Origin of the sequence: Pedobacter sp. AK013, assembly GCF_014205835.1 — a bacterium.
Classification (GTDB): domain Bacteria; phylum Bacteroidota; class Bacteroidia; order Sphingobacteriales; family Sphingobacteriaceae; genus Pedobacter.
Window position 1 is genome coordinate 115,343 of the sequence record NZ_JACHCQ010000003.1, and the last position, 115,343, is coordinate 230,685.

The 115,343-nt window shown below is 37.1% G+C and carries 117 protein-coding genes (2 of these 117 running past the window's edge); 52 read left to right on the forward strand and 65 right to left on the reverse strand.

Annotation, left to right across the window (positions count from 1 at the left end):
* The 3 genes from HDC90_RS03060 to HDC90_RS03070 all read left to right on the forward strand — a co-directional run.
* On the forward strand, positions 1-1,262 hold the 3' portion of the coding sequence (locus HDC90_RS03060) for a hypothetical protein (RefSeq protein ID WP_184463788.1). Its footprint begins 310 nt before the window's first position; 1,262 of the gene's 1,572 nt are visible here — the last part of the coding sequence; its start codon lies beyond the left edge, outside the window; it ends in the stop codon at positions 1,260-1,262.
* 121 nt (positions 1,263-1,383) lie between these two features.
* Positions 1,384-2,115 (forward strand): outer membrane beta-barrel protein, encoded by a 732-nt coding sequence (locus HDC90_RS03065; RefSeq protein WP_255497456.1) that lies wholly within the window; start codon positions 1,384-1,386, stop codon positions 2,113-2,115.
* Entirely contained in the window at positions 2,102-3,256 is a 1,155-nt protein-coding gene (locus HDC90_RS03070; protein ID WP_184463792.1) for a S41 family peptidase, read from the forward strand. The genes HDC90_RS03065 and HDC90_RS03070 overlap by 14 nt, the downstream gene beginning before the upstream one ends.
* Before the next feature lie 77 nt (positions 3,257-3,333).
* On the opposite strand, the gene acs is transcribed toward HDC90_RS03070, so the two are convergent.
* Positions 3,334-5,229 (reverse strand): acetate--CoA ligase, encoded by a 1,896-nt coding sequence (gene acs / locus HDC90_RS03075; protein WP_184463794.1) that lies wholly within the window; start codon positions 5,227-5,229, stop codon positions 3,334-3,336.
* A 289-nt stretch (positions 5,230-5,518) separates the two neighbouring features.
* Here acs and rpmB point away from each other — a divergent pair, with 289 nt between their 5' ends.
* From rpmB to HDC90_RS03105, 6 genes are all read left to right on the forward strand, one after another.
* Positions 5,519-5,752 carry a 50S ribosomal protein L28 gene (gene rpmB / locus HDC90_RS03080; RefSeq protein ID WP_025145121.1) on the forward strand — a complete coding sequence of 78 codons (234 nt, stop codon included), beginning with the start codon at positions 5,519-5,521 and terminating at the stop codon, positions 5,750-5,752.
* Between the two features lie 44 nt (positions 5,753-5,796).
* Positions 5,797-5,979 (forward strand): 50S ribosomal protein L33, encoded by a 183-nt coding sequence (rpmG, locus tag HDC90_RS03085; protein WP_010599807.1) that lies wholly within the window; start codon positions 5,797-5,799, stop codon positions 5,977-5,979.
* Between the two features lie 97 nt (positions 5,980-6,076).
* Complete coding sequence (locus tag HDC90_RS03090) at positions 6,077-6,232, forward strand: DUF4295 domain-containing protein (protein WP_010599808.1); 156 nt, start codon at positions 6,077-6,079, stop codon at positions 6,230-6,232.
* 83 nt (positions 6,233-6,315) lie between these two features.
* Complete coding sequence (ftsY, locus tag HDC90_RS03095; RefSeq protein WP_184463796.1) at positions 6,316-7,278, forward strand: signal recognition particle-docking protein FtsY; 963 nt, start codon at positions 6,316-6,318, stop codon at positions 7,276-7,278.
* Positions 7,279-7,398: 120 nt separating this feature from the next.
* Positions 7,399-8,730, forward strand: a complete 1,332-nt coding sequence (gene rimO / locus HDC90_RS03100; protein WP_184463798.1) for a 30S ribosomal protein S12 methylthiotransferase RimO — start codon at positions 7,399-7,401, stop codon at positions 8,728-8,730.
* 225 nt (positions 8,731-8,955) lie between these two features.
* Positions 8,956-9,456 carry a hypothetical protein gene (locus HDC90_RS03105; protein WP_184463800.1) on the forward strand — a complete coding sequence of 167 codons (501 nt, stop codon included), beginning with the start codon at positions 8,956-8,958 and terminating at the stop codon, positions 9,454-9,456.
* A gap of 73 nt (positions 9,457-9,529) precedes the next feature.
* Here the strand turns inward: HDC90_RS03105 and HDC90_RS03110 are convergent, their stop codons facing one another.
* The 4 genes from HDC90_RS03110 to HDC90_RS03125 all read right to left on the reverse strand — a co-directional run bounded on the left by HDC90_RS03110 (position 9,530) and on the right by HDC90_RS03125 (position 14,799).
* Positions 9,530-9,874: a hypothetical protein gene (locus tag HDC90_RS03110; protein ID WP_184463802.1), complete on the reverse strand. Its 345-nt coding sequence runs from the start codon at positions 9,872-9,874 to the stop codon at positions 9,530-9,532.
* 909 nt (positions 9,875-10,783) lie between these two features.
* A complete protein-coding gene (locus HDC90_RS03115; RefSeq protein ID WP_255497457.1) occupies positions 10,784-11,785 on the reverse strand; it encodes an NAD(P)H-dependent glycerol-3-phosphate dehydrogenase in 1,002 nt (333 codons plus the stop codon).
* Positions 11,786-11,957: 172 nt separating this feature from the next.
* A complete protein-coding gene (locus HDC90_RS03120; RefSeq protein ID WP_184463804.1) occupies positions 11,958-13,298 on the reverse strand; it encodes an efflux RND transporter periplasmic adaptor subunit in 1,341 nt (446 codons plus the stop codon).
* A gap of 100 nt (positions 13,299-13,398) precedes the next feature.
* Entirely contained in the window at positions 13,399-14,799 is a 1,401-nt protein-coding gene (locus HDC90_RS03125; RefSeq protein WP_255497458.1) for a TolC family protein, read from the reverse strand.
* Between the two features lie 19 nt (positions 14,800-14,818).
* Here HDC90_RS03125 and HDC90_RS03130 point away from each other — a divergent pair, with 19 nt between their 5' ends.
* From HDC90_RS03130 to HDC90_RS03145, 4 genes are all read left to right on the forward strand, one after another.
* Positions 14,819-15,487, forward strand: a complete 669-nt coding sequence (locus tag HDC90_RS03130) for a polysaccharide deacetylase family protein (RefSeq protein WP_184463806.1) — start codon at positions 14,819-14,821, stop codon at positions 15,485-15,487.
* A 487-nt stretch (positions 15,488-15,974) separates the two neighbouring features.
* Positions 15,975-18,740, forward strand: a complete 2,766-nt coding sequence (locus HDC90_RS03135) for a bifunctional aconitate hydratase 2/2-methylisocitrate dehydratase (protein ID WP_184463808.1) — start codon at positions 15,975-15,977, stop codon at positions 18,738-18,740.
* A 192-nt stretch (positions 18,741-18,932) separates the two neighbouring features.
* Positions 18,933-21,212 carry an aconitate hydratase gene (locus HDC90_RS03140; protein ID WP_184463810.1) on the forward strand — a complete coding sequence of 760 codons (2,280 nt, stop codon included), beginning with the start codon at positions 18,933-18,935 and terminating at the stop codon, positions 21,210-21,212.
* 801 nt (positions 21,213-22,013) lie between these two features.
* A complete protein-coding gene (locus HDC90_RS03145) occupies positions 22,014-22,163 on the forward strand; it encodes a hypothetical protein (RefSeq protein ID WP_184463812.1) in 150 nt (49 codons plus the stop codon).
* 192 nt (positions 22,164-22,355) lie between these two features.
* On the opposite strand, the gene HDC90_RS03150 is transcribed toward HDC90_RS03145, so the two are convergent.
* From HDC90_RS03150 to HDC90_RS03175, 6 genes are all read right to left on the reverse strand, one after another.
* On the reverse strand, positions 22,356-22,793 hold the full coding sequence (locus HDC90_RS03150) for a putative signal transducing protein (RefSeq protein WP_184463814.1): 438 nt from the start codon (positions 22,791-22,793) through the stop codon (positions 22,356-22,358).
* A 52-nt stretch (positions 22,794-22,845) separates the two neighbouring features.
* The gene (locus HDC90_RS03155) at positions 22,846-24,183 is read right to left on the reverse strand and encodes a GH1 family beta-glucosidase (protein WP_184463815.1); all 1,338 of its coding nucleotides are present in this window, start codon (positions 24,181-24,183) and stop codon (positions 22,846-22,848) included.
* 108 nt (positions 24,184-24,291) lie between these two features.
* Positions 24,292-25,686 carry a c-type cytochrome domain-containing protein gene (locus HDC90_RS03160; RefSeq protein ID WP_184463817.1) on the reverse strand — a complete coding sequence of 465 codons (1,395 nt, stop codon included), beginning with the start codon at positions 25,684-25,686 and terminating at the stop codon, positions 24,292-24,294.
* A 1-nt stretch (position 25,687) separates the two neighbouring features.
* A complete protein-coding gene (locus tag HDC90_RS03165) occupies positions 25,688-26,620 on the reverse strand; it encodes a sugar phosphate isomerase/epimerase (protein ID WP_184463819.1) in 933 nt (310 codons plus the stop codon).
* A gap of 91 nt (positions 26,621-26,711) precedes the next feature.
* A complete protein-coding gene (locus tag HDC90_RS03170; protein WP_184463821.1) occupies positions 26,712-28,223 on the reverse strand; it encodes a DUF1501 domain-containing protein in 1,512 nt (503 codons plus the stop codon).
* A gap of 11 nt (positions 28,224-28,234) precedes the next feature.
* Complete coding sequence (locus HDC90_RS03175; RefSeq protein WP_184463823.1) at positions 28,235-30,973, reverse strand: DUF1553 domain-containing protein; 2,739 nt, start codon at positions 30,971-30,973, stop codon at positions 28,235-28,237.
* A 219-nt stretch (positions 30,974-31,192) separates the two neighbouring features.
* Here HDC90_RS03175 and HDC90_RS03180 point away from each other — a divergent pair, with 219 nt between their 5' ends.
* The gene (locus HDC90_RS03180; RefSeq protein WP_184463825.1) at positions 31,193-32,077 is read left to right on the forward strand and encodes an AraC family transcriptional regulator; all 885 of its coding nucleotides are present in this window, start codon (positions 31,193-31,195) and stop codon (positions 32,075-32,077) included.
* A gap of 107 nt (positions 32,078-32,184) precedes the next feature.
* On the opposite strand, the gene HDC90_RS03185 is transcribed toward HDC90_RS03180, so the two are convergent.
* Positions 32,185-33,999: a DNA mismatch repair protein MutS gene (locus HDC90_RS03185; RefSeq protein WP_184463827.1), complete on the reverse strand. Its 1,815-nt coding sequence runs from the start codon at positions 33,997-33,999 to the stop codon at positions 32,185-32,187.
* 289 nt (positions 34,000-34,288) lie between these two features.
* Here HDC90_RS03185 and HDC90_RS03190 point away from each other — a divergent pair, with 289 nt between their 5' ends.
* The 3 genes from HDC90_RS03190 to HDC90_RS25445 all read left to right on the forward strand — a co-directional run bounded on the left by HDC90_RS03190 (position 34,289) and on the right by HDC90_RS25445 (position 35,672).
* The gene (locus tag HDC90_RS03190; RefSeq protein WP_184463829.1) at positions 34,289-34,921 is read left to right on the forward strand and encodes a DUF6266 family protein; all 633 of its coding nucleotides are present in this window, start codon (positions 34,289-34,291) and stop codon (positions 34,919-34,921) included.
* Between the two features lie 85 nt (positions 34,922-35,006).
* A complete protein-coding gene (gene rlmH / locus HDC90_RS03195; protein WP_132398645.1) occupies positions 35,007-35,480 on the forward strand; it encodes a 23S rRNA (pseudouridine(1915)-N(3))-methyltransferase RlmH in 474 nt (157 codons plus the stop codon).
* A gap of 63 nt (positions 35,481-35,543) precedes the next feature.
* On the forward strand, positions 35,544-35,672 hold the full coding sequence (locus HDC90_RS25445) for a hypothetical protein (protein WP_255497459.1): 129 nt from the start codon (positions 35,544-35,546) through the stop codon (positions 35,670-35,672).
* Between the two features lie 61 nt (positions 35,673-35,733).
* On the opposite strand, the gene HDC90_RS03200 is transcribed toward HDC90_RS25445, so the two are convergent.
* Together HDC90_RS03200 and HDC90_RS03205 are read right to left on the reverse strand one after the other, a co-directional pair.
* Positions 35,734-36,276, reverse strand: coding sequence for a DUF5606 domain-containing protein (locus tag HDC90_RS03200; protein ID WP_184463831.1), 543 nt, complete (start codon positions 36,274-36,276; stop codon positions 35,734-35,736).
* 111 nt (positions 36,277-36,387) lie between these two features.
* Entirely contained in the window at positions 36,388-36,849 is a 462-nt protein-coding gene (locus HDC90_RS03205; RefSeq protein ID WP_086547682.1) for a peptidylprolyl isomerase, read from the reverse strand.
* Between the two features lie 233 nt (positions 36,850-37,082).
* Here HDC90_RS03205 and HDC90_RS03210 point away from each other — a divergent pair, with 233 nt between their 5' ends.
* Positions 37,083-38,264, forward strand: coding sequence for an asparagine synthetase B (locus HDC90_RS03210; RefSeq protein ID WP_184464060.1), 1,182 nt, complete (start codon positions 37,083-37,085; stop codon positions 38,262-38,264).
* A gap of 283 nt (positions 38,265-38,547) precedes the next feature.
* On the forward strand, positions 38,548-39,288 hold the full coding sequence (locus HDC90_RS03215; protein WP_184463833.1) for an outer membrane beta-barrel protein: 741 nt from the start codon (positions 38,548-38,550) through the stop codon (positions 39,286-39,288).
* Positions 39,289-39,360: 72 nt separating this feature from the next.
* On the opposite strand, the gene HDC90_RS03220 is transcribed toward HDC90_RS03215, so the two are convergent.
* The 3 genes from HDC90_RS03220 to lpxK are packed head-to-tail and all read right to left on the reverse strand — an operon-like array spanning position 39,361 to position 43,217.
* A complete protein-coding gene (locus HDC90_RS03220; RefSeq protein WP_184463834.1) occupies positions 39,361-41,367 on the reverse strand; it encodes a putative porin in 2,007 nt (668 codons plus the stop codon).
* A gap of 1 nt (position 41,368) precedes the next feature.
* On the reverse strand, positions 41,369-42,184 hold the full coding sequence (locus HDC90_RS03225; RefSeq protein ID WP_184463835.1) for a purine-nucleoside phosphorylase: 816 nt from the start codon (positions 42,182-42,184) through the stop codon (positions 41,369-41,371).
* Positions 42,156-43,217, reverse strand: coding sequence for a tetraacyldisaccharide 4'-kinase (lpxK, locus tag HDC90_RS03230; RefSeq protein WP_184463836.1), 1,062 nt, complete (start codon positions 43,215-43,217; stop codon positions 42,156-42,158). Before lpxK ends, HDC90_RS03225 begins: the two co-directional genes overlap by 29 nt.
* Before the next feature lie 458 nt (positions 43,218-43,675).
* Here lpxK and HDC90_RS03235 point away from each other — a divergent pair, with 458 nt between their 5' ends.
* From HDC90_RS03235 to HDC90_RS03270, 8 genes are all read left to right on the forward strand, one after another.
* Complete coding sequence (locus HDC90_RS03235) at positions 43,676-44,815, forward strand: sterol desaturase family protein (protein ID WP_184463837.1); 1,140 nt, start codon at positions 43,676-43,678, stop codon at positions 44,813-44,815.
* A gap of 336 nt (positions 44,816-45,151) precedes the next feature.
* Positions 45,152-46,333, forward strand: coding sequence for an NAD(P)/FAD-dependent oxidoreductase (locus HDC90_RS03240; RefSeq protein WP_255497462.1), 1,182 nt, complete (start codon positions 45,152-45,154; stop codon positions 46,331-46,333).
* Positions 46,334-47,047 carry a methyltransferase domain-containing protein gene (locus HDC90_RS03245; protein ID WP_184463838.1) on the forward strand — a complete coding sequence of 238 codons (714 nt, stop codon included), beginning with the start codon at positions 46,334-46,336 and terminating at the stop codon, positions 47,045-47,047. It abuts the gene before it with no gap.
* A complete protein-coding gene (locus HDC90_RS03250; protein WP_184463839.1) occupies positions 47,044-48,096 on the forward strand; it encodes a type III polyketide synthase in 1,053 nt (350 codons plus the stop codon). Before HDC90_RS03245 ends, HDC90_RS03250 begins: the two co-directional genes overlap by 4 nt.
* Before the next feature lie 24 nt (positions 48,097-48,120).
* Complete coding sequence (locus tag HDC90_RS03255) at positions 48,121-48,564, forward strand: 3-hydroxyacyl-ACP dehydratase FabZ family protein (RefSeq protein WP_184463841.1); 444 nt, start codon at positions 48,121-48,123, stop codon at positions 48,562-48,564.
* Positions 48,557-49,834 carry a beta-ketoacyl synthase gene (locus HDC90_RS03260; protein ID WP_184463843.1) on the forward strand — a complete coding sequence of 426 codons (1,278 nt, stop codon included), beginning with the start codon at positions 48,557-48,559 and terminating at the stop codon, positions 49,832-49,834. Before HDC90_RS03255 ends, HDC90_RS03260 begins: the two co-directional genes overlap by 8 nt.
* Positions 49,827-50,087: an acyl carrier protein gene (locus HDC90_RS03265; RefSeq protein ID WP_184463845.1), complete on the forward strand. Its 261-nt coding sequence runs from the start codon at positions 49,827-49,829 to the stop codon at positions 50,085-50,087. The genes HDC90_RS03260 and HDC90_RS03265 overlap by 8 nt, the downstream gene beginning before the upstream one ends.
* Positions 50,077-50,541 carry a 4'-phosphopantetheinyl transferase superfamily protein gene (locus HDC90_RS03270; protein ID WP_184463847.1) on the forward strand — a complete coding sequence of 155 codons (465 nt, stop codon included), beginning with the start codon at positions 50,077-50,079 and terminating at the stop codon, positions 50,539-50,541. The genes HDC90_RS03265 and HDC90_RS03270 overlap by 11 nt, the downstream gene beginning before the upstream one ends.
* Positions 50,542-50,582: 41 nt before the next feature.
* Here HDC90_RS03270 and HDC90_RS03275 read toward each other — a convergent pair whose 3' ends face one another.
* From HDC90_RS03275 to HDC90_RS03345, 15 genes are all read right to left on the reverse strand, one after another.
* Positions 50,583-51,764, reverse strand: coding sequence for a hypothetical protein (locus HDC90_RS03275; protein ID WP_184463849.1), 1,182 nt, complete (start codon positions 51,762-51,764; stop codon positions 50,583-50,585).
* 98 nt (positions 51,765-51,862) lie between these two features.
* Positions 51,863-52,045: a hypothetical protein gene (locus HDC90_RS03280; RefSeq protein ID WP_184463851.1), complete on the reverse strand. Its 183-nt coding sequence runs from the start codon at positions 52,043-52,045 to the stop codon at positions 51,863-51,865.
* A gap of 61 nt (positions 52,046-52,106) precedes the next feature.
* Positions 52,107-52,286 carry a hypothetical protein gene (locus tag HDC90_RS03285; protein ID WP_184463854.1) on the reverse strand — a complete coding sequence of 60 codons (180 nt, stop codon included), beginning with the start codon at positions 52,284-52,286 and terminating at the stop codon, positions 52,107-52,109.
* A 181-nt stretch (positions 52,287-52,467) separates the two neighbouring features.
* Positions 52,468-53,649, reverse strand: coding sequence for a hypothetical protein (locus tag HDC90_RS03290; RefSeq protein WP_184463856.1), 1,182 nt, complete (start codon positions 53,647-53,649; stop codon positions 52,468-52,470).
* Positions 53,650-53,707: 58 nt separating this feature from the next.
* The gene (locus tag HDC90_RS03295) at positions 53,708-53,905 is read right to left on the reverse strand and encodes a hypothetical protein (protein ID WP_184463858.1); all 198 of its coding nucleotides are present in this window, start codon (positions 53,903-53,905) and stop codon (positions 53,708-53,710) included.
* A 61-nt stretch (positions 53,906-53,966) separates the two neighbouring features.
* The gene (locus HDC90_RS03300; RefSeq protein WP_184463860.1) at positions 53,967-54,119 is read right to left on the reverse strand and encodes a class IIb bacteriocin, lactobin A/cerein 7B family; all 153 of its coding nucleotides are present in this window, start codon (positions 54,117-54,119) and stop codon (positions 53,967-53,969) included.
* An 87-nt stretch (positions 54,120-54,206) separates the two neighbouring features.
* Complete coding sequence (locus tag HDC90_RS03305; RefSeq protein WP_184463863.1) at positions 54,207-54,515, reverse strand: HTH domain-containing protein; 309 nt, start codon at positions 54,513-54,515, stop codon at positions 54,207-54,209.
* A gap of 45 nt (positions 54,516-54,560) precedes the next feature.
* Positions 54,561-56,768: a peptidase domain-containing ABC transporter gene (locus HDC90_RS03310; RefSeq protein ID WP_184463864.1), complete on the reverse strand. Its 2,208-nt coding sequence runs from the start codon at positions 56,766-56,768 to the stop codon at positions 54,561-54,563.
* A gap of 78 nt (positions 56,769-56,846) precedes the next feature.
* Positions 56,847-58,007, reverse strand: coding sequence for an HlyD family secretion protein (locus HDC90_RS03315; protein ID WP_184463866.1), 1,161 nt, complete (start codon positions 58,005-58,007; stop codon positions 56,847-56,849).
* A 156-nt stretch (positions 58,008-58,163) separates the two neighbouring features.
* Complete coding sequence (locus tag HDC90_RS25655) at positions 58,164-58,625, reverse strand: CPBP family intramembrane glutamic endopeptidase (protein WP_184463868.1); 462 nt, start codon at positions 58,623-58,625, stop codon at positions 58,164-58,166.
* 195 nt (positions 58,626-58,820) lie between these two features.
* Complete coding sequence (locus HDC90_RS03325) at positions 58,821-59,690, reverse strand: CPBP family intramembrane glutamic endopeptidase (RefSeq protein WP_184463870.1); 870 nt, start codon at positions 59,688-59,690, stop codon at positions 58,821-58,823.
* A 613-nt stretch (positions 59,691-60,303) separates the two neighbouring features.
* On the reverse strand, positions 60,304-60,504 hold the full coding sequence (locus tag HDC90_RS03330) for a hypothetical protein (RefSeq protein WP_184463872.1): 201 nt from the start codon (positions 60,502-60,504) through the stop codon (positions 60,304-60,306).
* Positions 60,505-60,514: 10 nt separating this feature from the next.
* Positions 60,515-60,697 (reverse strand): hypothetical protein, encoded by a 183-nt coding sequence (locus tag HDC90_RS03335; protein ID WP_184463874.1) that lies wholly within the window; start codon positions 60,695-60,697, stop codon positions 60,515-60,517.
* Between the two features lie 665 nt (positions 60,698-61,362).
* Positions 61,363-61,734 carry a hypothetical protein gene (locus tag HDC90_RS03340; protein ID WP_184463876.1) on the reverse strand — a complete coding sequence of 124 codons (372 nt, stop codon included), beginning with the start codon at positions 61,732-61,734 and terminating at the stop codon, positions 61,363-61,365.
* 88 nt (positions 61,735-61,822) lie between these two features.
* Positions 61,823-62,038 carry a hypothetical protein gene (locus tag HDC90_RS03345; protein ID WP_184463878.1) on the reverse strand — a complete coding sequence of 72 codons (216 nt, stop codon included), beginning with the start codon at positions 62,036-62,038 and terminating at the stop codon, positions 61,823-61,825.
* A gap of 454 nt (positions 62,039-62,492) precedes the next feature.
* Here HDC90_RS03345 and HDC90_RS03350 point away from each other — a divergent pair, with 454 nt between their 5' ends.
* The 7 genes from HDC90_RS03350 (at position 62,493) to HDC90_RS03380 (ending at position 69,844) form a co-directional block, all read left to right on the forward strand.
* Positions 62,493-62,669: a hypothetical protein gene (locus tag HDC90_RS03350; protein ID WP_184463880.1), complete on the forward strand. Its 177-nt coding sequence runs from the start codon at positions 62,493-62,495 to the stop codon at positions 62,667-62,669.
* A gap of 75 nt (positions 62,670-62,744) precedes the next feature.
* Positions 62,745-64,166 carry a S41 family peptidase gene (locus HDC90_RS03355; protein WP_184463882.1) on the forward strand — a complete coding sequence of 474 codons (1,422 nt, stop codon included), beginning with the start codon at positions 62,745-62,747 and terminating at the stop codon, positions 64,164-64,166.
* Positions 64,167-64,168: 2 nt separating this feature from the next.
* Positions 64,169-65,296, forward strand: coding sequence for a histidine kinase (locus HDC90_RS03360; protein ID WP_184463884.1), 1,128 nt, complete (start codon positions 64,169-64,171; stop codon positions 65,294-65,296).
* The gene (locus HDC90_RS03365) at positions 65,293-66,018 is read left to right on the forward strand and encodes a LytTR family DNA-binding domain-containing protein (protein WP_184463886.1); all 726 of its coding nucleotides are present in this window, start codon (positions 65,293-65,295) and stop codon (positions 66,016-66,018) included. Before HDC90_RS03360 ends, HDC90_RS03365 begins: the two co-directional genes overlap by 4 nt.
* Before the next feature lie 185 nt (positions 66,019-66,203).
* Positions 66,204-67,838, forward strand: a complete 1,635-nt coding sequence (pruA, locus tag HDC90_RS03370) for an L-glutamate gamma-semialdehyde dehydrogenase (RefSeq protein ID WP_184463888.1) — start codon at positions 66,204-66,206, stop codon at positions 67,836-67,838.
* Positions 67,839-67,961: 123 nt separating this feature from the next.
* The gene (locus tag HDC90_RS03375; protein WP_184463890.1) at positions 67,962-69,470 is read left to right on the forward strand and encodes an arylsulfatase; all 1,509 of its coding nucleotides are present in this window, start codon (positions 67,962-67,964) and stop codon (positions 69,468-69,470) included.
* Between the two features lie 113 nt (positions 69,471-69,583).
* On the forward strand, positions 69,584-69,844 hold the full coding sequence (locus HDC90_RS03380) for a hypothetical protein (protein WP_184463892.1): 261 nt from the start codon (positions 69,584-69,586) through the stop codon (positions 69,842-69,844).
* A 59-nt stretch (positions 69,845-69,903) separates the two neighbouring features.
* On the opposite strand, the gene can is transcribed toward HDC90_RS03380, so the two are convergent.
* The 3 genes from can to HDC90_RS03395 form a co-directional block, all read right to left on the reverse strand.
* Positions 69,904-70,560, reverse strand: a complete 657-nt coding sequence (can, locus tag HDC90_RS03385; protein ID WP_184463894.1) for a carbonate dehydratase — start codon at positions 70,558-70,560, stop codon at positions 69,904-69,906.
* 2 nt (positions 70,561-70,562) lie between these two features.
* Complete coding sequence (locus HDC90_RS03390; RefSeq protein ID WP_184463896.1) at positions 70,563-72,170, reverse strand: SulP family inorganic anion transporter; 1,608 nt, start codon at positions 72,168-72,170, stop codon at positions 70,563-70,565.
* A gap of 151 nt (positions 72,171-72,321) precedes the next feature.
* Entirely contained in the window at positions 72,322-72,552 is a 231-nt protein-coding gene (locus HDC90_RS03395; protein WP_230146655.1) for a hypothetical protein, read from the reverse strand.
* Between the two features lie 472 nt (positions 72,553-73,024).
* Between HDC90_RS03395 and HDC90_RS03400 the strand changes: the two genes are divergently transcribed.
* The 8 genes from HDC90_RS03400 (at position 73,025) to HDC90_RS03435 (ending at position 79,669) form a co-directional block, all read left to right on the forward strand.
* Positions 73,025-74,566: an acyl-CoA carboxylase subunit beta gene (locus tag HDC90_RS03400; RefSeq protein ID WP_184463900.1), complete on the forward strand. Its 1,542-nt coding sequence runs from the start codon at positions 73,025-73,027 to the stop codon at positions 74,564-74,566.
* Positions 74,567-74,656: 90 nt separating this feature from the next.
* Positions 74,657-75,829 (forward strand): MFS transporter, encoded by a 1,173-nt coding sequence (locus tag HDC90_RS03405; RefSeq protein WP_255497464.1) that lies wholly within the window; start codon positions 74,657-74,659, stop codon positions 75,827-75,829.
* Between the two features lie 17 nt (positions 75,830-75,846).
* The gene (locus HDC90_RS03410) at positions 75,847-76,440 is read left to right on the forward strand and encodes a hypothetical protein (RefSeq protein WP_184463902.1); all 594 of its coding nucleotides are present in this window, start codon (positions 75,847-75,849) and stop codon (positions 76,438-76,440) included.
* A gap of 2 nt (positions 76,441-76,442) precedes the next feature.
* Positions 76,443-76,850 carry a GNAT family N-acetyltransferase gene (locus HDC90_RS03415; RefSeq protein WP_221451782.1) on the forward strand — a complete coding sequence of 136 codons (408 nt, stop codon included), beginning with the start codon at positions 76,443-76,445 and terminating at the stop codon, positions 76,848-76,850.
* A gap of 91 nt (positions 76,851-76,941) precedes the next feature.
* On the forward strand, positions 76,942-78,057 hold the full coding sequence (locus tag HDC90_RS03420; protein ID WP_184463904.1) for a M42 family metallopeptidase: 1,116 nt from the start codon (positions 76,942-76,944) through the stop codon (positions 78,055-78,057).
* Entirely contained in the window at positions 78,057-78,341 is a 285-nt protein-coding gene (locus HDC90_RS03425; protein WP_184463906.1) for a hypothetical protein, read from the forward strand. Before HDC90_RS03420 ends, HDC90_RS03425 begins: the two co-directional genes overlap by 1 nt.
* Before the next feature lie 57 nt (positions 78,342-78,398).
* The gene (gene gpmA, locus HDC90_RS03430) at positions 78,399-79,088 is read left to right on the forward strand and encodes a 2,3-diphosphoglycerate-dependent phosphoglycerate mutase (RefSeq protein ID WP_184463908.1); all 690 of its coding nucleotides are present in this window, start codon (positions 78,399-78,401) and stop codon (positions 79,086-79,088) included.
* A gap of 179 nt (positions 79,089-79,267) precedes the next feature.
* Positions 79,268-79,669 (forward strand): PAS domain-containing protein, encoded by a 402-nt coding sequence (locus HDC90_RS03435; RefSeq protein WP_184463910.1) that lies wholly within the window; start codon positions 79,268-79,270, stop codon positions 79,667-79,669.
* 11 nt (positions 79,670-79,680) lie between these two features.
* Here the strand turns inward: HDC90_RS03435 and xth are convergent, their stop codons facing one another.
* The 6 genes from xth to HDC90_RS03465 all read right to left on the reverse strand — a co-directional run bounded on the left by xth (position 79,681) and on the right by HDC90_RS03465 (position 84,628).
* The gene (gene xth / locus HDC90_RS03440) at positions 79,681-80,457 is read right to left on the reverse strand and encodes an exodeoxyribonuclease III (protein ID WP_184463912.1); all 777 of its coding nucleotides are present in this window, start codon (positions 80,455-80,457) and stop codon (positions 79,681-79,683) included.
* Positions 80,458-80,907: 450 nt separating this feature from the next.
* Positions 80,908-81,276, reverse strand: coding sequence for a response regulator transcription factor (locus HDC90_RS03445; RefSeq protein WP_184463915.1), 369 nt, complete (start codon positions 81,274-81,276; stop codon positions 80,908-80,910).
* Positions 81,277-81,354: 78 nt separating this feature from the next.
* Entirely contained in the window at positions 81,355-81,873 is a 519-nt protein-coding gene (locus HDC90_RS03450) for an RNA polymerase sigma factor (RefSeq protein WP_184463917.1), read from the reverse strand.
* A gap of 125 nt (positions 81,874-81,998) precedes the next feature.
* Positions 81,999-82,649: a response regulator transcription factor gene (locus HDC90_RS03455; RefSeq protein ID WP_184463919.1), complete on the reverse strand. Its 651-nt coding sequence runs from the start codon at positions 82,647-82,649 to the stop codon at positions 81,999-82,001.
* 40 nt (positions 82,650-82,689) lie between these two features.
* Positions 82,690-83,769: a PAS domain-containing sensor histidine kinase gene (locus HDC90_RS03460; RefSeq protein WP_184463921.1), complete on the reverse strand. Its 1,080-nt coding sequence runs from the start codon at positions 83,767-83,769 to the stop codon at positions 82,690-82,692.
* A 433-nt stretch (positions 83,770-84,202) separates the two neighbouring features.
* Positions 84,203-84,628, reverse strand: coding sequence for a helix-turn-helix domain-containing protein (locus tag HDC90_RS03465; RefSeq protein WP_184463924.1), 426 nt, complete (start codon positions 84,626-84,628; stop codon positions 84,203-84,205).
* 273 nt (positions 84,629-84,901) lie between these two features.
* Between HDC90_RS03465 and HDC90_RS03470 the strand changes: the two genes are divergently transcribed.
* The 7 genes from HDC90_RS03470 to HDC90_RS03500 all read left to right on the forward strand — a co-directional run bounded on the left by HDC90_RS03470 (position 84,902) and on the right by HDC90_RS03500 (position 93,530).
* Positions 84,902-85,318: a DUF1801 domain-containing protein gene (locus HDC90_RS03470; RefSeq protein ID WP_184463926.1), complete on the forward strand. Its 417-nt coding sequence runs from the start codon at positions 84,902-84,904 to the stop codon at positions 85,316-85,318.
* A 505-nt stretch (positions 85,319-85,823) separates the two neighbouring features.
* Positions 85,824-88,241: a S9 family peptidase gene (locus tag HDC90_RS03475; protein WP_184463928.1), complete on the forward strand. Its 2,418-nt coding sequence runs from the start codon at positions 85,824-85,826 to the stop codon at positions 88,239-88,241.
* A gap of 323 nt (positions 88,242-88,564) precedes the next feature.
* On the forward strand, positions 88,565-89,461 hold the full coding sequence (locus tag HDC90_RS03480) for a DnaJ C-terminal domain-containing protein (RefSeq protein WP_184463930.1): 897 nt from the start codon (positions 88,565-88,567) through the stop codon (positions 89,459-89,461).
* A 5-nt stretch (positions 89,462-89,466) separates the two neighbouring features.
* Complete coding sequence (locus HDC90_RS03485) at positions 89,467-89,772, forward strand: chaperone modulator CbpM (protein ID WP_184463932.1); 306 nt, start codon at positions 89,467-89,469, stop codon at positions 89,770-89,772.
* A gap of 94 nt (positions 89,773-89,866) precedes the next feature.
* Positions 89,867-91,441 (forward strand): helicase HerA-like domain-containing protein, encoded by a 1,575-nt coding sequence (locus HDC90_RS03490; RefSeq protein WP_184463934.1) that lies wholly within the window; start codon positions 89,867-89,869, stop codon positions 91,439-91,441.
* 122 nt (positions 91,442-91,563) lie between these two features.
* The gene (locus HDC90_RS03495; RefSeq protein WP_184463936.1) at positions 91,564-92,463 is read left to right on the forward strand and encodes a sugar phosphate nucleotidyltransferase; all 900 of its coding nucleotides are present in this window, start codon (positions 91,564-91,566) and stop codon (positions 92,461-92,463) included.
* Positions 92,454-93,530 carry a phosphotransferase enzyme family protein gene (locus HDC90_RS03500; protein WP_184463938.1) on the forward strand — a complete coding sequence of 359 codons (1,077 nt, stop codon included), beginning with the start codon at positions 92,454-92,456 and terminating at the stop codon, positions 93,528-93,530. The genes HDC90_RS03495 and HDC90_RS03500 overlap by 10 nt, the downstream gene beginning before the upstream one ends.
* Positions 93,531-94,163: 633 nt before the next feature.
* On the opposite strand, the gene dnaK is transcribed toward HDC90_RS03500, so the two are convergent.
* Complete coding sequence (gene dnaK / locus HDC90_RS03505) at positions 94,164-96,065, reverse strand: molecular chaperone DnaK (RefSeq protein ID WP_184463947.1); 1,902 nt, start codon at positions 96,063-96,065, stop codon at positions 94,164-94,166.
* A gap of 442 nt (positions 96,066-96,507) precedes the next feature.
* Between dnaK and HDC90_RS03510 the strand changes: the two genes are divergently transcribed.
* Positions 96,508-96,867, forward strand: coding sequence for a DUF1304 domain-containing protein (locus HDC90_RS03510; RefSeq protein ID WP_184463949.1), 360 nt, complete (start codon positions 96,508-96,510; stop codon positions 96,865-96,867).
* A gap of 142 nt (positions 96,868-97,009) precedes the next feature.
* On the opposite strand, the gene HDC90_RS03515 is transcribed toward HDC90_RS03510, so the two are convergent.
* Positions 97,010-97,732: a hypothetical protein gene (locus tag HDC90_RS03515; protein ID WP_184463951.1), complete on the reverse strand. Its 723-nt coding sequence runs from the start codon at positions 97,730-97,732 to the stop codon at positions 97,010-97,012.
* Between the two features lie 28 nt (positions 97,733-97,760).
* A complete protein-coding gene (locus tag HDC90_RS03520) occupies positions 97,761-98,948 on the reverse strand; it encodes an SAM-dependent methyltransferase (RefSeq protein ID WP_184463953.1) in 1,188 nt (395 codons plus the stop codon).
* A gap of 245 nt (positions 98,949-99,193) precedes the next feature.
* On the opposite strand from HDC90_RS03520, the gene HDC90_RS03525 reads away from it, so the two are divergent.
* Together HDC90_RS03525 and HDC90_RS03530 are read left to right on the forward strand one after the other, a co-directional pair.
* On the forward strand, positions 99,194-100,930 hold the full coding sequence (locus tag HDC90_RS03525; RefSeq protein ID WP_184463955.1) for a GMC family oxidoreductase: 1,737 nt from the start codon (positions 99,194-99,196) through the stop codon (positions 100,928-100,930).
* An 11-nt stretch (positions 100,931-100,941) separates the two neighbouring features.
* Positions 100,942-101,574 (forward strand): gluconate 2-dehydrogenase subunit 3 family protein, encoded by a 633-nt coding sequence (locus tag HDC90_RS03530; RefSeq protein WP_184463957.1) that lies wholly within the window; start codon positions 100,942-100,944, stop codon positions 101,572-101,574.
* A 156-nt stretch (positions 101,575-101,730) separates the two neighbouring features.
* On the opposite strand, the gene HDC90_RS03535 is transcribed toward HDC90_RS03530, so the two are convergent.
* The 21 genes from HDC90_RS03535 to rpsQ all read right to left on the reverse strand — a co-directional run.
* Positions 101,731-104,700, reverse strand: a complete 2,970-nt coding sequence (locus HDC90_RS03535) for a glycoside hydrolase domain-containing protein (RefSeq protein WP_184463959.1) — start codon at positions 104,698-104,700, stop codon at positions 101,731-101,733.
* A gap of 304 nt (positions 104,701-105,004) precedes the next feature.
* The gene (rplQ, locus tag HDC90_RS03540; RefSeq protein WP_184463961.1) at positions 105,005-105,526 is read right to left on the reverse strand and encodes a 50S ribosomal protein L17; all 522 of its coding nucleotides are present in this window, start codon (positions 105,524-105,526) and stop codon (positions 105,005-105,007) included.
* Between the two features lie 122 nt (positions 105,527-105,648).
* Positions 105,649-106,641 carry a DNA-directed RNA polymerase subunit alpha gene (locus tag HDC90_RS03545; RefSeq protein WP_090984031.1) on the reverse strand — a complete coding sequence of 331 codons (993 nt, stop codon included), beginning with the start codon at positions 106,639-106,641 and terminating at the stop codon, positions 105,649-105,651.
* Between the two features lie 85 nt (positions 106,642-106,726).
* Positions 106,727-107,335, reverse strand: coding sequence for a 30S ribosomal protein S4 (rpsD, locus tag HDC90_RS03550; RefSeq protein ID WP_029282720.1), 609 nt, complete (start codon positions 107,333-107,335; stop codon positions 106,727-106,729).
* Between the two features lie 60 nt (positions 107,336-107,395).
* The gene (gene rpsK, locus HDC90_RS03555; RefSeq protein ID WP_010599885.1) at positions 107,396-107,785 is read right to left on the reverse strand and encodes a 30S ribosomal protein S11; all 390 of its coding nucleotides are present in this window, start codon (positions 107,783-107,785) and stop codon (positions 107,396-107,398) included.
* A gap of 154 nt (positions 107,786-107,939) precedes the next feature.
* Entirely contained in the window at positions 107,940-108,317 is a 378-nt protein-coding gene (rpsM, locus tag HDC90_RS03560; RefSeq protein WP_010599886.1) for a 30S ribosomal protein S13, read from the reverse strand.
* 69 nt (positions 108,318-108,386) lie between these two features.
* Complete coding sequence (gene rpmJ / locus HDC90_RS03565; RefSeq protein ID WP_010599887.1) at positions 108,387-108,503, reverse strand: 50S ribosomal protein L36; 117 nt, start codon at positions 108,501-108,503, stop codon at positions 108,387-108,389.
* Position 108,504: 1 nt separating this feature from the next.
* Positions 108,505-108,723 carry a translation initiation factor IF-1 gene (gene infA / locus HDC90_RS03570; RefSeq protein WP_010599888.1) on the reverse strand — a complete coding sequence of 73 codons (219 nt, stop codon included), beginning with the start codon at positions 108,721-108,723 and terminating at the stop codon, positions 108,505-108,507.
* Positions 108,724-108,794: 71 nt separating this feature from the next.
* Entirely contained in the window at positions 108,795-109,580 is a 786-nt protein-coding gene (gene map / locus HDC90_RS03575) for a type I methionyl aminopeptidase (RefSeq protein WP_184463963.1), read from the reverse strand.
* An 8-nt stretch (positions 109,581-109,588) separates the two neighbouring features.
* Positions 109,589-110,929, reverse strand: coding sequence for a preprotein translocase subunit SecY (gene secY / locus HDC90_RS03580; protein WP_184463965.1), 1,341 nt, complete (start codon positions 110,927-110,929; stop codon positions 109,589-109,591).
* Positions 110,930-110,936: 7 nt separating this feature from the next.
* Positions 110,937-111,383, reverse strand: a complete 447-nt coding sequence (gene rplO, locus HDC90_RS03585; RefSeq protein WP_025145210.1) for a 50S ribosomal protein L15 — start codon at positions 111,381-111,383, stop codon at positions 110,937-110,939.
* 104 nt (positions 111,384-111,487) lie between these two features.
* Positions 111,488-111,667, reverse strand: coding sequence for a 50S ribosomal protein L30 (gene rpmD / locus HDC90_RS03590; protein WP_010599892.1), 180 nt, complete (start codon positions 111,665-111,667; stop codon positions 111,488-111,490).
* A gap of 4 nt (positions 111,668-111,671) precedes the next feature.
* Positions 111,672-112,190, reverse strand: coding sequence for a 30S ribosomal protein S5 (gene rpsE / locus HDC90_RS03595; RefSeq protein WP_184463967.1), 519 nt, complete (start codon positions 112,188-112,190; stop codon positions 111,672-111,674).
* 17 nt (positions 112,191-112,207) lie between these two features.
* A complete protein-coding gene (rplR, locus tag HDC90_RS03600; RefSeq protein ID WP_029278655.1) occupies positions 112,208-112,561 on the reverse strand; it encodes a 50S ribosomal protein L18 in 354 nt (117 codons plus the stop codon).
* Positions 112,562-112,566: 5 nt separating this feature from the next.
* Positions 112,567-113,124: a 50S ribosomal protein L6 gene (rplF, locus tag HDC90_RS03605; protein ID WP_184463970.1), complete on the reverse strand. Its 558-nt coding sequence runs from the start codon at positions 113,122-113,124 to the stop codon at positions 112,567-112,569.
* An 18-nt stretch (positions 113,125-113,142) separates the two neighbouring features.
* The gene (rpsH, locus tag HDC90_RS03610; RefSeq protein WP_010599896.1) at positions 113,143-113,541 is read right to left on the reverse strand and encodes a 30S ribosomal protein S8; all 399 of its coding nucleotides are present in this window, start codon (positions 113,539-113,541) and stop codon (positions 113,143-113,145) included.
* A 161-nt stretch (positions 113,542-113,702) separates the two neighbouring features.
* Positions 113,703-113,972, reverse strand: a complete 270-nt coding sequence (gene rpsN, locus HDC90_RS03615; RefSeq protein WP_025145214.1) for a 30S ribosomal protein S14 — start codon at positions 113,970-113,972, stop codon at positions 113,703-113,705.
* A complete protein-coding gene (rplE, locus tag HDC90_RS03620) occupies positions 113,972-114,538 on the reverse strand; it encodes a 50S ribosomal protein L5 (protein WP_370576569.1) in 567 nt (188 codons plus the stop codon). Before rplE ends, rpsN begins: the two co-directional genes overlap by 1 nt.
* Positions 114,535-114,876, reverse strand: coding sequence for a 50S ribosomal protein L24 (gene rplX, locus HDC90_RS03625; protein ID WP_167297002.1), 342 nt, complete (start codon positions 114,874-114,876; stop codon positions 114,535-114,537). The genes rplE and rplX overlap by 4 nt, the downstream gene beginning before the upstream one ends.
* A gap of 1 nt (position 114,877) precedes the next feature.
* Positions 114,878-115,246, reverse strand: coding sequence for a 50S ribosomal protein L14 (gene rplN / locus HDC90_RS03630; RefSeq protein WP_010599900.1), 369 nt, complete (start codon positions 115,244-115,246; stop codon positions 114,878-114,880).
* Between the two features lies 1 nt (position 115,247).
* On the reverse strand, positions 115,248-115,343 hold the end of the coding sequence (gene rpsQ, locus HDC90_RS03635; protein WP_010599901.1) for a 30S ribosomal protein S17. 159 nt of this gene lie beyond the right edge of the window; 96 of the gene's 255 nt are visible here — the last part of the coding sequence; the start codon falls outside the window, past its right edge; the stop codon is at positions 115,248-115,250.

Consider the following 115,343-nt stretch of genomic DNA (forward strand, 5'->3'; position numbering starts at 1 on the left):
ATCCTACTAAACCTTTGCCAAGCAATCCTTTTTTTGTCCTTTACAACAAATACAGAGCATTATTGAGAATTTATATTTACGTTACAACAAATGGTTTTCAAAATTCTGATTATCTAACAACAGGATTAAACCTTGGTCCAAATAATATTAACTCCAACATGTTAAATTATGCTGGTCAAGACATTGTTAATGTTAATATTGACAGTAATGTTAAAATATCTTCAAAAATAGAACCAACTCAAATTGCATCAGGATCTTGGTATGCTACGCAATATGAGATAGCCTATGACAACAATATCCAAACCAGTACCTTTCAACAAATCGGTGTAAATGCAACTATCAATTGGACTAATGTAAGCACAATTTCTCTTGGAGGGACGGCTGAAGGTGAAATTAAAGGTTCAATCACTTCTCAAGGGAGTTCTCCTTTTTCATTATCAAAAATCCTAACGGGGACACTGGATGCAGTTGGAGCATCTTTTTTTACTGCTAATAAAGGACAGAGTACTACCAATCCAGGGGAAGGGAATAAACTTGGATTACCTGCGGCTATTTTTAATGCATCAAGTAGTGCTTTAACAAGTGGCTTATCTGATATTGTTAAAGGTTTCTTTAGTGGCATTTTCGGGGGTAAAACTGGAGGTACAAATCAATCAGTTTCCTTAACAACCAATACAAAAATTACCCTAACAGGAAATAGTACGCAAAATGGTGCCTTATGGCCTAATCCAGGCTTGGGATTAGGTATACCAGGAACGATTAATAGCCAATCAGCAATAGGGTACGTACCATATTATAATGAACCTATGGGACTATTTTATTTAGCTAATACACCCAATGTTAATGCAACCTATATATCTTATCCTGTTAATATTAGCGATCGCCTCAATGGATATTATGATAATCAGGTTGAATATATACTCAATAGCTCTTCTATTAATCCAATTTGGAATAATGCTGTAGTCAATACTAGCGCAGATGGTGTTTCCATTTCGGATTTTAAAAATGAAATTGTATTGATTCCTAACAATCCAGAGGTCGGTGGGCAATACGAAGCTGGTTTTAATGGAACTTTCGAAACGATTGGTGAGAAGAAAGTTTATACTTCTTTTTACTCGGTAAGTGCCAATATACATGGACGTACTAAAACCCAGTTTCCAAAAGGTAAACTGGCCGTAAGAATCTCCTTTCATGTCACCCCCAATGGTAATCCAGCAGCTAAATTCTTATACGTTAAAACCTTCTATGCAGTCGAAAATTAAATAAATATAGCAATATATATTTGCCAGTTGCAGTTATTGCAACTGGCAATAAGCCAAGAGAATAATAATCAAATATTTAATATATTATAACAAGCTAATTAATATCCAAAAAGGGATAACAATGTATAATATTTGTTTACTATTCAATAAATTCAGTTTAATCATATTTGTTTGCCTTGTAACATGTGGTCATTCCTTTGCTCAACAAGAATTGGGAATTGGGGGAGGTTTTAATATGAATACCTTAATCATTCAGAATGAAAGTAATAAAAACGTGCGAACGATCCCTAAACTAGGATACTCCATATTTTTTCATTCAAGATTCTGCTTAAATAAATCATTTGATTTAATACTCGAACCAGGAATAAGCGAAAAAAACTACCAAAGAAGATCGGTTGATAACCAATATATTGAAGAAACAACTACTAATAAATATTTGCAGTTACCTATAAATTTGGATACTAAAATACTTAAAGGCAAAAAAACAACAACGTATTTAACTGTAGGTGCCACTATTGGCTATTGGATTAAATCCAACACAAGAGGGTATCTTCCTGATATTTTTAGCAGTTTTACTTCTTTTGAAAATACTGAATATTATAATCTAATCTATTTTAATGAAAAATATGCTTTTGACAAAAAAAAGGACAGGAGATATGATATTGCAATTAATCTGGGCTTCCGAGAGCGTTTTTATATCCGAAATACGACCTTAAGCGTAAACGCTTTCATTACTAAATCGATTATTAGCCAACAGAACACTTATATGTTAAATCAAGAAATGCGAAGTAATCAGTCAATCACCCTTCAAATTGCATATTCTAAAAAGTTAAAGCATCATGAAGATAAGTAGATGGCTTATTGTTTACTGCTTGATTACAACAACAGCAATTAGTTGTAAAAAAGAACAATCGCTTAATAAAGACCCTAAAAGTTTTAATGAAATTTATGAAACTTTCTGGAGAGAAATGAATATTAACTATGTTTATTGGGATATCGATAAAACCAATTGGGATAGTTTATACAGTACCTATAAGCCTTTATTCAATAAACTTGACATTAATAATGAAAACGACATTAAAAGTTCAGTTTTATATTTTAAAAATCTAACCGCCAAACTCACTGATTCACATTATAGTATTTCTTTTCAAAAGCAAATATTAAAAGACTCAAGTATCTATCCTGCATATACTAGAAACATTTCATTTAAAAAAATACACAATAAATATGACTTCACCAATCTAGTAACAAAATATTTAGACACGGCTTATCTATCTTCCAGTTACTTTTATAGCGAAAACAATACATCTAAACTACTCTTTACAAGGCTAGGAACTATAAATAAGCGCATCTTATATTTTGCTTGTAATCAATTTGCACTATTAAGAACGATTCAATCAAAAGATCCAAACACAACATCACTATTAAACAAACTAGATTTTTATTTGAATGAATCTACAGATATTAAGGGATTAATATTTGACTTTAGGGGTAACAATGGCGGCGATATTGTTGACCTTAATTATCTAATTGGAAAAATCATTGACAAACCAGTTCATTTTGGCTTCGTAAGATATAAAAATGGCAATAATCGCTTAGATTATACTCCTTGGATAAATACAACCGTAAGTCCGCAGAGTACATCTAAAAAATTTCAATATCCAATAGTTGTCTTGGTAGATAATTACTCAGCCTCCTTATCTGAAACTTTTGCAATGGTTATTCACACATTACCAAATGGAATTATTGTTGGAGAAAGAACTTGGGGAGCCACTGGCCCGATTGCTCATAATAACATTTATAACTATGGTAGTTTTATAATCCATGACTTTATGAATGTTACCATGGCTTCTGGAGAATTTAAATATTTAGATAATAAAAGTTATGAAGAAATTGGTTTTCCACCGGACATCAGCGCAGCATTTAGCCTACCCTCTTATCAGGCAGGCATCGATTCCCAATTACAAAAAGCCATAGATATATTTATGAAATAAACATATAAAATACCTCTGTTTTGCACAGGTGTTTTATATGTTTATCTGCTAATATAAACTGAATACTAATTGTTCAGCTAAAGTTTTTTAGCTGCTTCAATAATCTCTTCTACTACTCCCGGATCAAGCAGTGTAGACGTATCCCCTAGGTTACCGGTTTCTCCTTCGGCAATTTTACGCAGAATTCTGCGCATAATTTTGCCTGAACGTGTTTTTGGTAGACCAGAAACAAATAATATCTTATCAGGCTTTGCAATAGCCCCAATTACGCGGGTAACGGTCTGCAATATATCTTTTTTAGATAAATCTGCCTCGCCATGCATGTCCGGATAAATAACAAAAGCATAAATCCCCTGCCCTTTTACATCATGAGGGTAGCCCACCACAGCGCTTTCTACCACACCAGCATGCATGTTAATGGCATTTTCTACTTCTGCAGTACCAATCCTGTGTCCCGAAACATTTAATACGTCATCCACACGGCCGGTAATTCTATAATATCCATCTTCATCCCGTAAACAGCCATCACCGGTAAAATATAAATTATCGTAAGTAGAGAAATAAGTTTGTTTGCAACGCTCATGGTCGCCATAAGTAGTGCGCAACATGCCTGGCCAAGGAAATTTAATGCAGAGATTACCCATTACCCCATTTCCTTCAATTTCATTCCCGTTTTCATCAACTAAAATTGGCTGAATTCCTGGTAAAGGTAATGTAGCAAAACTAGGTTTGGTTGGGGTTACCGTAGCAATAGGCGAAATCATAATCCCTCCGGTCTCTGTTTGCCACCAGGTATCCACAATAGGCGCTTTACCGTGCCCGATTTTTTCATCAAACCAATGCCAGGCCTCTTCGTTAATCGGCTCCCCTACTGAGCCTAAAACGCGGATCGTGCTTAAATCTTTTCCGTTGAGTGGGTCGTCGCCATAACTCATTAAAGAACGGATGGCTGTAGGCGCGGTGTATAAGGTATTTACTTGATGTTTTTCTACAATATCCCAAAAACGAGATGGGCTTGGGTAAGTTGGAATTCCTTCGAACAATACAGATGTTGCCCCTTGCGAAAGCGGTCCATAAACAATATAAGAGTGACCTGTAATCCAGCCAATATCTGCCGTACAGAAATAAACTTCACCCGGCTGGTAATTAAACACATTTGAAAAAGTATAACCTGCATAAACCATATACCCCCCGCAGGTATGCACAACACCTTTAGGTTTTCCTGTGGAGCCAGAAGTATACAGAATAAAGAGCATATCCTCCGCATCCATTTCTTCCGCTTCACAGATATCATTTACGTGTTTAACCTCATCTTCCCACCATACATCCCTGCCTTTCAGCATCGAAACAGGTGTACGGATATGGGTTAACACGATACATTTTTCTACCGTTGGGCAACCAATTAAGGCATCGTCAATTACATCTTTTAAAGGAATCTGTTTATTGCCACGATAAGAACCATCGGCAGTAATCACTACTTTACATTGCGAATCGTTAATCCTGTCGGCAATAGATTTAGCAGAAAACCCACCAAAAATAACCGAATGAACGGCACCAATTCTGGCACAGGCCAAAACAGCAATAGCCAGTTCGGGCACCATGGGCATATAAATACAGATACGGTCGCCTTTTTTAGCACCATTACGTTTTAAAACGTTGGCAAAACGGCAAACGCGTTCGTGCAACATTTTATAAGTATAAGTAACACTTTCTTCTTCAGGATTATTAGGTTCCCAAACAATAGCAGGTTTATCTCCATTGGTAGCTAAGTGCCGATCTAAACAATTTTCGGTAATATTAAGTTTAGCGCCTTCGAACCACTTGATATTTGGTTCGTTAAAGTTCCAGGATAATACCTTGAACCAAGGTTTGCGCCATTGAAAGTTTTGCGCCACTTCGCCCCAAAACTGCTCTGGGTTTTCTACGCTTTTCTTATAATCTTCTTCGTATTGCTTAAAAGATGTAATTTGCATTGCTTGTTTTTATATTTTGGATTAGTGGGGCTAATTTAAATAAATAATAATAAGGAAAAATAGTCTAATCGTATCAAAATGAATATCAAACGTTTGATCCGGAATATTTATTTTTAATAGATGTAATATATGAAGATTTTAATATTTGGCGTTTACAAACCTTTTCAGCCTATAAATATTAATTACAAAAATATTTAGCTGTACTATTGCTGTTTACAATTATTATTCAGATATTTGCACACTCTTAAAAAAATTAAGCGGACGATATTAACAACTATATTTACAAGTCATGTCAAGAGTTTGTGATTTAACAGGAAAAAAAGCAATGGTAGGTAACAACGTTTCTCACTCGAACGTTAAAACCAAACGCAAATTTTACCCAAACCTACAACTTCAGAAATTTTATATTCCTGAGGAAAACCGTTGGATTACGTTGAAAGTTTCTACTTCAGCGATTAAAACCATCAATAAAGTGGGCATTAGCGAAGCAATTAACCGTTTCGTAAAAAAAGGATTTTTGTAAAAAACATTAACTGTTGAGATTAACAGTTTTCAATTTATATTAAAATGGCAAAAAAAGGTAACAGAGTTCAGGTTATTTTAGAATGTACTGAACATAAAGAAAGTGGCATGCCAGGTATGTCTAGATATATTTCTACCAAAAACCGTAAAAACACTACTGAAAGATTAGAATTGAAAAAATTCAATCCAGTATTGAGAAAAGTAACCGTACATAAAGAAATTAAATAGGTTTAGCATAAAAGACCAAAGCTTAAAGACTAAAGCATTTGCAAGTCTTAAATCTAATGTCTGATATCTCAAATCTAATAATTAAAATTATAAGAACATGGCAAAGAAAGTAGTTGCAACCCTTAAAACAGGTACAGGTAAAGAATATTCGAAAGTAATTACAATGGTAAAATCACCAAAAACCGGTGCTTACTCATTCAAAGAACTTATCGTACACAACGACCACGTAAAAGATGCTATCGCATCTAAATAAGGTTAATATTTTTTAATATAAAAATATTAAAGGCCGTTCCGTTTTAACCGGAAGGGCTTTTTTTGTTATTGCAAATTTTAGATATGGGTTTATTCGATTTTTTCAAAAAGAAAGAAACTGCACCTGAAGCTCAGGAAGCGCTGGATAAAGGTTTAGAGAAAACTAAAGACGGTTTCTTTAATAAAATTACCAAAGCCGTAGCAGGAAAATCTTCTGTTGATGATGAAGTTCTCGATAATCTGGAAGAAGTTTTAGTTACTTCTGATGTAGGCGTAAGCACTACATTAAAAATTATCAAACGTATTGAAGAACGTGTTGCTAAAGACAAATACCTCAATACCTCAGAGTTAAATTTTATCCTGCGGGATGAAATCCAGTTGCTGTTATCTGAAAACAACAGTAACGATTTCCGTCAGTTCGAATATGGCGATCATAAACCTTACGTAATTATGGTGGTTGGCGTAAATGGTGTTGGTAAAACAACTACCATCGGAAAACTGGCACATAAACTTAAAGAATCGGGACTTAAAGTAGTATTAGGCGCTGCCGATACCTTTAGAGCCGCAGCTGTTGATCAGATTAAACTTTGGGGCGAACGCGTTGGCGTACGCGTTGTGGCACAGGCCATGGGTTCTGATCCTGCTTCTGTTGCCTTTGATACCTTACAGTCTGCTGTGGCCAATAATGAAGATGTAGTAATTATCGATACTGCCGGGCGCTTACACAACAAAATCGGCTTGATGAACGAGTTGGGTAAAATTAAGCAGGTGATGCAAAAGGTAGTACCAGGCGCACCACACGAAATTTTACTGGTATTAGATGCCTCAACCGGACAAAACGCTTTTGAGCAGTGCAAACAGTTTACCGAAGCTACTGATGTTAATGCATTGGCCATTACTAAATTAGATGGAACAGCGAAAGGCGGTGTGGTAATTGGCATTTCCGATCAATTTAAAATTCCAGTTAAATACATTGGCGTAGGTGAAAAAATTGGCGACTTACAGCTTTTTGACAAGAAAGAGTTTGTAAATAGCCTGTTTAAATAGGCTCGATTATTTTAATGCCATCGTCATGCTGAATTTATTTCAGCATCTGTTTAGAAAAAAGACCCTGAAATAAATTCAGGGTGACGGCTATATTAACACAGTAAAGATCAAGTGTAAAAGATGAATACCAAAATAGTAAGAAGTAAAAGCGCGATTAAACAGCCTAAAATTAATGTAATTACATTAGGTTGTTCAAAAAATATATACGATTCGGAAGTATTGATGGGGCAGTTGCGTGGCAACAACTTAAATGTTGTGCACGAATCAGACAAAATGGGTAAAGATGATATCGTTGTAATCAATACCTGCGGTTTTATCGATAATGCTAAACAAGAATCAATTGATACCATCTTACAGTTCAGTGAGCTAAAAGAAGCTGGTAAAATTGGTAAAGTAGTGGTTACGGGTTGCTTATCTGAACGCTACAAACCTGAACTGGAATCAGAAATCACCAACGTTGATGCTTTTTTTGGCACTAACGACCTGCAGAATATATTACATGAGTTAGGCGCCAATTACAAGCACGAGCTTATCGGTGAGCGCTTGCTAACCACTCCTTCTCATTTTGCTTATTTCAAAATTGCTGAAGGTTGTAACCGTCCTTGCTCTTTCTGTGCCATCCCTTTAATGCGTGGCAAGCACTTGAGCAAGCCGATGGAAGAGTTGGTTAACGAAGCCAAAATATTGGCCAAAAATGGCACAAAAGAACTAATTTTAATTGCTCAGGATCTTACCTATTACGGTTTAGACCTTTATGGCGTGCGTAAGTTAGATGAGTTGATGCGTCGCCTTTCAGATGTTCCTGGAATCGAATGGATCCGCTTGCAATATGCCTACCCTTCCGGTTTCCCGATGGAAATTTTAGACGCCATGAACGAACGCGACAACATCTGCAAATATCTGGATATGCCTTTACAGCACATTACCGATAACATGCTAAAATCGATGCGCCGTGGCACAACCAAACAAAAAACCATCGATTTAGTTAACCAGATTAGGGATAAGGTACCAAACATTGCCATGCGTACCACGCTAATATGTGGATATCCAGGCGAAACAGAACGCGATTTTGAAGAAATGAAGGAATGGGTTGCCGAAACCAAATTCGATCGTTTAGGCTGCTTTACCTATTCGCACGAAGAAAAAACACACGCACATACTTTGGTTGATGATATCCCTGAAGACGTGAAGCAACAACGTGTAGATGATATTATGGAAATACAACAAGGCATTTCATTTGATATTAACCAGGAAAAAGTAGGCAAAATCTTTAAAGTACTGGTTGATAAAAAAGAAGGTGATTTCTTTGTAGGCAGAACGGAGTTCGATTCGCCTGAAGTTGATAATGAAGTGTTAATTGATGCTGCTACAGGTTATGCTGCTAATGGGAGCTTTGTTAATGTGAAGATAGACAGGGCCGAAGATTTCGATTTATACGGAACTATAATTTAAAAAACATACAAATACGAAACCCCAAAAGCTGTGCTTTTGGGGTTTTTGTTTTTATAAACATTAAGATATTCGCTTTTAGCTGTAGCGAATAACATCACGTCATCGTTTAAAGAATAGAACCATATATAGGAGCACTAAATCAAATTGATTAAACAATTATGGTTAATTGCAATTAAACGGAACATACCCTCCTTAAAAGTATAACTATTCAATAATTTAAACTACATGAAAAAAATTCTATTTGTTCTCGTACTAATTTTCATCACCAATTTAGGTTGCAAAAAAATACCTAACGGTGGCGGACTATGTGCCTGCTCACCTATAAGTTATGACACAAGCTTGGGGCTGGTAATTAAAAATAGTACAGATGTGGATCTTCTTAATCCTAAAACTACAGGTTTTTTAGACAAGACCCAGATACAGCTTTATTCTAAAGATGCCAACCATGTAATTAAACAAATCAATTTTGACATTCGTCAGCCCTTTACTTATACAAATAATTTGAAAATGGATTATTATCAGCTGGTTTCTTCTGAAATAGGTCAACAAGCGAAAAGCATTGATAATACCTTTTATCTTAAGCTTGGTGATAAAATTTATGAGCTTAATCTAAAGGTAAATAACCAGGCGGTAGAAAAATTGCTGATCGATAAAAACGATGCCTCTAAAGAACTTCCCAATGCAAACAGTCAGTACCTTAATAGCATCTATACCTTAAAAATTTAAAGTGTGGTGCTGCAGGTATAACTGATTTATACAAAAAATCCGGGTGAGTAAAGCTCATCGGGATTTTTTAATGTTATTTTTTAGATGCAGGCCTGTTTTTAATCTGGCTTGGTTTTAACCAAATTTTAGCACCTTTCGAGTTTACATAATATTTTTCATTTTTTGCATTGATATAAACATCAGAACCATCTGGTGCCATTTTACCTTTCCAGGTTTTATCTGCAATTTTCGAACTGCCCTTTACCGCTACTTCAGCAGTTTTATTACCAACCGATTTGGCACCTTTACTAATTGCTTTTCCGGTATGGTCTAATGCCTTACCAACTTCGCTTTTTTTCTTTTCTTGTGCATTTACACTAAGAGCAGCGCCCCCAACTAAGGCCAGCGCTAATAAACCCATTACAAATTTCTTTTTCATGACAGCTATATTTTGTTTAGAGAATAACAGTTAATTATAAGATTTGTTTTATTTCTGTTACACTAATAAAGATAAAATTTCAAAATATTATTTCCTATTTAAATTGTTTTTTTTGGAGCGCAAGGTTCGAAGCAATGATTAAATTTTGTTCCCGTTCTTCGCTGTACCCTTTCGCTGCACTTCAGGGATGCCGCTTCGCCCGGGGCTAGGCACACTGGTACTGCAAGAAGGTTAAGGTTTAGAGAAACCGTTGTTTTGGGTTTTGGAAACACAGGCCCTTCTTCAATAAACCTTATTGCAGCGGTTATACTTTTTGCTGCACAAACAAACAGCCAGCAATAACATCCATAAAAAGATAGTAGCGGAAAGAAGGACTACCTGAACCGAAAAGCACCAAACCTGCTTTTCAAAAGATTTAAATTGTTTTTTTGGAACGCGAGGTTCGAAGCAACGATTAAAGTTTGTTCCCCGTTCTCCGCTGTATCCTTTCGCTGTGCTTCAGGGATGCCGCTTCGCCCGGGGCTAGGCACACTGGTACTGCGAGAAAATACAGAACGCCCACCTACTTCTTTCGTAAGCATTCATTTTTTATTTCTTGCACAGCCCCTCGTTCAATAAACCTTATTGAAGCGGCTATCCTTTTTGTTGCCCACACAAACATCCCTCACTAACCATCACAAAAAGATAATAGCGGAAAGAAGGGCTACCCGAACCGAAAAGCGCTAACCCAGCTTTTCAAAAAAAACAATTAGTTATTGAAGGGCAATAGTATACGCTCTCTCAATCCGCCTGCGAGATCTCGTTTTTAATAAAAAAGGGGGGCGAATGACAAATAGATTCGCAATACAATAAGCATTAAGATGCCCGCCTGCGCTGGAATCACGACCAACGTTACGTTCAGATAATGTCTTAATTTAATTTCTCGGCCAGTAATTTCATTTCGATATGCGGCGAACGGTTTTCGTAGATAATGCTATGCACCGCCTTACAAATTGGCATATCTACATTGTACGCCTGGTTTTTAATATGCATGCATTTCACAGCATAATAACCCTCGGCAATCATATTCATTTCCAACTGGGCAGATTTTACAGTGTAACCTTTCCCTACCATGTTACCAAACGTACGGTTGCGGCTAAACTGCGAATACGCAGTAACCAACAAATCGCCAAGATATGCCGACTCCATAATATCTCTAGTGATGGGATGAACGATATCAACAAAGCGTTTAATCTCACGGATGGCATTACTGATCAATACTGCCTGAAAATTATCGCCATAACCTATGCCATGGCAAATGCCACTGGCAACAGCATATATATTTTTTAAAACTGCTGCATACTCTGTTCCGAAAATATCATCCGAAACATTAGTTTTAATGTAACGGGTATTTAAAAATGAAGCAAATGTTGTTGCCTGTTCCACATTGGTACAGGCAATGGTGAGGTAAGATAATTTTTCTAACGCTACCTCTTCGGCATGGCAGGGCCCGCTAACCACCAAAATATCGTGGTAGGGAATGCCGTATTTTTCGTGCATAAACTCGCCGATAATCAGGTTATCTTCGGGTACAATACCTTTTATCGCTGAAACAATCTTTTTCCCTTTTAAATCTTCTGGAGTAATAGAAGATAACGTAGTTTTTAAAAATGCCGCCGGAACGTTTAAAATTACAAAATCGGCAGATTTTATAATAGAATTGATATCAGATGAAATATGGTCGTCTTCATCCAGTTTAATTTCAACCGAGCTGATATAATTAGGATTATGCCTAAATTTCTTAATATGCTCGATAGCAGTTTCATTGCGCATCCACCAAAAAATTTCCTTTTCAGCTAAATTGTCTGCGAGCATTTTTACAATGGCGGTTGCCCAACTCCCGCCCCCTATCATTGCTATTTTAGGTACCATGTTTATAAAAAAGGTTTAAGGTAAAGGTGTAAGACCTTATTTTAAAGGTATAAGGCAAAAGGTGTAAGACTTAAGGTAAAGACCAATGCCCAATACCTTAAACCTTACACCCTAAACCTTAGGAATACACCTTAAACAGCGCAAGTTACTATTTCTTGCGATTAATTATAAACTACTTTTTAGCGTCTTTGTTAAACAACTGGTCTTTAGCTGTTTTCTCTACAACCATTCCATCCTTTAATTTGTTTTGGATAGCAGAGTAAGGACCTGTTACAATTTCTTCGCCAGCTTTAACACCAGATTTCACAATAATGAACTGATCGTTTTGGATGCCGGTAGTTACCTCTGTTTTTTTAACCTTTTTCGTTTTAGCATCATAAGCATAAATGTATTGTTTCACCTTTTTATCGGTCAATTTGGTTTTTTGCTTATCGGCATTTGCCTGGTTACCCTGGTTCTGGCTAGCATCGGCAGATTTTGCATTATCAGTAAATACCGCTTGGATAGGAATAGCCAAACCGGTTAACGACTCACTTTCTATATCAACAGTAGCCGACATTCCTGGCCGAAAAATAGACTGTTGTTTGCCTGCTAATTCTTCTGTAATTCTAATTTTTACCGAAAAATTGGTTACCTGATCTACAGAGGTAGATACTGCAGTACCCACCGCCGTTGATGAACTTGCGATTTCGGTTACCTCTCCCCGAAATTTTTTATCAGAAAAGGCATCAACCTCGATAGAAGCTTTATCTCCAACTTTAACGCGGGTAATATCATTTTCGTTAACATCAACATTAACCTCCATTGATGATAGGTTAGAAATACGCATAATTTCTGTACCTGCCATTTGCGAAGTTCCTAAAATACGATCTCCCAATTCGATTGACAGTTTCGAAACCACACCATCAACGGGTGCATAAATAGTAGTTTTAGCCAGGTTTGCACCAGCTTCTTTAACGTTTGCCCCAGTTTGTTCTAAAGTAAATTTAGCACCTACTACACTCTCTTTCGCACTGGCCAAATTTGCTTTGGCCGTTAAATAGGCTGCTTTAGCTGCATCGAACTCTGATACAGAGATTACTTTTTTATTAAACAGTTCAACATTACGTTTATAAGTTGCCTCTGCGTTTACAAAGTTAGCCTGGTTTTGTACCAATTGTTGTTGGGCAGAAGCCACACTCGCTTTTTGTGCATTAAAGCTAGCCACCGTTCTTTCGTAACCCGATTGTAAAACATCCGGACGTACTTTACAAAGTAATTCACCGGCTTTAACAATATCCCCCTCTTTTACTTTTAACTCTACTACCTCTCCCGATACCTCAGAGCTTAATTTAACTTCTGTTTCTGGCTGTATTTTACCACTTGCGGTTACTGTTTCTACAACAGTTCTATCTGACGCTTTTTCTGTAGTTACTTTTTCGGTCTTATCACCCCCAATAACTCCGGCCAGTTTTAATATCACTAGAAGGGCTACAATAGCAACTACGGTAATAATAATATGCTTCAGTTTCATAATTTATTGTATTTCGTTTGTTTAAAGTTGTAATATTTTAAGGTTAAAATGTATAAAGTTGAAAGGGTTAGTGTTATCCGTAACCAGTTTCAGCTTTAACCTAAAAAACAATCTGTTTGCCCAAATAATAGTCGATTACTTTGGCACGGAACAGTAAATCGTATTTCGCTAAGATAAAATCTATCTCGGCTTTATTTCTGTTGGTTTGTGCAGTACTGTAATCTAAAGAGTTTACCAAACCAACAGCATAACGCTGCTCGATTACATAAAAAGCGTCTTTTTGTGCCTGAAAAGCATTTTGAGTAGAAGTATACCTGCTTTGTGCGGCGTTTAAGTCGGCAACAGCCTGGTTGATTACTTTTACCAAATTATTTTTTGAAATCTGCTCATCGGTTTTGCGCTGCATCCAGTTAATTTTCGCTTTTCTAACGGCCGATCTGGTCGTGAATCCATTAAAAATCGGAATGGAAATCCCCATATTAATTGATTTACCGAAGTTATCAGATAATTGACTAAAAAATGGACTGTTCCCCGGGAAAGCAAATTGGTATTGATAGAACGATCCCAAACCTCCCCCAAATGTAATTCTTGGATAATAACTACCCTTGGCAACATCAATTGCTTTTTCTGCTGCTTTAGTATTTAAATCTGCCAACTTAATATCGGGAAAGGTATTCAAAGCCTGGTTGTAAATATCACTTGGAACGTAAGTGTTTTGAATGTTATTCAATTCGTTAACCAATGGCGGCTGTACCTTGAATGTCATAGGTGGCTGAATTTCCATTAACTGTCCTAAAGTTAAATAAGATATAGTTAACTGATTCTGTGCATTGGTCAGGTTAAGCTCAGCAGTTGCGGCTTGCGATTTGGCCTGCGAAATATCGGCTAAAGTTTTGTTACCAACATCTAACAATGCCTGTTCCCTTTTTAAAGTAGAATTAGCAACGTCTAATTGCTGTTGGGTAGCCTTAACCTGGTCCTGGTTATTTAAAACCTGCAGATAAGCAGTTACTACCTGCAGAATAAGATCATTTTTTACCTTCTCTACATTGGTTTGATTTGCGGCTAACAATAACTTATTCTGTCTGATCTGGTTAAGTTGCGCCCCACCTCCAAATAATAGCAGGCTAGCGGATACACTTGGACTTAAACTATAATTTTGAGTGTTTAAAAACAAACCTGATGTTACCTGGCTTCTACCCCATTGCATGGATTGGTTAACGGTACCATTTAAAGTGGGTAATAAAGCATTTTTAGACTGGAGCAAATTTTCTTCGCTAAGCGCGGTATTAAATGCAGCCTGTTTGATATTTAGATTATTTTTTAATGTGTTTTCGACAGCCTGTTGAATGCTGATCACTTCTTGAGCCCTAATTTGCTGACTAAAACTTAATGTCACTAATAACGCAGATCCGGTAATTAACTTCTTCTTGGTAAACATCTTCATAATTTGTTTCAAATCTATATAAACAACTTTAATAATTTCAATCTGTACAGGCATTTAGTAACTTTGTAGCTAAATGTACCTGATCAAATCACCGCTTCTGCTAAAATGGTATTATCCATCACTATTATGGAATAAATCCCGCACCGAAAAAGTTATTTATTTGACCTTTGACGATGGACCTATACCCAATGTTACAGATTTTGTATTAAAAACTTTAAAAGTCTTTAATGCTAAAGCTACATTTTTTTGCATTGGCGATAATATTGTAAAACACCCCGAAGTTTTTGAACGTGTAAAAAACGACGGACATGCCATTGGCAACCATACTTTTAATCATTTAAAAGGCTGGGAAACCGATGATGAAACCTACCTTCAAAATACACTAAAATGCCAGGAGCTTACGCAGTCTAATCTCTTTCGCCCACCTTACGGAAGGATTAAGAAAAGCCAGGTTCGTAGCTTGGAGCTTGGAGTTTGGAGCTCGAAGTTTAAAACGCCTAATAACTCCAAACTCATAACTGAAAACTCCCAACTGCAAATCGTCATGTGGGATGTACTCAGCGGCGATTTCGACATTAAGCTCTCTCCCGAAAAATGTTATCAAAACGTAATTAAACATACCGAAAATGGTTCTATAATTGTATTTCACGATAGTTTAAAAGCATTTGATCGTTTAGCATACGCACTTCCTAAGGTTTTAGCCCATTTTACCGAAAAGGGGTTCACTTTTGCTACGCTTTAGCCATTGTTATGCCAGAACAGCCTGTGCTCACTTTAATAAGCTCAAACAAGCTTTAAGTTAGATAACAGATTTCCAGCTGTTCAAAAACGGACAAAACTGTACGGAATCGAACGGTTAACCTCGCTATTAAGTTTCTATCACGATAACTACTTTTTAACTAACAGCGATACCGATTAACATTATTTTGCAGAGACCAGTTTTTAGTGTCTTTTCTTAACTCAATCGTCATAAATCCAGCCTTGATTTATTGAATTTTATGACCTTTAATTTACATCCTTTTTTCGTAGTTTAGAACGATTCCAAATTGTTTAATCGCCTGCCTAAATTGCGTTTAAGGGTTGTTTTTTGCTATTTTTGTTTTATCCAAAAAATTGAGCTTATTGGCTCGGTAAACGCAAATTAACATACAAAAAACAGTATTCTTTTTTTGTAAAAAGCGGGTGTACATTTGTTGCACAATCTTAACAAAAAGAATAAAATAGCCAAGATGAGTATTTATAACGATTATATCCAGGAGATTGAAGACAGAAAAGCTCAGGGTCTTCACCCTAAACCTATTGATGGAGCAGAATTATTGAGTGAAATTATTACTCAGATCAAAAATGTAAATAATTTCAACAGAACAGAGTCTGTTAATTTTTTTATATACAATACCTTGCCAGGCACTACTGCTGCAGCTGGTGTAAAAGCACAGTTCTTAAAAGAAATTATTTTAGGTGAAACTATTGTTGCAGAAATCACGCCTGATTTTGCTTTCGAACTATTATCGCACATGAAGGGTGGTCCTTCTATCAAAGTTTTGTTAGATATCGCTTTGGCAGATAATGGCGATAAAGCTAAAAAAGCAGCAGACGTTCTTAAAACGCAGGTTTACTTGTACGATGCCGATACCGATCGTTTGAAGGATGCTTACAACAATGGCAATGCTATTGCTAAAGAAATATTAGAAAGCTACGCTAAGGCCGAATTCTTCACCAAACTTCCTGAAGTAGCAGAAGAAATTAAAGTGGTCACTTTTATCGCCGGTATTGGCGATATTTCTACTGATTTATTATCTCCAGGTAACCAGGCACACTCTCGTTCAGATCGCGAATTGCATGGCAAATGTATGATTACACCGGAGGCCCAGGAGGAAATCAAAGCCTTGCAAGCACAACATCCTGATAAAAGTGTAATGTTAGTGGCTGAAAAAGGTACCATGGGTGTAGGTTCTTCACGCATGTCGGGTGTTAACAACGTGGCCCTTTGGACCGGTAAACAATCGAGTCCGTATGTTCCGTTTGTAAATATTGCACCAATTGTTGGTGGTACCAATGGAATCTCTCCAATTTTTTTAACCACAGTTGATGTAACAGGCGGTATTGGTATCGATCTTAAAAATTGGGTAAAGAAAACTGACGAGAACGGTAATGTTATCCGCAATGAAAACGACGAGCCAATTTTAGAGCAAGTGTTTTCTGTTGAAACCGGAACCGTACTTACGATCAATACCAGAACTAAAAAATTATATAACGGAGATCAGGAGCTGATTGATATTGCGAAAGCATTAACTCCTCAAAAAATGGAATTTATCAAAGCAGGTGGTTCATATGCCATTGTTTTTGGTAAAAAAATCCAAACATTTGCAGCCAAAACTTTAGGTATCGAAGCGCCTGTAGTATTTGCTCCGGCTAAAGAAGTATCTGTCGAAGGCCAGGGTTTAACTGCTGTAGAAAAAATATTCAACAGAAATGCGGTAGGTTTAACACCAGGTAAGGTGCTTCATGCAGGTTCTGATGTACGCGTAGAGGTAAACATTGTAGGTTCGCAAGATACTACCGGTTTGATGACCGCTCAGGAATTAGAGGCAATGGCTGCTACAGTTATTTCTCCGATTGTTGATGGCGCTTACCAGTCAGGTTGCCATACGGCATCTGTTTGGGATAAAAAAGCACAGGCAAACATTCCTAAACTAATGAAGTTTATGAATGATTTCGGTGTAATTACCGCCCGCGACCCTAAAGGCGAATATCATTCAATGACCGATGTTATCCACAAGGTATTGAACGACATCACGATTGATGAATGGGCAATCATCATTGGAGGTGACTCACACACACGTATGTCAAAAGGTGTGGCTTTCGGTGCCGATTCTGGTACGGTAGCATTAGCATTGGCAACCGGTGAGGCTTCTATGCCAATTCCCGAGTCGGTAAAAGTTACTTTCAAAGGTGAAATGAAACAACACATGGATTTCCGTGATGTAGTTCATGCTACACAATTACAAATGCTACAGCAATTTGATGGCGAAAACGTATTCCAGGGCCGTATTATCGAGGTGCACATCGGTACTTTATTAGCCGACCAGGCCTTTACTTTTACCGACTGGACTGCTGAGATGAAAGCAAAAGCATCGATCTGTATTTCGCAGGACGATACTTTAATCCAATCGTTAGAAATTGCTAAAAACCGTATTCAAATTATGATAGACAAGGGTATGGACAACCATAACCAGGTTTTACAAGGTTTGATCAACAAAGCAAATAAACGTATTGAAGAAATTAAAACCGGTATTAAGCCAGCTTTAATGCCAGATGATAATGCCAAATATTATGCAGAAGTAATTATTGACCTCGATATCATCAATGAGCCAATGATTGCCGATCCGGATGTGAACAATGCTGATGTTTCTAAACGTTATACGCATGATACGATCAGAGACCTAACCTTCTATGGTGGCGATAAAAAAGTAGACCTTGGTTTCGTAGGTTCTTGCATGGTACACAAAGACGATCTAAAAATCGTTTCTCAATTATTGAAAAACGTAGAGAACCAAACCGGCAAAGTAGAATTTAAAGCTCCATTGGTAGTTGCAGCCCCTACTTATAATATTATTGATGAGCTGAAAGCAGAAGGTGACTGGGAGTACTTACAAAAATACTCTGGATTTGAGTTTAGCGACGCACTACCTAAAAGTACAGCACGTACTGAATACGAAAATATCATGTACCTAGAACGCCCGGGTTGTAACCTGTGCATGGGTAACCAGGAGAAAGCGGCTAAAGGTGATACGGTAATGGCTACGTCAACACGGTTATTCCAGGGCCGCGTAGTGGAAGATAGAGATGGTAAAAAAGGAGAGTCTCTATTGGCATCTACTCCAGTAGTGGTTCTTTCTGCTATCTTAGGCCGTATACCAAGCATTGAGGAATACAAAGTAGCAGTAGAAGGTATCAACTTAACCAAGTTTACGCCTATTTCTACAAAACAATAAGAAACAAATAAGCATATTTTTTGTTAATAAAGCAGAAAGGCTATCCGATAATCGGGTAGCCTTTTTATTTACATTAACAATTGGATAGAATGGTTTTAAATAACATAATTTGACAAATCTTAAAAATAAGTCTATTAAAAATTGTTTAATTTAGTTAGCATTGTTATTGACAATAATTTAAAAAAATAAAGTATGGCTTTTGATATAGACATGATTAAAAAGGTTTATGCAAACTTTAGCAGCCGCGTTGAAGCTGCACGCAAAATAGTTGGCAGGCCTTTAACATTATCTGAGAAAATATTGTATGCACACCTTTGGGATGGAGAACCTAAAACGGCGTTTAAACGTGGCTCTGACTATGTAGACTTTGCACCAGATCGCGTTGCGATGCAAGATGCAACGGCTCAGATGGCCTTATTGCAATTTATGCAAGCTGGCCGCCCAAAAGTAGCGGTGCCTTCTACTGTGCATTGCGATCACTTAATTACGGCTAAAGAAGGTGCTGCAATAGATTTACCTCATGCTAAAACAGAAAGTGCCGAAGTTTTCGATTTCTTATCATCCGTTTCGAACAAATATGGTATCGGTTTCTGGAAACCAGGTGCCGGTATTATTCATCAAGTGGTTTTAGAGAATTATGCTTTCCCAGGCGGAATGATGATCGGAACCGACTCGCATACCGTAAATGCTGGAGGGTTGGGAATGGTAGCTATTGGGGTTGGTGGTGCTGATGCCTGCGATGTAATGGCAGGTTTGCCCTGGGAACTTAAATTCCCTAAGTTAATCGGTGTTAAGTTAACAGGTAAATTAAACGGCTGGACTGCTGCTAAAGATGTAATTCTTAAAGTTGCGGGTATCCTTACTGTAAAAGGTGGTACCGGTGCAATTGTAGAATATTTTGGCGATGGTGCTGTTAACTTAAGCTGTACGGGTAAAGGTACCATTTGCAATATGGGTGCCGAAATTGGCGCAACTACCTCTACTTTCGGTTATGACGAAAGTATGGAACGTTATTTACGTGCTACAGGTAGAAATGAAGTTGCTGATGAAGCAAACAAAATTGCAGCATATTTAACCGGTGACCCTGAAGTTTATGCCGATCCAGAAAACTATTTTGATCAGGTGATTGAGATCGATTTAGACACTTTAGAACCCTATTTAAACGGCCCGTTTACGCCAGATTTAGCTACTCCTGTATCGCAGATGAAAGTTGAGGCAGAGAAAAATGGATGGCCTTTAAAAGTAGAATGGGGTTTAATTGGTTCTTGTACCAACTCTTCTTACGAGGATTTATCAAGAGCAGCTTCTATTGCCAACCAGGCTATTGCAAAAGGTTTAGTAACCAAATCGGCTTTCGGTATCAACCCGGGGTCTGAGCAGGTACGTTATACTGCAGACCGCGATGGTTTCTTAAAAACTTTCGAAGATTTAGATGCAACCATTTTCACAAATGCCTGCGGGCCTTGTATTGGGATGTGGGATCGTACTGGTGCAGAAAAGGCAGAAAAAAACACTATCGTACACTCCTTTAACAGAAACTTTGCTAAACGTGCAGATGGTAACCCCAATACTTTTGCATTTGTAGCGTCGCCAGAAATGGTTGCTGCAATTGCCATTTCGGGTAATTTAGGTTTTAACCCATTAACCGATACATTAACAAACGATAAAGGAGAACAGGTTAAATTAGATCCCCCTACTGGTTTTGAATTACCAACTAAAGGTTTCGCCGTAGATGATCCAGGCTATCAGGCACCAGCGGCTGATGGTTCGTCAGTTCAGGTTTTGGTTTCTCCAACTTCGCACCGTTTACAATTATTGGATCCGTTTGCCCCTTGGGAAGGTACCGACTTAAAAGGTTTAAAACTTTTAATCAAAGCCAAAGGTAAATGTACAACAGATCATATTTCTATGGCTGGTCCATGGTTAAAATTCCGTGGCCACTTAGATAACATTTCTAACAACATGCTTATCGGTGCGGTTAACTACTTTAACGATAAAACAGATAATGTTAAAAATGAACTAACCGGCGAATACGGACCTGTTCCTGCAACTCAACGCGATTATAAAGCGGCTGGTTTAGGATCTATTGTTGTTGGCGACGAAAACTATGGCGAGGGTTCGTCACGCGAGCACGCAGCTATGGAGCCCCGCCATTTAGGTGTACGTGCTGTATTGGTAAAATCTTTTGCCCGTATACACGAAACCAACCTTAAAAAACAAGGTATGTTAGCTTTAACTTTCGCAGATAAAGATGATTACGATAAAATTTTGGAAGATGATACCATCGATATCTTAGGCTTAACAGAATTCGCTCCAGATAAACCCTTAACTTTAGTATTACACCATGCTAATGGCACACAAGAATCGTTTCCTGTTAACCATAGTTATAATGCACAACAAATAGACTGGTTTAAAGCTGGTGGTGCACTAAATATCATCAGGGCTGAGGCAGCGGCTAAAGCAGCGCTTTAAATAGTCCGAAGTCCAGAATCGGAAGTCCGAAGTCTGGATGTATAATATCAATCCCGTTTTGTTAATTCAGAACGGGTTTTTTTGTTCTTTTATTAGATACCACTTAAAAATGATGCCTATTTATCCAATTTGTCACATTGAGCTTAGCCTGTACTAAACTTGACGAAGCATCGAAATGCCTTAAAATCATTTTAAAAAGTCCTTCGACAGGCTACCATTGACGTTATTTGGTAACTCATTAATATTTAACACATTACATTAACCCCTGCATTTCCGCCCAGCTAGGCCATAGCACAGTATCTCCGTTTCACTTAAACCCGGCCTAACAAATTTTTCGGACTGCACTGCCCAAGCTAACCTAGTAGCTTCGAAAGAAAACGGCAAAGCCCTCATGAATGCAGCTGAAAGCTACAAAAACAAATGAATAAATTTTCAGCCGGTGTTTTATTAATGGTTTTCTATTGCTTTCATTTGTATTAATGAGCTCGGCAATGCCTCGGTTTTGTTTCTTTTTTAACACCAAAAAGAAAGAAGCCTGTCCGGCTAGGACTAATAAAACACCCCGTCCTGCGGACACCCCTCTAAAAGAGGGGAATTACATATCGCAAAAGACCAATAATTAAATGTCATTTATATCGATTTTTATACAATAAATTACCCCTCAGGATGACAAATCTATTATTTAAGATCAACCTCTTTATTTTTTTTGAAAGCAGTTGCAGCAGTACTTAGCTTTGGGTTAGCCCCGCTAATGCTACTGCTGGTTAGAAAAAAACCAGCATTCGCGTATATCGGGTTTAGATGGCAGAAACAGGAATGCTTTTCGCTCAAAATACTCTACTTACTAAAGACCTGCTTAAAAGTTATGAAGGGCCTACTGCCTTTCTTGCAGCAAGCAGCCTTTTAGCCCCGGGCGCAGCGGCATCCCTAGAGCGCAGCGAAAGGGTATAGCGGAGCACGGGAACAAACCTTAATAGTTGCCACTGCCACTGCGCTTCAAAATAAAATAATAATTGTCTTATTTTCTTGGAAAGCAGTTACAGTAGTGCTCAGCTTTGGGTTAGCCCAGCTAATGCTACTGCTGGTTAGAAAAAAATCAGCATTCGCGTATATCGAGTTTAGTGCAATAAGTCTGTTCAAAAATTACTCAAACTCATAACCACAATCATAGCAATGATGACACTTATTGGCCTTAATAGGAGTACTTAGCGTTAAAAAGGCAATTATAATTGCCCAAATACTATATTTTTTATTGGTAGCCATTCCATAACCTACATTTGTAGACCCACATCGCGCACAAACTGTTTTATCATCTCCTGATTTTTCTTCATCGATAATTTCTTCTGATGGATCAAAGTTCAAACTATTGTCTTCAATCAATAAAGCATTAATGGCTTCTACATCTCTTTCAAAAACAATGAGTTTTACTCCTCCAATAGCCTGATTGTAAAGTGGATTTAGCGTTGCAACATTTTCATCTGCCAGGAAACAGGCAAATCCACTATCTTCCAATTTAGCTTTAATAATATTGGCCTCCATCGGATTGTAATAAGTGCTATAAACAACGGTTCTATCATTCATATTCCAAACATAAGAATTTGTTTATGAAGAAAGAGAAAGGATAAACAACCAACTAGCTTCTTAGGAATTCTTTCCACCAATACCCTGAATCTTTAATGGTACGTTCCTGGGTTTTGAAATCGTTGTAGATCAGTCCAAACCTTGCCATAAAACCCTCTGCCCATTCAAAATTATCCATTAATGTCCAAGCCATGTAGCCTGTTATATTTAAGCCTTCCTTTTTAAGTTTTAGCAATGCATTTAAATAAAGTTTAAAATATTCAATGCGTTCAGGGTCTTCTACTCTGCCATTGATCAATTTATCATGATAAGCAGCGCCATTCTCGGTAATCATGATATTTTTAATATGAGGATAGCTGGCAAACTGTTTAACAATATTATAAAAGCTATCGGCATTAATTTCCCAGCCCATAGCAGTGTGTGGTTTTTTCCGGCTTTTAGCCTTCACTTCCCAGGCTTGTATTACCGGGATAAAAGCATTGTATTTAACCGTTAATGGAAAGTAATTTTGCAGCCCAATAAAATCGAAGTCAAATTTCATCCTATCCTGCAATCGCCAGGTACCATATTCAATCTGAAATTTTTCTAACACGTCCCAATCTGCTGTTGGGAAACCTAAGCCCAATGTAGGCTCTACAAACAAACGGTTCATTAAACAATCTACACGCTTTGCAGCCAGTAAATCACTGTCACTTTGCGTATAGGGAAGTATTTCGGAGCAGGAATAAGTAGTCCCGATATTGGCCTTGGCTACTTCAGCACGTAAAATCTTACCCCCCTCGGCCTGCGCTAAGGCTGTATGCAAAACCGCTGGGAAGAAATTGCTTAAGCCAGTTTTTCCAGGGGCATGAACACCTAACATATACCCCAAAGAAGTATAACCGAAAGGCTCATTCAACACAATCCAGTTTTTCACCTTATCGCCATATTCTAATGCGCAGATGCTTACAAAAGCATTAAAGGCAGCATTAATGCTAAAGCTTGTCCAGCCGCCCTCGTCTTCTAACGCCTGTGGCAAATCCCAGTGATAAAGCGTAACATAGGGGGTAATTCCATAGGTTAAACATTCATCGATGAGGTTATGATAAAAACGGATACCCTCCTGGTTGATCTCTCCCCTACCTGCTGGCAAAATCCGCGACCAGGCGATCGAGAATCTAAACACTTTAAAGCCCAAAAGCTTAACCAAAGCTATGTCTTCGGTATAACGATGGTAAAAATCGCAAGCAGGATCTAATTTGTGATTCTTTTTTATTTTTCCATTTTTTGCAGTAAAGGTATCCCAAATAGAAGGGCCCTTACCATATTGGGTGGCTGTACCTTCTATTTGAGCCGCCGCGGTAGCCACACCCCACAAAAAATCCTGACCAAAATCACTTGCATTAATCATTCGTTATCAATTAATTGCCATAAGTTGCAAGTTTAATATTAACAAATCATTAATAAAGAACAGAAAAGACTTTTCGGATACAATTAAATCAGCAGTACGCCTGATGGGCTACGGTACCTTGACCACAACCGTATCTTGCGCTACCAGAGGTACCTTATAATTTCCGGTATCTAAACTTACTTTAGGCAAGATTTTTTTTATACCTGCTAAATCTCCTTTGGTTATACCGGTTTGATATACGTATAGAAATTTTAATTTTTTCAGTTTCTTTAATTGATTAATCCCCTTCATGGTAATTTTTGTCCCCACCAAACTTAACGTTTGTAACTGCTCTAAATCTTTCAGCGATGCTAAACCTGCATCTGTAATCCCGCTATTATTTAGATTTAACCTGGTTAGGTTTTTACAATCCTTTATTGCAGTTAAGGTTTGATCGTTTACTTTATGGTTTTCTAACTTAAGCCAAAGGAGCTGTTTTTCGATTGATTTTATCAGATCCAAAACATCTTTGCCCATCGATTGTGCATTGACAAAATTGACTGAAAGATAGTTGGTATTCTGGGCAACGGGAAATACGGTAATTCCTGCATCGGTAAACTTTTTCAATATTTTGTTGTCAACCGCCGAAACCTCTTCAGCCGGAATATCACTAGTTTTGGCTTGCTCGGCCCCACTTTCGCCTTTTTGCAGGCTAATTAAAATTGTTTTTATATTATCTGGCTGATGAAGATCTTTAAACTTCTTTTTAAAATCGGCGCCGTTATCAATCCACCATTTTAACAAGACAATCTCATTGGCAGTGAGTTGAGGCTTTTCTTTAGGTGCCATATGATCTTCATCACTTAATGGCAATAAAATTCGCTTCATTAACTCACTATCGTCGGCTTTACCCCTTACAATCGTATGTCCATTTTTCCCACCTTTTAAAATATAATCTTGCTGATCTAACCTTAGCTTGCCTTTCTGTTTTTCGCTGCCATGACAACTATAACACCTATTTTGAAAGAGTGGTTGAATAGCATTTTGGTAAACAAAGGCTTCCTGCACATTGGGAATTGGCGGAATAGCTGCGCCACCTTTTTTACTGTCCGATTTTAAGGGTGCAGTTAAATAATCAGAACCATGGGTTAAAGAACCACCCAGATGCCCGGTAATAGAAACGAGAGCGATAAGAACCGTTGCAATTGTGCCCAATATGGCTTTTGATTTAATCTTTTGGTAAACAATCCACAATACAAAAGATAAAACAGCAACACTGATCCCCATCCATTGATGATTACTCACCAGTTTACCGTCATAATCGCCACCATTTGCCAATAAATAACCGGTAATGCAGGATATTACAGCGCTAAATGCACCTAAAAGTAACATAATAGGAATGGCTGGTTTTAGGTTGGTAAACTTTGCTGCAAATGATAGCAGAATGCAAATATAGCCAAGTAACAAAATCCCTATAGGAAGGTGGACAAAAACCGGGTGAAAGCGGCCGAAAAATTCTAACATCTTATTGATATCTCTTTCTTAGTAAATTCATCATGTAAACATTTATTGCCCATTGATCGGCAAGGGGTTGGCGCGTATAGGGCAAGGTAGGCATATAATCAGCCGGACCAAATTCGGTAAGAATGGTCATGCGTTCGCCGTTTTTCTTTTTACGTGTTATAACTTTGTCCCACCAGGCGAGGTGCGCTTCTACCACTTTTGCCCATTCCGGTGCCCGGGGGTCGTTTACCTGTGGCCCTTCTGGGTGCCCAACCCTCGAGTGGATATGTTCTGTTTTTTCTAAAATAAAATCGATGGTTGGTTTCTGATCAGACAATAAACTTTCGTGCACATTGCACCAATGCGAAATATCTAAAGTAAATCTTAATTCTGGATTTTTCTCCGCAAAATTTTTGGCAACATGCGCTGCAAACATCATACGGCTACGGTGTGTCTCGTGATAAACCGGTATGCCAGACGATTTGCTTTTGGCTGTTGCGTAATCAATAATCTGTTTGTTTTCTTCGTAACTGAAATAATCTTTTCCAGAATGGCAATTAATGTAAACAGGTTTTTGATAAGTATTGGCACAAATAGCATCTAAACTTTTTTTGAAAGAAGCTAAGTGCTCAGTTATGTTCGACTGTGAGCCGGCGCATAAAAATCCAATTTCTAGTTTATATTTCTTAACCGCATCAAAAAGTTCTTTTATCGCTTTATCTTCACCTGGCCACCATACTTCAATACCTTCATAGCCTTCTTTTTTTGCTGCTGCACAAAATTCATCTCTTGTACCTCCAAAACCCCAATCGGTTTGCATAAATAATAATTCGTATCCTGCTTTAGCTTTTATACTCTTAACTGGGATAGCGCTAATATTTTGTGTTGGCGCCAACATTGAAGCCGCCGTTACGACCGCTGTATTTTGTAAAAATTTTCTTCTTGTTTGGTTCATTGGTTTACTTGTCATTAGTTGATTGGTTCATCCTTCACATCCAATTGCTTATTGAATTTTGACTATTGGTAGTTCTTCTACTGTTATCGCTTTAAGCCACAATCTCTGATATCACTTTACCTGCCACATCAGTTAACCTAAACGGCCGTCCCTGGAAAGGATACGTAAATTGCTCATGATCAAAGCCCAGCTGATTTAAAATAGTAGCCTGAATATCGAAAGCATCAACCTTTCCACTCACAGCACTGTAACCAATTTCGTCTGTTTCGCCGTGTGTAAATCCTTTTTTTATACCTCCGCCAGCCATCCATATGGTAAATGCTTCGGTATGATGATCTCTGCCTTTAAATGGATTTTGAATACCATTTCTGTTTTCCATCATTGGCGTACGTCCAAATTCGCCGCCCCAAACCACCAGGGTTTCTTCTAATAAACCACGTTGTTTTAAATCGAGTAATAAAGCTGTAATTGGCCTGTCTATGGTTCTGCATTTATTCTTCAGTCCGATGTTAAGTGAGTTGTTCGGATTATCGCCGTGCGCATCCCATCCCCAATCGAATAACTGCACATAACGTACCCCTTTTTCTACCAGTTTACGGGCAAGTAATACATTATTGGCAAAACAAGCCTTACCTGGTTGTGTACCGTACATTTCATGAATGTAAGCAGGTTCATCATTGATATTCATCACCTCTGGTGCTGATATCTGCATGCGGTAAGCCATTTCATATTGAGCAATGCGTGATAAAATCTCAGGATCGTTATACTCTTGATATTGTTGCTCATTGGCTTTATTAATGGCTTCGATAGATGCTTTTCTTAAATCCCTGTTCATCCCATCCGGATCTTTTATAAACAGTACCGGATCTCCCTCACTTCTACATTGTACACCTTGATAAACAGAGGGTAAGAAACCACTCCCCCAAACACTCTTCCCGGCATCAGGGAAACTACCGCCACTGGTAAGCACTACATATCCAGGTAAATTTTGGTTTTCTGAGCCCAAACCATAGGTTACCCAACTTCCCATACTTGGTCTGCCCAATCGCGGTGAACCTGTATGTACCAACAGCTGCGCCGGAGCATGGTTAAATTGATCTGTTTTTACAGCTTTCAAAAAGCTTACCTCATCTACCATGGTAGAAAAATGAGGTAAATTATCACTCACCAAGGCACCAGATTGGCCATATTTGGCAAAATTGGCCTGTGGACCCAGCATTTTAGGCACCCCTGTTATAAAAGCAAATTTTTTCCCAGCGAGTAACGATGGAGGGCAATCCTGACCGTCCATTTTCATTAGCTCTGGTTTAAAATCAAACAATTCTAATTGAGATGGAGCGCCTGCCATGTGCAAATAAATTACGCTTCGGGCCTTACCCACAAGTGGGGGCGATTTTGGCAGTAATGGATGTGCAGGATCGTAAGCGATTTTGGTTTGTGGACTCGAAAAAAGATGACCACAGCTACCCAATAATGAACCCATTGCTAAAGCACCCAAACCCATCGCACTTTCTTTTAAAAAGTGCCGCCTGGAGTGCAGGCGCGCATTTGCTTCTTGTGCCTCTTTAACTAACCGATGTGCATTTAATTCGTCCCTTGTCATAACCGATTAAATCAATTTTTGGTAATCACTTCGTCCAGATTAAGCATGGCATTGGCTACCAGTACCATTGCTGCCTCTTCTGGCTTATATTTCTTCTGTTTATCGCCCATAAATGCCGATACACTTGCTGAATTTTTTCTAAACTCATCAAAAGCTTTAGCATATAGATCTTCAAATACCTTTAATCTATTTGGAGGAATGGTTTTATATAAGATCAATTCATAGCCCTTAGCAATTTTAGATTTGCTGGTATTTCCCCCTATTTTTTCTATGCGTACCGCCAGTTTTCTGGCTAAATCGATATAAACACTATCATTTAAGGTTACCAAAGCCTGTAAAGGGGTATTAGTGCGGATACGCCTTGGGCTGCAAACTACCCGCGATGCGCCATCAAAAGCAATAGCTGATGGATATGGGGCTGTTCTTTTCCAGTAGGTATAAATTCCCCTGCGGTATTGTTCTTCTCCTCCACTTAACACCCACTTGGCTCCATTATAAGGCGAGAACCAAATCCCTTCGGGTTGCCAAGGCATTACCGGCGGTCCGTACATTTTACTACTTAATACACCGCAAACTGCCAGGCTCTGATCTCTTATTTGTTCTGCACTTAATCTAACCCGCGAGCCCCTGGCGTAAAACTTATTAAACAGATCTTTTTCTTTCAGTTCTTCTGTTACCTTACTATCTTGCCTGTAAGTAGCCATCATTACCAGTTCCTTTAACATTTTTTTAACGCTCCAGTTGTATTTGTACATAAACTGATAGGCCATAAAATCTAAAAGTTCTTGGTGGGTAGGCGCCATTCCCTGCGTTCCCATATCTTCTAAAGTTTCTACCAATCCTGCTCCGTACAACTGTTCCCACAGCCTGTTTACCATTGTTCTGGATACGAGCGGGTTTCTTTTATCGGTAAGCCACATGGCTAAACCCATCCTGTTATCAGGTGCATTTTTAGGCATGGCAAAAGCTAAAGAATTAGGTACACCAACTTTAACCTCTTTACCTTTCGAGGTCCATGCACCACGCTCAAACACATAATTTTTGCGTTGCATACTCAATGGATTTTCGACCATAACCGGTGTGGTTGGCACCTTTGCATTCATTAAATCAGTAAATCTTTTTTTATTTGCCAAATATTCTGGTTTGCCTTTTCCAGGAAACTGTTTAGTAAAATAAAACCAATCGAAGTACACCATAAATTCGTCGGGATTTTTTACCGATGGGTTGGTGTACTTTAAATACACATCTTTTACACCGCTTTGTTTCGCAAAATCTATTTCTACATTTTCATAACCTTTAGTTTGGGCCAGTTTCCACGATTTTACAACAGGGCCATTGGGTGAACCTAAATGTAAACTCATTATGCCATCAGGTTTACTGCAGTTGTAGCGCAAAATCAACTGATCAATATGATTAAGGTCTACTGATTTTAATCTTGCTGTAGAAGTATTCTTAAAAAATAAAGCAATGTTATTGTTCCCGATTACTGAATTCACCAATTGATCGGCTGTTGTAGAGTTTATTGCCGGCTGACCGGTTTTTAAGAATAAATTAACTTCGGCAGCCCTTTCTTTACCCGCAACAGTGTTAACCCAGCTGGTTAAATGATTAAGTTCGTTTTTAAGGCTATCATTAAAATCTTTAAGCAGTGGGTATTCTGCAGTAACATCTTCATCCCTCGTATTGTTAAAATACGACATGAATTTATAATACTCATCATGTTTAAAGGGGTCGTATGGGTGGCTATGGCATTGTACGCAAGAAAAAGTTGTACTCATTAACCCTTCCCAGGTGGCATTTACACGATCTAAAACTGCCGCCGTTCTAAACTCTTCATTATTAGTTCCCCCCTCATCGTTGGTTGGCGTATTTCTGCTAAAAGCGGTGGCAATATATTGGGCATCAGTTGGGTTTGGAAATAAATCTCCAGCAATCTGATCGGCAACAAATTGATCATAGGGCATATCACGGTTAAAGGCCTTAATCACCCAGTCGCGATAGCTCCAGATATTTCGGTTAGGATCACTTTCGTAACCTTTGGTATCAGCATAACGTGCTATATCAAGCCACATCGATGCCCAGCGCTCACCAAATTTTGGCGAAGCCAGCAAACTATCAACCAGCACATTGTAAGCTGCCTGCTCATCTTTGCTGTTCAAATAAGATTTGGCCAGCCTGTCTGAAGGATAAGTACCAATTAAATCTAAACTTACTCTCCTCAATAAGGTAGCCTTATCAGCAGTTTTAGAAGGTTCGAGTTTATTCTCTTCAAGCTTTGCGAAAATAAATTTATCCAGATCGTTGCGTACCCAATTATTATCTACATCTGGCAATTCAGTCGGTTTTACACTTACATAAGCCCAATGGTTACCCCATTTTGCACCTTGTTTTATCCAACCGCTAAGAATATCAATCTCATCATTACTTAATGCAGGATGTTTATACGGCATCCTTTCTTCAGGATCGTTAGATTTTAAACGCTTGATAAATTCACTATCATCGGGATTACCTGGAATAATTGCCGGTTTGCCACTTTTGGTTTTAGCCAAAGCCTCTTCCCTAAACAATACACTAAAACCACCTTGTTGTTTAACCCCGCCGTGACAGGAGATACATTTTTTATTCAAAATAGGTTTGACCTGCGCGTTGAAATCAATCTGCTTCTCGGATGATAAAAGTGAAAAAGCAATTAAACTTATAACAATTAGCGTGAAGCCAGATGCAAATAATATCTTCTTTTTCAATAACATTTTGGTTAGAATAAATTTAAGCTAATTTTTAGCGCTCGTAATTTGTATACAAAAGTTAAACGCAGCTAAACATTTATCAAATTACAACAGAAGCAATGATTAGATTAAATTGATAAGATTTTGCCTCCATTAAACCAAAGATGAAGAAAAAAATAAAACACAAAAATGCATTAACTTGCTCAAAAAATGGATTATCTTACTTTTTATTAAGAATTAACAATGGAGAAACGCCAAGTAGGACAGAAAAATAGTTTCGATTTTCAAAAAGCCTTAATCATCCCCAGGAATGTGCTTATAAAACAGTGTACTAAAAATGAAATCATAAACAATTTATTTATTACCGATATTGGCTATTACCGTAAGGCATTGAATCACTATATAAAAAGGAATAATGGTGCGGAACAGCATATTCTGATTTATTGCGTAGAAGGAAAGGGAAACGTAGAATTTCACGATACCAACTATCATGCTGAAGCGGGTAATTTCATTATTATTCCAAAAGAAACGGCACATACCTACCAAGCCAACCCCATGCTACCATGGACTATTTATTGGTTCCATTTTTCAGGAACAGGTGCCGATCAACTGGTTGCTTCGTTACAGAATTATAAGGCCTATGCGGGTTTTAGCGAAGAACGGAACATATTATTCGAAACTATTTACAACCGATTAGAAAGAGGTTTTAGTAGAGAAAATATAATTTATGCCAATTTATGTTTCCACCAATACATTGCTGAAGTTGTTTATACCGATAAATATCTCATTAACGATAAAATTATGGAACCTGATAAAGTTGAGGAGCTTATAGATTTTATGCGGAAAAATATTGAAAAGATGCTTAGTTTAAAGGAAATGGCCTTGGCTGTTTACCTTTCACCTTCCTATTTATCGGCTATTTTCAAAAAGAAAACCGGAACCTCACCTATCGATTACTTCAACCAGCTCAAAATTCAGAAAACAACACAGTATTTACTTTTTACCAACCTGCGAATTAACGAAATTGCACAAAAGATCGGCATTAAGGATCCTTATTACTTTAGTCGGTTATTTTCGAGCATCATGGGCATTTCGCCAAAACAATACCGAGACAATAGGTTTAATTAGTTAGATGGCTTGGAGTGCTGGCAGGAGATAACATCTGCCAGAATTTTTGTGTTATATTTATTGTTAAAACATCCTTACCGTGTCAGATAGAAATATCTAACACCAAATTAATCTAAAGTTAAACCAATTTCCTTCAATAAGATTGCGGCATTAAAAGTCTTACATGGTCCTAACTTTAGTAAATAATCAAATTTCATCTCGCCTGCGGTAATCTGGATATCGAAATGAAAATTACGAAGGGCTTCAGGATAATCAACAATCAGGTCTGCTAATTGTAAATCGTGGGTAGCAAAAAGTGCGGGTGTTTTTTCGGTAATGAGCTTCTGTACAAAAACCTTCGACCCTAAATATTTATCCCGGCTGTTTGTACCGCGCAGCATTTCATCAATCAATACAAAAGTATCTTTGTCTTTAACCACATTATCCAAGATCATTTTTAGCCGGTTGAGCTCGGCCTTAAAAGTAGAGGTACTTTCATTCAGCGAATCTTTAATCCGCATATAGGTGTTAATCGAAAAAACAGATAATTGCATCGTTTCTGCACAAACAGTTGCACCTGCATAGGCCAGTACCATATTAATCCCCAAAGTACGCAGAAAGGTACTTTTACCTGCCATGTTAGAGCCCGTTACAATATCTACGGTTGGTTTTGCTGCTAAATGAAAATCATTGCTTACCCTTAAGTTCTCGTTTATGAGTGGATGGCCAATTTGAGTCCCAGACAATGAAAACCCATCTGATAGTACCGGGAAAACCCAATCTGGTTGATTGTAAGCTGTTGTAGCCAATGAGATCAGTTCTTCAAAATCGCCCAGATGATCGAGAGCAGAAATTACATCCTCAGATGAGGATTTATACCAGATATCGAGGTTGATACAACATTTTAAATCCCAAAGCAAAAGGGCATTTAGTACTCCCCCCACAATGATATTCAATCGGGCATCAAAATTTTCGATAATCTTGGTAAGGCCTTTAATTTCTTTGCTTACCGGGATTTTCGAATCGAGCAAATCTAATGTATAGCTGCTTTTCCAACTTTGATTTTCTGTCCATAAAATAGCACTGGCGTAGCCGTTAAGCAAGCTGGAACTTCCACCAAAGCTATAAAATACCTTGTTGATCTTTGAGCCCAATAATACATTCCATCCGATATGGATCACAACTAAAAGTGCCAATACTTTCCAAAAAGCACCACTAATCAGCAGCGCTGCTAAAATTAAAACAATAGAAATATAAGGCACTAATTTCACGTAAAACCTTAAAAATTTACGCTTTACAAATTCCAGTTGCGCACCTAATTGGTGTTTAAGCTGTATTTTAATCTGTTCTATTTTATCAGGATCATAACCATGTAGATTAGCCCTAAAACTATAAGTCTCTGCTATCTTATCTCTTATTTCTTTTATGGCTTCCTGACGGCGTAATATCTTATCACTTGTCGGTTTTTCTGCAAAATTTTTGGCCAGGAGCTTATTTCCACTTTTGGTACTACAACGGTTAATTAAGGCAAACAGCGATGAGGCACCAAAAATATCAAGGTCGGAAGTATAAGGATGCAGTTCAGATTCGAAAGCTTTACCATGGTCGTACCCGTTAGCTGCACCATTTAAAATGTTCCATTCGTTCTGATAAACCCATAAAAGCTGTTTTTTATAATCGATTTCACGATCGAGCTGGCTTTGTCTGCGAACCACAAAGGCGAAGGCAATAACCGGCAGTAATAAACAAATTTGAATTAATGTACGCAGGCTGTCATCTGCTGAGCGCAGCAACAACACAAAAAATAAAATTTCGGCCAAGAACAAACCGATGCGGAGCAACGAAAGTTGATCGATCAGCTTTTTTGTTTGATCTATATCTGCAGTAACCTGTTTAATTTTTTGGTCGTAATCGGCTATTATTTCTGTTTGTTTTTTTAACATGATCCATCTTAATGTGATAATATTTCCAAAGGTATCAGAACCAACAAATAAATTGTTTTTAACTTTCTTTTTTTTTCAAAAAATCAGCACAGGGTGTGATATGGTTCAGTAAAGTAAGTTAAACATGATATATCAATAAGGTAATAAATACGAATTAAAACCGAAGCTTCATCGGACTTTCATCGGACCTCCATCGGATAAATCAGGTTTTAATCCGTTAAAAGTACGCATCTAGTTTGCTTATAATTAACAGATTATGTAAATTAGATCAATACAAGTATTTCATGTTATGGCAAGATTAAAAGATGGTGCCTTAGGCGGTTTTTCCGGAAAAGTGGGGTCTGTAATTGGTTACAGCTATCGGAATAAAGACTATATCAGGAGCGTACCTACCCAATCTAAAAAAGCGCCCACGTTAAAGCAACTGGCCAGCAGGGCCCGGTTTAAATTCTTTAACGAATGGAGAAATCCCTTATCTGGTTTTTTCAACGTTACCTTTAAAAATCAAAGTGGTGCACATTCGGCGCAAAATGCAGCACACCGATTAAACAAGGAGATTATAACAGGGGTATACCCGGATTTTGCGATCGATTATAGTAAAGTAATTATTAGCAAAGGTGCGCTGCCGCCAGTACTCGACTTGCAGATGCGGCATGAAAACGAAATGTTACATTTTACTTGGCAGCCAAACCTTATTGCTCCTGCTCTGGGTACCGATTTAATGGCCATACTGGTTTGCCATAGCAACAATTTAAATTTCTTTCAGGCCAGCTTAAATGCGGCAGAGCGCCACAGTAGTAAGTGTGCTTTTAAATTGGATGATACATCCCGGGGCGAGAAAATAGAGATTTATGCTACCTTTTTATCGAATGACCGCGAAAGGGCCTGCAATAGCCAGTATATGGGCAGCATTGAATTTTAGTTACACTGTTTTTTTATTTAGCCAATGAATACCTAACAATTTATCTAAGTTTGAAACTCCAAAGCTTAAAAATAAAGGAATATAAATGAAGATTACACTGATCGCCATTGGCAAAACAGAAGATAAATATCTAATTGAAGGGATTGATAAATACATTAACCGCCTGAAACATTATATTAATTTTAGTTTTTTAGCCATACCTGATGTAAAAAACGTTAAAAATCTAAGCGAAGCTCAACAAAAGGCAAAGGAGGCAGAATTACTACATAAACAAATTAACAATGGCGATGTTGTTATTTTGTTGGATGAAAAAGGAAAAAAATATTCATCTGTAGAATTTTCAAACTACCTAAATAAACAGATGGTGGGTAGTGTACAGCATTTGATTTTTATTATTGGTGGTCCTTATGGATTTGATGAAACCATTTATAAAAGGGCAAACGGATTAATTTCGCTGTCTGACATGACCTTCTCTCATCAAATGATCAGGTTGTTTTTTGTAGAGCAGCTTTACCGGGGATTTAGCATTTTAAAAGGAGAACCTTATCATCATGCTTAGAGATAGACAATGTGAATTAGATATTGAAAAGGTAAATAAAAATCATCATTAAATAAAAAAATTATGTTATTAGATAAATATAAGCGGGAATACAGGTATAAAAGCGATCAGAACCGCAATAACAAATACTTATGGATCAGTATTATTGCTTCATTGGTGATTGTAGCGCTGCTTTGGTATTTTTTTGATTAATTCCATAAAAAAACACCAGACAAATTTTGCCTGGTGTTCTCTATTACAAAGTAAATCAAGCTTAAACGCCTTTTTTACTGGTCATACTTGCTTTTTTAGCAGGAGCTGAAGTTTTTGTAGTTGCTTTTGCACTTGCTGATGCTTTTGCACTACTGGCTTTAGGTTTCTTATCTGAAGCTGATTTTTCTTCTGATAGCTTAACTTCTGCTGGTGTACCCGGAGTTTCCGGAGCTTCTTCAGTAAACAAAGGCAAATCTTTTAACAAATTATACCAGGTAATGATTTTCTTCATATCAGAAGCATAAACTTTCTCCTGGTCGTGGCCTGGAGCTACTTCAAGGAAATAAGCACGTAAATCGCCTTTCAAGTCTGGAGTAGATCCTTTTGCAGAAATTTTGGCAAAAATATCTGCCAATTTAATTTCCTCATCTTCACCATACACCGTAATATCTTCTAACGAAGCTAATTTGGTATTCGTGATGTTGGCAACAATTTTAGTTTTTTGAGCATCTAAGCCCTCTAAAATGTAACCCACTTTATTTTGTCCAACCAGTTTAAACAAACCCGGTCTGCCAGATACGGCAACAATTCCTCTTAAATTCATATGATGTGTGTTTAGCGGTTAGCGGTTGGGGTTTAGCGCAACAAATTGCCGCCCACCAAACGCATAACGTATTTCTAATGTTTTAAAATCTAAATATGAGCAATTAGTGCTTTAATCTTCTAAAACTTCAATGTTTAAAATTTTATCACCTTGGCGAATATCATCTACAAGATCTACATTCTCAACTACTTTACCAAAGCAGGTATGGTTACGGTCTAAATGCGCCGTATTTGTTCTGCTATGGCAGATAAAAAATTGTGAACCACCAGTATTGCGGCCAGCATGCGCCATAGATAAAACACCACGATCGTGATATTGATTTTCTCCGTCTAATTCGCAATCAATTTTATAACCTGGGCCACCAGTACCTGCCAAATGTGCTTTAGCCGGATCTTTTGAATTTGGGCATCCGCCCTGAACCATAAAGTTAGGAATTACGCGGTGAAATGTTACACCATCATAAAAGCCTTCTTTAGCTAATTTTTTAAAGTTTGCAACGGCTTTTGGCGCATCATTTTCGTAGAATTCTACGGTCATATCGCCTTTTTCTGTTTTTATTATTGCTTTACTCATATCAATATCAGTACTAATTTTAAATTTTGTTCACCTAAAAAACTTTCATATTTTTTTTGTAGAGGGCAAAAATAACAAAATTGTATAACTTATAACATCATTAAATTTTTCTATACAGTTTAAATGCGGTATTTTAGTGTTTTAAGCATACCGATTTGATAAAGAAATATTATATCCTATTTATTTGCCTGCTTTGCTCCCTTGGGCTAAGGGCTTCTTCTTTGTTGATTTACATGGATGAAGACCAAAAGAACCACCTTAAAGCATATGGTATTGCCTATTGGACGATCAGCAAACAGCTGGAGGTTGATTGGCTTTTAAATTATCGTGGCGGAAGCTTTTTAATTAAATACAATAAAACCGTTGAAGATGAGCTTAAAATCCGTGGGGTATCTTACGAAGTAATGGCCGATGGAAAAGTGGTGAGTTTACTAAACGAAATCAGTGATCCTGCTGTGAATATGGAGATGGTTAAACTGGAGAAAACGCCAAAAATTGCAGTTTACTCTCCAAAAAGCAAATTACCATGGGATGATGCAGTTACACTCGTTTTAACCTATGCCGAAATTCCGTACGATGTAATTTATGATGACGATATCCTTCAGGACAAATTGAGCAAATACGATTGGCTGCATTTGCACCACGAAGATTTTACCGGGCAATATGGTCGTTTCTGGGCCAATTTCAGGTATGCAACCTGGTACCAGGAAGATGTTAAAAACCAGGAAACCTTAGCCAAACGTATGGGCTATAAAAAGGTTTCGGAAATGAAATTAGCCGTTGCCAAACACATTAAAGAATACTGTGCCGGTGGAGGTTTTTTGTTTGCCATGTGCTCTGGCACCGATAGTTTCGACATTGCCCTTGCTGCCGAAGGTGTAGATATCTGCGCGCAAATGTTTGACGGTGATCCCGCTGATCCAAATGCACAAAGTAAACTGGATTTTAATAAAACCCTGGCCTTCCAGAATTTCAAGTTAGACAATAACCCAATGAACTATGAATTTTCGGATATAGATGCAACCCAAACCCGTACACTTAACCAAACCAACGATTATTTTACTTTATTCGATTTTTCGGCCAAATGGGACCTCGTTCCAACCATGCTTACCCAAGACCACGATAAGGTGATTAAAGGTTTTATGGGGCAAACCACAGCATTCAGAAAGAGTTTAGTTAAAACAAGCGTAACTGTTCTGGGTGAAAATAAAGGCGCGGCAGAGGTAAGGTATTTACATGGCGAAATTGGCAAAGGTCAGTTTACTTTTTATGGCGGTCACGATCCAGAAGATTATCAGCATGCTGTAGGTGATCCGCCAACAGATTTAAGCCTACATCCAAATTCGCCAGGGTATCGCTTGATCCTCAACAATGTGCTTTTTCCTGCGGCAAAAAAGAAACCTCAAAAAACGTAATTTATCAAAATTTAACTTTTGGCATCATTCCTTTTGAGTTTAAAAAATTGTTGATTCCCTGCTATATTCCTGTTATGTATACAGTAAATGGCGCCTCATACCATTTGTGATCTGGGTTACAGCCACACTTAAATTCCCCAAAAATTATACTGATAACCAGTGTATTAGCCACTCAATTGTAACACACTTGATACTTTGGCACAGCTTTTGGATTAGCACAGGTAATTAACAAACAGGGTAAAACCTGAAAATTTAAACAAGATTTTTATAAAAGAAAAATATCATGAAAAAGTTACTATTAAGCGCTTCGGTTATTTTATTGGCAACAGGTGCCTTCGCTCAAACACAAATGACAGGTGAAACTGCACGTTTTGGAATTAAAGCTGGTGTTAACCTTTCAAAGTTTCATGCAGGTGGAGGTGATAATGCTGCCAATGCTTTTAACGATAATGCAAAAAACAATGTTGGGTTTAATGTTACCGCTTTTGGTGATTTTGGTGTAGGAAACAATTTCTTTATCCAACCAGGAGTATCATTACAGAACAAGGGTAATAAGTTTGAATCAACAGGTACATCAACAGTTGGTAATAGTACAATTACAACTACCTCATCTGTTAAAACAAATCTAATGGCCATTGAGGTTCCAATTAACGCTGTATTCAGAATCCCAACAGGAGATGCTGGTGCAGTACAGATCAGTGCTGGTCCTTACATCGGTTTTAATATCTCTGGTAAAGACAAAGGACAAACTACCATTACAACGGTTAACAATAGCAACAACACAAGTGCAACTGTAACCAACTCTAATGATAGCGACCTTTCTTTTGGTAGTGCAAACGACAAAAATTATGGCAGCACAGACTTTGGTGCAAACTTTGGTTTAGCTTACCGTACAAATTCTGGATTTTTAGTAGGTGCTAACTATGGTTTGGGTTTAACCGATTTAACACCAAAAGACAGACAAGCCAATTCGAATAAATTAACTAACCGTGTGTTAGGTTTCTCAGTTGGTTATTCATTCTAAGACTAAGAAAAGCCTTAAAAGGAAAAAACCTTCCCGGTGTAAAATCGGGAAGGTTTTTTTATGCTTTATTATTTAGTCGTAAAAATTCCAGCTTACCCCAAATTTTAGTAAGGCATCTTGCATAGGGTACCTGTTTACAGTGTAATAACCTGGTTGAAACAACCCCTGATTTACAAAATCATATTTAACAAAAATATTTGCCCGCTTTAAATTTGCTTTAAAAAAAACATCAATTACCGGTCTTGAAACCATATTTGTTGGATTGCGCTCATCAATATAAAACTGAGCTGTTGCCGGCGAATATAAATAGTTTGCATATTCAGAATTATACCTTACATCAAATCCCACGTTAGCTTTTAATACTTTGAAAAAAGTATTATCAAAATAAATACTGTTATAAGTATACAGTTCTGGTGTTCTTAATACTGTATTTTTATCTGTTTTTTGATAAGCGACATAATTTTCCATCACAAACTTACCAAACCTGGTTTTCTTTGATACGTCTAGCCTAATTAAGCTAATATCGGCAGTAGCTTGCTGTGGCAAAATGGCGTTTGTACCATTGGCATGGTCTGCAGCAAAATAAACGTAGTTACTGGTTAAGGAATACTTAGCACCTGCAGTAAAACCATACTTATCGTTGATATAATTAAATGATAAATTGGCAATTTTAGTATTTTTGAAATCGCTGTTTGTCCACTGGTAATGATTGCCATGATAGTAATTAAAAATAGCCGCTGGGGTTTGGTTTTGTACATATGCACCCAATTCAATCCTTCCTATGGTTTTACCTAAAAGAATTTTACTTTTTGCCTCGTACAAATAATCTCCTGCGTTTTCACCCTGTAAAATTTGTTGTAGGTCTAAATTGAAATCGATATTGTTGGAAAAACGATAACCCGCTGCACCTAAAATGGTAATGTTTTGATAAGCAAACCTACTTTGTTCATAATTGGTTGCATCTTGTTTTATGCCAAAATATTCATGTTTGTAGTAATCGTGCCTTATACCCGCATCAACCTTTAATTCATTTTTAATAACCGAACTATTTTTTGGCCGTAAAAAGAAACTATAAGTAAATTCATTTTTAAAATGTTTTACATGGGTCGAATCATTCGTAAATACTGTACTTGCAATTCCCGGGGGCAGTACATTATTAACATCCGCTCCATTTTTGTAAAAATCGAAACTGTCGTTATTATACTCAAATGTATACGAAACCTTATTGGTTGGTAAAACAGCATTGTTCGCATTTGCGGAGGTATCTATCCTGCCTACATAATAGGTTTGCTTTAAGAAAATGGTGTTTTTACGGTACAAATTTCTTGAGTCTGCTAAATTTACCGGCTCTGCCTCTCTTGCAATTTTTGTATAACCAGGATCGAATAAACCGGTAGCCACTGTAGAACCATTCTCGTAGGCACGCATGGTATTAAAAATTGCCGATGCCCACATATTATAACGTTTGCTCGGCGATTGATACCATGAAAACACGGCAACATTCAAATTATCACCACGTTGCCTGGTATAAAAACCTCTAGAATCACCACGGTTAAAATTAACTCCAACATTCCAGTTTTTTTTAATATTCTGCGTATGGATAGCCCTAAAAAGCTGTTCTTTTTGACCTGCACTAACAAAATATAAGCTGGTAAAGGGGGTTCTGGCCTGATAGTAAATAATATCTTCAGGTGTTAAAGCATAATAATCAAGCGAATGGAAGCCTACATCAAAGCCAATCCTTTTACTAGGTTCATACAATAAAGGCCTGGCCGCCAAACCCATATTACCGTTACTAATGGTTGGGTGCAGGGGCTGTAAAAGCGGGCTATAATTCTGAATATTGGTGGTGGAAGTATCTAAAGGCAGCAGTACAATACTATCTTTAGTTAGCGACAACTTGGTAAACCGTATATATTTGGCTGTAAAAACTACGGAATCTTTACCCCCATCTAGCTTTTTCCTAACCGAATCAAGTTCTTTATTGGTACCAACACTTGTTTTTAAATCTTGTGCAAAGACATTGTTAATGCCTAACAGTAGCAAGAAAAAAAAACAGATTTTAACGGCTTTATGCATCTTATAGTTCAGAAATTAAACGGGTTAAAATCTCTGTCATTTTAGGTTCGGCTTTAGCTGCTGCAGCTAAAATTTCATCTAAATTAAAAGGCTGCAGATCTTCTGGGAAACCTTCGTCTGTTAATACCGAGATGGCAAAAACAGGTAAACCAGCGTGGTTGGCTACAATAACCTCAGGCACAGTACTCATGCCAACTGCATCAGCGCCAATTAAACGCAGGTATTTGTATTCTGCTTTAGTTTCTAAATTTGGGCCAGAAACCGCAACATATACGCCTTTATGGCACTTAATATCAACATCTTTAGCTATTTCTAACGCTTTGGCTATAATATCGCGTTTATAGGGCTGGCTCATATCTGGAAAACGTGGCCCTAATTCGCTCTCAATTAAACCCCGTAAAGGGTTATCCGGCTGCAGATTAATATGATCGCTGATAATCATTAAATCACCCTTTTTAAACTCAGGATTTAACGAACCCGCAGCATTAGATACAATTAAGTTTTCTATACCCAGACCTTTCATTACCCTAACCGGAAAGGTGATCTGCTGCATGCTGTAACCTTCGTAATAGTGTAAGCGCCCTTGCATGGCAATAATTTTCTTCCCATTTAATGTTCCAAAAATCAGTTTCCCACTATGGAACTCTAAGGTAGAGATTGGAAAATTTGGAATATTAGAATACATCAATTGATGCTCAACTTCGATTTCTTTTACTAAGCCACCTAAGCCAGTACCTAAAATAATGCCTATTTCTGGCTTAAAGTTCTCTGTTTTACGTTTTATATATTCAACGGTTTCTTCTATTGCTCTTAACATAATTTAAAATGAGTTCGTCAAAGGTAATCTTATCTTTTTCAAATAATTCAACCTCAATGGGTAAATAATATACAGGTAAATCTACCAGTAAATCTTTAAATCCGGTAGCTCTTAAACGCTTGCTATCCTTTTCTGTTGTGATAATGATTTTATCTTTTTTAATATTGGCCATAAAAACCGATTTAAACTTCTTAATATCATCATTTTTAAAAGCATAATGATCCGGAAATTCTTGGTGTTTAATGGTTTTGGCATATTTTTCAAGCGCTTCTATTAACGGATCTGGATTTGCAATTCCGGTGAGCAGGAAAATTTCGAAACCTTTAATCGAATCGAGCGTACGGCTTTCGTTTTGGTATAAGTGTATAAGATCGCCATACTTTAAATACGAATGTAATACAGGTTGATTTGCATTTGGCTGTAGCTCATTTACCGAAGCCTGCTGGGCAACATGTAACAAGGGAACTGGCGATTTTGTGACCAATAATACATCTGCTCTTTTACGCGAGGAGAAAACATCTCTTAAATTTCCAGCTGGCAATAAAAACTGCAGAGTACCCAATTTTCTAAACTCAAAAAGCAAAACGTTAAACCCTGCATTTACCGCACGGTGCTGAAAGGCATCATCAAGGATAATTAAATCATGATTGTCTTTCAATTGCTTAATGCCATTCACTCGATCTTCACAAACGGCAACGGTAACAGCGGCAAATTTTTGATGGTACTGTAAAGGTTCATCCCCTATCGTTTCGGCAGTTGCTGTGCTATCGGCAAGCCTAAAACCTTTCGTTTTACGGCCATATCCCCTACTTAGTATGGCTATTTTATAATTAGCCAACAACCTTACCAAATATTCCGTTGTTGGTGTTTTGCCCGATCCACCAACGGCTAAGTTGCCTACACAGATTATGGGCAAATCGAATTTTACAGCGCGTATTAATCCCCAATCATAAAGTTTTTTACGGAGGAGAATAGCCATCCCATAAATGATAGAAAAAGGGAGTAGTAAAAGACGTAGATAGTTCAGTAGCATATCGTGGTTTCAAAAATACTGATTATTTAAAAAAGAAAGGCATGGCTTAGGCCAAATGCCCAATAGCGCAACCGTTAGGCAAGTGAAATGGTTTGTAAGGATTTTATGTTAATAAGTATAATGGCAAACGAGATAGCTAAATTTTTAAAGTTTTTTAGAAAAGCAGTAACAGCAGTATAATTAACGTTAGTCGGGCTTTTCGCTAAATCTCTTGTTTTGAAGGAAACAAGAGGATACCGCTGCAATCCCATTTAAGAAAAATGGTTAAAGATAATATTGATCAAATAGGAAACAATATTCAGAAAGATCGTCATTTCTGTCTCCATTGGAAATCTTACTACCCCACAAGGCAACAAATAAGTTTAAGTTTTTTGTATTGCGAGAGAAAGATGGAGGCGACAGGTTATTTATTTTATCTTTTTTTATTATCATTGTTGTTTACCAAAAAACCTATTTTAATGTCTCCGAACAAAAGATTAGTAGTGGGCCAAGGCCAGATTAGTGGGTATATTTCTATTTTTTTAGCCATTTTGGCGCTTTTAGGCATCCTGTGTTTTCATTATCCTGAAAAACTCACCACACCCGAGTTTCGCGAAATATATACCAAAAACAGCATGGAAGCGCTGATGCTTGGAGGTGTTATAGCAGCATTCTTTTTTTCATTGTTGAGTTTAATTCTCAGTAAAAAACTAAAATGGGCCTGGCCGGGTTTTGCACTTGGTGCTTTAGCGGTAATATTAGGCGCTTTAAGTGTAGAAGGCAGAGATGTGGCCAAATCGAGCTGGCATTTTGGTCTGGATTGGATGATTTTAGACCTGCTGTTAATGGTTGCCATTTTTGTTCCATTAGAATTATTCTTCCCCAAAAATAATGAGCAGACCAAATTCCATGAAGAATGGCGTACCGATTTAACCTATTTTGTAATCAGTCACCTTTTTATCCAGTTTTTCGGTATTGTAACCCAAAAACCTGCCGTATTATTTTTTGGCTGGATAGGTTTAGATAAATTGCATACCTGGGTACAGGGGCTTCCATTTATAGTGGCTTTGTTTTTGGCTTTTTTTAGCACCGATTTGTTTCAGTATTGGGCGCATCGTTTTTTCCATACCCGCGTAGCCTTATGGCGCTTCCATTCCATACACCATTCTACACAAAATATGGATTGGCTGGCCGGAAGCCGGACCCATTTTATTGATATATTTTTCACCAGGGCAATGACTTTTATCCCACTTTACATTTTGGGCTTTTCATCTACCGTTTTCAATGTGTACATTATATTTATTGCCATCCATGCCGTCCTTATCCATGCCAACACCAGGATTAATTTTGGTCCATTAAAATACATTTTTACCACCCCTCAATATCACCATTGGCACCATTGTGAAGATCCTAAATATTATGGGCACAATTTTGCTTCAATATTTCCATTTATTGATATGATGTTTGGCACCTATTACTTACCAGGCAAAGAATGGCCCGCCGGAACAGGTGTACACGAAGCAGCCTACCCGAAAGGCTTTGTTAAACAATCTATTTATCCCTTTACAAAAAGCCCTTTTGATACCGATTTGAATATGGAAGAACGTAGTGATAGATAAGAAAACGTATGTTTAAAAACTAACCCCGGTGGGGATAATATTTCATAAGAATTATTAGAAAAGCAATGGATGTAAGCATTATTAATGCTAGTCGGGCTTTTCGCTAAATCTCTTGTTTTGAAGGAAACAAGAGGATACCTCTGCAATACCGTTTAAGAAAAACTAGCCCTGCTGCTATTAAAGGTTTTTGAACCCATTAGAAAAACAGCCACAAAATCATAATATTCCTGTCAGATGGTAACAGGACATTAATGCTAACATCTGACAGGATGCTGGCACACTCAATTCCGTGCCCTCAGTGTTTTTCTCTCTAATTTCTGGGTTAAAGAAGCTTAAATGGAACAAACCCGAATTTTAAATGTTATATTGGGGTTCCCATCTTATAATATGCAGGCCGAAACAGAAATTTTAATTATTGGTGGTGGATTGGCAGGTTTAACCGCTGCACTTCACCTGAATAAGCTGGGTTTAAATGTTACATTGATCGAGAAAGATAGTTATCCCCGCCATAAAGTTTGTGGCGAATATATTTCTAATGAAGTGCTCCCCTATTTTGAATGGCTTGGTCTTGATATCAAAAATCTTGCACCTACATTCATCACCGACCTGCTTTTCACCTCAAATCTTGGCAAAAGTATACAGACAAAATTGCCATTGGGTGGTTTGGGTTTAAGCAGATATACCATCGATCATTATTTGTATAGCGAACTGATCAGGAGAAAAGTAAACATTGTTCAAGATTGCGTTATAGAAATAAATTTTGCCAATAACCAATTTACTGTAGCGGCTGCAAACCACTCTTTTGTTGCAGCTTACGTTATTGGTGCTTATGGAAAAAGATCGGCTATTGATATTAAGCTAAACCGGAGTTTCATTAATAACCAATCGCCCTACCTGGCAGTTAAAGCACATTACAAAGCCAACTTTCCGAATAATCTGGTTAGCCTGCATAATTTTGAAGGTGGCTATTGCGGTGTTTCAAAGGTCGAAAATGATCGCTTGAATATCTGCTATCTAGCCAACTATGAGCGTTTCAAAAAGCACAAAAACCCGCTTGCCTTTCAAGAAAATGTACTCTATAAAAACAGGTATCTGAGGGCTATTTTCGAAAGTGCAACAAGTTTATTCGATGCTCCGTTAACCATCGCTCAGATTTCTTTTGAAAGTAAAGAACCTGTATATAACCACATTTTAATGATCGGTGATACTGCCGGATTAATTCATCCGCTTTGCGGAAATGGTATGGCCATGGCCATTCACGCTGCCAAAATTGCTTCAGCGCTTTTGTATCAAAGAATAGAAGGTCAGATAAGCGCTCGTGCAGCACTGGAAGAAAGTTACACTGCACACTGGAACAGGGAATTTAAAAGCCGCTTAAAAATGGGAAGAATGTTATCTTCCCTGCTAAGGAATACTAACGTTGAAAGTTTAGCCATAAATGCATTGATTAAAATGCCTTTTCTACTCCATAAAATAATAAAACAAACACATGGCAAACCCATCACAATTTCATTATAAATGCCAGTAGATACCACATATAGAAGTACCGCACCAGAGATTATGGATGATTTTGCTATGGAAGGTGAAATATTACGCGATGCACTTGACAAAATAGCCAACATTAACCAACTTCTTGGAGGAAATAAAGTTACACGTGCAGGGGTTAAAATCTTAATCGCCAGCAAACCTTCGGATCAAGTTATACGTATTACTGATATGGGTTGCGGAAATGGAGATATGTTACGCACTTTGGCCGATTATGCAAAAAAACAAGGTTTACATTTTATTTTAAAAGGGATAGATGCTAATCAATTTACAATAAATCATGCGCAAAGTTTGTCTACCAACTACCCGGATATAACCTATGCCTGCAGCAATATTTTTGATGATTTAAGTAAAACAGAACCTTGCGATATTATACTCTGTACTTTAACATTACATCATTTTAAAGATGAAGAAATTATTGACCTGTTAAACAATTTTAAAAAATCGGCAACAATGGGTATTGTAATAAACGACCTGCAAAGGAGTGCAATAGCATATTACCTTTTTAAAGCGCTGTGTTATGTTTTCCGTTTAAACGATATGTCGAGAGCAGACGGTTTAATATCAATTCTACGTGGATTTAAAAGAGCAGATTTGCTTAAATATACCGAAAAATTAAAGGTAAAGTCGAGTTCAATAAAATGGAAATGGGCTTTCCGCTACCAATGGATAATTAAAACAACATGAGCGTAACCGTAAAAGCTGTAAGTAAAGCCTTACCAGAATTTTGGCGATCGACTGCTGATATTTTACCATTTTTAGATATTTGGCTAAAAGATCAGGATGATCGCTTTATCAGAAAGGTAAAAAAGATTTTTGAAAGCGCCGCAGTAGATAAAAGATACTCGATTATGTCGCCCGAAGAGGTTTTTAGTGATTTAAGTTTTGAGGAGCGAAACAATATTTATGTGAGCGAGGGGATAAAGCTGGGAGCTAAATGTTTGGAAACTGCACTCGAAAAAGCCAGTTGGCAGGCGCAGGATTTAGACTACATCATTACAGTAAGCTGCACTGGAATTATGATCCCTTCTTTAGATGCCTACCTGATTAATCTACTCAAACTGCGTCAAAACATTGTTCGTTTACCTGTAACCGAAATGGGTTGCGCTGCGGGTGTATCAGGAATGATTTACGCCAAGAATTTTCTGAAAGCCAATCCAGGTAAACGCGCAGCAGTTATTGCGGTAGAATCGCCAACAGCAACCTTCCAATTAAACGATTTTTCGATGGCCAACATTGTAAGCGCAGCAATATTTGGCGATGGTGCCGCCTGTGTACTGTTAAGTTCTAGTGAAGAAGATACCGGGCCAGAAATTTTAGCCGAAGAAATGTACCATTTTTATGATGCAGAGGAGATGATGGGCTTTAAACTGACCAATACGGGACTGCAAATGGTATTAGATGTGGCTGTTCCAGAAACCATTGCCAATCATTTCCCTAATATTATCCATCCATTTCTGACAAAAAACGGATTCGAAATTAACGATATAGACCATTTGATCTTCCATCCGGGCGGAAAAAAGATTATCCAGGTTGTTGAAGAACTATTTGGACAGCTTGGCAAAAACATAAACGAAACGAAGGAAGTTTTAAGGCTTTACGGAAACATGAGCAGCGCTACAGTACTCTATGTTTTGGAGCGGATTATGGATAAAAAGCCAATGCCGGGAGAGAAAGGGCTGATGTTAAGCTTCGGACCAGGGTTTTCAGCACAACGCATACTTTTACAATGGTAATATTACCCATTCAATAACCTAATCATGACAACACAAGAAATATTAGATAAACTGCCTTACGGTAAATCTTTTCTTTTTGTTGATGAGTTACTACACGTTGATGAAAATGGCGCAAAGGGCACTTACACTTATGTAAAAGATCTACCCTTTTACGAAGGTCATTTTAAAAACCACCCTGTTACTCCGGCGGTAATACTTACCGAAACCATGGCACAGATTGGACTAGTTTGTTTAGGTATTTACCTGTTAAAAAATGAGACTAGTCAAAATGTATCCATGGCCATGACTTCAAACGCGATCGATTTTTTAAAACCGGTTGCGCCAGGTGAGCAGGTAACAATAACGAGCGAAAAAGTGTATTTTAGGTTTAATAAACTGAGTTGCAAGGTAAAAATGGAAAATGCAGCCGGCGAAACGGTTTGCAAAGGAAATATTTCTGGCATGTTAATATCGAAAGAAAATGGGTAACAGAGTCGTAATTACCGGTTTAGGCGTATGCGCACCCAATGGTACTACCATTGATGAGTTTTCGGATGCCATAAAAAAAGGGCTTTCTGGCATCCGTCATCAACCCGATCTGGAAACATTAAACTTCTCTTGCCAGATAGCAGGCAAACCATCGCTAAGCGAAGAGCGGATCAATCAATATTTCACGCCACTTGAATTACGAAACCTAAACAGTACAGGAATTATATATGGTGTTATTGCTGGCTTAGATGCCTGGAAGGACGCAGGTCTAACCATCGAAAATAATAACGAACCTGACTGGGATAGCGGTACCATTTTCGGCGCGGGTACTTCTGGTATAGATAAATTTAGATGGGCAATTAACAAGATAGATGCACTTGAAATTAAAAAATTAGGAAGCTCGGTAGTGATACAGACCATGGCCAGTGGCGTAAGTGCATTTATCAGTGGCAAACTCGGCTTAGGTAATCAGGTAAGCACCAATTCATCTGCCTGTGCCACAGGAGCAGAAAGCATATTGCTGGCTTACGAAAGGATTAAAACGGGTCAGGCGACAAGAATGTTAGCAGGAAGTACCAGCGACAGTGGTCCTTACATTTGGGGTGGTTTTGATGCCATGAAGGTTTGTACCTTTAAACATAACCATGAACCGGAAAAAGGTAGCCGGCCAATGAGTGCAACGGCAAGTGGCTTTGTACCAGGAAGCGGTGCGGGTGCTTTGGTATTAGAATCGCTTGAAAGTGCAATAGCTAGAAAAGCCAAAATATATGGCGAAGTGCTCGGGGGGCATATCAACTCTGGTGGCCAGCGGGGGCCAGGTTCTATGACTGCACCAAACCCTACCGCTGTACAGCGGTGTATCCAGGCCGCTTTAGAAAATGCGGGTATTAAAGCCCAGGAAATAGATGTGATTAACGGCCACCTTACTGCAACAATTAAAGATACGCTAGAAATAGAAAACTGGAAAACAGCACTACAATTACCAGCTGCTGAATTTCCGTACATCAATTCTATAAAAGGTATGATCGGTCATTGTATTGCAGCATCAGGTAGTATAGAATGTGTAGCCTCCATACTTGAGCTTTCTGAAGGATTTATTTTCCCCAATATTAATTGCGAAGACTTAAATCCCGAAATTACCGCTTTAATTAACGCGAAATGTATTCCACAAACAGTAATTCATAAACCATTTAATATCCTAGCTAAAGCTAGTTTCGGTTTTGGTGATATTAATGTCTGCATTATTTTTAAAAAATACACCCATGAATAAAGAAGAAATTATCGAAGCTTTAAAAATAATTGTTGAACCTTACAGCGAAGAGGCATCAGCCTTGGTACATATTAACGAAAACACCGATTTTATAACAGATTTAAAAATAAATTCGGCTAACCTGGTTGATATTGTTTTAGATATCGAAGAGAAATTCAACATCGAAATAGACAACGATTCGATGGCCAAAATGCTTACGGTAAAAGCTACGACCGAAATTATAGCACAAAAACTGGAAGCACATGCTGGGTAACGATATCGTTGATCTGGATCTGGCTAAAATCCAAAGTAACTGGAGGCGCAAAAACTACCTCGATAAAATTTTCACCATAGAAGAACAGTTACTCATTACATCGGCAAAAAAAACTGATGAAATGGTGTGGTTATTATGGAGCATGAAAGAATCGGCTTATAAAATTTATAACCGTAAAACCGGAATCCGGAATTTTGCCCCTAAAAGTTTAAACTGCACTATTTATCCAAATGCCGATCAGATAAAAGGTGCGGTAAACATCGACAATCATACTTACTTCACTAAAAGTAATATACAGTTACATTATATACATACCATTGCTGCCCCTGTTTACAGCAAATTGGAAGAAATTAAAGTGGCTATTTACGAATTGCCAGATCATCCAAGTGATTATAAACGCACTAAACCAGGCTGTGTGAGTCACCATGGCCAGTATTTGGCTTTGGTGTATTAATTAAGCTTCTGTTTAAAGATTAAGGAGACAGATCTGATAAACTAAAATAGCCGATGAACTGGTATTTCATGTTTAATTTTAAATTCGTTCAATTCATCACAATTCCTCGTTTGTTCGAGGTATTTTTCTAATCCGCATTTATTAACATCAAAATTCCATTTATCTACATCCGTACCCATTTGGCAAAATACAAATAGCTCATCATTAGTTGAATATGAGTTCCTCCCAATCACTTGCTTTGCACTTACAGATCCAGAAAAAAGCTCATTATTCAAATAAGAATAATCATAAAATAAAAAATGTTTTTTATTTACATATTGCTCGTAATACTGTGCTTGTTTTAATGAATTAGTTTTTTTATCCAAAATCCATATGTAAGAAACCACAAGCCTTTCATTGGCAGAAAGCTTTCCTTTAACATTAATAATTGTATTAATACTATCAGATTTAATGCTTTCTTCTGTAATATTCAACTTTACTAGCTCGTAGAAATGATTTGGCAATAATCCCAAACGTAATTTAATTTGAGGATTACTCCCGTAAGTTACCTTCGGACGGCTATTTGAGTTAATCGGATTACAAGCATAATCAATATTTAATCTTACTTTTTTACTGCTACCGGCTACAATAAGATCTTTTAAATCCGGACAATTCAGGCTTAATAATCCTTCGTTTAATAAGATAATCTTTTCATTATTCCGAACAACTGACTGCCTCAAAAAAACCTTCGCATTAAAAGTATTTGAATTTAATTGTAGAAAAGATGCATTCAATAACGAATCAATTGTTTTTCGCTTGTTAAAACTTATTTGAACATCCTCTAATTGAAATGTTTTTGCGGTTAAAATTATATCTTTCTGAAGTGTGTCTGTTAAAACAAAAGCGGAAGCTTCATAAAAAGGAAAGGTTACCTTCAACGTATCGCCCAATTTTGCACTGGCTTCAAAATAACCAGATGCATCACTATTGCCAACATGCCTGCTGGAAATTATTATTGAGGCACCTACTAAAGGTTCTTTACCATCAAAAATATGCCCTGTAAGATAAAATGATTGTGCATTAACATTATCAGAGAATATAAAAAACAAAGTCGCTAAAAAAACATTTTTAGCTTTCCATACATAGTTAAACATAGGTTTATAAGAGGAAATAAAAAGAGGTTGCATCATAAGTATAAAATTGTCATCCTGAGCTTGTCGAAGAACCTCTTTTAAATATTTCAAAGGCGTTTCGATACTTCACTAAGCTCAGTACAGGCTGAGCTCAACGTAACAAATTAGAGGTGAAATTACACCTTATGATACAGCCCCTTTTCGTTTAATTATTTTCCATGTGCTCCATCTGAGCCTAAGGTAAGTCCAATATTATCCTGTAACCAATGATAAGCATCATCCAAAGCATTACCAATTGCTTCAAATGCTCTGCTAAACCAGCTTCCACCGTCAATTGATTTCATTTCTGTTAAAGATAATTCTTCAACTTCATATTTTTTTAGATTTTTCATATTGTAATTTTTAATTAGTTTAAGGTCTGCTATTTAGACCAATGGGTTATATTTTAGTTATTTAAAGGTTAGAGGTGGGATCGGCACCTACCACATCGGTAACAATTTCGTGCACTATATCCAAAACAAACTCTTTTATAGAATTCCATGCCCTGCCGATCCAGCTTCCGCCTTCAATCATCGACATTTCAGAGCTATCCATCTCCTGCACACTGAAATTTTGTAACTTTAATTTCTGCATAACTTAGATTTTTATTTACAGTTTACCTACTCGTTAAAGGCTTTTCGGTTTTACGCCTTTTTGTTGCAACACCTCTAAATTACTTTCATCCACTCTACAAAAAAAAGAGCGAACATTATTTATTAAATAATTGATTTATTAACCAGAATATTTTGCAAAAGTATCCTACTAGGGCTGGGTTCTATTTCTTAAAATCAGCCGCTTGTGCAAACTGAAGATCGAGTTCTCCGAATTTTGAAAAGGCCTGAAGAATATCTGCAGGAAAACGAGTTCCGATCAAGGTATAATATTCTTTCCAAAAATGAACATCATAAGCTTTTACATGACTGGACAAATCCTGACTACCTTTGTCATCGCTAAAGCCATTAAAAGGTTTAATATTGGAATTTGATTTAAATTGAATGCTTAATCCCCCTGTCGGCTGTCTTTGCGCATTCCAGCCTGTGATAATCTCACTCGTAAGCTCAATATAGTTTAACTGGGGTTTTACTCTTTCAATATTATAAATTTCTTTTGTAAACCAACGTTTTTTTAAGTCGGGCGAAAACAGATTTCTTTCTATTGATTTCAACAGGTGCCCTTCACATGTAATATAAATGGTTCCGCCTCCTATTAAAAATCTGGTATTCTTGGGTAGGGTAATGTTTTGATCAAAACTGAAAATAATTTTATAACAATTAACCCCATCAATTTTACTCTTCCCAACGAGGTTAAATTGATATACGTTATCAGAGATATTTCGCTTAAACAGCAAAAAAGGTTGTTGTATGGCAGCTCTTATATTTATACCATATTTCATTTTTCTTAAACCCTGATTTTTAACCTCGAGGTTATCTAGTGTTCTGGCACTCAACAGATCAAGAAACACCTTTTTGTCTGGTTTATCATCAATGTTATAATTAAATACCCCTTCTGAAAAACGCTTATAAAGGCCATCCAACTTTAAATACTGTCGACATAAAAGCGTACCTGATACCGCTGTGGTATCAATCCCATTATTCAAACAATCCTGTAGCAGCTGATTGGTAAAATTTAATGCTTTTACCGAAACCTCATCCAATAACAGATCGCTTTCTTTTAAGGTAATCTGGTGCAGATTTTTGGTTAGTGGAACAGAAGTTGAAATATAACCTATAGAACTAACATAAAGCGAATCAACAAGTTCACTTTTGGCTATACTGATAATGAATTTACCATCGGCTTCCGAAACGGCCAGGAGGTTATGATTAGCGTAAATAGAGGCATAAGGGATACCTTTCCCTTTCAAATCGCTTACAATTGCTGTAATACGTTGCTCCTGCGCCTTAACGTTAATAAAAGAGAAAAGAAAAAATATGATAATGCTGTACTTTCGATTGTGCATTTTACTCAATTAACAAAGGATAAGTCTTTAGACTTATCCTTTAAACTATATTGATTAATTAATTTTGAGGAAAAATCGGTCCGGAACCTCCTGGCCCCGAAACTGTTCCACCTGCAATTCCTTCCAGAATTTCTTCTGCAAGATCAGAAAAAAAGGCTTTAATTTCATCCCATCTTCTTGATAACCAACTACCACCTTCGATAGTTACCATTTCATTTTTATTAAGTTCAGTTACTGAATAATCGATTAGTTTCATAATATAGTGTATTAAGACAATATTTAAGTTTTTAAAAAATTGGTTTTGTTTAATTACTGAATTAATCAACCCAAACATCCTTTGAAGCTACCAGCGCAGCTAAAGCAATTATACCGGCGATAATGAGTGGCCAAAAGCCTCCTTTTACATCAGTCATTTCTCTTGCATCCATTTCTTGAACTCCAAAACTTTCTAATTTTAAGTTTTTCATCATTTAATTGTTTTTGTTTTATCCTACTCTTTACAGGCTTTTCGGGTTACGCCTTTCTGTTGCAACACCTCTAAATTACCTTCGCCCGCTCTATAAAAAAAGTAGCGGATAATGATGCTGAAAATAAAATCCGGCATTTATATTCATTAGTTCCTGTGGCTTTAAAACCCTAAAATCAGCCCTGATATTTACCTCAAAAGCCTGTGCGTAATAATAGGTCTGCAATTGCCTTGAGTATTCAATAGGTGCCCCCATCAGCTTTAGTTCATCTAATACCACATATAATCTTGAAGTGGATATGGATAACCTCCTCGCTAAATTTTCAGGTGTTCCGGTGCGGCTTTCTCTTATCAGTTTGTGTATGATCTTTATCCGATCGATGTATTCTAATAATTTCATAATGAGATGCGATAATTTAAAATGTTATTTTGTATGTAGGATTACTTATTGAGGTATCATATTCCTGCTCAATGAGGATAAAGGGTTCAATAAATCAAGCTGCTCTTCATCGCCAAATTGCTGTTTCCATAACTTGGCATAGTGACTGTTTGCAACCATCATTTCGGCATGGCTTCCTTCTTCCACTACCTTTCCTTTATCCAAAACGATTATCTTGTCGGCTTTTCTAATTGTTGGCAAGCGGTGGGCAATAATGATGATTGTTTTCTTTTGCGTCCTTAACAAATCTATTGTTCGTTGCACATACTGCTCAGAAGCCGAATCTAAAGAGGAAGTAGCCTCATCCAAAATTAAAATTTCAGGGTTACGGTACAAGGCCCTTGCTATTGCAATCCTTTGTTTCTGTCCGCCAGATAAAGAGGCTCCATTTTCACCTAAATAAGTTTGAAATCCCTCTGGCAAAGCTTCAATAAAATCGATAATCCCCAATTGTGTACAAATACCAATAATCTGTTGCATATTTGGCTCATAATCGCCGATGGCAATATTTTCGATTACATTACCTGCAAAAAGATCAATTTTTTGCGGCACAACACTTAGTAAACTTCTTAACGACGCATTGTTTAAATACTTAAGCGCATGATTACCGATATAAATGTTACCCGATTGTATGGGATAAATATTCTGAAGCAAAGACATTAAGGTAGATTTACCAGATCCGCTCTCCCCTACAATAGCCGTAAAACTTCCAGCCTTGATTTTTAGGTTTAAATCTTCAAATACATTTACACGACTGCCATACCTGAAAGCGACATGTTCAAACCTGATGTCGCCCACTAATTCTTTCGTAAGGGAAACGCTCGAAGAATTTTGTTCAATCTCCAGATCCATAATTTCGAACAAACGATCAGAGGCGATCATAGCATCCTGGATAGATTTATTTGCGCCAATTAACGAAGTTGCCGGACCAGTAAAGTAACCAATCAGCGTATAGAAAGAAAATAACTCTCCTGGAGTAATCTCCCCGTCTAAAACATAACCTGCACCCACCCAAAGCAGAATGATAGTGAGCATACGGGCAATAACCTCAGTGGACGTACTGGAAAAAACCGAGTTTAATCCTGATTTATAGATTGTTCTGAGCAGGCCGATAAAATGAGTCTCTGTTTTTTCATTGGTAAACCTTTCAAGTCCAAATCTTTTAATTGTGGCTACATTATTTAATCCCTCTACCAATTGCGATTCTAATTCAGCCGACTCTTCCATCAATTTGCGCTGCATTTTCTTGTTCAGTTTATTGCTGATGAAATAAATCAGCATATACAATGGAATAACAGCCAGCATCATTAAGGCCAGTTTCCAATAGTAAGTGAACATTAAAATAAATGAAAATACAACAATAAAGCCATTTACAACCAGATTAATGGAAACATCATTTATAAAAGCCCTTATTTTAACGGCATCGTTTACCCTCGAGATAATTTCGCCCACCCGCATGGTATCGAAAAACTGTTGGGGCAATTTTAAGAGGTGTTTGTAGTAGCCTAATATCAACCGGGCGTCTATCTGCTGGCCCGTGCGGATGGTAAAAATAGTTTTAGCCGTGCCAATAAATAATTGCAGCGCTAAAATGGCCACCATCATTAAGCTCATTAAATTAAGCAGATTCCGATTACCTTCTACCAGAACATGATCGGTTATTTTTTGAACAAAAACTGAGGTAGATAGCCCGAGTATAGTATATATCAAAGCACCAAATAGTGCTTGTATTACAATACTTTTATGCGGTTTAATCAGGTTCCAAAAGCGACTTTTCGTATCAACCTTTTCATTGCCTTGCTTAAAATCTTCATCAGGCAACAATAGAACCAATACACCGGTCCATTCTGCTACAAATTCGGCAATGGTTTTACGGTGCATTTTTCCATCTCCCGGATCCATTACTTCAATGTATTTATCGGTTACTTTATAAATCACTACATAATGCTGTAATTGCTTCTTTACCACCACATGGGCAATGGCTGGTAGTGGAATTTTAGACAGACTATCTAAATTGCCCTTTACGCCTTTTGCCTCAAAACTCAGTTTATTTGCCGCTTCTATCAAACCTAAAACATTGGTCCCTTTTTGGTCGGTACTGGCCAGTTGACGGATTCGGGCAACGGGCATTTTCAGCTTATAAAATGCAGCTATAGATGCCAAACAAGCAGCACCACAATCGGTAATATCACGTTGTTTTATTAGTGTAGACATTAGATGTTAGATATTAGATTTGAGACAGGAGAGGTGAGATTCGAAAACTTTCTGCTTTGGTCTTTCAGCTTTAATATTTTAGCTTTTAACTCCATTTGGGTTCAACCAATCATCAACTTTATCATAAAGCAATTGATACAAGTTTCGTTCTGCAATAGTAAAGTGTGCATTAAAGGTCATCCCCTTTTTTACCAGCCCTTTATAGCCGTTTTTCAATTTTAAATAATCCTGGTCTAATTTACACTTCACTTTAAAATAAGGGCTCTGGTTAATCAATATAATATCGTCTGAAATGTCGGTTACTACACCAGCAAGCAGTCCCCATTGATTATAATTAAATGCATCTACCTGAAACCTCACAGTCTGTCCGGCCTTAATCAGGCCGATATCAGCAGGTTTTACATAACAGATAGCTAGCAAAGCACTATCAGGCGATATTTCCCCGATTTTCTGGTTGGCAGCAATAAACGAACCTAGTTGTAAACCCGATAAGTTCTGCACGGTACCCGAAATCCTGGCGGTTAAGTGATAAAGTTTTTCCTGCTCGTTAAGCTCTATTTTCTGACTGCTTAAATCCCGGAGTTCTTTCCTATACTGGCTGGCTTCTGTTTGCCACTGTGTTTTATATTTTTTGGCCACCATTTTAAAATCGGAAAGCGCTTGGTCGTAATTAAATTTATATTGTTCATATTCTGCTTCTGTAACTACTTTTTTGCCAAAAAGCACTTCATATCTTTTAAAAATTTTATAGGTCTGCTCGCGTGCATTTATGGCGTTCTGAATCTGCTCTGCGTATTGCTGCCAGCTTGCGGCATATAAGCCGGTTTGCAATGCAGGTTGCCCTGCATTGCTTAAATCAGCCTGTTTTAAGAGGAGGAGCGCATCATTTAACAAATCTCTTAGTTCGCCCGAGCGGTTACGCACCATCACGCTTTGCGTTTGGGGTATGGTGGGGTCTATATTTAAAAGGAGTTGTCCTTTTTTTATTTTTTTGTTATCGGTTAAGTTGATCAGGGTAATTTTGCCTGCTACCGGAGCCAGCAGCTCGGCACGTTCTATATTGCTTTGTAAAGAACCATTCCCCTTAACACTTACTGTGGTGTAAATAAAAGGCAAGGCAGCAAAGGCAACAAGAATGAATAATATGGTGGCAGAATAAATAATTTGTGTCCGTACCTTGGTATGGTGCAAAAAAATGATGGAGTTATCTTCGAAATCGGCATCTTCTGTAAATGGCATATCATCAATAGGCTTGGTTAAGGGCCAAGTTTCACATTTTCAATCAATGCCACAAAAAAGATACACGAAATGGGTTATTGTAGGGATGAAAGACAAAATATTAAACGCAAGTAGTTCTTTCAAACCTATCAATACGATTCTAAAATGATAAGGCAACTATACAATAAATAGATAGCCGAATAGATTATAAAGCGAGTGAAAAAGAATGGTTAAAATCAGATAAAAGTTAGTTTTTTCTTTCGCTTTCAGGAAAAAAAAATTCAAGAATAATCCTCCTATGAACGTCATCGCTACATATATATAATTATAAAAATGCATCGAAGAGAAGATTATTACGGGAATAATTAGTAGGACGTAAAAATTATTAAACTTAAATAATTTTAAAATTTTATTGGGGAAATACTGAAAAATAAAAGTTTCAATTATTGGTACTAAAATCATAATAAATATAAATTTTGTACCACCAGTTAAGTTTTCTAATCCGTTCTTTTGAGTAGAATTTAACGGGAATAATTTATCTAAATAGTTAAAGATAATTCCGTTGACAATGGAGAAAATATAACAAATTAAAAAAAGTAAATAAATGTTCTCGCTTACTTTTTTAAAATCAAGTCTCATTCTTTTTTTGCATCAAAGTTTAATTTAAATTTTGTTTCTTACTCATTTAAGACTTTTCAGGTTCCGCCTATGCTGGCCTAACGAGAAATAATAATCCTATTTATTTTTACCAACCTAAAAAAATACCAAGAGGAACATTGTAAGGATGAAAGAAAATGCTGTTCAATTCCTCTAAAGACTTTAAACGGACTGCATTTATTTCGAATTAACTTCTTTAAAAACAGTTCTATATTTATTCCAATACAAATAAATCAATATTGCTGCTACTAACTGTACTATAATAGAAAGAATAGAGCCTTCAAAGCCAAATGCGCCACCATTCCATATATTATTATCAATTCTGGACTGATTAATTAATGAATAGCTGTTATTTCCGCTAACATTAAAACCAAAAATCGTTCCCTGAAAAAAATTCCAGCTGAAATGGAATGCTATCGGAAAAATTAAATTTTTAGTATAAATATAAGTAAGTCCAAGAAAAATACCAGAGATGAAAAGCTCTACTGCCGGAAACCATCCGTAATTGTTATTTGCAGCATGCATTAAACTAAATATTGCTGCAGATATACCCAGTGCCCAATATTTATTCATCGAAATCATCAGATTGTTTAACACATAACCTCTAATCAGTATTTCCTCAGTAAACGCTACAAAAACAAAAAATAAAACACTGCCAATTATATTGAAAAAGTCAAAGTTAAAGCCAACCAAATATATTTGCTTAAAAACAAAAAGTACTGAAAAAGAAAACATTATAATTAACAAACCCGTGATCAGTCCTAGATAAATGTCATTTTTACAGATATTTTCAAATCCTAAACTTTTAAATGTTTTCTGATCAATATATTTTCTAAAGAACCATATTACAACGCAAGTTCCAACGAGATTAGCAAAACCTAATATAACTTTTTGCCAAATGGTCATTTCATCTAAGCTATTTTTCTCAACATTAAACCCTAAAATAAAATTTGCCAAAAGCTGAAAAGCCCCCACAATTAATATGTAGGGAATTATTATCTGAATAACTCTGACCCAAGCCCTCTCTTTTATCCTCTTATTCTGCATTCTTGTTTCCCGAATAAATTATTTTTAAATACGCTAACCTTATGGCCAATTTAAATTTTTGTTTCTTACTCATTTAAGGCTTTTCAGATTTCGCCTATGTTGGCCTAACATGAATCAAGTATCTAATTTTAAAATTCAACACTAAAAAAGATACACCAAAGGGCATTTTGTGAGGACGAAAAAAGTGAAATATTTACACGATTAGCTAAACATTAGAAGAAAGTTTTTAATCGAAGAACAAAAACTTATGCTAAGAAGGTTAATAGTTAAAGAAGTGGAGGAATTTACAACAAAAACCTAATATATATATAAGCGAAACATACTTAGTACGTTACGAAATATATTCAACAATAGGACAGAAAAATAGTAAATTAAAGAAATAGAAAATCAATATCGAAATGGTAAAGCGATGAATTTCTTTTGAAATTCATCGCTTTACTGATTCAGGGATAGAATCTATCTGACAATATTAATCAAATCAACAAAAGCTTCTTTGGCACCATTTAGAAAATTATGCCTAAAAACAATTAGATATGCGAAAATAAATACAGCACTAATTAGATTGATGTAAAATAATTTATCCTTTTTCATTTTATAAAAATAATATAAAAAATCAATTAAACATTCTTTCAGCCCATTTATATGTTAAATAACCTGCAGGAATTATTCCACCAACCAGCATTACTTCGGCAATTGCAGCACCATATCCCACTGAATATGCGGCATCCCCAGGACCAACTTTTCCACCTTCAATTTTTATTAACTCTTCTTTAGTTAAATCATTTAGGTTGTTATTTTTATTTATTGTTTTCATAAGTTTATTATTAAAAGTGTGTTAGATCGTAAATTGCATCAGCAAATCCCTGTTTTACTTTCTCTCTATTATCAAATAAATATATCCCAACGCCAACTAACCAAAAAGGCGGCGCTGCCCCACCTATGGTTTCTTGAATTTCTTTAGCGTCCAATTCCTGAACGCCAAAAGCTTCTAATTTTAAATTTTTCATTTCGTTTAATTTAAATTTTTAGTTCTTACTCATTTGAGGCTTTTCAGATTTCGCCTATGTTGGCCTAACATGAAACAAGTATCTAATTTTAAAATTCATTACTAAAAAAAGATACACCAAAAGGTATTTCCTAAGGACGAAAAAAAGTAAGATATCGACACGATTAACGGAACGGAGAAGAAAGTTCTTAATTAATGAGCAAAATCTGGTGCTAAGAAGGTTAAATAGTTTAGTTAAGAATCGGAAGCAGAGAATTCCAATAAAAAAACCTACAAAATATCTACATATTTCATAGGTTATATACGTTCGTCAATCCAAATCGCTCGTTGAACAGAAAGAATATTACCTCTAACTGCTTATCAATAATTTAAATTATATGACTATTCAATTAATAAAATCATTTAACCCTACAAGCACCCCATTTAAAAACTCCACCCTATTATCGTAGAGGAATACAAATAAGAGCAATAGTATAAAAATGGTATTAGCTACATTTTCATTTCTCTTGATTAATGGATTTTCCATAAATTTTTATTTTATTTATTTAAATGCCTTTTCCTTTTTGAATTAAAAAGTAGATTATTAATAATACACAAATATTCCAAACGAAATCATTTGTAAATCTTCACTTGCTTGGCGTCTAAAATTAGTCGAAAAAAATATTTCTATTTAACCGAAAACTCTCCATAACTTCCCTTACGTAGGCTATCTGTCCCAGCAGTTTTCATGGTATAGTTTTTAGCAAAAATTTTCTCGTTTTTTTTATTAAAGATTATTTCGTCGGCTTCAATACTAAAATTCTTACATTTAAATTTTGCATTTCCGTTCAATGTTATAATAGATTTATCCCTACTCAATTTCGAAGAATTACTTGCTGACCATGTTATTGAATCCTTTTTTATTTGTGCTCTGTGATTCCAGTCAGCATCAATCTTACTGTGATTAACAAAAGCAGTGGAAAATAGCGAACTACTGATCAAGCATAATATAAGTAAAACTGTTTTTACCCTTTGTATTTTCTTTAAAATAATTTTCATATTGCTATCTGGTTGCTTTATTTGACTAATATACTAAGTTACAATTCAAAAGATGAACTTATTTATTTTTAAATAAGTTCAAAAAACGTTAATATGCAGCTTGTCCAAAATAGATATCAACCCAATCGGCAGGTCGATCTGGATGAAAGCCAGAACTGTCACTATAACCGCCGGATGGGCCAAACCAATAAGAATCTCCGAAACTTATCCCTGGTCTGTACCCTGTGTCGCCCCCGCCTATTTCTACGCTGCTTTTAGCATTCATCTCCAGAACACCAAAGTTTTTTAATTCTAATTTTTTCATTTCGCTTAATTTAAATTTTTGTTTCTTACTCTTTAAAGGCTTTTCAGATTTCACCTATGTTGGCCTAACATGAAACAAGTATTGGATATTAAAATTCGATTTAAAAAAAAGATACACTAAAAGCCTTTTTATCAGGACAAAATATGGCTTAATAGATAATAATCCATCCAGATCATATATTTAAATATTATAATACAAATATGTATTTTAAAATAGTTTATCCTTTAAGTATAAATATCGACTATAATTGTAATCGATATTATTAAATCAGCAAGATTTTTACCAATTGGATTGATTTTGTAAGAAGTAAAAACTAAATAATAGTTTATTATTTTAAACCATACAATCTATTGGTTTGGTATAGATAAAAGGTTATTTGGTGTATATTTTTTGGTGATTGTATTTAGAACTATCATTTTTAAACACATTTATTTAACTATCTAATATTACCACTATGAAAAACAAAAAATTAGAAAAAAAGACTGTGTTTATTTTTAAGAAGAACAATCTTACCAATTTGACAAAAGAACAGATGAAGAGAATTAATGGGGGTGGTCCCACTGGCGGTAATGATCCTTCAGCAGGAGTAACTTGCCCAGAAAAAACAATAAACCAAACAGTTAGTGACTAATGGTACCAAAAAGAATTTAGAGTTGGGTATATTTCCCATTTACTCCCTGTTTCATCCCTTTCTATTTTATTAATAATGAAATATATAGTTTGTTTTCTTTGCTTATTTTTATTTACACTTAATTTAATTGCCCAAAATTGTAACTGTAGTGATAATTTTCGCTTCTTAGCAGAAAAAATCAAAAAAAATTATATTGGTTATCCTGATAAGGTAAATTCTTCAAATCAGTTACAATTTCAAAAATTCACCGATAGTTTACAACACATTGCTTCTGTTTCTAATCCCTATAGATGTTTAAGTTTAATGAGAGAATGGTTAAGTTTTTTTAAGGATAAACATATAGAATTCGGAATGGATTTTAATAAACTGTCCGCCGATTCGGTTAGATTATTTTTCGCTAATGAAGAAAAAACAAGATGGACTGAAAGTAGTTTTAAGACGTATCTGAAACAAGGCGGAACAATCCTCGATAGTATAGAGGGAATATGGACTACAGGTATATATGAAGTTGGGATAGTTAAAGACAACATAAAAACAGCACCAGAATTTATCGGCTTTGTAATAAAAGCAGATAGTGCAAGATGGATGCCACAACAAATAAAGTTTAAAATTGCAAAAATAGGCAATCAATATAAAACCATTTATTTTAATGGCGGCGATCATTCAGTTCAATACCCTAACTTAGTTGTTCAAAAAGACCTTTTAGATTTTGGCATTTTTGGAAAATGGAAAAGAGGAGAGAAAAAAAGTAAAACTTTATCACCTGTCAAATATATTGCTCCAGATCTAATGTCTAGTTTTAAAGTTTTGGATAAACAGACTTCACTTCTTGTACTGCCATCATTTGATTTTAAATATAAACTAAGGATAGATAGCCTAATTGATAGTAATAAAGATAATTTGGCAAATACAGAACATTTGATTATCGATATGCGTGATAATCCTGGAGGAATAACAGGTTGTTTTGACAAACTCCTTCCTTATTTATATACCAACCCAATATATGTTGATGGAGGAATTGTGTTAGCCACCGAAGATAATATCCATGATGGTTTTGAAAAGAATTATCCTTACGCCACTACTGCTTTAAAAAAAACAATGAAAAAGAATGCTAAAAAATTAAGAACACATCAAGGAGAATTTTACAAGCTTTATACTGGTAGAACCATAAAATTTTCAAAAATTTTAAAAAGCCCCTCCCGTATATCTATCTTAATTAACGAACATACAGCCAGCAGTGGAGAGTTTTTCATTTTAAGAGCAGAGCAAAGCAAAAAAGTAACACTATTTGGTCGAAATACAGCGGGCTGTGTTGATTACGCAGATGTAATAATTACACATCCTCCATGTGACTTTTTTACATTAACCTACCCAGTAACAAAATCATTACACGCTATAAAACGGCCATTAGATAATATAGGAATAGCTCCAAATGTTAGGATACCTGATAGCGAAAAAGATTGGGTAAGTTTTGTAAAAAACTATAAAAATAATTAACTGTGAAAAATAAACATAAAGTAATTATCTATCATATCCTTTTTTGGATTGCATACATGTTGTTAGGCAATCTTTTAGAATATGCAAAAGATCCAACAAGCTATTTTTTTAGCATTGCAGATGTCTTTTTCACTCAATTCCCTAATATTTGTACAGTTTATTTATGCATTTTTGTCTGTTCTAAATATGGCAATCCATTAAAACCTTTGCTGTTAATATTAGGGCTAACTCTAGCATTTGCCTTCTCTTTTGGCAACTGGTATATTACGGGTCATCATATAAGGCCACTTATAAGTGCAGTTGGTCCTCCTCCACCCCCATTTAATTTCATACATTTTGGTGCCTCAGTATTATGGGTCTTTATTAGATATTCTATTTTAGGTATCGGTTACTATTTCGCGAATGAGGGAATTAAACATCAAAAAAAACTACGCCTCATCGAAAAAGAAAAACATGAGGCAGAATATGCTTTCCTCCGTGCGCAGATTAATCCACACTTTTTAAACAATACGCTCAACTTCTTTTTTGCAAAATCGTTACCCTTATCGCAGGAATTAGCTGATGGCATTATGACACTTAGTCAAATCATGCGTTATTCCCTAGAAATGGATAAGGATGACCGAATGACTTTAATCGACGAAGAAATTGGGCACATCAACAACGTAATTAAAATTAACCAACTCCGTTTCAACAATAAGTTGCAAATTGATTTTAATGTGAGTGGAAATACCGAAAATGTAAGGCTGATTCCATTAATTCTAATTACCATTGTAGAAAATATTCTGAAACATGGTAACTGTACAGAACAGGAACATCCTGTTAAAATAGCCTTAAGTATTGATGAAGTAAATCACAACATCCAACTCCATACATGGAATAAAAAGAAAAATGGACCAAAAGAACTCTCGAGTGGTATAGGTATGGAAAACATAAAAAAACGCCTAGCCAATCATTACAAAAAAGGTTTTGCATTAAAAATCACTGAAACTGAGCTTGATTATAGTCTCGAGTTAATTTTACCTTACAATAAAGCAACCGATCAACAAGAAAAGCCAAGTTCATCTGATAATTTAGGATTTTTACAACATTTCAAGTTAACGCAAATTAACCCTCAACCATACATCTCATGATTAATTGCATTGTTGTTGATGATGAAGACCATGCCATTGAAGTAATACAACATTACCTAAAATCTGTTGCCGCAATACAGATTACCGCAACATTTACCAACCCTATTGATGCATTGAGCTTTTTAAGCAGTAGCCCGGTAGACCTCATTTTTTTAGATATCCATATGCCGGAAATCTCGGGAATTGATTTCATCCAGACAATGAACAATAAAGAGGTACAGGTGATCCTTACTACCGCCTATAAAGAGTTTGCCACGGCTGGTTTTGATCTGGATGTGGTTGATTATTTAGTTAAACCTATCCCCCTGCCCCGTTTTTTACAAGCCATAAATAAAGCGCAAAAGATCATCAACAGCAAAAAAGCCAACATACCGGTTAACCAGCAGGATGATGATTATTTTATGGTTAAAACGGAAGCTAAAGGTAAAATGCTGAAAATTAATATTGCCGAAATTGATTTTGTTGAAGGCATGAAAAACTATATTGCTTTCCACCACAATGGCATTAGAACGCTCGCGCTCCTAACCATGAAGGATGTGGAGGAGAGATTGCCCAAAGCGCAATTTATCCGTGTGCAGAAATCGTTTATAGTGGCGCTAAATAAAATCACTTCAATAGATGGAAACAGGATCATCTTAAAAGGGATTTCTGCAGAAATATTGATTGGAGAAACCTACCGGAAAGATTTTCTGGACATGATGAAACAAAAGCTGTTGCTATAAATTAGCATTCTAACAACCCATTAATTCATGGTTAAAGTGGCCGGATTTTAACCACAATATCCCTTTTATTAACTCAGCTTATCATTCAGTTACACAGTCAAACGTTTGCCCTATTTTCTTTACAGAATAATAGAATGGCCTACCCCAAAAAGCGTTATCTTTGTCCAAATCATAAAAAATAAAATATGCTTAAAGGATTTTTTAACGTACCTACCCCGGTTAACGAGCCCATTAACAGCTATGCGCCAGGCACAAAAGAACGTTTGCTTTTAAAAGAGGCTATAGCCGATGCCCGTTCTAAACAATTGGAAATTCCGATGTTTATTGGCGGACAAGAGGTACATACTAAAAATAAAAAGAAAGTAGTAGCGCCGCACGATCACCAACATGTACTGGCTACCTTTAGTTACGGCGATAAGAGCCATGTAAAACAAGCAATAGACGCTGCTTTGGCCGCCAAGGCAGATTGGGAAGCTTTAGCTTGGGAACATAGAGCTGCTATTTTTATGAAAGCTGCCGATCTATTTGCCACAAAATACCGCTACCAAATTAATGCAGCAACCATGCTTGGGCAAAGTAAAAATGCCTATCAGGCTGAAATTGATGCTGCTTGCGAACTGGTTGATTTCTTGCGCTTTAACGTAAGTTACATGCATGATATTTATGGCCAACAACCGCCTGTATCGCCAAATGGCATGTGGAACAGAACAGAACAACGTCCTTTAGAGGGTTTTATATTTGCTTTAACACCTTTCAACTTTACGGCAATTGCGGGTAATTTACCTGCTTGTGTAGCGATGATGGGTAATGTGGTTGTTTGGAAACCTGCAGACACCCAAGTTTACGCAGCTAATGTAATTATGCAGGTTTTCCGCGAAGCAGGTTTACCTAACGGCGTAATTAATCTTATTTTTGCCGATGGTCCGGAAGTTGGCGATGTGGTTTTTAATCATGCTGATTTTGCTGGTATCCACTTTACAGGCTCAACAAAAGTTTTTCAGGAAATTTGGAAAACAATCGGAACAAACATCCATAAATACAAATCATATCCACGGATAGTTGGCGAAACTGGTGGTAAAGATTTTATCCTGGTTCACCCAAGTGCAGATGTTGCTGCTTCGGTTACTGCAATTGTTAGGGGTGCGTTCGAATATCAGGGCCAAAAATGTTCTGCTGCTAGCCGTACTTATATCCCAAAAAGCTTGTGGCCTGAGATTAAAAAATTAATGATCAGAGATTTAGCTTCATTTAAAATGGGCGGAACAGAAGATTTCAGCAACTTTATTAATGCAGTTATTGATGAGCGTTCTTTCGATAAATTGGCTAAATATATCGATCAGGCTAAAAAAGATAAAGGTGTAGAAGTTATTGCCGGTGGCAACTACGATAAAAGCAAAGGTTATTTTATCGAACCTACTGTCTTAGTTGTTGACGATCCGAAATATACCACCATGTGTGAGGAACTTTTTGGCCCGGTATTATCTATATATATATATGAAGATCAAGAATTTGACCAGATTTTAGATATAATCGACACTACTTCACCTTATGCATTAACCGGCGCTATTTTATCACAAGATAGATATGCGATAGAAAAAGCCAGTTATGCCTTACGCAATTCGGCTGGTAATTTTTACATTAACGATAAATGTACAGGTGCCGTAGTTGGGCAACAACCATTTGGTGGCGCAAGAGGATCAGGTACTAACGATAAAGCTGGCGCAATGATCAATTTATTGCGTTGGGTTTCTCCTCGTACCATTAAAGAAACTTTTAATCCTCCAACAGATTACCGCTACCCATTCTTAGCAGAAGATTAATATTTACATAGAAGGCCAGACATCATTGTTTGGCCTTTTTTATGTATATGATCCCTTTTGCAATGAGGATTGAAGAGAAGCGATTGCCTCGCTTAAATTTATCAAACACTATCCTTTCTAACCATGAACCACAAATTTTTACTATCCCTGCTTGTCGCAATGGCAAGCTTTAACTTCTACGCTTCTGCGCAAAAGAAGCCCAATGTAATCATCATCTATGCCGACGATTTGGGTTATGGCGACCTTAGCTGTTATGGCGCAACAAAAATAAAAACCCCAAATATCGACGCATTGGCAAAGCAGGGACTGCGGTTTACCAATGGCCATGCTACTGCATCAACCTGTACCCCTTCGCGCTATTCTCTAATGACGGGAAGATATGCATGGCGTAAAAAAGGAACAGGTATTTTACCTGGAGATGCCGCACTAATTATCCCAACAGATCATAGTTCCCTTCCATCAATCTTTCAGCAAGCAGGTTATAAAACAGGGCTTGTTGGTAAATGGCACTTAGGCTTGGGTAATACAGTAGAAAAAGACTGGAATAAAGAAGTAAAGCCTGGACCAAAAGAAGTCGGCTTTGATTATTCGTTTATTTTCCCGGCTACGGCAGATAGAGTTCCGACCGTTTTTATGGAAAATCAACTGGTGGTGGGTTTAGATCCTAATGATCCGATTACAGTTGATTATAAAAATCAAATCGGTACTGACCCAACAGGAAAAGACCACCCAGAATTGTTAAAGATGCCTGCAGAAGCTAATCATGGCCACAACCAAACCATTGTAAACGGTATTGGCCGTATTGGTTATATGCAAGGAGGTAAACTGGCCCGCTGGACTGACGAAGAAATTCCATTTACCTTTTTAACCAAAGCGAAAAATTTCATCGAAGATCATAAACAAGAACCTTTTTTCCTTTACTATGCCTTAACCGAACCGCATGTACCACGTTTATCTACTACCATGTTTAAAGGGAAAAGTGAATTAGGTAATCGCGGCGATGTAATTTTACAACTCGATTGGGCCGTTGGCGAAATAACAAAACAACTAAAATACCTGGGCTTAGATAAAAATACAATGATCATTTTTAGTAGCGACAATGGCCCTGTAATGATGGATGGTTACGAAGATCAAGGTTTTGAAAAACTAAACGGCCATACACCGGCAGGTAGTTTACGTGGAGGAAAATATAGCATTTTAGAAGGTGGTACACGCGAACCCTTTATTATTTCGTGGCCTGCAAAAATCAAACCGGGTGTTTCTGGAGCCTTAGTTTCACAAATTGATTTCTTAGCCTCATTTGCCAGTTTTTTCAATGTAAAAAGTAAAAACGCAATTGATAGTAAAAATTTATGGGATGCCTTTACTGGAAAAGACCAAAAAGGACGTGATTTCTTTATCGAACAGAGTAATCAACTGGCAATTGTTAAAGATAACTGGAAATACATCAGACCATCAAAGGGAGAAGCTTTTTATCAGCTTACGCATACCGATAGTGGAAACCTTCTTACTGCACAACTGTACAACTTAACAGATGATTTGGGTGAAAAAAACAATCTCGCATTAAAATATCCCGAAAAGGTAAAAGAATTAGAGGCTTTATTAAGTACCGAAGAAGCGAAAACTAAATGAAATAGCTCATTTGGTCGATTTCTCCCATCAGCCCGATTTATACAACATCGGTTTAAAGATCTAAAACCAATCTTCTTTTAAGCTGTTTTATATAAGTAGCTTAAAAGAAGATGATGGAAAATATAAAAGATAATAACAAGAATCTGGGCAATAAAAAAGCTGATAACGCCGCAAACAAAACCAATATGCCTGATCAATTGGTGCCCCGGTACAGAAGTAATGATAAGGAAAAGAAAAACATTGTAGAAACAGATGCAGGTAATTTAGGCCGAAATTTTGGAGGAGGCGATTTTGGATCTGAAGAAGCAAGAACAGATGCCGAAAAAGGCAATAAAGGGCATGCGGGGAATATGCCGGATAGTACAGAAAAATAAAAGCCCGGATAAATCCGGGCTTTCCCTAACAACTAAAAAATAACATCTATGGAGATGTTTTATCCTACTTTAAACGCAGGAGCAACGTCATCAAGACCAGTACAGGTTACTTTCATGTCTTTAATGATTCCTGTTTTTAAACTGTATACCCAAGCATGTACAGCTAATTCCTGACCATTGGCCCAGGCACTCTGTACAATTGATGTATTGGTTACATTTGCAGCGCCTTCAATGGCGTTTAATTCAACTAAGCGGTCAAAACGCTGATCAGGATCCTTGATTGTAGCCATTTCACGCTCGTGCGTACGGTATACATCGCGGATGTTTCTCAGCCAGTTGTCTATAATACCAACCTGTTTATTGCCTAATGCAGCTTTTACGCCACCGCAGCCATAATGACCACAAACAATAACATGTTTAACCTTTAATACATTAATGGAATAATCCAGTACGGATAGTAAATTCATATCTGTGTGCACTACCACATTGGCAATGTTTCTATGCACAAAAATATCGCCTGGTTTAGTGTTTGTTATCTGGTTTGCAGGCACTCGGCTATCAGAACAACCAATCCACAATACCGGTGGACTCTGGCCTTCAGAAAGTTTATCAAAAAAGGCAGGATCACTATCGATTGTATCTTTAACCCAATCCTTATTGCCTTGTAACAAGCTATCGTATGTTATATCTTTCGTTTCAATTGTTTTTGCGCACATAACTATAATTTATTAATATCTTCTTCTACTTTAATATTTAATTTTGGTACTGTATAATGTTTTTGGATATTCTCCAACGTTACGATAATACCCTTGGTATAGGCATTATGTTTGTAATTATAAATTGTTTCCAATACATCAGGATCGATATACCTGGCATTCGAACCATCAATAATTACATCTGTTTCTTTTGGAATATTCGTCAAAACTACTTGTATTGCTGCTTTGTTAAGAAAAGAAACCTCTTCCGCCAGTTTAATCCTGATATGCTTTTTATCGCCTTCGTTCGAGATCCTATAAAAGAATGGGTTACGCATATTGGTACGGAGTAAATAGAAAATAGAAACCAACATACCAACGGCCACGCCTTTTAACAGATCGGTAAATAAAACCGCAAGTACCGTAACTACAAATGGCACAAACTGGTCCCACCCTTTATGGTACATGTGTTTAAATAAACTAATGCGGGTTAGTTTATACCCTGTTACCAGAAGAATTGCAGCCAAACACGATAGCGGAATCATGTTAATTACCCCAGGAATAAACAAAAGTGAAAGTAATAACCAACAACCATGAAAAATAGCCGACATTTTGGTCCTTGCACCAGCATTAACATTTGCAGAACTACGAACAATTACCGATGTCATAGGTAAACCACCAACCATACCACTGGCGATGTTTCCTAAACCTTGGGCAACAAGCTCGCGGTTTGTAGGTGAAATACGTTTTATCGGATCTATTTTATCAATAGCTTCAATGCTTAATAAAGTTTCTAAACTTGCTACAACAGCAATAGTTGCTGCTATAATATAAACATTCTTATTAGCCAACTGAGAGAAATCGGGCATGGTAAATAGACCTAAAAATTCGCCAAAACCACTTACCACCGGAATTTTCACCATCTGATCGGCACGTAGTGGATGATCGGTACCGGCAAAAAGTATAGTTCCAATAACCCCAAGCGTTACCACCAATAATGGTGCAGGTACAACTGCTAATTTTGGAAATTTAGGCCAAACGATCAGAATAGCTATAGATAATAAACTAATAACTACCGCAGCCAAACTAAAATGGCTTAATGCTGCAGTAATCGCAGAAAAAGTATTTTCGTGATCTTGCTGAAAGAATCCTTCGTCGCCACTAAAATCGCTATCAACACCCAACGCATGTGGCAACTGTTTTAAAATCAAAATCAGGCCGATTGCTGCAAGCATCCCCTCAATTACACTCGAAGGGAAGTAATTACCAATAGTTCCGGCTTTAACCAGACCTAAAATCATTTGGAATACCCCGGCCAATACAACTGCAAGTAAAAAGGTCTGATAACTCCCCAATGATGTGATGGCACCTAATACAATAACGGTTAAACCTGCTGCAGGCCCACTCACACTTAATTGCGAGCCGCTAAAAGAGGCAACCACTACCCCGCCAATAATACCAGTGATTAAACCAGCAAATAACGGTGCTCCTGAGGCCAGTGCAATACCCAAACACAATGGCAAAGCCACCAAAAACACTACAATACTTGCAGGTAAATCTTTCTTTAAATTCTTTTTAAGAATATATTTCTTCACGTCCGAACCTGAAAAGGCCGGGTTAAACTTTTGCATAACGATATAATTATCTAGTAAATTTTAACGAATAAATCGTGGGGGAAATCTTAAAAGCGACCAAGGAACAGCATATCGTATAAATATTTAAACACGACATACCCGATCAAATCACTGATTGCGCATAATAAGGTTACCCCAATAAAAAAGACTAAATAAAGTTAGGCGGCGGCGTGGGCACCGTAGGATGATATGGATCTACATATCTTTTAAAATGTTCTATAAAACTGCTCTTCAGAAAGAAATGACTTGAAGAGAACTCGTAAGAAAAGATAGGATGATTAAGTTCAACAAGTTTGAAATCGGTAAACTTTGCAGTGTCTTTGGCAGTATCCTTACCGCCCTCATGCTCTAACTCAATTTGCATGATTACGGCGTTCATGATTTCCTTGTCAATACTCGTACAAAATACCGGCGCACCAGATATCCCCATCTTCGCCACGAAGATGAACATAAATGAGGCAACAATTAAATACTTGTATTTCCTTAAAAACATCTAAAATTCTAATGTTGTTTTAATTCTTATGGCTACAAAAATAAACGGATTATTGGTTTTTCAATGTTTTAAGCTGTAAAAAAAATGTAATTTAAGTAAAATACAGGCATCGATGATGTAAAACAGGGTTCTTTATAGGTTTAGGAAACAGTTGGTTCCGTCATTATCGGTCAGTTCAGTCCCGCCATCCGCTAAATCTTTTTGGCAAAATTGGCTTTAATTCAAATCAACAAAAGCCAAAAAGGATGCCGCTACTGTCAGGTTTATAAACAAAGGTCGGGCTGCCTGGGTAAATAACATTCCGCCGGTCTTGCATTACCAATAGTAATTTTTAATTTTAAAATCTCATAGCATTGCAATGGACAAAAAAATAGCACTACTTAAAGATAAAATCAACCAGGCAAACCTTGGCGGCGGACAGGATCGAATCGATAATCAGCATAAAAAGGGTAAACTTACAGCCCGAGAGCGTATTCATTTTTTAATGGATGAAGGGAGCTTCGAAGAAATTGGTATGATGGTTACCCACCGAAGTACCGACTTTGGGATGGAACGCGAAAAATATCTGGGCGATGGTGTGGTAACGGGCTATGGAACAATTAATGGCAGGTTAACCTACGTATTCTCTCAAGATTTCACCGTGTTTGGAGGTTCGCTATCTGAAACCCATGCAGAGAAAATTTGCAAACTTATGGATATGGCCATGAAAAACGGGGCTCCGTTTATCGGCCTAAACGATAGCGGTGGTGCCCGCATTCAGGAAGGTGTTGTTTCTTTGGGCGGTTATGCCGATATTTTTTATAAAAACGTTCAGGCTTCGGGTGTTATTCCGCAGCTATCGGCCATTATGGGCCCATGCGCAGGTGGGGCTGTTTATTCGCCAGCCATGACCGATTTTATTTTAATGGTAGAAAATACTTCTTATATGTTTGTTACCGGCCCAAATGTGGTTAAAACGGTAACACACGAAGAAGTAACTTCAGAAGAATTAGGAGGTGCAAGCACACATGCTACAAAATCGGGCGTTACCCATTTCGCCTGTGCCAATGAAATTGAAGCCATTAACCACGTAAAAAAACTACTGAGCTATATGCCACAAAATTGTGAGGAGATAGCCGATCATTTACCTTACGAGGCAGCCGATGAAAGCCGGCCAGAACTAAACACTTTTATGCCCGAAAATGCTTCACAGCCTTATGATATACGTGAAGTGATTACTGCCGTAGCCGATATTGATAGCTTTTTAGAAGTGCATGCCGCTTATGCTGAAAATATTGTGGTGGGTTTTGCCCGTCTTGCAGGGAGAAGTATCGGTATAGTAGCCAATCAGCCCGCTTACTTGGCAGGTGTTTTAGATAGCAATTCTTCTACCAAGGCCGCTCGTTTTGTCCGCTTTTGCGATTGCTTTAATATTCCATTATTGGTATTTGAAGATGTTCCAGGTTTTTTACCGGGTACAGACCAGGAGTGGAATGGCATTATCACCAATGGTGCAAAATTATTATACGCTTTTAGCGAGGCTACTGTGCCACGCATTACTGTAATTACCCGAAAGGCTTATGGTGGTGCATATGATGTAATGAACAGCAAACATATTGGAGCAGATATGAACTATGCCTGGCCAAGTGCAGAAATTGCGGTAATGGGTGCAAAAGGTGCCGCAGAAATTATTTTTAAAAGAGAAATTACCTCAGCAGAAAACCCTGAAGAAAAATGGCTGGAGAAAGAAAAATTATATTCAGATATCTTTGCCAACCCTTATCGTGCTGCTGAACGCGGCTTTGTTGATGAGGTGATTGAGCCGGCCCAAACCCGTATAAAGTTGATAAAAGCGTTTAAAATGTTGGAAAATAAGGTGGTGAATAATCCAAGAAAGAAACATGGAAATATACCTTTGTAGAAAATAGTCCGTAGTCATTAGTCCTGAGTCAATAGGATATTAACTCTTGTCTTAAGACTGGTGACTATGGACTTCCGACTCAAAACTCACATGCAGATTACTCAGAAATTATCACGCGCCGATATCCTCCTCATGGCTTTTTGCACAGGCCTAATTGTTGCAAATATTTATTACTGCCAACCTTTGGTAATCTTAATAGCAAAAGATTTTAACCTTACCGAAACCGATGCCGGAAAGATTACCTACCTTACGCAGATTGGTTATGCTTTAGGTCTTTTCCTGCTGGTGCCACTGGGTGATATGTTTGAACGTAAAAAACAGATCCTCGTCATTACCGGACTCGCAATCTTTGCCTTACTGGTTGCTGCATTTTCAAACACCTTTTTTGTACTGGAAGTTGCATCAATTTTAATTGGCACCTGTTCTATCGTACCTCAATTGATTTTACCCTTAGCGGCTAACCTAAGTACCGATGAGAATCGCGGGGCTAATATTGGGATGATTATGAGTGGTTTGCTGGTTGGAATTTTAGCCTCACGTGCTGTAAGTGGCAGTATTGGCTTTTGGCTAGGCTGGAGAGCCGTTTATTATATCGCAGCAGCAATATGCGGATTGCTGATCTTTTTAATGGCCAAACGTTTTCCACAGAGCTATCCCGCTTTTAAAGGCACCTATAAAGAACTCATGCGTTCTATGTTCAGTTACATTAAAACTCAACCTGCCTTAAGGGAGACTTCGATTATTAACTTCCTGGCTTTCGCCATAATTAGTGCATTTTGGACTACCATGGTATTGTTTCTAGCTAACCCGCCTTTTAATTTCCAGACTTTACAGATCGGGTTATTTGGAATTGCAGGAGCAGCGGGCGCATTGGCAGCACCACTGGTTGGAAAATTAAGCGATGGTAATAATCCACGCAAAAACTTAATGATTGGTTTTATATTACAAATCGTTAGTATTGCCCTGTTTTATTTTACAGGCAGCCACTTATTTCTATTTGTAATCGGCATAGTACTTATAGACATCGGTCAGCAAGCCATACATGTAACCAACCAAACCCGAATTTATACCTTAATACCAGAAGCCAGAAACAGACTGAACACCATTTTTATGTCGGTAAGTTTTATCGGCGCCAGTTGTGGCTCTGCTTTGGGCTTATGGCTTTGGGACCAAGGTGGATGGACATTGTTCTGCTATGGAATGACAGGTATAATTGTCCTTAATATTTTAATTTATCAGTTTTACGGAAGAAAAAACAAATAACTAATCAATAAAATTTCATGAAATCTAAAAACGCAATTAAAACACTTTCAATCTTATTTATTTGCCTGGCCATTTTGGGTAAAGCAAAAGCGCAAGACAGTACAAAAGTAGAACAGCCAAATGAAGTAAAATCATTAAACAAAATCAGGCTAACTTTATTGGGCCTTAGTTACGAAAGAGAGCAAAAAGTGGGTAAAACAACTTCGGTTTATTTTGGTGCAGGGGCCGAAGGTGCTTTTATTTATCAAACCGAGATTACAATTGATAACAATTATAATTTCAGTGCCCACACAGAAACAAATTTCAAGGTTTACCCTGCATTAAATGCGGGATTTAGACACTATTACAATTTTAACCGAAGGATTAAAAAGGGTAAGAAAACCTTAAATAACAGTGCTGGTTATGTAGGTCTTGATGTATTAGCAATTATCCCGACCCAAAGTAACACTTTGTACGGTTCCCAGATCAATATTATGCCGCAATGGGGATTTCAGACCTATGCTGGCAGAAAAGTTAACTTCGAATTGGCATTAGGCCCTTTAGCTGCAATTAACAAAATCGATACCTATTTTGGAATTGGTGGAAAAATAGGCTTTAGCTTTTTATTATAATTATGGTTCAAATTGAGCAAATATTTCCCTCTTTAACCTGGCGGATCAGGCATGAGGCTATGTATCCAGAATTACCTTTTGATAGCGTAAAGCTTCCGGATGATTTTGACGGCATCCATTTTGGGTTATATCTCGATCATAAGTTAACAGGGGTGGTTTCGCTATTTCATGATGGAGATGTTTATCAATTCCGGAAACTTGCCATTCTGCCCGGTACTCAAAAAGCAGGTTATGGCTCACAACTAATGGCCTATATCCTTGATTTTTGTAAAATTCAAAAAGCGACAAAACTATGGTGCAATGCACGTGTAAATGCTAAGGAATTTTATTTTAAATTTGGCTTCCACGAAACCGATAAAACCTTTTTTAAAGATGGTTACGATTTTGTAGTAATGGAAAAAGAACTTTAAATCACCAATCGTCATGCTGAATTTATTTCAGCATCTTATTAACAGATCCTGAATCAAGTTCAGGATGACGAATAATTATAGAACGAATATTATGGCTAAGAAAAAAGACGACGAAAAGAAAAAACACGTTGCTGTGGTTACTAAAAAATCGCTGCAGTTCCTTGAAGAATACATCAACAATCCTGCTCCTACTGGTTATGAATGGGAAGGACAAAAACTTTGGTTAAATTATTTAAAACCATATATCGACGAACATTTTATCGATAATTACGGCACGGCTGTAGGTGTTATTAATCCTAAAGCTGATTTTAAAGTAGTTATAGAAGCACATGCCGATGAAATTTCGTGGTATGTAAATTACATCACCGCAGATGGTTTAATTTATGTAATCCGAAATGGGGGTTCAGATCATCAAATTGCACCTTCGAAACGTGTAAATATCCATACGGAGAAGGGCTTGGTTAAAGCGGTATTCGGTTGGCCAGCAATCCATACCCGCCATGGCGAAAAAGAACAGGCACCAGAATTAAAAAATATTTTTTTAGACTGTGGCTGTACTACAAAAGAAGAAGTAGAAAAATTAGGTGTCCATGTAGGCTGTGTAATTACCTATGAAGATGAGTTTATGGTTTTGAACGACCGTTACTATGTTGGCCGTGCCTTAGATAACCGTGTGGGTGGCTTTATGATTGCCGAAGTAGCGCGTTTATTAAAAGAGAACAAGAAAAAACTTCCTTTTGGCTTATACATTGTAAACTCTGTACAGGAAGAAATTGGTTTACGCGGTGCCGAGATGATTGCCCATCGCATTAAGCCAAATGTGGCCATTATTACCGATGTAACACACGATACCACTACGCCAATGATTAATAAAAACATTCAAGGCGATTTATCGGCAGGTAAAGGTCCTGTGGTTTCGTATGCCCCAGCTGTGCAAACCAATTTAAATAAATTATTGATTAAAACGGCTGAGAAAAACCATATTCCATTTCAACGCCAGGCATCTTCGCGTTCTACCGGAACCGACACCGATGCTTTTGCCTATTCGAATGGTGGCGTACCATCAGCTTTAATTTCGCTACCGCTACGCTATATGCATACTACTGTAGAAATGGTACACAAAGAGGATGTTGACAACGTAATCAGTCTCATTTATGAAAGCTTATTGAACATTACCAACGGTCAGGATTTCAGAGCGTTTAAATAATGGAAAAAGTAAACTACCAAAAAATAATCATCAGCACCTTTTTAAAGGTTTTGCTGATGATTGTTATTATTTTTATTCTTAACTCCTGGCCAAACATTAAACAAAGTTTTAATGGTAATGTACCACCATTTAATTATTGGCTTGATCATAGTTTCAAAATCAGTAATATCATCCTCATCTTAGGGTTTGGTGGTTATTTCTATTATAAAGATTTAACAGCTCAAAAAGAGGCGATTGAAAAGGCAAAAAAAATAAACGAGAAGCGGGACAATATAGAGGTTTGAGGATTTATCTTCAAACCTTTTTAATTTAAAACCGAGCTTCCATATAAAGATAAATAAATGAAAAAAATCGTACTCATTCGCCATGGACAGAGTGTTTGGAATCAGGAAAACCGTTTTACAGGTTGGACTGATGTTGATTTATCAGAAAATGGCTATCAGGAGGCTAGAAAGGCTGGAGAAATTTTAAAAAAGCATCATTACAATTTTGATATCGCATTTACATCTTTATTAAAAAGAGCAATAAAAACCCTTCATATTATCCTTGAAGGCCTTGATCATTTATGGATTCCCGAACATAAGAGCTGGCACTTGAATGAGCGCTTTTATGGAGCCTTACAAGGTTTAAATAAAGCCGAAACGGCTGAAAAATATGGCACAGAGCAGGTTTATAAATGGAGAAGGGACCCTGATGAAGAACCACCTCGAATTACAAGAGATGATGAACGGTTTCCGGGAAACGACCCTCGCTATCAGCTTTTAAAACCAGAAGAATTACCGCTAACTGAAAACTTGAGCGATACCATCGCCAGAGTTCTCCCCTATTGGAACGAATCCATAGTTCCAGCTATAAGTAGAAATGAAAAAGTAATTATATCCGCACATGGAAATAGTTTAAGAGCGCTGATAAAATACATCGATAATTTGTCAAACGAAGAAGTTACAGCTTTAGAAATACCCACAGGTATTCCATTGGTTTACGAGCTAGACGATGATCTCAAAAAAATCAGACACTATTACTTAAGCTAAAGTAATTTAAAACGAAACCTTCTTTTTACTTTCCTCTGTTATAAAACCAAAGTATATTCTCAAAAAAAATTACGCTCACCTTTTAACTTAAACATCTGATTACCAGCTTTATTTTTATTAATATTCAAAATATCTTTACATTGTTTGTGTAATTTACCCAAATAGTTTATCCTTTATTTATGAGTACAAATAAAAAAAATATTGATCTATCCATTATTTGCGATGGTCATTGGGATGTGGTATTCGACCATCTTGGTCTTGGTTTTTGGGAGTTGAGTATAGCAACGGGCATACTCCGCTCAACCCGGTCATTTAAAAAAACCTTAGGTTGCCATCCAGATCAGGTTTTAACTTATGAAACCGTTTTAGGTTTAATCTTACCAGAAGATCTAGATCATGTTCAGGATGAAATCGAACTTACGGTTTCGAGAGAAAAAAACAGTTACCACTCGGTATATAGAATTTGTCGGCCTGACGGAAAAGTTAGATGGATTAAAGCCGATGGAATACTATCTCAACAGGATGGCGAAAGCTTAAAATTAATCGGAACAATTTTAGATGTAACCGATTTAAAAGAATAAACCATTATCGTTTATACCTCGCTTAGTTCAATCCATACCGGACCGTGATCGCTTGTTTTTTCCCAGCCCCTTACTTGCTTATCTACTCCCGCAGATATTAAGCGATCACTAACCTGAGGACTTAATAAAAAATGATCAATTCTTAATCCGGCATCTCTACCATAAGCATTTCTGAAATAATCCCAAAAAGTATATATCGTTTCAGTTGGATATAATTTTCTGATTGCATCTGTCCAACCTTGCGCCATTAAATTTTGAAATGCCAGGCGGGTTTCCGGACGAAATAAAGCATCCTCAACCCAACGTTCTGGTTTATAAGCATCCAGCTCAGTAGGTATTACATTATAATCGCCACATAAAACTACTGGTAAATTATATTCCAATAGTTTTGCAGCATGGGCTGTAAAACGTTTAAACCATCGTAACTTATACTCAAATTTAGGACCTGGCGCCGGGTTGCCATTCGGAAGGTAAAGGCAACCAATGATCACATTATTAACCATTGTCTCGATGTACCGGCTATGCAGATCTTCCGGATCACCATCCAGATTTCTCTTTAACTCCTTTATTTCCAGATTTCGAGCTAATATAGCAACGCCATTCCAACTTTTCTGTCCATGCCATATGGCATTATAACCAACATCTTTAATAGCCTGCTCAGGAAATTTTTCCTGTGGTGCTTTTAATTCTTGTAAACACACTACATCGGGTTGGGTTTCTTCCAGCCAGCGCAACAGAACAGGTAAGCGCCCGTTTATTCCATTTACATTATATGTTGCTATTTTCATCTGTATCAATATGTTTTTAGGTAATGAAGCCCCGAAGCTGTATCATCAATATAAATTGTCACCCTATCCAAAGGACTCCTACGGAGCACTTGTCGAAAGACCTCTTTTAATTTGTCTTAAAGGCGTTTCGACTGGCTCAATGTGACAAATCAGAAGTGAAATTACACCTTATGATATAGCCTCATCATAATTATCTGCAATAAGATTTTTGAAAATCATGACCGTTTCATTTTATAAATCTCAGCAATAAAACTCAAAAATGAAACTAAGTATTTCACGTGGTAAATTAAAAATGGCGAAAATGTACTTATAACAATCATTTCCACAATTTTTAAAACTAATAACAAACTAAAATGTTTAATTTTGGAGATTCATTCATGTTTGAGCGCATGTTTGAGTTTAGATATAGGGATAGGCTGCTAGTCTATCCCTTTTTTGTTCAAACAAGCTTTAAGATTTATTCAGCAATGCCTTCACTTTCTGTTGGAGTTCTATAATATCGAAAGGTTTTTCGATGGTATCATTAGGGGAGCAGCCTAAATTATCCATGTTCATGGCCGAAAGCAATATAACAGGCAAGTATGCTGTTTTAGGATTATGCTTCAATTTATTGCAAATATCTCGACCATCATACTTACCAATAAGTATATCCAATAAAATAATATCTGGCAGAAAATTAGCTATTGTTGCTTCTAAATCGCAGGCATCAAAAACACCTTTTATTTGATAATGTTCTTCCTCAAAAATTAAGCTTATGATGTCAGGAATATTCTCATCATCATCAACCACAAGAATTTTCTTAACTAGCGTATTGCTCATTTGCAGCAAATCTAATTAAAGTTAATTAGCCCAGATGAGGTATTTATACCTGAATTTACCGAATAAATGATAACAATGTTAGGCAGCCAAACCAGATTTATAATTTTTAAGCATCTTTTTCAGAAGACCTCTTGCTACGTGTATTTTGGTTTTTACGGTACCTAGCGGGATATCGAGCTCGGCAGCAATTTCATGATATTTATAACCTTCAAAGTAACGGCAAAAGCAAAAACGGCAATCTTCTGGTAAAGCATTTAATGATTTTTGGATGTCCTCCATCATAAACTTAGCAGCACCGCCATTCGAAGATGCACTTGAAACCAGTTGGACAGATGTTAAATCTTCTTCCTGCTGGATTATTTCATTTTTGCGCTTTACTTTATAGTAATGATTAAGAAAGGTATTTTTTAGGATGGTAAAAAGCCAGGCACGCACATTGCTTCCCATTTCAAAATTAGCAGAAAACCTAAACGCCTTCATAAAGGTATCTTGAACTAAATCGGCTGCATCGTCCTCATCACGCGTATATGCTAATGCACGATCGAAAAGTGGTTGTCTGTATTGGTATATGTCGCAATTAAAATTTAATGTATCCATGATTCGTTTTAGGGCTAATGTATATATTCAACAAGTAGCAGCGCCCAATGTTATTTGTAGAAATACGCGATTTTTTACGGTTTATTTAAAACGCCCTAAAAAGCACCATAAAACGACCCAAAATACTAGCTTACATAACCATTTCGCATGGCAAAACGAACTAAAGATGCAGAGTTTTTTGTGCCGGTTTTGCTAATTAAAGCTTCTCTTTGGCTCTCTACCGTTCGCCTGCTTAAGTACAATTTATCAGCTATTTCTTGATTCGTCAACCCATCAGCGATAAGTTTTAACACGTTAATTTCGCGCTCCGAAAAGTTAATTTCGGTATTCATTTTTCTTGAAAGCATATTCAACTGCGTATTAAAACGCTCTAAAATGGAAATGCATAAATTAGAAGAAAGGTACCGTTTTCCCTTCATTACATGTTTTAAGCAAAACAGCAATTCATCTTCTTCAATATCCTTCGACAAGTAAGCAAAAGCTCCTGATATAAAGGAATTTGACGCATACTTTTCATCATCTAAAATAGATAAAACAACTACCTTTGTGGTGTATCCACGCTCTTTAATAGTGCTGGCTAAAGCTACCCCATCAAGTCTTGGCATTACAATATCTGATAAAATGATATCAGCTTTTACTCCTTTTTCCAGAAGTTCCAAAACCGCTAAACCGTCTGATACTTCTGCAACAACTTTGATGCCTTCGTGTTTTTCTATAAGTGCTTTAAGTGAGCTCCGTATAATGTGGTGATCGTCGGCAAGAATAATGTTAATCATAATTCAAATATAACTTACGCCATTTTAAAATTAAAAACGGCTACTTAGGTAGCTCAATATAGAAGGTAGTTCCAACACCGATTTTGCTCTTAAACCAGATTTTTCCCCGATGTAAGTCAACAATAGCTTTGATTATGCCCATACCAAACCCTCCCGATTCTTCCCCCTTAAGACCTGGCCTTAAGGTTTCGGGCAAATGGTTAAAAAGCCCCGCTTGTAGCTCATCCGGGATTCCGATCCCATTATCAGCCACTGTAATTAAAACGGTACTTTCATATTCTTCGGCATGTAAAGTAATATTTCCATAATCGGCAGTAAATTTTATAGCGTTTGAGATCAGGTTATTTATAACCTGCAAAAACTTCATACTATCAAGGTGCAGATAAATATATTCAGCAGAGCTTGTAAATTTAATGTTCTTCATTTTACCTAGCTTCGATCGTTTATAAAAACGAACCACATCTCTAAGCTCCCAAACCAAATCGGCTCGCTCCTTGCCAATTTCTATGATTGATGATTTTAAGAACTCGCGGTTAATCATGCTGCGCACCAGAAGCAGATTACGTTCGCACATCTCCTTAATAAAGGCTAATGAATTCATCATTTGTTCATCGCCTGTTAGTGCTATACCATCTTCCATCGATGAAGCTGTTAATTTCATCATGCCAAGTGGTTCTTTTAAATCATGCGCCAATACCTCTAAGGTTATGTTTTTCCGGGCGTTTATTTGTTCGATATGGATTTTATTATGGCGCATTACTGTAGTATCTTCTACCGTACCTACTAAATACTTTATTTCGCCATCTGCAACTACAAAAACAATTACCCGCACATATTTCTCTCTATCAGCAAAGAGCAAACGGAATTCATATTTTTTCTCCGTACTATCTTCTTCAACACATTCTTGGTAACAGGATATTACATGTGTCAAATCTTCAGTGTGTACCTGCTCTGTCAGTAGCCGTGGATTGGCCATAATTTCATCTAGGCCGAGTTCCCAGATATTACTGATAGATTTATTGAGGTACGAGAAATTTTGCGCCGTGTAGTTAAAAATAAAATAACCATCAACAGAACGGTCGCCAAGATTACAAAAAAGTTCTTTATTCAATTCGACCATAACCTAATGTTTGATAATTTGCCATTAAACGATATAAATAATGAATCAGGAGTCAGATCTCAAACAGTATAGGAGTTAAAAAGTTTTATACAAAAAATGCATTTAACTATTTAGCATACGGGCATGTGGATAGCTGCTAATCTACTTTCAGAGATATTAACATTTTCCACACGATGTGCAAAATTATTTTGCGAATAAAAACCAACTATTGCCTAAATTGTTAAGCATAAAAGAAAGATAAAAAAGTCCTGTGAGCGGGAGATCCGCGGAGGGCAGGCACACCATAGAGAGGACAGTATCCCTCTTACCAATAGCCATCGCACAGGTGGCTATTTTGTTATACGGGTTATTTTAAAAACAAATAACCAATTTAATGGGTATAGAAAAATCTAACGGGATGATTTATCGTATTTATTTTAGTTAAAAATTAGGTTTATTGATATAAAAATGTTTCAGTTTTTTTATTTCTGAGTGGAAATTCCTTATTAATTGGATCGAGCTCTTGATGCTCTTCTGTAATTAGAAGGTCGTTGTATTTTTCTAACAGATGAATATATTTATTCATCCAGAAATATACAGAATTATTATCCGAACCAATTTGCTTACCAGGATCTGCAGTTTGATTGACGGATTCGGGGTTATACTTAGGGAAAGCTTCCGGAAATGCCGAAGAAAGATCCTGACCTAATAACTTGCCTATCTGCCAAATTACTTCATGCCCAATTCTATCTTGACCAAACCAGTTGTAAATTGTTCTGCGGCTTACATGAAGCTTCCTCGAAAGCTCACTGATGCCCATGCGATCTCTGCGCACTAAGCGCTCAAGAATTTCTCCTTGTTTTAGTTGTTGTGTTGTCATTGAGATAATTAATTTTTAAAAAATGAAAAAAATAATTAAATCAGCTATCGGGGACGATTGACATTTCAAATGTAAGAATAAGTGTAAAAGGTTGTGTAAAAACGCCTACTTTTTTGACATATGTCAAGATACATTAACGAATTATTGTAAACAACCTCGAAAACAGGCTATTTTAGCCTTATTTTTTTTAAGAAATAACGTATCACTTTAAATACAAATGTCACCAAAATTGAAATTATTTTATTAAACTTCTATATTCATAATAAAAAAGATATGGCACAGAATAAAACTACAGAAAACGATTTAAGAGTTCTAGCCTTTCTAAATACCATTCCCGAAGAAAATAAAAGGGCCGATTGTTTTAATCTGTCGGACATTCTGAGCCAAACCACAGGCTTTAAAGCTAAAATGTGGGGAAATGCCATTATTGGTTTTGGAAGTTACCATTACAAATATGAAAGCGGCCGAGAAGGTGATGCTCCCCTTGTCGGTTTCTCGCCACGTAAAGAGGCCATTGCACTTTATCTCTCTTCCCAGTTTAAAAACCGCGATGAATTGCTGGCCAAATTCGGTAAACATAAAACCGCCAAAGCCTGTATTTATGTAAAAAAAATGAGCGATATCGATGTAGAGGTATTAAGAGAAATGGTTACAAATTCTGTCGCAAGGATTAGTAGTTTGTATCCATAGGGCCGAATAGTGAGGAAGCAGGAGTCTGAAGGTTATATTACAAATATTATAAGGTTCTATATAGTCGACACCATATCTCTGTTTTTTATGTGGTACAAGCTATAAATTTTTCACGCACAAAGCTTTATGGTTAATCTTACAACTATTGCGATTAAATCACGACGGTTTGTCAGTCTGAGGGATAATTTATGATATAAAAATCAATATGGATGACAGCCCTCTCCAGGGTCGTCATTTCGAGCGGAGTGCAACGCAGTCGAGAAATCTGTCTCTATAGATTTCTCCATTTCGCTGCCGAAAAAAAACGGCTGGCTTCAGTCGAAATGACGATTTTTCTATAAGATCTGTCAATGGTAGCGGAGTCGAAGCCTGGATAGATAAATCAACAAAAGATTTTTCATTGCATTCAGAATAACAGAAATAAATGCCTCACTAAGAAGTTACGCAGCAATAATTTAAATTTTACAATATTTGATTATTCCTTATTTCTAACAAAAAACCGGAAATGATTAAAAAACTACACTTTTATTTATTGATAGCAGGCGCTTGTATTTCGCTTCATTCGGCCGCACAAGATGCAATAAGCTATCAAACACCGCCAAAAGAAATTGCCGATTTACTACTTGCAAAACCAACCCCCGGTGTAAGTATAGATGGCAAAGCAGAATGGATCTTATTTAGTGAGCGCAATTCCTATCCTTCGGTAGAAGAGCTGGCTATGCCCGAATATAGAATTGCAGGCTTAAGGTTAAATCCTAATAATTACTCGCCTAGCAGACAAACCTACATTAACAACTTTAGTTTAAAAAACATCAAATCCAACCAAACGTTTCAGGTTGCAGGATTACCAACACCCTTATACGCCAGCAATATCAGTTGGAACCCATCAGAAAACAAAATTGCCTTTACTCATACTACGCAGAAAGGAGTAGATCTTTATATCATTGATCTGGCTACAAAAAAAGCAGTTAAAACCAACAAGGCTTTTTTAAATGTGGTTTTAGGTAGTGGCCTTACCTGGTTAAATGATAATACTATTATTTACCGCACGGTAACTAAACCAGCAAGTGCCGCACCTACAAAACCATTAATGCCTAAAGGGCCTACTATTCAGCAAAACTTAGGTAAAGCTGCACCTAGTGCCACTTTTCAAGATCTAATTAAATCACCATTTGATGAACAGTTGTTTGAGTTTTTTGCAACCTCGCAATTGGTAAAAAACACAGCCGGTATAGAAACAGCTATTGGTAAACCGGCTATTTATGGTTCAGTAAGTTTATCACCTGATAAAAATTACCTGATGATCGAAACCATACGCAAGCCTTTTTCTTATCTGGTTACGGCAAACGGTTTTCCATCCACGGTAAGCATTATCGATTTAACCGGTAAAACCATTAAAGTTATTGCCGAGTTACCTTCATCAGAGGGTACCCCATCTGGTTATGATAATACGCAAAATGTAGCACGTGGTTTCAATTGGAGGGATGATGAACCTGCTACACTGATTTGGAGCAAGCCATTAGACAGTGGGTTAATTAAAAAAGATGTTCCCTTCCATGATGCAGTTTATGCACTAAGTGCACCTTTTACAGGGTCAGAAAAAGAATTATTTAAAACCACTACCCGTTACCGCGGTGTACAATGGGGCGATGCCAACCTTGCCCTGATTATGGAAGGTTTACGTAGCAAACAAACCAACAAAGTGAGCCGTTACAACCCTACAACGGGTGCAGTAGAAGAATTGTACAGCCGTAACCAAACAGACGCATACGGTAACCCAGGCGTGCCAGTTACTACAAAAAACAAATATGGCAGGCAGGTAATCAAAACGGTTGACAATGGCACTAAACTGTTAATGAATAATACAGTAGGCTCATCTGAAAAAGGAGATTTGCCTTTCTTAGCCAAATTCGACTTAAGCACGAAAAAGAACGAAATTATCTGGCGCAGCGCCGAAGGAACCTTCGAATATGTAAGCGATATAATTAATCCTGATAAACTGGTTTTGCTTACCCGTAAAGAGAGTCAAAAATTAGTACCTAACTACTTTATTAAAAACCTGATACTCCGCATCGCCGATCAACCGATTACTAATTTCACCAATCCATACCCATCTTTAGAAGGCATTACCAAACAGAAAATTTCTTACAAACGTGCGGATGGTGTAGATTTAACAGGCGATCTTTATTTACCTAAAGGCTATAATAAAGATAAAGACGGGCCATTACCTACATTAATTTGGGCTTACCCACGAGAGTTTAACTCTGCAGCTGATGCCGCACAGATCAGAGGCTCGAAAGATAAATTTACGACCATTAGCTGGGCCTCTCCTATTTTCTGGGTTACCCGCGGTTATGCTGTGTTAGATAATGCAGAAATGCCAATTGTAGCTAAAGATGGTAAAAAACCTAACGATACCTTTGTAGATCAATTACAGCTTAATGCTGAAGCCGCTATTAATAAACTGGCAGACTTAGGCGTGGGTGATAAAAAACGTATGGCCGTTGGAGGACACAGTTATGGCGCATTTATGACCGCAAACCTATTGGCCCATACCAATCTTTTTGCTGCCGGTATTGCACGTAGCGGAGCTTATAACCGTACGCTTACGCCCTTTGGTTTTCAAAATGAAGAACGTACATACTGGCAAGTACCTCAGTTGTATTATGAAATGAGTCCTTTCAGTTATGCCGATAAAATTAAAACTCCGCTGTTGTTAATCCATGGCGATTCAGACGATAATCCGGGCACCTTCCCTATTAATAGCGAACGCTTGTTCAACGCCATTAAAGGAGCCGGTGGTACTACCCGTTTTGTATTTTTACCGTACGAAGCACACAGCTATCGTGGCAAAGAAAACTTGTTGCATATGCTTTGGGAGCAAGACCAATGGTTAGAAAAATATGTAAAAAACAAAAAATAATCTCTCTCTACCTTCATCGATTAAAGTGCCTCAGTTTGGGGCACTTTTTTTGTTTAAGCATTGAGCTATTATCACGCTCTTGCTAGCTGATATTTCTCTGCAACCATAAAAATCACTTATTTTCTGGCTATTATCTTTATTTTAAACTATGAATTAGTCAAAAAGCAACATCTGACAACGCATTAGTTCTAATGAAATTAGCTTGAAGGATCATAAAAAAGGTCATTCTATTTTGCAATTAGAGTTGATTGAAAAACACCATTATAAAACCTACATTTATACAATTAAATTGAACATTCCCTTTATTTATTTGTTAAGCCATTATGGACTACATAGACTATTATAAAATCCTCGATTTAAAAAAAGATGCAACAACTGAGGATATTAAAAAAGCTTATAGAAAATTAGCCCGAAAACACCATCCCGATCTTAATCCCAACAACGAAGAAGCCAATAAAAAATTTCAGCAAATTAATGAGGCTAATGAGGTTTTAAGTGATCCTGAGAAACGGAAGAAATATGACAAATATGGTAAAGACTGGCAACATGCCGATCAGTTAGATGCCCAGCAACAGCGGCAAAGGCAATACGAATCGCAAGGTGGCGGTTATGGTGGAGGCAACAGCTACTCAGGAGGTTTTGGTGGCGAAGATTTTTCTGATTTCTTTTCTTCAATGTTTGGTGGCGGAGGCAGAAGCAGTAGAAACTCTCCTTTTAAAGGTCAGGATTATAATGCCGATTTGCAGCTGAACTTACTTGATGCTTATACTACCCACAAACAAACGCTTACGGTAAATGGCAAGCAGGTACGTATTACCATCCCGGCAGGTGTAGAAAACGGACAAAAAATTAAACTGCCCGGTTATGGTGCCCCTGGCGTAAATAATGGACCTCCTGGAGATTTATTTATCAAATTTAATATTAAAGATGACTCTAAATTTAAACGTAAAGGAAACGATATCTACATAGAGGAAGAAATAGATGTTTATAAGGCTGTATTAGGTGGAGAAAAAATTGTTGAAACCTTAAACGGCAAGGTTAAACTTAAAGTACCGGAAGGTACGCAGCCCGGTGCCACTTTACGTTTAAAAGGAAAAGGGTTTCCTGTTTATAAAAAAGAAAACCAGTTTGGCGATTTATATATCAAGTGGCAGGTAAAATTACCAACCAATCTAAACGTCGAACAAAAAGAACTATTCGAAAAACTTTCCAAATTCTAACCATTATGGGAACTAATCTAATACCTGTAGAAGACATATGTGCTTATCACCATGTGGAGATTAACTTTATTCAATCGTTGGAGGATTTTGGTCTGATCCATACAATAATTAAAAGACAATCGCTCTTTTTGCCAGTTGATGAATTGACCAAATTGGAGCAGTATCTTCGTTTGGCACAAGACCTAGAAATCAACTTAGAAGGTATCCATGCTGTTTCGCATCTGCTTAATCAATTGCAAAATATGCAGGAAAAAATAACCGCACTACAAAACGAGCTAAATTATTATAAGCAATTTAACCAGCACCATTAAACAATCGTTTGTGCATACTTTTGCGTCAAAACTAGAAACAAAAAAGCAGCCTTTTTAAGATTTGTTTCTTAAATTGGCAATCTAATTTTAAAAAATGAGTGATCTTTCTTCAAAATTCATCGAAAAAATAAAATCATCCTATGCCCCTACGGGCTCATATATTTATTTAGGCGCCGGAATTTTAGACGGTCAGGTTTATAGCGAAGCTGAAGTTAATTTGTCTTTAAAAATGATGAACAGACACGGCTTAATTGCAGGGGCAACTGGAACAGGTAAAACACGCACCCTTCAATTATTGGCAGAGCAACTGTCAGATGCCAGCGTTCCTGTTTTTATGTTAGATGTTAAAGGTGATTTATCAGGTTTAAACCAACCAGGTTCTGTTAATCCAAAAATAGAAGAAAGAGCACAACAGCTCAACAAACCTTTTTCTCCTTCCGGTTTCCCTGTCGAAATTTATTCACTTTCGGGCAAAATGGGTGCCCAGATGCGAGCAACAGTATTGGAGTTCGGTCCAATAATTTTATCGAAAGTGTTAGATTTAAACGATACCCAGGCAGGTGTTATGGCAGTAATATTCAAATATGCCGATGATAACAAAATGCCGATTATTGATCTAAATGATTTAAAGAAACTGGTTTCTTATCTATCAGAAGGTGCTGGTGCAGCCGAAATAAAAAGCAGTTATGGTACCATTTCAACCGCTACTTCTGGCACTATATTAAGAAAAATTGTAGCCATAGAGCAGCAGGGATTAGCAGGTATGTTTGGCGAAAAGTCTTTTGATATTGAAGATCTTTTCGAACGTGTTGATGGCAAAGGAACCATAAGTTTATTAAACATTGCCGATGTTCAAAATCAACCCGTACTGTATTCTACATTTTTGCTAAGCTTACTGGCAGAGTTATTTAATACCATGCCTGAGGTTGGCGATTTAGATAAGCCAAAACTAATCTTCTTTTTTGACGAGGCACATTTATTGTTCAAAAACTCTTCGAAAGCGTTCTTAGAGCAGATCGAAACGATCATCAGGTTAATCCGTTCGAAAGGAATTGGTGTTTTCTTCTGTACCCAGGCACCTACCGACGTGCCTGAAAGTGTTTTAGGACAGCTTGGTAACCGTGTGCAGCACGCATTAAGAGCATTTACGCCAAATGATGTAGATGCTTTGAAAAAAACAGTTAATACCTATCCGAAATCAGATTTTTATGAGATCGATAAAATATTAACCTCATTGGGAACAGGTCAGGCATTGGTTACCGTATTAAATGAAAAAGGTATTCCAACGGAAGTATCTGCTACCATGCTTACCCCGCCAAGGGCTGTAATGGGGCCGCTTACAGCAGCAGATTTCGATCAGCTTGTTCACGCCAGCCCAATGTATACCAAATATAAAGACCCAATCGATCCAGAAAGTGCTTATGATATTTTAACTAAGCGCATTAATGACCAAATTGCAGCAGCAGAACAGGAAAAACAGGCAGCTGAAGCTCAAAAACAAGCCGAACAAGAAAGCAAACCTAAACCGGGCGAAAAGAGCCTTGTTGAACAGGTAATGGGAGCAACAATAACCCGTCAAATTGGTAAAGAAATTGTAAGAGGTATATTTGGCATGCTTACAGGAAAGAAAACACGTTCAAAAACCGGTGGTGGTTTATTTGGATTTTAAAAAAACTTATTAATTAACATAATAAATACTCAAATAACTAATTTCGCAAGATGAAACCAAGATGATGAATTAATAGTTCCATCATCGAGGTCTTCACACCCACAAAAAATAATAAATAATAGATGAAACCCACCCTATTAATATTGGCTGCTGGTATGGCAAGCCGTTATGGAAGTATGAAACAGATTGATGGTTTTGGCCCAAATGGCGAAACTATTATCGATTATTCAATATATGATGCAATTAATGCTGGCTTTGGCAAAGTTGTATTTATTATAAAAGAAGAATTTGTAAAAGAATTCAAAGCCATTTTCGAGCCTAAACTTGAGGGAAGAATTGAAACAGAATATGTTTATCAAAATTTCGACTTAAAACAATTTGGTATAGAAGAAGAAATATACAGAGAAAAACCTTGGGGTACAGCACACGCAATCCTTTCGGGCAGAAACGTAATTAAAGAACCATTCTGTGTAATTAACGCCGATGATTACTATGGTTTTGATGCCTTTAAAAAAATGGTTGATTTTTTAACTACAGAGGTGTCTGACAGCAACTATGCCATTATCGGTTATGAGGTTGGCAAAACTTTATCAGAATTTGGTGCAGTTTCGCGTGGCGTCTGCAAAGTAGATGCATCAGGCAATCTTGAAGAGATTGTAGAACGTACAAAAGTTTATCCTAAAGACGGTAATATTTTTTACGAAGAAAATGGCGAAGAATTTCCCTTAGCTTATGAAACTCCGGTTTCAATGAATTTCTGGGGATTTACACCAGCGGTTTTTAAAATTACAGAAGAATTGTTCAGAGAATTTGCTGAAGCAAACAAAGATAAACCTAAGGCAGAATTCTTCATTCCGTTAATTGGCGAGAACCTCGTAAAAAGTAATATTGCAAGCTTTAAAGTAGTGCCAACCGCTAACAAATGGTTCGGTGTAACCTATAAAGAAGATAAACCGTATGTTCAGGATAGTATTGACCAATTGGTTAAAAATGGAACATATCCAGAAAAACTATGGGACTAAATTTAGATTCCGAAGTTTTAAAAGCCTACGGATACGCTAAAGAAAACACAAAAATTACACAAATAGGTACGGGTTTAATTAACCGTACTTATTTGCTTTCGCCTCTATCAGAAGAAAAAAAATATATTCTTCAAAACATTAATACATCGGTTTTTAAACAACCACAAGCCATTGCAAATAATCTTCGTGCAATTGCCGACTATCTTAATTTTGCTTACCCTGAGTATCTTTTCATAAAGCCAGTTTCTACCACCAATGGTGAAGAAATGGCTCATATACACAATGAATATTGGCGGATGCTTCCTTTTGTGCCCAATACCATTTCGTTAGATGTGCTGGCCGACCCAAAACAAGCTTACGAAGCCGCTAAACAATTTGGGAAACTGAGCAGGCTGTTAGATAACTTTGACGCGAAAACGCTTCAACCCACAATTCCGGGCTTTCACGATTTAGGCTTAAGGTATGAACAGTTTACATTGGCACTGAACAAAACTGTAGAAGCATTAAAAGAACAGGCAAAATCAGAAATTGAAGATGCTTTAGCGCACAAGTATATCCTAGATTATTATACTTCCTATGTACACAGAAAAGATTTCCCAGACCGGGTAATGCACCACGACACCAAGATCAGTAATGTGTTGCTGGATGATGAAACCTACGAAGGGATTTGCGTAATAGATCTGGACACCGTTATGCCTGGCAAGTTTATTTCCGATCTAGGTGATATGATGCGTACTTATCTATGTGCCTTTTCAGAAAATGAGACCGATCTTGATAAGATAAAAATACGCTTGCCTTACTTCGAAGCGATGATAAAAGGTTATTTATCAGAAATGAAAAGTATTTTGACAGAAACAGAAAAAGAGCTTATTCTATTTTCTGGTAAGTATATGATTTATATGCAGGCACTACGTTTTTTAACCGATTTTTTAAGTGGCAATAATTATTATCCTACAAATTACCCCACGCAAAATTTAGATCGGACCAAGAATCAATTTAAGCTATTGCATGAAATATCGGTAAACGAAAAAGAATTACAGGATGTTATTGAAGAGCATTTGGTTTAGATTTTATCATTCATCATCCTGGTCCAATAGTTATCGGATTTATTTCAGAGGTCCAAGCTAGTTTGCACTCTGCTACTATTGATAGTTTAATAAAAAGAGGCGTCATCTCAACTGAAACGCAGTGGAATGGAGAGATCTATCCCGATAGATTTCTCGACTACGCTTCACTCTGCTCGAAATGACGACCTATATTAAAACCCATCCGTAAAACACAAGCCCTCCTCCATAAACAGCAGCGAAAATACTTTTTAAAAGCATTGACTTTAATACAAAGTAACAGCGACGGTTAGAAAAGATGTTTCGTACCTCAGCATCACAGTTATTGCTTAAAAAGATTGTAGCAAATGATGGAACTATAGTTCCCGAAAAGTACAGAACCGTCCGTTTTCAAAAAACAAAAAAAATCATTTCAAGAACTGTATCATAAGTATAAGATTGTTATCCTGAGCTTGTAGAAAGAGCTCTTTTAAATGTTTTAAAGGCGTTTCGACAGGCTCAACATGACAAACTAGAGGTAGAATTACTACTTGTGATACAGCCTCTTAACGCAAAAAAGCGCTCCTGAATTTAATCAGGAACGCTTTCTATTTTTATCCTCCCAAGACTTTCGACTCAGGACCGAAGACTCAAGACTTATTTCTCTTCTTTCACTTCTTCAAAGTCAACATCAGTAACGTTATCGCCACCTTGAGGCTGACCATCAGCTTGTGCTTGTTCGCCACCTTGAGGCTGCTCGCCAGCTTTGTACATCTCTTCAGAAGCAACATTCCATGCAGCTTGCAATTCAGCCGAAGCTGCATCGATATCTCCAAAGTTACGCGCTGAGTGAGCTGCTTTCAATTTCTCTAAACCAGCTTCGATTGGTGCTTTTTTATCAGCAGATAATTTATCACCAAACTCTTTTAATTGTTTCTCAGTAGAGAAGATTAAAGCATCAGCTCCGTTAATTTTATCAGCTTCTTCTTTTTGTTTTGCATCATCTGCCGCATTAGCTTCAGCTTCTTCTTTCATTTTTTTGATCTCAGCATCAGTTAAACCTGAAGATGCTTCGATACGGATTTTTTGCTCTTTACCAGTAGCTTTATCTTTAGCACTTACGTGTAAGATACCGTTGGCATCAATATCAAATGATACTTCTACCTGAGGAACACCACGAGGTGCTGGTGGAATACCATCTAAAATGAAACGACCGATAGTACGGTTTTGAGCAGCCATAGGGCGCTCACCTTGTAAAATATGGATCTCTACTGAAGGCTGGTTATCAGCTGCAGTTGAGAAAGTTTCCGATTTTTTAGTTGGGATAGTTGTGTTAGACTCGATTAATTTAGTCATTACACCACCCATAGTTTCGATACCTAATGATAAAGGTGTAACGTCTAACAACAATACATCTTTTACGTCACCAGTTAATACACCGCCTTGAATAGCAGCACCGATAGCTACAACCTCATCAGGGTTAACACCTTTACTTGGCTCTTTACCGAAGAAAGCTTTAACCGCCTCCTGGATAGCAGGGATACGTGTAGAACCACCTACTAAGATAATTTCGTCGATATCGCTTGTGCTTAAACCAGCATTTTTCAAAGCAGATTTACAAGGATCGATAGTACGTTTGATTAAGCTATCAGCTAATTGCTCAAATTTAGCACGTGTTAATGTACGTACTAAGTGTTTAGGGCCGCTAGCATCAGCAGTAATGTATGGTAAGTTAATTTCAGTTGAAGTTGTGCTCGATAACTCAATTTTAGCTTTCTCAGCAGCTTCTTTTAAACGTTGCAAAGCCATCGGATCTTTAGAAAGATCCATGTTGTTTTCTGCTTTAAACTCTGCTGTTAACCAGTCGATAATAATGTGGTCAAAATCATCACCACCCAAGTGTGTATCACCGTCAGTAGATTTTACTTCGAAAACGCCATCACCTAATTCCAATACAGAAACGTCATGTGTACCACCACCGCAATCGAACACAACAATTTTCATGTCTTTGTGTGCTTTATCTAAACCATAAGCTAAAGCAGCTGCAGTTGGCTCGTTAATGATACGTTTTACAGATAAACCTGCAATTTCTCCTGCTTCTTTAGTAGCCTGACGTTGTGCGTCGTTAAAATAAGCTGGTACGGTAATTACCGCTTCAGTTACTTCCTGGCCTAAGAAATCTTCAGCAGTTTTTTTCATTTTCTGCAAAATCATTGCAGAAATCTCCTGTGGAGTGTATTTTCTGTCGTCGATTTCAACACGTGGTGTATTGTTATCACCTTTTACTACTTTATAAGGTACGCGTGCAATTTCTTTAGCACATTCATCGTAGCTGTTACCCATAAAGCGTTTAATCGAATATATCGTTTTTGTTGGGTTGGTTATAGCCTGACGTTTAGCAGGCTCGCCAACTTTACGCTCACCGTTTTCTGCAAAAGCAACAATAGACGGTGTAGTACGTTTACCCTCACTGTTTGCGATAACTACAGGCTCATTGCCCTCCATTACGCTCACGCATGAGTTTGTTGTTCCTAAGTCTATTCCAATAATTTTTCCCATTGTATTTTTAATTTCTCTTTTTAAAGTATTATAATTTCTACTGCTATTAAACAATGCTTGTGCCAATTGGTTTTTGGCAGATAATATGGACAAAAGACTGATAAAATGTAAAAAACAACGAGACCTGATACTGACAGCATGACAGAAAAGGCATCAGGAAGACCAAAGCTGAAAGACGGAAAGCTAAAGCTTAAAGAGCAAAACGGGCAATGTGTTTGAAAGGATTTGGAAATGAAAGTTCAGATCCCTTCGGAAACAGCAGCCCCGCTATCCGCTTTACTTCGTTGCACTCGTGCTCGCTCCTATCGGGTTTATTGAACAACAGTCAGTGCAAAAAAGACTAACAGAGTAAAACATACCTCATATAATAATCCTCAAAGTTTTATATCTTTAAATCACAGTTAATCTGTGCAATCATTTAAATCAGTGTAATCAAGTATATATGCAAGTAGCAGCACAAATCGTGATCGGCTTAGTAGCCTTCATCCACATTTATATCCTTTGGTTAGAAATGTTCGCCTGGACAACCAAAGCACCTAAGGTATTTAAAACCATACCTAAAGACCTATTCGTTCCGACTAAAACATTGGCCGCAAACCAGGGTTTGTACAATGGTTTTTTAGCAGCCGGCTTAATCTGGTCGCTATGTATAACCGACCATCACTGGCGCTTGTATGTAGCCATATTCTTTTTAACCTGCGTAATTATTGCGGGTATTTATGGTGCAGCAACAGCCAGCAAGAAAATTCTTTATGTACAGTCTATACCTGCATTGGTAGCCTTAATTTTGTTACACTTGTAAACCTGTTCGTTTTGGTTAATTACCGATGAATTTATCAAAAGCCCTGTTTAGGCAAAGTGCCGGTTGTCTGGTATGATCAGACACCACTATGTGAGTAAATATTTTACGGAAGAACAAGCCCAGGTTTGCTTTGGACATATGTTTAGTTAAATGGAGAAGTAATCATTTTATTGGCATCATGTAAATAGGGTGTACTATAATCATTTGAAATTTTCCACTGTTCAGCATATTTTTCCAAAAGTTCTTCATGATCAATATTAAAAACATATGCAAAAATCTTTGCAACATGATCCTTTTCATAATTATCAGTTTTAAGAAATCCTCCATCAGGATTTAAAAAGCCATCTTTTGAATTCTTATCATTTTCATAGTCAGGAATCATTTCACCATTTATTTGAATAATTCTATCAGATAACCTCCATGTAAATGTAGTAAAACCACTAATATGCTGAATAACTTTTGGTTTCCCATATTCTGCCATTAATTGTTTAATAAGGCTCATTTGTTGCTTAAAGTCAGCATTTCCTTCAGCCGAAACCATCATCAGATTTTCTTTTGCATCGGTTACCGATTCCATCTTAAAAAAATAAACATTTTTAAGTTTTGCTAGTGTGTCTGCCTCTTTATTAATATTGATGATATAATGAATTCCTAGAACATTTTTATGATCATCCCCAGCGTTAAAGCTAGTATCAACCTGTGCAAAATAATTGTCGTTAATTTCTCTTTTTAACGATTTTTCATACAGATGTGCTGCATTTAAATTAAAAGAGAAATCATTTAGATCAAAAATCTCATCCCCTAATGGCTTAGGCTTACAAGAAATAAAAAAAAGTAATATGATGATGATAAAGCGCAATTTCATAAGATGTTCAGTCTTTCAATAAAATAATTTACAACTCCAACAACCGTTCCAAATGATGGTAATCAATTCCAAAATATGCTTTACTCGCTTTAATCTTCTCTAAAATTTCCGCTCTGCGTGCTGCACTTAACACTTTTCCCTTTATACCAACCACAAGCACATTTTTCGGCGTGTGTGCATCAGAAATAAATTCGAACACCTTAGTTTTATAGCCAAAATATTCTAAAATCAAAGCCCGTATGCCGTCTGTAACCATCTCAGCCTGACGTTCTAAGAAAATGCCATATTTAGTTAAAAAAGAAACATCATTCTTCACTTTGTTATGCTCAATCTCCCTGCGGATCTGTTTGTGACAACAGGGTGCAACTACAATCAGTTCGGAGTTGGCTTTAATTCCTTTAAAAATGGCATCATCAGTTGCCGTATCACAGGCATGCAATGCAATTAAAAGGTTTACATCATCTGCCCGGTAATCCTCGATCGTTCCCTGTACAAAGTTCAGTTGAGAAAAATCAGATTTAACCGCAACCTGGTTACATAAATCCACCATGTCCTGTCTATACTCTACCCCAACTACCTCAGTTTCCAACTTTAAAACCGAATGGAGGTAATCGTACAATGCAAAAGTTAAATAACCTTTACCCGAGCCCATATCGGCAACTTTTTTAATTGTCCCTTCTGGCAGCTCTTTAATTAAAGCACTTAAAATCTCAATGTAGTGGTTAATTTGTCTGAATTTATCCTGCGCATTTTTAAAAACCTGACCTTCTGCATCAGTAATTTTCAATTCCGTCAAATACGACTTCGAATCAGGTTTAATCAACCTGGCTTTTTCTTTATCGTGACTGGCCGATGGGGCTGCTGAACTTGATGCTTTGCTTTCTCTAAAAACAACCTTTCCATTGTTCAGTTCCTCCAAAATCAGATCCTTTTCTGTGGTAAACAAAGTAGCAATTTTAAAACCTTTATTCAGATAATCAGAAATCAAATCTATAGCTTCATCAATGGTATAGTTTTTCACTACATCGCGGGTTTTGTAGCGATAGGTAAAGGCCAGTTTATCCTCACGTTTAATCACAACTTTGCGGATAAGAATTTGCTTTAATGCTTCTTCTTCACCTTTGTAGTTCCCTAAAGATACTTTTACAAAAGTTGCTGCATCAACACTTTCTTTTAAAACTGAAGTAAATTGTTTTATGTATTCTAGCACTGGCATTGATAAATTTTAGCGACAAAGATAATCAAGTTTATCCGGAGCAGAACATATTTATGATAATGTAACAATAGAGCGACTATGCAAAGATTTATTTTATTAAAAAACGGCTCATGTTGTATTGACGTAATACGATTTAGAAATACACACGGGCAATATTATCTATATTGATTCCAAAATAGCCGAACACTTTTTTTTCAAAAAATTAAGCTTTAGATTAGAGCATATAAAACATCTAACCATAATCAATGAGTGACTTTCAGATAAAAAAATCGCCTACCGTTTATGACGCCATTATTGTTGGCTCAGGAGCTGGTGGCGGAATGGCAGCCTATGTTTTGGCACACGCTGGTCAAAAGGTTTTAATGCTAGAGGCTGGTCAAAATTTCGATCCAAGATTAGATTCCCACCAGTTAAAATGGCCTTGGGAATCTCCTCGTCGTGGCGCCAGTACTACGCGTCCATTTGGAGATTTCGATGCTTCTTATGGAGGCTGGGAATTAGAAGGCGAACCATATACCCAGAAAAACAAAAGCGAATTTGAATGGTTCCGTTCGCGCATGCTCGGTGGCCGTACCAATCATTGGGGAAGGATTTCTTTGCGCATGGGACCAGAAGATTTTAAACCTAAGGATGGTTTAACCGATAGCTGGCCTATTACCTATGCGGATGTAAAGCCATTTTATGATAAGGTTGACCGTATGATTGGTATTTATGGTACCGTTGAGGGGATCGAAAGTGAACCCGATGGAATTTTCATGAAACCGCCCAAACCACGGTTAAATGAACTATTTATTAAAAAAGGGGCAGAAAAAGCCGGCGTAAAAGTAATTGCCGGCCGTGGATCGGTACTTACCGAAGCTTTACCCAATAACAGCGACCGTGCACCTTGTTTCTATTGTGGCCAATGCGGAAGGAGCTGCAAGGTTTACGGCGATTTTTCTTCTTCTTCGTGCTTGGTAAATCCTGCCGTAAAAACAGGAAACCTGACTGTAATTACCGATGCGATGGTGCGAGAAGTAATTACCGATAAAGATGGTACTGCAAAAGGCGTTTCATATGTAAACCGAAAAGACTTACAAGAATATCAGGTAAACGGCAAACTGATCATTTTAGGTGCCAGTGCATGCGAATCAGCACGCATTTTATTGAATTCAAAATCTACCTCACATCCTAATGGCCTGGCTAATAGCAGTGGTGTAGTTGGAAAATACCTACACGATTCTACCGGAGCAAGTGTTTCAGGCTTTCTACCACAGTTAATGGATAGAAAACGTTATAATGAAGATGGCCTGGGCAGCGTACATATCTATTCGCCCTGGTGGTTAGATAACAGGAAATTGAATTTCCCACGTGGTTATCATATCGAATATTGGGGTGGAATGGGCATGCCAGCTTACGGTTTTGGTGGGGGTGTAGCCCAAATGAACGGGATGGTACCTGGCAGAGATGGCAAAATGAAAGAAGCCGGAGGTTATGGAAAATCGCTAAAAGATGATTATCGCCGATTTTATGGAACTGGCGTTGGTATGGCTGGTCGTGGTACGGCAATTGCAAGAGAAAGTAACTATTGCGAAATCGACCCGAATACTGTAGATAAATACGGCATCCCGGTTTTAAGATTTAATTACAAATGGGACAAAGATGAGATTCTGCAGGCTAAACATATGCAGGAAACCTTTCTTTCAATTATGAAAGAAATGGGCGCCGTAGTGACTTCCGAAATTCAGGGCGCAGATACCAATTATGGTTTACTTAACCCTGGAAAAATTATCCACGAAGTTGGAACTATCCGCATGGGCGACGATCCTAAAAAATCAGCATTAAACAAATACTGCCAGGCACACGATTGTAAAAACCTATTTGTGGTTGATGCAGGCCCGTTTGTTCAACAAGGCGATAAAAATGCTACCTGGACAATCATGGCACTATCCATGCGTACGGCCGAATATATTTTAGCTCAAAAGAAAAAACAAAATATTTAAAGAATTGCCATATGAACAGACGTGATTCACTAAAAGCATTGGGCTTAACAGCCATAAGCACAACTGTACTACTCGATGCTTGTAAGCAACCTGAAACAAAAACCGAAGCTGCTGCACCAGAAGAGAGTACAAAAGAAGCGGGAAGAGAGCAATGGGAAATAGACCGTGATAAGAAATTAAAAGCTGAAAACTTTTTCACTAAACATGAAATGGCTACGATTACTGTTTTGGCGGATATTATTATTCCTAAGGATGATGTATCGGGCAGTGCATCTGATGCTAAAGTGCCTGAGTTTATCGAATTTATTGTAAAAGATATTCCTGAGCATAAAGTACCGATGCGCGGTGGCCTGAAATGGCTGGATGTGTACTGTTTCAATAAATTCCAAAAACCATTTGTTGAGGCATCAGCAGATCAACAGATTTCGATTGTAGATGAAATTGCCTACCCTAAAAAAGCCAGACCAGAAATGCAGGCGGGAGTAACTTTTTTCAATAGAATGAGAAATCTGACTGCATCAGGCTTTTACACCACCGAAATGGGTGTAAAAGATATTGGTTATGTAGGTAATGCCCCAAACCAGTGGGCTGGTGTACCCGCCGATGTATTAAAGCAATACGGTATGGAAAACGTGAAGATATAATTTCTAAAAAAAAATCGTCATCTCGACTGGAGCACAGCGGAATGGAGAGATCTATCTAGACAGATTTCTCGACTGCGTTGCACTCCGCTCGAAATGACGGTAAAATATTATCTTTAACAGAAATTATGTGGCTCATGAGAACGACGGCACATGAAATTATTCCACAATCAAAATCAAACCTTTTCCCTTTTCAACTGGAACTGATTTTCCATTAGGGTAACTTCCAGAAGTTTGAAACTTATCAATTGCAGGGGCTGTTATTTTTACTTTACTCGCATCTAAACCCAGTTTCGCCCAGTCGATGGTTAAATTAACTTGAGTATCGCCTTCTGCCCAGCTTGCTAATGCAATCATTGTTTTACCTTTTTGTTTGTAAACAGTTGCCAATACTTTAGGGTTATCGGTTTTAACCGGACAGTTTTCGCTCCAATAACCGATCATCTCAGATCCTTTTATACCAAAATTATCCCAAGCGGCCCATAAAGGTTTTGGATCACTTTTGTCAGACCAGCCCAAGCGACTTGTCATGCCATAAATCATACCACGCCAAGGGTTTCCATCATCTTGCAGCATCTCTCCCATTAATCCAAAAGGAATTCCGCTTACCTCAGTTAAAAAGAAATCGGGATTGTTTTTCTGATAATCGAAATATTCGCCAAACCATAAGCGGTTCAGGTAAGGGAAATGCTCCATATATAAAATGGCGCTATTGTTAAAACCATCACTTTTGTTGTATTGATTTGCTGAATGCAGATCGATAATACCCGGGTGGTTATTTTGCGTTAATACGCGTTTAATCCGTTTCATGGTTACGCGATCAAAAGCCACGTCATCTAAATAAACGCCATCAATACCTACGTTATTTACCAACCAGTTCATCCCCTCCACATAGTAATTGTGCCAGCGGTTCATTCCACTGTTAATTACGGCCGCATCTTTAATTTCTGGTACAAACCAGGCCGCAATATAATTCGAATCTAAATGTTCCTGCAACCAGCTAAAGCCCCCTCCTTTACCTGGAGAATACACTTCAGTACCTAAACTTCTTAAAGCTGGCCACTCGTAAGCATGGTTAGAAAGCTCGCGAACAGTATTGTAAATTTTAACTTTTAAACCTTTAGAGTGTGCATTACTAATATAATTTTTCATCTTTTTCCATTCAATAAATGGATAGTTGATCCAAGGGTTAATCGGGGTGGCATGGTGAATGTTTACTACGGTTGCACCCTTAGCTTTAATTGTATCTAAATCACCATATTTATGATAGAAACGGTTATCCCATTGAAAATCGGTGCTAAGTAAATGGAAAGGTGTAATCAATAAATTGAAATTGTAGTATAACACATCCCCCTTTTTCATACTCCTTGCACCCGTAAAGTTATCAGCCAGCATCGAGCTGCCTTTCACATTGATCTGGATACCACCCTTATCTCCATTACCCCAGGATTTAGGCAATAATAAAGGTTTCTGAAGGTAGAAATTCGTATTCAGTGGACGAATATAGTTCTCATCTCTTAAATTGTAATATAGGCCCGCATTTACATTGCCAATCCAAACGGCATCCTGGTTCTTATTCGCCACATCCCATTTCCATTTTACGGTATCGGGCCTAACTCCACCTTTCTCACCTAAGCCCATTAAATACTTAGTTGAACCTTTATCAAAAGGGATATGAAAATCGACATTGCTGAAATCGACATCTTTTAGCGCCGTAACCTTAACTACGTAATGTACATAACCATCAAACTCTAAAGCACCTTCCAAATCCATTTTCAGGTTTTCAGAAGTATTCGTGGCAGTCCATTTTACAGTTCCAGCTTCTTTACTCGTAATTTGAAAATTACCTGGTGAAAATTTCTCTTGCGTTTTCGGGGTATTAAAAAAATGAAAGTGGATAGGCTCTGCCAGAATATTATTAGGTTTTTCGCTATAAGCCGTCATTTCAGTATTAAAAAATGTTTGAATCTGCTTAGGAAAACCATCCGTATTAATTTCGAACTTTCTACCTAAAAGAGAGATTACATTCCCATCAACTCTTAGTGGTGTATATGGTGCCACAACCGTATTCGCCTGCGCCAAGGTAGAATTTAACCAGGTTAAGCGTGTCTGTTTATCTGGAGTTCCTACACCAGCATCGGCTAGTACTTCGTTTCCTACTGTAATTTTAGCTGTTATTATTTTTGTTTTTCCATTCGCTTTAACTGTAAAATTACCTGTATATGTGCCCGCGGAAGTATTTTTAGGAATATCAACCGTAATCCACATCGGCTGAATTTTGCCTGAGGCTACATTTACCGTTTCAACCAAAGATTTGTTATCATAACTTATTCCATTGGTGTTTAAACAATTGATATATTTTGAAGAAATTACTTTTCCGGTTACCGTTTTTAAATCGCCGAAGTTAACCACTACATTTTTCAAATCTTTCAAAGCAAATACCCCTAGTTGAAAAGCATAATTTTCACCTTTGCTCGCCGAGCCTGTAAAAGTATTTATAGCCCCTTTTTGTACCCAACGATAAGGTAAATCTTGCTGCATTTTGATCGGGAACATCCTGTCTTCTGGAAAAATGATAAAAGCTTCTGAAGCATATTTGGCCTTTATTGCGGCTGTTTCTTTAACAGTTGCAATAATTTCCATCGGGTAGAAAGTGTTGAAAGCGTCAATAGATTGGATTTCAACAGCAAAAGTATTCACTTTAACCTGTTTTGCAGCTGTTAACCATGCTTGGTCAGCCTGTTTGGCTTTTAAGTAAACGCCTTTCGGATAATTGCTTCTACCTTCATTTTTATAAGGGAGATAATACACATAATATTTTCCTGAACCGGATGCTTCGAAATAAACATCGGCACTTTCTCTCGTCAATTTATCTGTGCCTACAGCTGAAACAGTTCTACCATTTGCATCTTGAACGATGATTCCTTTTAATTCTGGATGTGTATCCCTCCTACGCCAATCGATTTTAGCATGTGCTATTTTATTGGTCCCATCAAATTGTACAACAACACGGTGGTTACCTAGTGAGTCAGGATTCCAGGCATTATTACCATTAGTATATTTTAATATTTGAGCATTAAGAGATAGCTGCCCTAATAGACAGAGCAATAGAAAAAGCCTAAATTTCATTTTTAATTTGTTTGAGGCTAATTTATGCATAGCTTATTACAATAAAGCCATGTAATGAAAAAATGAGACAAACGTTTGATTGTTTTGGTTCTTTGGTAGTGTCATTCTGAACGCAGTGAAGAATCGTCTGCCTATTGCCACAGAAACCAGATATACTACAGCGCTCAATTAAGCTAGGTTCTACTTCTCGATTCTGAATAGGATTTTTTACTTTAGGATTCTTCACTGCATTCAGAATGACAAGAAAACAAAAAAAGTCCTGCTCTTTCGAACAGGACTTTTTCAAATCTTAAGGTGAATAAAATTATTCTCCTTTTGGTTCTTCAGTAGCAGGAGCTTCTTCTGCAGGAGCAACTTCTTCAGCAACTTCAGCTTTCGCTTCAGCAGCTTTAGGCGCAGCAGCTTTGCTTCTACCACGACGAGTTGTTTTCTTCTCTTCTTTAACTTCTACATCTTTACCGTAAACTGTATTGTAGTCTACCAATTCAATTAAAGCCATCTCAGCGTTATCACCTTGACGATTGTTTAATTTAATGATACGAGTGTAACCACCTGGACGGTTAGCAACTTTCTCAGCTACTTCGCGGAACAAAATAGTGATTACTTCTTTATCCTGTAGGTAAGAGAAAACTGTACGACGTGAGTGAGTAGTGTCATTTTTCGCTTTAGTGATTAATGGCTCAACATAAGTACGTAAAGCTTTAGCTTTAGCTAAAGTTGTAGTAATTCTTTTTGCTTTAATAAGTGAAGTAGCCATGTTAGCTAACATCGCTTTTCTGTGGCTGTCGGTTCTGCCTAAGTGATTAACTTTTTTACCGTGTCTCATTGTTCTTTGATTAAGTGTATACCGTCTCTATCTCAGAGGGAATTATACACTGTTATAAATTATTTAATTTTCAAATTTCAACATGCAATTTCCAAACTGAAAACTGTCAATTAAAACATGAATTATTCTTCGTCTAATTTAAATTTAGACAGGTTCATACCAAATGATAAACCTTTTGATTTTACTAATTCTTGGATCTCTGTTAAAGATTTTTTACCGAAGTTTCTGAATTTTAACATATCAGCAACATCGTAAGAAACTAAATCAGCTAAGGTACGGATATCAGCAGCTTTTAAGCAGTTTAATGCTCTCACTGAAAGGTCCATATCAACTAATTCAGTTTTAAGGATTTTACGCATGTGTAAAATTTCCTCGTCTACTTCTTTAGTTTCTTCTTTTGCCTGAGATTCTAATACCAAATTCTCATCAGAGAATAACATAAAGTGTTGGATAAGGATCTTAGCCGCCTCCTTTAATGCTTCTTCTGGATGAATTGAACCGTCGGTAGAGATATCTAAAACCAATTTTTCATAATCCGTTTTTTGCTCAACACGAAAGTTTTCGATCGTGTATTTTACATTTTTCATTGGAGTATAAATCGAATCGATTGCGATTACACCTACAACAGCATCAGCAACTTTATTTTCTTCAGCAGGTACATAACCACGTCCTTTATTGATGGTTAATTCCACTTCCAAAGTAACAGATTTATCCATATTGCAAATTACATGCTCAGGGTTTAAAACTGTAAAGTTGTTAGAGAATTTAGTGATATCACCAGCTTTAAACTGGTCTTGACCATTAACGATGATGAAAACTTTTTCAGAATCACCTGAATCACCTGTTTTCTTAAAACGAACTTGTTTTAAGTTTAAGATAATATCAGTTAAATCTTCTACAACACCTTTTATGGTAGAAAATTCGTGAGAAACGCCTGAAAAACGAATAGTAGTAATAGCATAACCTTCTAACGAAGAAAGTAAAATTCTTCTTAAGGCATTACCAATTGTTACACCGAAACCGGGCTCTAAAGGACGAAATTCAAATGTGCCATCGAAATCTGTTGATTTCTGCATGATCACTTTGTCTGGTTTCTGAAATGCTAAAATTGCCATTTATATTTTTTTAAATTCGTTATTGAATATATAGTAACATGAAAAAAGTTAATTACCCTTTTGAGGTAATTAACTAGCTCATTTATTACTTTGAGTACAACTCGATGATTAAATTTTCCTTGATGTTTTCAGGAATCTCATCACGTTGAGGGTAGGTTAAGAATTTACCAGTTAATTCACTAGCATTCCACTCTAACCAAGCAAACTTATTAATAGTTCTACCTGCAACTGAGTTACTAATTGATTCTAAAGATTTAGATTTTTCACGAACAGCAACCACATCACCAGCTTTTAACTGATATGAAGGGATATTTACAACTTCACCATTCACGGTAACGTGTTTATGGCTAACTAACTGGCGTGCACCAGAACGGGTTGTTGAAATACCTAAACGGTAAACTGTATTATCTAAACGTGCTTCTAATAACTGAAGTAAGTTATCACCGGTAATACCAGCACGTGAAGATGCTTTTTTAAACAAGTTACTGAATTGTTTTTCTAATACACCATAAGTATACTTTACTTTTTGTTTCTCCATTAACTGGATAGCATATTCAGATTGTTTTCCTCTTCTTTTTGATGAGCCATGTTGCCCAGGAGGATAATTTTTTCTGTCTAACACTTTATCAGGACCGAAGATTGGTTCTCTGAATTTACGTGCAATTTTTGATTTTGGGCCTGTATATCTTGCCATTTTTTTCTGTTTTAAAGTATCATCCAACCTCAAGCTGGAGATTCTTAGCTTTAAAATTAATTAAACTCTTCTCTTTTTAGGAGGACGACATCCGTTGTGAGGAAGTGGAGTAATATCTTTAATAGATGTTACTTCGATACCTGCTACTTGCAAAGTTCTGATTGCAGATTCACGACCTGAACCCGGACCTTTTACAAATACTTCAACTTTACGTAAACCTAAATCAAACGCAACTTTACCGCAATCTGAAGCTGCTTGACCAGCTGCATACGGCGTGTTCTTTTTAGAACCTTTAAAGCCCATTTTACCAGCAGAAGACCATGAAATAGTCTGTCCGTTGTTGTTTGTTAAGGTAACGATAATGTTGTTGAAGGTAGCATTGATATGGGCCTGACCAACAGGCTCAATTACAACGATACGTTTTTTTGTTACTTTTTTACTTTTAGCCATTTTATCTTTTAGATTCTAGATATGAGACTTGAGATATGAGATTTTCTCTACCCCGATACTCAGTATCCTAATTTTCTCTTTTATTCCAGATTTGAGCAGATTTTAAAGACATGGTGCTCACATCTAAAATCTCACATCTCATATCTATCAATTTCTATTTAGTAGCTTTTTTCTTGTTAGCAACTGTTTTTCTCTTACCCTTACGAGTACGTGAGTTATTCTTAGTACGCTGACCACGAGAAGGTAAACCTTTTCTGTGACGTAAACCGCGGTAACAACCGATATCCATTAAACGTTTGATGTTTAACTGAACCTCTGAGCGTAAAGCACCTTCTACTTTAATCTCATCGTTAATCATTGTACGGATTGCTGATAATTCATCATCAGACCAGTCTTGTACTTTTTTGTTCAAATCGATTCCTGCAGTAGTTAAAATACGTTGTGCAGTTGTTCTACCGATACCATAGATATAGGTTAAACCAATCTCTCCTCTTTTGTTTCTTGGTAAATCAATACCTGAAATCCTTGCCATATTTATTAATGTTTTGAAGTAATTCCGAACGGCGGGCCACCGTTGTGCGGTTGATTACAATATTCTTAATTACCCTTGACGTTGCTTGTATTTAGGATTTTTCTTGTTGATTACGTAAAGTTTTCCTTTACGGCGAATAATCTTACAATCAGCGCTACGTTTTTTAATTGATGATCTAACTTTCATTTTATTTGTATCTATAAGTAATGCGTCCTTTTGTTAAATCATAAGGAGACATTTCCAATTTAACTTTATCTCCAGGAAGGATTTTGATGTAGTGCATCCGCATCTTTCCTGAAATATGCGCAATAATCTCATGCCCGTTCTCGAGTTCTACCCGGAACATCGCATTAGATAACGCTTCTCTTATTACTCCGTCTTGTTCAATTGAGGCTTGTTTAGCCATATTTTATTGATTGTTACTTAATTAGCTGCTTCTAAACAGGGTTGCAAAATTAAATAAAAAATTTTAATTATTTATTTTTTTTGTTGTAAAACTTCTTCTATTATAGAAAACGTTGATAAAACATCTGCTTTGCCCTTTTTTACGGCTACTGTATGTTCAAAATGTGCCGATGGTTTATTGTCTTTACTGGTTACCGTCCATCCATCGTTATGGAATTTAACACCGGCTACGCCTGCATTGATCATGGGTTCTATCGCAATAACCATTCCCTCTTCAAGTTTTGGTCCTACGCCACGTTTCCCATAATTCGGAACTTCCGGTTTCTCGTGAAGTTTTATACCAACACCATGCCCTACGAGCTCTCTTACTACACCAAATCCATTAGCTTCTGCATATTGCTGAACAGCGAAACCGATATCACCGATACGCATACCAACAACAGCTTTTTCTATACCCAATTCCAGACAGCGTTTAGTAACCTCAACCAATTTCTGTTTTTCCGCATCTATTTCCCCGATAGAGAAAGTGTAAGCCGAATCGCCGAAATAATTATTTTTAATCACTCCACAATCAACTGAAATCAGATCTCCCTCCTGGATTACATACTCGCTTGGAAAACCGTGAACAACTTGCTCATTTGGCGAAATACATAAAGAATTAGGGAAACCATTATAGTTTAAAAATGCCGGAATCGCTCCGTGATCACTGATAAACTCGTAAGCTAGTTTATCTAACTGGATAGTAGTCATGCCTGCTTTTATCACCTTGGCCACTTCGGCTAAAGTTTTAGAAACAAGCATGGAACTTTCTCTTATTAACTCGATCTCTTCAAGAGATTTGTAATAAATTTTAGACATCCGTTACACTACAACGCTGCGTTGCTACTTGCAGCAGGAACACCTGTTCTGCCAGTAACTCTACCCGTTTTCATCAAACCATCATAATGGCGCATCAATAAATAACTTTCGATCTGTTGCAAGGTATCCAATACAACACCAACCAAAATCAATAAAGAAGTACCACCGAAGAAGTGCGCAAACTCTTGTTTAATGCCAAACTTAACAGCTAATGAAGGTAAAATAGCAATGATCGCCAAAAATACTGCACCCGGAAAAGTGATTTTAGAGATTACATCATCAATAAAAGTCGATGTTGCAAAACCCGGCTTAATACCTGGGATAAAACCACCGTTTTTCTTCATATCATCGCTCATTTGAGTTGGATTAACTGTAATTGCAGTATAGAAGAAAGTAAATGCGATAATTAAAAATGCGAATGTTAAGCTATAAGCCAACGAAGTTGTGTTGCTGAACTGGATTAACCAAGAACCTTGTAATGAAGGAACAAACTGCATTAAAGCACCTGGAATAAACATTAACGCCTGAGCAAAAATGATCGGCATAACACCCGCAGCATTAACCTTTAAAGGAATGTACTGACGGACACCACCAAACTGGCGGTTACCAACAATTTTCTTAGCGTATTGTACAGGTACTTTACGTACACCTTGAACAATTAAAATGGTAAACATTACCACTGCAAATAAGGCAACGATCTCTAAAACCAATGCAACAGGGCCTCCACCTTCACTAGATGAGCCAACACGTGCACTAAATTCTTGAGAAATTGCAACTGGTAAACGGGCAATAATACCAACCATGATGATTAGTGATGTACCGTTACCAATACCTTTATCCGTAATTTTTTCACCTAACCACATTACAAATAATGTACCTGCCGTTAATACAAACGTAGATAATATTAAGAATAAGGTATTTGGCAATAAAATAGCTTCTGCAGGAACTTGCGTTTTAACGTAACCAACAGATTGAACGATTGTGATCGCTACCGTTAGGTAACGGGTAATCTGGTTCATTTTTTTTCTACCACTTTCGCCCTCTTTCTGCATTTTTTGGAAAGAAGGAACAGCAATACCCAATAGTTGCACCACAATCGATGCAGAGATATAAGGCATTACCCCCAACGCTAAAATAGACACACGAGAGAAAGAACCTCCGGCAAACATATCTAGTAAGCCTAAGATTCCTGATTTTTCGTTATTGCCTAAAGCAGTTGGATCCACACCTGGTAAAACCACGTGAGATACGAAACGGTATACCAAAAGAATTAAGAGCGTAAACAATATACGCTCTTTTAATTCCTGAATTTTCCAGATATTACTTAAAGTAGTAAATAGCTTCTTCATTTAATAATTACAATTTTACAATAGAACCACCTGCAGCTTCAATAGCTTTTTGTGCGGTTGCAGAGAACGCATGTGCTGTAATTTCTAGCTTTGCTTTAACTTCACCGCGACCTAAAATTTTAACTAAGTCGTTTTTAGAAGCTAAACCATGTGCTTGTAAAGCAGCAAAATCGATAGTTGTTAAGCTGTGTTTTTCAGCTAAAGCTTGTAAAACATCTAAGTTTACACCAACATATTCTGTACGGTTAATTGGTTTGAAACCAACTTTAGGCACACGACGTTGTAAAGGCATTTGACCACCTTCGAAACCGATTTTGGTTTTGTGACCTGAACGAGAACCCGCACCTTTGTGACCACGGGTTGAAGTACCGCCACGACCAGAACCTGTACCACGACCAATTCTTTTGCTGTTTTTTGTAGAACCTACTGCAGGTTTTAAATTACTTAAATTCATTTTTTTGAATTTGTGTTGCCCTTCGCTTTCACTAAACAGGTACAACGATTAAACATATATAAAGGTAGTACCGGCTTTTACCCATACTACCTTTAAAACTTTTACTAGATTGCTTCGATTGCTACTAAATGGTTCACTTTGCGAACCATACCGATAATTTGTGGAGTAGCTTCAACCTCAACACTTTGGTTCATTTTAGATAAACCCAAAGCCTGAACGGTTCTTTTTTGGCGCTCGCTTCTGTCGATAACGCTTTTTACTTGTGTTATTTTGATCTTAGCCATGATATTATCCGTTAAATACTTTGTTTAAATCTATACCACGGGTTTGAGCTACTGAATAAGCATCACGCATTTTAGTTAATGCATCAACAGTTGCTTTTACCACGTTGTGTGGGTTAGATGATCCTTTAGATTTTGCTAATACGTTATGCACGCCAGCACTCTCTAATACAGCACGCATCGCACCACCAGCAATTACTCCGGTACCTACTGCAGCTGGTTTGATTAAAACAAAACCACCTGAGAATTTACCGATTTGCTCGTGAGGAACGGTACCATTTAAAATTGGAACTTTTACCAAGTTCTTTTTAGCATCATCCACACCTTTAGCGATTGCTTCAGTTACCTCTTTCGCTTTACCTAAACCGAAACCAACAACACCGTTTTCATCACCTACAACAACAATTGCTGAGAAGCTGAAAGTACGGCCACCTTTGGTTACTTTGGCAACGCGTTGTATACTAACCAAACGATCCTTTAATTCGATATCGGTGGTTTTTACTCTTTTTATATTAATAGTTGACATCTTACTTTTTCTTCAGATTAAAATACTAAACCAGCTTCGCGGGCACCCTCTGCCAACGATTTTACACGACCGTGGTATAAATAGCCATTTCTATCGAAAACAACTTCTTTAACACCTGCAGCAATTGCTTTTTCGGCAACTAATTTGCCTACTGCAACTGACTGATCGCTTTTGTTTCCAGTACCAGTAAAATCTTTCGATAATGATGATGCTGATGCTATTGTTTTACCGGTTACATCGTTAATTACCTGCGCATAAATCCCTTTATTGCTTCTATATACAGATAACCTTGGACGTTCTTCCGAACCGGTAAGTCTTTTTCTGATCCCTTTTTTAATACGATCTCTTCTTGATAATTTTTTACCTGCCATGATTACTATTTTTTAGATGCTGATTTACCTGCTTTTCTTCTTAACACTTCACCTACAAACTTGATACCTTTACCTTTATATGGCTCTGGTGCACGTAACGAACGGATTTTCGCTGCTACCTGACCGATCAATTGTTTGTCAATACTTTCTAAAATGATTTTAGGAGTCTGACCTTTTTCTGATTGTGTAGTTACTTTAATCTCTTCTGGTAATTGGAATACATAGTGGTGAGAATAACCTAGAACTAAATCTAATGTATTACCTGTGTTTGTAGCACGGTAACCAACACCTACTAATTCTTGAGTTAATTTATAACCATCTGTAACACCAACAACCATGTTGTTAAGCAATGAGCGATATAAACCGTGTAATGCTTTGTGTTTCTTTTGATCTGATGGACGTTGAACTGTTAAAATTCCATCTTCTTGACTTACAGTGATATCTGAATCTACTGCTTGTGTTAATTCACCTTTAGGACCTTTTACAGTTACTACGTTATCTTTTGATACGGTAATTGTAACACCTGCAGGGATTGTAATTGGGGCTTTTCCTATTCTTGACATTGTGCTGTTCTCCTAATATTAATAAACGTGACACAATACCTCACCACCAATGTTTAATTTGGCTGCTTCTTTATCAGTCATTACACCTTTAGAAGTAGATAAGATTGCGATACCTAAACCGTTTAATACTCTTGGCATATTTTCAACACCAGCATAGTTTCTCAAACCTGGTTTACTTACTCGCACTAATGTACGAATAGCAGGAACTTTAGTAATTGGATTGTACTTCAAAGCAATTTTAATCGTGCCTTGAACTGTAGTATCTTCAAACTTGTAGTTCGCGATGTAACCTTTGTCAAAAAGAACTTTGGTAATTTCTTTTTTAAGGTTTGATGCAGGAATTTCTACAACACGGTGGTTGGCCTTAATGGCATTCCTTACTCTTGTTAAATAATCTGCTATTGGATCTGTATTCATTTTTTATTGTTTTTGATAGTGGTTTCCTTTCCCGATCTCACATCGGGATGGGACCTTCTATCGGTTAAAATTCTTTTTTTAGTATATAGATATAAGTATCAAGTATCGAGACACAATTTGGTCTTGATACCTGATACTACAGGACTCAAATACTATTTATATTACCAAGATGCTTTTTTAACACCTGGTATTTTACCGTCTAGTGCCATTTGGCGGAACGTTACCCTTGAAATACCAAAGGTACGCATATATCCACGAGGGCGACCAGTTAATTTACAACGGTTGTGTAAACGTACCGGAGATGAGTTTTTAGGTAATTTATCTAAACCCTCGAAATCTCCTGCAGCTTTTAATACTGCACGTTTTTCAGCGTATCTAGCTACCAATTTTTGGCGCTTAACTTCGCGTGCTTTTACACCTTCTTTTGCCATTATTCTGCTGTTTTTTGATTTTTAAATGGTAATCCGAATTGTTTCAATAACTCAAGCGCCTCAATGTCAGATTTTGCCGAAGTTACGAAAGTTATATCCATACCTAAAATTTTATTGATTTTATCGATATTAATCTCAGGGAAGATGATTTGCTCAGTAACACCTAATGTATAGTTACCTTTTCCATCAAATCCTTTATCATTAATACCTTTGAAATCGCGGATACGAGGCAAAGCTACAGAGATCAAACGATCTAAGAACTCGTACATGTTGTTATCGCGTAATGTAACACGTACACCTACTGGCATACCTTTACGTAATTTAAAGTTAGAGATATCTTTCTTTGAATTAGCCGGAACCGCCTGCTGACCAGTAATGGTAGTCAACTCAACGATAGTGGTATCCATAATTTTCTTATCAGTAACAGAAAAACGACCAACACCCTGATTGATACAGATTTTTTCCAATTTAGGAACCTGCATTACAGTTTTGTACTGAAATTTTTCTTTTAGTGCATTTACAACTTCTTCTTTGTATTTGCTTTTTAATCTAGGTGTAGCCATTATTTAATCTCCTCTCCTGAAATTTTAGCAACTCTAACTAATTTACCATCTGCGTTAAGTTTACGACCTACGCGGGTAGCTTTACCAGATTTTGGATCAACCAACATCAAGTTAGAAATGTGAAGAGCAGCTTCTTTTTTAATAATACCACCGTTTGGATTAGCAGCATTTGGTTTAGTATGTTTAGATACTAAGTTGATGCCTTCCACAATGGCTCTGTTTTTATCTGTAAGTACTGAAAGTACTTTTCCTTGTTGACCTTTTGAATCGCCAGCAATGACTTTAACTAAATCTCCTGTGCGGATTTTAAGTTTTGATGGTGTATTTACTTTGTTTCCCATTTTATAATACCTCCGGTGCTAATGATACAATTTTCATGAATTGTTTTTCACGTAGTTCTCTCGCAACCGGGCCAAAGATACGTGTACCTCTTGGCTCATCCTGTGCGTTCAATAATACAGCAGCATTATCGTCAAAACGGATATAAGAACCATCTTTACGACGGATTTCTTTTTTAGTTCTTACAACAACTGCTTTAGAAACTGTACCTTTTTTAATGTTACCAGAAGGTAACGCGCTTTTTACGGTAACAACTACTTTATCACCAATTGAAGCATAACGTTTGCCGGTTCCACCTAGCACACGAATTACTAATACTTCTTTTGCGCCGCTGTTATCAGCAACGTTTAATCTCGATTCCTGTTGTACCATCTTATTTAGCTCTTTCTAAAATTTGTACCAATCTCCAGTTCTTGTTTTTACTCAAAGGACGAGTTTCCATAATCAATACTGTATCACCGATACCGCA

Coding starts and splice junctions, on each gene's coding strand:
- HDC90_RS03065 (WP_255497456.1), top strand. CDS start 1,384: ATGTATAATATTTGTTTACTATTCAATAAATTCAGTTTAATCATATTT.
- HDC90_RS03070 (WP_184463792.1), top strand. CDS start 2,102: ATGAAGATAAGTAGATGGCTTATTGTTTACTGCTTGATTACAACAACA.
- acs (WP_184463794.1), bottom strand. CDS start 5,229: ATGCAAATTACATCTTTTAAGCAATACGAAGAAGATTATAAGAAAAGC.
- rpmB (WP_025145121.1), top strand. CDS start 5,519: ATGTCAAGAGTTTGTGATTTAACAGGAAAAAAAGCAATGGTAGGTAAC.
- rpmG (WP_010599807.1), top strand. CDS start 5,797: ATGGCAAAAAAAGGTAACAGAGTTCAGGTTATTTTAGAATGTACTGAA.
- HDC90_RS03090 (WP_010599808.1), top strand. CDS start 6,077: ATGGCAAAGAAAGTAGTTGCAACCCTTAAAACAGGTACAGGTAAAGAA.
- ftsY (WP_184463796.1), top strand. CDS start 6,316: ATGGGTTTATTCGATTTTTTCAAAAAGAAAGAAACTGCACCTGAAGCT.
- rimO (WP_184463798.1), top strand. CDS start 7,399: ATGAATACCAAAATAGTAAGAAGTAAAAGCGCGATTAAACAGCCTAAA.
- HDC90_RS03105 (WP_184463800.1), top strand. CDS start 8,956: ATGAAAAAAATTCTATTTGTTCTCGTACTAATTTTCATCACCAATTTA.
- HDC90_RS03110 (WP_184463802.1), bottom strand. CDS start 9,874: ATGAAAAAGAAATTTGTAATGGGTTTATTAGCGCTGGCCTTAGTTGGG.
- HDC90_RS03115 (WP_255497457.1), bottom strand. CDS start 11,785: ATGGTACCTAAAATAGCAATGATAGGGGGCGGGAGTTGGGCAACCGCC.
- HDC90_RS03120 (WP_184463804.1), bottom strand. CDS start 13,298: ATGAAACTGAAGCATATTATTATTACCGTAGTTGCTATTGTAGCCCTT.
- HDC90_RS03125 (WP_255497458.1), bottom strand. CDS start 14,799: ATGCCTGTACAGATTGAAATTATTAAAGTTGTTTATATAGATTTGAAA.
- HDC90_RS03130 (WP_184463806.1), top strand. CDS start 14,819: ATGTACCTGATCAAATCACCGCTTCTGCTAAAATGGTATTATCCATCA.
- HDC90_RS03135 (WP_184463808.1), top strand. CDS start 15,975: ATGAGTATTTATAACGATTATATCCAGGAGATTGAAGACAGAAAAGCT.
- HDC90_RS03140 (WP_184463810.1), top strand. CDS start 18,933: ATGGCTTTTGATATAGACATGATTAAAAAGGTTTATGCAAACTTTAGC.
- HDC90_RS03145 (WP_184463812.1), top strand. CDS start 22,014: ATGGCAGAAACAGGAATGCTTTTCGCTCAAAATACTCTACTTACTAAA.
- HDC90_RS03150 (WP_184463814.1), bottom strand. CDS start 22,793: ATGAATGATAGAACCGTTGTTTATAGCACTTATTACAATCCGATGGAG.
- HDC90_RS03155 (WP_184463815.1), bottom strand. CDS start 24,183: ATGATTAATGCAAGTGATTTTGGTCAGGATTTTTTGTGGGGTGTGGCT.
- HDC90_RS03160 (WP_184463817.1), bottom strand. CDS start 25,686: ATGTTAGAATTTTTCGGCCGCTTTCACCCGGTTTTTGTCCACCTTCCT.
- HDC90_RS03165 (WP_184463819.1), bottom strand. CDS start 26,620: ATGAACCAAACAAGAAGAAAATTTTTACAAAATACAGCGGTCGTAACG.
- HDC90_RS03170 (WP_184463821.1), bottom strand. CDS start 28,223: ATGACAAGGGACGAATTAAATGCACATCGGTTAGTTAAAGAGGCACAA.
- HDC90_RS03175 (WP_184463823.1), bottom strand. CDS start 30,973: ATGTTATTGAAAAAGAAGATATTATTTGCATCTGGCTTCACGCTAATT.
- HDC90_RS03180 (WP_184463825.1), top strand. CDS start 31,193: ATGGAGAAACGCCAAGTAGGACAGAAAAATAGTTTCGATTTTCAAAAA.
- HDC90_RS03185 (WP_184463827.1), bottom strand. CDS start 33,999: ATGTTAAAAAAACAAACAGAAATAATAGCCGATTACGACCAAAAAATT.
- HDC90_RS03190 (WP_184463829.1), top strand. CDS start 34,289: ATGGCAAGATTAAAAGATGGTGCCTTAGGCGGTTTTTCCGGAAAAGTG.
- rlmH (WP_132398645.1), top strand. CDS start 35,007: ATGAAGATTACACTGATCGCCATTGGCAAAACAGAAGATAAATATCTA.
- HDC90_RS25445 (WP_255497459.1), top strand. CDS start 35,544: ATGTTATTAGATAAATATAAGCGGGAATACAGGTATAAAAGCGATCAG.
- HDC90_RS03200 (WP_184463831.1), bottom strand. CDS start 36,276: ATGAATTTAAGAGGAATTGTTGCCGTATCTGGCAGACCGGGTTTGTTT.
- HDC90_RS03205 (WP_086547682.1), bottom strand. CDS start 36,849: ATGAGTAAAGCAATAATAAAAACAGAAAAAGGCGATATGACCGTAGAA.
- HDC90_RS03210 (WP_184464060.1), top strand. CDS start 37,083: ATGGATGAAGACCAAAAGAACCACCTTAAAGCATATGGTATTGCCTAT.
- HDC90_RS03215 (WP_184463833.1), top strand. CDS start 38,548: ATGAAAAAGTTACTATTAAGCGCTTCGGTTATTTTATTGGCAACAGGT.
- HDC90_RS03220 (WP_184463834.1), bottom strand. CDS start 41,367: ATGCATAAAGCCGTTAAAATCTGTTTTTTTTTCTTGCTACTGTTAGGC.
- HDC90_RS03225 (WP_184463835.1), bottom strand. CDS start 42,184: ATGTTAAGAGCAATAGAAGAAACCGTTGAATATATAAAACGTAAAACA.
- lpxK (WP_184463836.1), bottom strand. CDS start 43,217: ATGCTACTGAACTATCTACGTCTTTTACTACTCCCTTTTTCTATCATT.
- HDC90_RS03235 (WP_184463837.1), top strand. CDS start 43,676: ATGTCTCCGAACAAAAGATTAGTAGTGGGCCAAGGCCAGATTAGTGGG.
- HDC90_RS03240 (WP_255497462.1), top strand. CDS start 45,152: ATGGAACAAACCCGAATTTTAAATGTTATATTGGGGTTCCCATCTTAT.
- HDC90_RS03245 (WP_184463838.1), top strand. CDS start 46,334: ATGCCAGTAGATACCACATATAGAAGTACCGCACCAGAGATTATGGAT.
- HDC90_RS03250 (WP_184463839.1), top strand. CDS start 47,044: ATGAGCGTAACCGTAAAAGCTGTAAGTAAAGCCTTACCAGAATTTTGG.
- HDC90_RS03255 (WP_184463841.1), top strand. CDS start 48,121: ATGACAACACAAGAAATATTAGATAAACTGCCTTACGGTAAATCTTTT.
- HDC90_RS03260 (WP_184463843.1), top strand. CDS start 48,557: ATGGGTAACAGAGTCGTAATTACCGGTTTAGGCGTATGCGCACCCAAT.
- HDC90_RS03265 (WP_184463845.1), top strand. CDS start 49,827: ATGAATAAAGAAGAAATTATCGAAGCTTTAAAAATAATTGTTGAACCT.
- HDC90_RS03270 (WP_184463847.1), top strand. CDS start 50,077: ATGCTGGGTAACGATATCGTTGATCTGGATCTGGCTAAAATCCAAAGT.
- HDC90_RS03280 (WP_184463851.1), bottom strand. CDS start 52,045: ATGAAAAATCTAAAAAAATATGAAGTTGAAGAATTATCTTTAACAGAA.
- HDC90_RS03285 (WP_184463854.1), bottom strand. CDS start 52,286: ATGCAGAAATTAAAGTTACAAAATTTCAGTGTGCAGGAGATGGATAGC.
- HDC90_RS03290 (WP_184463856.1), bottom strand. CDS start 53,649: ATGCACAATCGAAAGTACAGCATTATCATATTTTTTCTTTTCTCTTTT.
- HDC90_RS03295 (WP_184463858.1), bottom strand. CDS start 53,905: ATGAAACTAATCGATTATTCAGTAACTGAACTTAATAAAAATGAAATG.
- HDC90_RS03300 (WP_184463860.1), bottom strand. CDS start 54,119: ATGATGAAAAACTTAAAATTAGAAAGTTTTGGAGTTCAAGAAATGGAT.
- HDC90_RS03305 (WP_184463863.1), bottom strand. CDS start 54,515: ATGAAATTATTAGAATACATCGATCGGATAAAGATCATACACAAACTG.
- HDC90_RS03310 (WP_184463864.1), bottom strand. CDS start 56,768: ATGTCTACACTAATAAAACAACGTGATATTACCGATTGTGGTGCTGCT.
- HDC90_RS03315 (WP_184463866.1), bottom strand. CDS start 58,007: ATGCCATTTACAGAAGATGCCGATTTCGAAGATAACTCCATCATTTTT.
- HDC90_RS25655 (WP_184463868.1), bottom strand. CDS start 58,625: ATGAGACTTGATTTTAAAAAAGTAAGCGAGAACATTTATTTACTTTTT.
- HDC90_RS03325 (WP_184463870.1), bottom strand. CDS start 59,690: ATGCAGAATAAGAGGATAAAAGAGAGGGCTTGGGTCAGAGTTATTCAG.
- HDC90_RS03330 (WP_184463872.1), bottom strand. CDS start 60,504: ATGAAAACAATAAATAAAAATAACAACCTAAATGATTTAACTAAAGAA.
- HDC90_RS03335 (WP_184463874.1), bottom strand. CDS start 60,697: ATGAAAAATTTAAAATTAGAAGCTTTTGGCGTTCAGGAATTGGACGCT.
- HDC90_RS03340 (WP_184463876.1), bottom strand. CDS start 61,734: ATGAAAATTATTTTAAAGAAAATACAAAGGGTAAAAACAGTTTTACTT.
- HDC90_RS03345 (WP_184463878.1), bottom strand. CDS start 62,038: ATGAAAAAATTAGAATTAAAAAACTTTGGTGTTCTGGAGATGAATGCT.
- HDC90_RS03350 (WP_184463880.1), top strand. CDS start 62,493: ATGAAAAACAAAAAATTAGAAAAAAAGACTGTGTTTATTTTTAAGAAG.
- HDC90_RS03355 (WP_184463882.1), top strand. CDS start 62,745: ATGAAATATATAGTTTGTTTTCTTTGCTTATTTTTATTTACACTTAAT.
- HDC90_RS03365 (WP_184463886.1), top strand. CDS start 65,293: ATGATTAATTGCATTGTTGTTGATGATGAAGACCATGCCATTGAAGTA.
- pruA (WP_184463888.1), top strand. CDS start 66,204: ATGCTTAAAGGATTTTTTAACGTACCTACCCCGGTTAACGAGCCCATT.
- HDC90_RS03375 (WP_184463890.1), top strand. CDS start 67,962: ATGAACCACAAATTTTTACTATCCCTGCTTGTCGCAATGGCAAGCTTT.
- HDC90_RS03380 (WP_184463892.1), top strand. CDS start 69,584: ATGGAAAATATAAAAGATAATAACAAGAATCTGGGCAATAAAAAAGCT.
- can (WP_184463894.1), bottom strand. CDS start 70,560: ATGTGCGCAAAAACAATTGAAACGAAAGATATAACATACGATAGCTTG.
- HDC90_RS03390 (WP_184463896.1), bottom strand. CDS start 72,170: ATGCAAAAGTTTAACCCGGCCTTTTCAGGTTCGGACGTGAAGAAATAT.
- HDC90_RS03395 (WP_230146655.1), bottom strand. CDS start 72,552: ATGAACGCCGTAATCATGCAAATTGAGTTAGAGCATGAGGGCGGTAAG.
- HDC90_RS03400 (WP_184463900.1), top strand. CDS start 73,025: ATGGACAAAAAAATAGCACTACTTAAAGATAAAATCAACCAGGCAAAC.
- HDC90_RS03405 (WP_255497464.1), top strand. CDS start 74,657: ATGCAGATTACTCAGAAATTATCACGCGCCGATATCCTCCTCATGGCT.
- HDC90_RS03410 (WP_184463902.1), top strand. CDS start 75,847: ATGAAATCTAAAAACGCAATTAAAACACTTTCAATCTTATTTATTTGC.
- HDC90_RS03415 (WP_221451782.1), top strand. CDS start 76,443: ATGGTTCAAATTGAGCAAATATTTCCCTCTTTAACCTGGCGGATCAGG.
- HDC90_RS03420 (WP_184463904.1), top strand. CDS start 76,942: ATGGCTAAGAAAAAAGACGACGAAAAGAAAAAACACGTTGCTGTGGTT.
- HDC90_RS03425 (WP_184463906.1), top strand. CDS start 78,057: ATGGAAAAAGTAAACTACCAAAAAATAATCATCAGCACCTTTTTAAAG.
- gpmA (WP_184463908.1), top strand. CDS start 78,399: ATGAAAAAAATCGTACTCATTCGCCATGGACAGAGTGTTTGGAATCAG.
- HDC90_RS03435 (WP_184463910.1), top strand. CDS start 79,268: ATGAGTACAAATAAAAAAAATATTGATCTATCCATTATTTGCGATGGT.
- xth (WP_184463912.1), bottom strand. CDS start 80,457: ATGAAAATAGCAACATATAATGTAAATGGAATAAACGGGCGCTTACCT.
- HDC90_RS03445 (WP_184463915.1), bottom strand. CDS start 81,276: ATGAGCAATACGCTAGTTAAGAAAATTCTTGTGGTTGATGATGATGAG.
- HDC90_RS03450 (WP_184463917.1), bottom strand. CDS start 81,873: ATGGATACATTAAATTTTAATTGCGACATATACCAATACAGACAACCA.
- HDC90_RS03455 (WP_184463919.1), bottom strand. CDS start 82,649: ATGATTAACATTATTCTTGCCGACGATCACCACATTATACGGAGCTCA.
- HDC90_RS03460 (WP_184463921.1), bottom strand. CDS start 83,769: ATGGTCGAATTGAATAAAGAACTTTTTTGTAATCTTGGCGACCGTTCT.
- HDC90_RS03465 (WP_184463924.1), bottom strand. CDS start 84,628: ATGACAACACAACAACTAAAACAAGGAGAAATTCTTGAGCGCTTAGTG.
- HDC90_RS03470 (WP_184463926.1), top strand. CDS start 84,902: ATGGCACAGAATAAAACTACAGAAAACGATTTAAGAGTTCTAGCCTTT.
- HDC90_RS03475 (WP_184463928.1), top strand. CDS start 85,824: ATGATTAAAAAACTACACTTTTATTTATTGATAGCAGGCGCTTGTATT.
- HDC90_RS03480 (WP_184463930.1), top strand. CDS start 88,565: ATGGACTACATAGACTATTATAAAATCCTCGATTTAAAAAAAGATGCA.
- HDC90_RS03485 (WP_184463932.1), top strand. CDS start 89,467: ATGGGAACTAATCTAATACCTGTAGAAGACATATGTGCTTATCACCAT.
- HDC90_RS03490 (WP_184463934.1), top strand. CDS start 89,867: ATGAGTGATCTTTCTTCAAAATTCATCGAAAAAATAAAATCATCCTAT.
- HDC90_RS03495 (WP_184463936.1), top strand. CDS start 91,564: ATGAAACCCACCCTATTAATATTGGCTGCTGGTATGGCAAGCCGTTAT.
- HDC90_RS03500 (WP_184463938.1), top strand. CDS start 92,454: ATGGGACTAAATTTAGATTCCGAAGTTTTAAAAGCCTACGGATACGCT.
- dnaK (WP_184463947.1), bottom strand. CDS start 96,065: ATGGGAAAAATTATTGGAATAGACTTAGGAACAACAAACTCATGCGTG.
- HDC90_RS03510 (WP_184463949.1), top strand. CDS start 96,508: ATGCAAGTAGCAGCACAAATCGTGATCGGCTTAGTAGCCTTCATCCAC.
- HDC90_RS03515 (WP_184463951.1), bottom strand. CDS start 97,732: ATGAAATTGCGCTTTATCATCATCATATTACTTTTTTTTATTTCTTGT.
- HDC90_RS03520 (WP_184463953.1), bottom strand. CDS start 98,948: ATGCCAGTGCTAGAATACATAAAACAATTTACTTCAGTTTTAAAAGAA.
- HDC90_RS03525 (WP_184463955.1), top strand. CDS start 99,194: ATGAGTGACTTTCAGATAAAAAAATCGCCTACCGTTTATGACGCCATT.
- HDC90_RS03530 (WP_184463957.1), top strand. CDS start 100,942: ATGAACAGACGTGATTCACTAAAAGCATTGGGCTTAACAGCCATAAGC.
- HDC90_RS03535 (WP_184463959.1), bottom strand. CDS start 104,700: ATGAAATTTAGGCTTTTTCTATTGCTCTGTCTATTAGGGCAGCTATCT.
- rplQ (WP_184463961.1), bottom strand. CDS start 105,526: ATGAGACACGGTAAAAAAGTTAATCACTTAGGCAGAACCGACAGCCAC.
- HDC90_RS03545 (WP_090984031.1), bottom strand. CDS start 106,641: ATGGCAATTTTAGCATTTCAGAAACCAGACAAAGTGATCATGCAGAAA.
- rpsD (WP_029282720.1), bottom strand. CDS start 107,335: ATGGCAAGATATACAGGCCCAAAATCAAAAATTGCACGTAAATTCAGA.
- rpsK (WP_010599885.1), bottom strand. CDS start 107,785: ATGGCTAAAAGTAAAAAAGTAACAAAAAAACGTATCGTTGTAATTGAG.
- rpsM (WP_010599886.1), bottom strand. CDS start 108,317: ATGGCAAGGATTTCAGGTATTGATTTACCAAGAAACAAAAGAGGAGAG.
- rpmJ (WP_010599887.1), bottom strand. CDS start 108,503: ATGAAAGTTAGATCATCAATTAAAAAACGTAGCGCTGATTGTAAGATT.
- infA (WP_010599888.1), bottom strand. CDS start 108,723: ATGGCTAAACAAGCCTCAATTGAACAAGACGGAGTAATAAGAGAAGCG.
- map (WP_184463963.1), bottom strand. CDS start 109,580: ATGTCTAAAATTTATTACAAATCTCTTGAAGAGATCGAGTTAATAAGA.
- secY (WP_184463965.1), bottom strand. CDS start 110,929: ATGAAGAAGCTATTTACTACTTTAAGTAATATCTGGAAAATTCAGGAA.
- rplO (WP_025145210.1), bottom strand. CDS start 111,383: ATGAATTTAAGTAATTTAAAACCTGCAGTAGGTTCTACAAAAAACAGC.
- rpmD (WP_010599892.1), bottom strand. CDS start 111,667: ATGGCTAAGATCAAAATAACACAAGTAAAAAGCGTTATCGACAGAAGC.
- rpsE (WP_184463967.1), bottom strand. CDS start 112,190: ATGTCAACTATTAATATAAAAAGAGTAAAAACCACCGATATCGAATTA.
- rplR (WP_029278655.1), bottom strand. CDS start 112,561: ATGGCAGGTAAAAAATTATCAAGAAGAGATCGTATTAAAAAAGGGATC.
- rplF (WP_184463970.1), bottom strand. CDS start 113,124: ATGTCAAGAATAGGAAAAGCCCCAATTACAATCCCTGCAGGTGTTACA.
- rpsH (WP_010599896.1), bottom strand. CDS start 113,541: ATGAATACAGATCCAATAGCAGATTATTTAACAAGAGTAAGGAATGCC.
- rpsN (WP_025145214.1), bottom strand. CDS start 113,972: ATGGCAAAAGAAGGTGTAAAAGCACGCGAAGTTAAGCGCCAAAAATTG.
- rplX (WP_167297002.1), bottom strand. CDS start 114,876: ATGGGAAACAAAGTAAATACACCATCAAAACTTAAAATCCGCACAGGA.
- rplN (WP_010599900.1), bottom strand. CDS start 115,246: ATGGTACAACAGGAATCGAGATTAAACGTTGCTGATAACAGCGGCGCA.